The sequence below is a fragment of the Spongiimicrobium salis genome, from assembly GCF_043678055.1.
GTDB lineage: Bacteria > Bacteroidota > Bacteroidia > Flavobacteriales > Flavobacteriaceae > Spongiimicrobium > Spongiimicrobium salis.
In genome coordinates this window covers 288,358-403,700 of record NZ_JBHEQA010000001.1, presented here as the reverse complement: position 1 = coordinate 403,700, position 115,343 = coordinate 288,358, and the positions used below count along the sequence as shown (strand labels likewise).

At 39.7% G+C, this 115,343-nt stretch carries 109 protein-coding genes and 2 tRNA genes (1 of these 111 running past the window's edge); 67 read left to right on the top strand and 44 right to left on the bottom strand.

All coding sequences use genetic code 11. The features are described from left to right. Positions 1-54: 54 nt before the first annotated feature. Genes yidD through folE form a run of 3 tightly spaced genes read right to left on the bottom strand, consistent with a single transcriptional unit; the run spans position 55 to position 2,506 of the window. Positions 55-279, bottom strand: a complete 225-nt coding sequence (gene yidD, locus ACEXOE_RS01910; protein ID WP_394747033.1) for a membrane protein insertion efficiency factor YidD — start codon at positions 277-279, stop codon at positions 55-57. A gap of 49 nt (positions 280-328) precedes the next feature. Further along, the gene (gene cysS, locus ACEXOE_RS01905) at positions 329-1,810 is read right to left on the bottom strand and encodes a cysteine--tRNA ligase (RefSeq protein WP_394747032.1); all 1,482 of its coding nucleotides are present in this window, start codon (positions 1,808-1,810) and stop codon (positions 329-331) included. A gap of 15 nt (positions 1,811-1,825) precedes the next feature. Next, a complete protein-coding gene (folE, locus tag ACEXOE_RS01900; RefSeq protein WP_394747031.1) occupies positions 1,826-2,506 on the bottom strand; it encodes a GTP cyclohydrolase I FolE in 681 nt (226 codons plus the stop codon). Positions 2,507-2,642: 136 nt separating this feature from the next. Between folE and ACEXOE_RS01895 the strand changes: the two genes are divergently transcribed. Next, positions 2,643-4,448: a T9SS type B sorting domain-containing protein gene (locus ACEXOE_RS01895; RefSeq protein ID WP_394747030.1), complete on the top strand. Its 1,806-nt coding sequence runs from the start codon at positions 2,643-2,645 to the stop codon at positions 4,446-4,448. Positions 4,449-4,576: 128 nt separating this feature from the next. Continuing rightward, positions 4,577-5,995: a T9SS type B sorting domain-containing protein gene (locus tag ACEXOE_RS01890; protein ID WP_394747029.1), complete on the top strand. Its 1,419-nt coding sequence runs from the start codon at positions 4,577-4,579 to the stop codon at positions 5,993-5,995. A gap of 79 nt (positions 5,996-6,074) precedes the next feature. Here the strand turns inward: ACEXOE_RS01890 and ACEXOE_RS01885 are convergent, their stop codons facing one another. Beyond that, on the bottom strand, positions 6,075-7,583 hold the full coding sequence (locus ACEXOE_RS01885; protein WP_394747028.1) for an OmpP1/FadL family transporter: 1,509 nt from the start codon (positions 7,581-7,583) through the stop codon (positions 6,075-6,077). 53 nt (positions 7,584-7,636) lie between these two features. Further along, complete coding sequence (locus tag ACEXOE_RS01880; protein ID WP_394747027.1) at positions 7,637-8,989, bottom strand: hypothetical protein; 1,353 nt, start codon at positions 8,987-8,989, stop codon at positions 7,637-7,639. Positions 8,990-9,086: 97 nt separating this feature from the next. Here ACEXOE_RS01880 and proS point away from each other — a divergent pair, with 97 nt between their 5' ends. From proS to rpsT, 4 genes are all read left to right on the top strand, one after another. Next, positions 9,087-10,562, top strand: coding sequence for a proline--tRNA ligase (gene proS / locus ACEXOE_RS01875; protein ID WP_394747026.1), 1,476 nt, complete (start codon positions 9,087-9,089; stop codon positions 10,560-10,562). A gap of 114 nt (positions 10,563-10,676) precedes the next feature. Then, positions 10,677-10,748 (top strand) — tRNA-Glu (locus ACEXOE_RS01870). Positions 10,749-10,796: 48 nt separating this feature from the next. After that, positions 10,797-10,868 (top strand) — tRNA-Glu (locus ACEXOE_RS01865). A gap of 45 nt (positions 10,869-10,913) precedes the next feature. Further along, the gene (rpsT, locus tag ACEXOE_RS01860) at positions 10,914-11,165 is read left to right on the top strand and encodes a 30S ribosomal protein S20 (RefSeq protein WP_394747025.1); all 252 of its coding nucleotides are present in this window, start codon (positions 10,914-10,916) and stop codon (positions 11,163-11,165) included. 80 nt (positions 11,166-11,245) lie between these two features. On the opposite strand, the gene ACEXOE_RS01855 is transcribed toward rpsT, so the two are convergent. The 3 genes from ACEXOE_RS01855 to rho form a co-directional block, all read right to left on the bottom strand. Beyond that, positions 11,246-11,935, bottom strand: coding sequence for a hypothetical protein (locus ACEXOE_RS01855; protein ID WP_394747024.1), 690 nt, complete (start codon positions 11,933-11,935; stop codon positions 11,246-11,248). Between the two features lie 34 nt (positions 11,936-11,969). Beyond that, positions 11,970-12,686: a hypothetical protein gene (locus ACEXOE_RS01850; protein ID WP_394747023.1), complete on the bottom strand. Its 717-nt coding sequence runs from the start codon at positions 12,684-12,686 to the stop codon at positions 11,970-11,972. A 290-nt stretch (positions 12,687-12,976) separates the two neighbouring features. After that, a complete protein-coding gene (gene rho / locus ACEXOE_RS01845) occupies positions 12,977-14,698 on the bottom strand; it encodes a transcription termination factor Rho (RefSeq protein WP_394747022.1) in 1,722 nt (573 codons plus the stop codon). 192 nt (positions 14,699-14,890) lie between these two features. Here rho and ACEXOE_RS01840 point away from each other — a divergent pair, with 192 nt between their 5' ends. Beyond that, entirely contained in the window at positions 14,891-15,301 is a 411-nt protein-coding gene (locus ACEXOE_RS01840; protein ID WP_394747021.1) for a DUF4293 domain-containing protein, read from the top strand. Positions 15,302-15,374: 73 nt separating this feature from the next. Here ACEXOE_RS01840 and ACEXOE_RS01835 read toward each other — a convergent pair whose 3' ends face one another. Further along, positions 15,375-15,869, bottom strand: coding sequence for a metallophosphoesterase family protein (locus tag ACEXOE_RS01835; protein WP_394747020.1), 495 nt, complete (start codon positions 15,867-15,869; stop codon positions 15,375-15,377). Between the two features lie 91 nt (positions 15,870-15,960). On the opposite strand from ACEXOE_RS01835, the gene truA reads away from it, so the two are divergent. Next, entirely contained in the window at positions 15,961-16,713 is a 753-nt protein-coding gene (gene truA / locus ACEXOE_RS01830; protein ID WP_394747019.1) for a tRNA pseudouridine(38-40) synthase TruA, read from the top strand. Beyond that, positions 16,706-18,472 carry an ABC transporter ATP-binding protein gene (locus tag ACEXOE_RS01825; RefSeq protein ID WP_394747018.1) on the top strand — a complete coding sequence of 589 codons (1,767 nt, stop codon included), beginning with the start codon at positions 16,706-16,708 and terminating at the stop codon, positions 18,470-18,472. The genes truA and ACEXOE_RS01825 overlap by 8 nt, the downstream gene beginning before the upstream one ends. Positions 18,473-18,567: 95 nt before the next feature. On the opposite strand, the gene ACEXOE_RS01820 is transcribed toward ACEXOE_RS01825, so the two are convergent. The 3 genes from ACEXOE_RS01820 to folP are packed head-to-tail and all read right to left on the bottom strand — an operon-like array spanning position 18,568 to position 21,132. Next, on the bottom strand, positions 18,568-19,422 hold the full coding sequence (locus ACEXOE_RS01820) for a DUF3667 domain-containing protein (protein WP_394747017.1): 855 nt from the start codon (positions 19,420-19,422) through the stop codon (positions 18,568-18,570). A 45-nt stretch (positions 19,423-19,467) separates the two neighbouring features. Then, entirely contained in the window at positions 19,468-20,253 is a 786-nt protein-coding gene (locus ACEXOE_RS01815; protein WP_394747016.1) for a diadenylate cyclase, read from the bottom strand. A gap of 45 nt (positions 20,254-20,298) precedes the next feature. Next, complete coding sequence (folP, locus tag ACEXOE_RS01810; protein WP_394747015.1) at positions 20,299-21,132, bottom strand: dihydropteroate synthase; 834 nt, start codon at positions 21,130-21,132, stop codon at positions 20,299-20,301. A 116-nt stretch (positions 21,133-21,248) separates the two neighbouring features. Between folP and ACEXOE_RS01805 the strand changes: the two genes are divergently transcribed. The 5 genes from ACEXOE_RS01805 (at position 21,249) to ACEXOE_RS01785 (ending at position 25,073) form a co-directional block, all read left to right on the top strand. Continuing rightward, entirely contained in the window at positions 21,249-21,791 is a 543-nt protein-coding gene (locus ACEXOE_RS01805; RefSeq protein ID WP_394747014.1) for a DUF1599 domain-containing protein, read from the top strand. Between the two features lie 121 nt (positions 21,792-21,912). Next, a complete protein-coding gene (locus tag ACEXOE_RS01800) occupies positions 21,913-23,007 on the top strand; it encodes a BT_3928 family protein (protein WP_394747013.1) in 1,095 nt (364 codons plus the stop codon). 99 nt (positions 23,008-23,106) lie between these two features. Continuing rightward, positions 23,107-23,856: a triose-phosphate isomerase gene (tpiA, locus tag ACEXOE_RS01795; RefSeq protein ID WP_394747012.1), complete on the top strand. Its 750-nt coding sequence runs from the start codon at positions 23,107-23,109 to the stop codon at positions 23,854-23,856. A gap of 80 nt (positions 23,857-23,936) precedes the next feature. Continuing rightward, positions 23,937-24,773, top strand: a complete 837-nt coding sequence (gene prmA, locus ACEXOE_RS01790) for a 50S ribosomal protein L11 methyltransferase (protein WP_394747011.1) — start codon at positions 23,937-23,939, stop codon at positions 24,771-24,773. A 24-nt stretch (positions 24,774-24,797) separates the two neighbouring features. Beyond that, on the top strand, positions 24,798-25,073 hold the full coding sequence (locus tag ACEXOE_RS01785) for an ATP-dependent Clp protease adaptor ClpS (protein WP_394747010.1): 276 nt from the start codon (positions 24,798-24,800) through the stop codon (positions 25,071-25,073). Positions 25,074-25,213: 140 nt separating this feature from the next. Here ACEXOE_RS01785 and ACEXOE_RS01780 read toward each other — a convergent pair whose 3' ends face one another. After that, a complete protein-coding gene (locus ACEXOE_RS01780) occupies positions 25,214-28,054 on the bottom strand; it encodes a S8 family serine peptidase (RefSeq protein ID WP_394747009.1) in 2,841 nt (946 codons plus the stop codon). Between the two features lie 331 nt (positions 28,055-28,385). On the opposite strand from ACEXOE_RS01780, the gene ACEXOE_RS01775 reads away from it, so the two are divergent. Beyond that, positions 28,386-29,240, top strand: a complete 855-nt coding sequence (locus ACEXOE_RS01775; RefSeq protein ID WP_394747008.1) for a M57 family metalloprotease — start codon at positions 28,386-28,388, stop codon at positions 29,238-29,240. Positions 29,241-29,323: 83 nt separating this feature from the next. Here ACEXOE_RS01775 and ACEXOE_RS01770 read toward each other — a convergent pair whose 3' ends face one another. The 5 genes from ACEXOE_RS01770 to ACEXOE_RS01750 form a co-directional block, all read right to left on the bottom strand. Next, positions 29,324-30,412 (bottom strand): family 16 glycoside hydrolase, encoded by a 1,089-nt coding sequence (locus tag ACEXOE_RS01770; protein ID WP_394747007.1) that lies wholly within the window; start codon positions 30,410-30,412, stop codon positions 29,324-29,326. Between the two features lie 64 nt (positions 30,413-30,476). After that, positions 30,477-31,334, bottom strand: coding sequence for a helix-turn-helix domain-containing protein (locus tag ACEXOE_RS01765; RefSeq protein ID WP_394747006.1), 858 nt, complete (start codon positions 31,332-31,334; stop codon positions 30,477-30,479). Positions 31,335-31,424: 90 nt separating this feature from the next. Further along, positions 31,425-32,198, bottom strand: a complete 774-nt coding sequence (locus ACEXOE_RS01760) for an N-acetylmuramoyl-L-alanine amidase (protein ID WP_394747005.1) — start codon at positions 32,196-32,198, stop codon at positions 31,425-31,427. A gap of 11 nt (positions 32,199-32,209) precedes the next feature. Beyond that, a complete protein-coding gene (locus ACEXOE_RS01755) occupies positions 32,210-33,784 on the bottom strand; it encodes an FAD-binding protein (RefSeq protein ID WP_394747004.1) in 1,575 nt (524 codons plus the stop codon). Between the two features lie 6 nt (positions 33,785-33,790). Then, positions 33,791-34,156 (bottom strand): hypothetical protein, encoded by a 366-nt coding sequence (locus tag ACEXOE_RS01750; RefSeq protein ID WP_394747003.1) that lies wholly within the window; start codon positions 34,154-34,156, stop codon positions 33,791-33,793. Between the two features lie 391 nt (positions 34,157-34,547). Here ACEXOE_RS01750 and ACEXOE_RS01745 point away from each other — a divergent pair, with 391 nt between their 5' ends. Then, the gene (locus ACEXOE_RS01745) at positions 34,548-35,441 is read left to right on the top strand and encodes a Ppx/GppA phosphatase family protein (protein ID WP_394747002.1); all 894 of its coding nucleotides are present in this window, start codon (positions 34,548-34,550) and stop codon (positions 35,439-35,441) included. A 358-nt stretch (positions 35,442-35,799) separates the two neighbouring features. Continuing rightward, positions 35,800-36,018, top strand: coding sequence for a hypothetical protein (locus tag ACEXOE_RS01740; protein ID WP_394747001.1), 219 nt, complete (start codon positions 35,800-35,802; stop codon positions 36,016-36,018). A gap of 55 nt (positions 36,019-36,073) precedes the next feature. On the opposite strand, the gene ACEXOE_RS01735 is transcribed toward ACEXOE_RS01740, so the two are convergent. Continuing rightward, positions 36,074-38,794, bottom strand: a complete 2,721-nt coding sequence (locus tag ACEXOE_RS01735) for a CHAT domain-containing protein (RefSeq protein ID WP_394747000.1) — start codon at positions 38,792-38,794, stop codon at positions 36,074-36,076. A 49-nt stretch (positions 38,795-38,843) separates the two neighbouring features. Beyond that, positions 38,844-39,299 (bottom strand): hypothetical protein, encoded by a 456-nt coding sequence (locus ACEXOE_RS01730; protein WP_394746999.1) that lies wholly within the window; start codon positions 39,297-39,299, stop codon positions 38,844-38,846. A gap of 113 nt (positions 39,300-39,412) precedes the next feature. On the opposite strand from ACEXOE_RS01730, the gene ACEXOE_RS01725 reads away from it, so the two are divergent. Both ACEXOE_RS01725 and ACEXOE_RS01720 read left to right on the top strand, forming a co-directional pair. After that, a complete protein-coding gene (locus ACEXOE_RS01725) occupies positions 39,413-39,973 on the top strand; it encodes an RNA polymerase sigma factor (RefSeq protein WP_394746998.1) in 561 nt (186 codons plus the stop codon). Further along, positions 39,970-40,767 carry a tetratricopeptide repeat protein gene (locus ACEXOE_RS01720; RefSeq protein ID WP_394746997.1) on the top strand — a complete coding sequence of 266 codons (798 nt, stop codon included), beginning with the start codon at positions 39,970-39,972 and terminating at the stop codon, positions 40,765-40,767. The genes ACEXOE_RS01725 and ACEXOE_RS01720 overlap by 4 nt, the downstream gene beginning before the upstream one ends. 76 nt (positions 40,768-40,843) lie before the next feature. On the opposite strand, the gene ACEXOE_RS01715 is transcribed toward ACEXOE_RS01720, so the two are convergent. Then, positions 40,844-41,227 (bottom strand): DoxX family protein, encoded by a 384-nt coding sequence (locus ACEXOE_RS01715; RefSeq protein ID WP_394746996.1) that lies wholly within the window; start codon positions 41,225-41,227, stop codon positions 40,844-40,846. Between the two features lie 125 nt (positions 41,228-41,352). Between ACEXOE_RS01715 and ACEXOE_RS01710 the strand changes: the two genes are divergently transcribed. Next, positions 41,353-42,189, top strand: a complete 837-nt coding sequence (locus ACEXOE_RS01710; RefSeq protein ID WP_394746995.1) for a helix-turn-helix domain-containing protein — start codon at positions 41,353-41,355, stop codon at positions 42,187-42,189. Positions 42,190-42,200: 11 nt separating this feature from the next. On the opposite strand, the gene ACEXOE_RS01705 is transcribed toward ACEXOE_RS01710, so the two are convergent. From ACEXOE_RS01705 to ACEXOE_RS01695, 3 genes are all read right to left on the bottom strand, one after another. Beyond that, entirely contained in the window at positions 42,201-44,015 is a 1,815-nt protein-coding gene (locus tag ACEXOE_RS01705; protein WP_394746994.1) for a sodium:solute symporter family protein, read from the bottom strand. Between the two features lie 103 nt (positions 44,016-44,118). Next, positions 44,119-44,832: a LytR/AlgR family response regulator transcription factor gene (locus ACEXOE_RS01700; protein WP_394746993.1), complete on the bottom strand. Its 714-nt coding sequence runs from the start codon at positions 44,830-44,832 to the stop codon at positions 44,119-44,121. Further along, positions 44,829-45,818 (bottom strand): sensor histidine kinase, encoded by a 990-nt coding sequence (locus ACEXOE_RS01695; protein WP_394746992.1) that lies wholly within the window; start codon positions 45,816-45,818, stop codon positions 44,829-44,831. The genes ACEXOE_RS01700 and ACEXOE_RS01695 overlap by 4 nt, the downstream gene beginning before the upstream one ends. A gap of 411 nt (positions 45,819-46,229) precedes the next feature. Between ACEXOE_RS01695 and nagB the strand changes: the two genes are divergently transcribed. From nagB to ACEXOE_RS01650, 9 genes are all read left to right on the top strand, one after another. Then, complete coding sequence (gene nagB / locus ACEXOE_RS01690; RefSeq protein ID WP_394746991.1) at positions 46,230-48,140, top strand: glucosamine-6-phosphate deaminase; 1,911 nt, start codon at positions 46,230-46,232, stop codon at positions 48,138-48,140. Between the two features lie 48 nt (positions 48,141-48,188). Beyond that, entirely contained in the window at positions 48,189-50,204 is a 2,016-nt protein-coding gene (locus ACEXOE_RS01685; protein WP_394746990.1) for a beta-N-acetylhexosaminidase, read from the top strand. After that, a complete protein-coding gene (locus tag ACEXOE_RS01680) occupies positions 50,201-51,064 on the top strand; it encodes an SMP-30/gluconolactonase/LRE family protein (RefSeq protein WP_394746989.1) in 864 nt (287 codons plus the stop codon). Before ACEXOE_RS01685 ends, ACEXOE_RS01680 begins: the two co-directional genes overlap by 4 nt. A gap of 10 nt (positions 51,065-51,074) precedes the next feature. Further along, the gene (locus ACEXOE_RS01675; protein ID WP_394746988.1) at positions 51,075-52,178 is read left to right on the top strand and encodes a LacI family DNA-binding transcriptional regulator; all 1,104 of its coding nucleotides are present in this window, start codon (positions 51,075-51,077) and stop codon (positions 52,176-52,178) included. A gap of 43 nt (positions 52,179-52,221) precedes the next feature. Next, positions 52,222-54,528 carry a family 20 glycosylhydrolase gene (locus ACEXOE_RS01670; RefSeq protein WP_394746987.1) on the top strand — a complete coding sequence of 769 codons (2,307 nt, stop codon included), beginning with the start codon at positions 52,222-52,224 and terminating at the stop codon, positions 54,526-54,528. A 25-nt stretch (positions 54,529-54,553) separates the two neighbouring features. Continuing rightward, positions 54,554-56,479 carry an acetate--CoA ligase gene (gene acs, locus ACEXOE_RS01665; protein WP_394746986.1) on the top strand — a complete coding sequence of 642 codons (1,926 nt, stop codon included), beginning with the start codon at positions 54,554-54,556 and terminating at the stop codon, positions 56,477-56,479. 125 nt (positions 56,480-56,604) lie between these two features. Next, positions 56,605-57,498, top strand: a complete 894-nt coding sequence (locus tag ACEXOE_RS01660; RefSeq protein WP_394746985.1) for a carboxylesterase family protein — start codon at positions 56,605-56,607, stop codon at positions 57,496-57,498. 138 nt (positions 57,499-57,636) lie between these two features. Next, complete coding sequence (locus ACEXOE_RS01655) at positions 57,637-58,092, top strand: lipocalin family protein (RefSeq protein ID WP_394746984.1); 456 nt, start codon at positions 57,637-57,639, stop codon at positions 58,090-58,092. A gap of 106 nt (positions 58,093-58,198) precedes the next feature. Beyond that, positions 58,199-58,957: an SDR family NAD(P)-dependent oxidoreductase gene (locus ACEXOE_RS01650; RefSeq protein ID WP_394746983.1), complete on the top strand. Its 759-nt coding sequence runs from the start codon at positions 58,199-58,201 to the stop codon at positions 58,955-58,957. Between the two features lie 27 nt (positions 58,958-58,984). Here ACEXOE_RS01650 and ACEXOE_RS01645 read toward each other — a convergent pair whose 3' ends face one another. The 5 genes from ACEXOE_RS01645 to ACEXOE_RS01625 form a co-directional block, all read right to left on the bottom strand. Next, positions 58,985-59,533 (bottom strand): carboxymuconolactone decarboxylase family protein, encoded by a 549-nt coding sequence (locus ACEXOE_RS01645; RefSeq protein ID WP_394746982.1) that lies wholly within the window; start codon positions 59,531-59,533, stop codon positions 58,985-58,987. Between the two features lie 167 nt (positions 59,534-59,700). Beyond that, positions 59,701-60,249, bottom strand: a complete 549-nt coding sequence (locus ACEXOE_RS01640) for a carboxymuconolactone decarboxylase family protein (protein WP_394746981.1) — start codon at positions 60,247-60,249, stop codon at positions 59,701-59,703. 230 nt (positions 60,250-60,479) lie between these two features. Then, positions 60,480-61,727 carry an NAD(P)/FAD-dependent oxidoreductase gene (locus ACEXOE_RS01635; RefSeq protein WP_394746980.1) on the bottom strand — a complete coding sequence of 416 codons (1,248 nt, stop codon included), beginning with the start codon at positions 61,725-61,727 and terminating at the stop codon, positions 60,480-60,482. Positions 61,728-61,750: 23 nt separating this feature from the next. Continuing rightward, positions 61,751-62,452 (bottom strand): LytR/AlgR family response regulator transcription factor, encoded by a 702-nt coding sequence (locus ACEXOE_RS01630; RefSeq protein ID WP_394746979.1) that lies wholly within the window; start codon positions 62,450-62,452, stop codon positions 61,751-61,753. Next, on the bottom strand, positions 62,449-63,249 hold the full coding sequence (locus ACEXOE_RS01625) for a sensor histidine kinase (RefSeq protein WP_394746978.1): 801 nt from the start codon (positions 63,247-63,249) through the stop codon (positions 62,449-62,451). Before ACEXOE_RS01625 ends, ACEXOE_RS01630 begins: the two co-directional genes overlap by 4 nt. Before the next feature lie 211 nt (positions 63,250-63,460). Here ACEXOE_RS01625 and ACEXOE_RS01620 point away from each other — a divergent pair, with 211 nt between their 5' ends. The 5 genes from ACEXOE_RS01620 (at position 63,461) to ACEXOE_RS01600 (ending at position 67,250) form a co-directional block, all read left to right on the top strand. Further along, a complete protein-coding gene (locus tag ACEXOE_RS01620) occupies positions 63,461-64,573 on the top strand; it encodes a serine hydrolase domain-containing protein (RefSeq protein ID WP_394746977.1) in 1,113 nt (370 codons plus the stop codon). A 1-nt stretch (position 64,574) separates the two neighbouring features. Next, entirely contained in the window at positions 64,575-65,477 is a 903-nt protein-coding gene (locus tag ACEXOE_RS01615; RefSeq protein ID WP_394746976.1) for a M28 family metallopeptidase, read from the top strand. Then, the gene (locus ACEXOE_RS01610) at positions 65,474-65,872 is read left to right on the top strand and encodes a hypothetical protein (RefSeq protein ID WP_394746975.1); all 399 of its coding nucleotides are present in this window, start codon (positions 65,474-65,476) and stop codon (positions 65,870-65,872) included. Before ACEXOE_RS01615 ends, ACEXOE_RS01610 begins: the two co-directional genes overlap by 4 nt. Before the next feature lie 57 nt (positions 65,873-65,929). Next, positions 65,930-66,604, top strand: a complete 675-nt coding sequence (locus tag ACEXOE_RS01605) for a DUF4386 domain-containing protein (protein ID WP_394746974.1) — start codon at positions 65,930-65,932, stop codon at positions 66,602-66,604. A gap of 79 nt (positions 66,605-66,683) precedes the next feature. Further along, positions 66,684-67,250 carry a Crp/Fnr family transcriptional regulator gene (locus tag ACEXOE_RS01600; RefSeq protein ID WP_394746973.1) on the top strand — a complete coding sequence of 189 codons (567 nt, stop codon included), beginning with the start codon at positions 66,684-66,686 and terminating at the stop codon, positions 67,248-67,250. Here ACEXOE_RS01600 and ACEXOE_RS01595 read toward each other — a convergent pair. Both ACEXOE_RS01595 and ACEXOE_RS01590 read right to left on the bottom strand, forming a co-directional pair. Continuing rightward, positions 67,240-67,941, bottom strand: coding sequence for a DUF4386 domain-containing protein (locus ACEXOE_RS01595; protein ID WP_394746972.1), 702 nt, complete (start codon positions 67,939-67,941; stop codon positions 67,240-67,242). The two genes, ACEXOE_RS01600 and ACEXOE_RS01595, sit on opposite strands and share 11 nt — an antisense overlap. 108 nt (positions 67,942-68,049) lie before the next feature. Continuing rightward, the gene (locus ACEXOE_RS01590) at positions 68,050-69,189 is read right to left on the bottom strand and encodes an MBL fold metallo-hydrolase (RefSeq protein WP_394746971.1); all 1,140 of its coding nucleotides are present in this window, start codon (positions 69,187-69,189) and stop codon (positions 68,050-68,052) included. A gap of 143 nt (positions 69,190-69,332) precedes the next feature. Here ACEXOE_RS01590 and ACEXOE_RS01585 point away from each other — a divergent pair, with 143 nt between their 5' ends. Beyond that, positions 69,333-70,196, top strand: a complete 864-nt coding sequence (locus ACEXOE_RS01585) for a LytR/AlgR family response regulator transcription factor (protein WP_394746970.1) — start codon at positions 69,333-69,335, stop codon at positions 70,194-70,196. Positions 70,197-70,281: 85 nt separating this feature from the next. After that, on the top strand, positions 70,282-70,926 hold the full coding sequence (locus ACEXOE_RS01580) for a hypothetical protein (protein ID WP_394746969.1): 645 nt from the start codon (positions 70,282-70,284) through the stop codon (positions 70,924-70,926). 9 nt (positions 70,927-70,935) lie between these two features. Here ACEXOE_RS01580 and ACEXOE_RS01575 read toward each other — a convergent pair whose 3' ends face one another. After that, entirely contained in the window at positions 70,936-71,352 is a 417-nt protein-coding gene (locus ACEXOE_RS01575; RefSeq protein WP_394746968.1) for a DUF983 domain-containing protein, read from the bottom strand. A 153-nt stretch (positions 71,353-71,505) separates the two neighbouring features. Between ACEXOE_RS01575 and ACEXOE_RS01570 the strand changes: the two genes are divergently transcribed. Beyond that, positions 71,506-72,381: an AraC family transcriptional regulator gene (locus ACEXOE_RS01570; RefSeq protein ID WP_394746967.1), complete on the top strand. Its 876-nt coding sequence runs from the start codon at positions 71,506-71,508 to the stop codon at positions 72,379-72,381. Between the two features lie 42 nt (positions 72,382-72,423). On the opposite strand, the gene ACEXOE_RS01565 is transcribed toward ACEXOE_RS01570, so the two are convergent. The 3 genes from ACEXOE_RS01565 to ACEXOE_RS01555 all read right to left on the bottom strand — a co-directional run bounded on the left by ACEXOE_RS01565 (position 72,424) and on the right by ACEXOE_RS01555 (position 76,794). Continuing rightward, complete coding sequence (locus ACEXOE_RS01565) at positions 72,424-74,367, bottom strand: M1 family metallopeptidase (RefSeq protein WP_394746966.1); 1,944 nt, start codon at positions 74,365-74,367, stop codon at positions 72,424-72,426. A gap of 76 nt (positions 74,368-74,443) precedes the next feature. Beyond that, the gene (locus tag ACEXOE_RS01560; protein WP_394746965.1) at positions 74,444-75,565 is read right to left on the bottom strand and encodes a helix-turn-helix domain-containing protein; all 1,122 of its coding nucleotides are present in this window, start codon (positions 75,563-75,565) and stop codon (positions 74,444-74,446) included. A 143-nt stretch (positions 75,566-75,708) separates the two neighbouring features. Next, positions 75,709-76,794, bottom strand: coding sequence for a helix-turn-helix domain-containing protein (locus tag ACEXOE_RS01555; RefSeq protein WP_394746964.1), 1,086 nt, complete (start codon positions 76,792-76,794; stop codon positions 75,709-75,711). Positions 76,795-77,098: 304 nt separating this feature from the next. Between ACEXOE_RS01555 and ACEXOE_RS01550 the strand changes: the two genes are divergently transcribed. The 9 genes from ACEXOE_RS01550 (at position 77,099) to ACEXOE_RS01510 (ending at position 85,849) form a co-directional block, all read left to right on the top strand. Then, positions 77,099-77,851, top strand: coding sequence for a hypothetical protein (locus ACEXOE_RS01550; protein ID WP_394746963.1), 753 nt, complete (start codon positions 77,099-77,101; stop codon positions 77,849-77,851). A gap of 39 nt (positions 77,852-77,890) precedes the next feature. Beyond that, positions 77,891-78,304, top strand: a complete 414-nt coding sequence (locus ACEXOE_RS01545) for a DUF6855 family protein (RefSeq protein ID WP_394746962.1) — start codon at positions 77,891-77,893, stop codon at positions 78,302-78,304. Between the two features lie 86 nt (positions 78,305-78,390). After that, a complete protein-coding gene (locus ACEXOE_RS01540) occupies positions 78,391-78,711 on the top strand; it encodes a hypothetical protein (protein WP_394746961.1) in 321 nt (106 codons plus the stop codon). Between the two features lie 360 nt (positions 78,712-79,071). Then, a complete protein-coding gene (locus ACEXOE_RS01535) occupies positions 79,072-79,707 on the top strand; it encodes a GntR family transcriptional regulator (RefSeq protein ID WP_394746960.1) in 636 nt (211 codons plus the stop codon). Next, positions 79,700-80,974, top strand: a complete 1,275-nt coding sequence (locus tag ACEXOE_RS01530; protein WP_394746959.1) for an MFS transporter — start codon at positions 79,700-79,702, stop codon at positions 80,972-80,974. Before ACEXOE_RS01535 ends, ACEXOE_RS01530 begins: the two co-directional genes overlap by 8 nt. A gap of 4 nt (positions 80,975-80,978) precedes the next feature. Next, positions 80,979-81,539 carry a D-lyxose/D-mannose family sugar isomerase gene (locus tag ACEXOE_RS01525; protein WP_394746958.1) on the top strand — a complete coding sequence of 187 codons (561 nt, stop codon included), beginning with the start codon at positions 80,979-80,981 and terminating at the stop codon, positions 81,537-81,539. 37 nt (positions 81,540-81,576) lie between these two features. Then, entirely contained in the window at positions 81,577-82,539 is a 963-nt protein-coding gene (locus ACEXOE_RS01520; protein ID WP_394746957.1) for a sugar phosphate isomerase/epimerase family protein, read from the top strand. A 3-nt stretch (positions 82,540-82,542) separates the two neighbouring features. After that, positions 82,543-82,968, top strand: coding sequence for a GlcG/HbpS family heme-binding protein (locus ACEXOE_RS01515; protein WP_394746956.1), 426 nt, complete (start codon positions 82,543-82,545; stop codon positions 82,966-82,968). A gap of 16 nt (positions 82,969-82,984) precedes the next feature. Then, the gene (locus ACEXOE_RS01510) at positions 82,985-85,849 is read left to right on the top strand and encodes a Kelch repeat-containing protein (RefSeq protein WP_394746955.1); all 2,865 of its coding nucleotides are present in this window, start codon (positions 82,985-82,987) and stop codon (positions 85,847-85,849) included. Between the two features lie 35 nt (positions 85,850-85,884). On the opposite strand, the gene ACEXOE_RS01505 is transcribed toward ACEXOE_RS01510, so the two are convergent. Both ACEXOE_RS01505 and ACEXOE_RS01500 read right to left on the bottom strand, forming a co-directional pair. Continuing rightward, a complete protein-coding gene (locus ACEXOE_RS01505) occupies positions 85,885-86,907 on the bottom strand; it encodes an adenosine deaminase (RefSeq protein ID WP_394746954.1) in 1,023 nt (340 codons plus the stop codon). A 39-nt stretch (positions 86,908-86,946) separates the two neighbouring features. Continuing rightward, the gene (locus tag ACEXOE_RS01500; RefSeq protein ID WP_394746953.1) at positions 86,947-88,236 is read right to left on the bottom strand and encodes an APC family permease; all 1,290 of its coding nucleotides are present in this window, start codon (positions 88,234-88,236) and stop codon (positions 86,947-86,949) included. Between the two features lie 279 nt (positions 88,237-88,515). Here ACEXOE_RS01500 and ACEXOE_RS01495 point away from each other — a divergent pair, with 279 nt between their 5' ends. Then, a complete protein-coding gene (locus ACEXOE_RS01495) occupies positions 88,516-90,354 on the top strand; it encodes a PAS domain-containing protein (RefSeq protein ID WP_394746952.1) in 1,839 nt (612 codons plus the stop codon). 10 nt (positions 90,355-90,364) lie between these two features. Continuing rightward, the gene (locus ACEXOE_RS01490; RefSeq protein ID WP_394746951.1) at positions 90,365-90,766 is read left to right on the top strand and encodes a response regulator; all 402 of its coding nucleotides are present in this window, start codon (positions 90,365-90,367) and stop codon (positions 90,764-90,766) included. Between the two features lie 145 nt (positions 90,767-90,911). Here the strand turns inward: ACEXOE_RS01490 and ACEXOE_RS01485 are convergent, their stop codons facing one another. Together ACEXOE_RS01485 and ACEXOE_RS01480 are read right to left on the bottom strand one after the other, a co-directional pair. Continuing rightward, entirely contained in the window at positions 90,912-91,538 is a 627-nt protein-coding gene (locus ACEXOE_RS01485; protein WP_394746950.1) for an HmuY family protein, read from the bottom strand. A 19-nt stretch (positions 91,539-91,557) separates the two neighbouring features. Next, positions 91,558-93,636 carry a TonB-dependent receptor plug domain-containing protein gene (locus tag ACEXOE_RS01480; protein ID WP_394746949.1) on the bottom strand — a complete coding sequence of 693 codons (2,079 nt, stop codon included), beginning with the start codon at positions 93,634-93,636 and terminating at the stop codon, positions 91,558-91,560. Between the two features lie 136 nt (positions 93,637-93,772). On the opposite strand from ACEXOE_RS01480, the gene ACEXOE_RS01475 reads away from it, so the two are divergent. The 12 genes from ACEXOE_RS01475 to ACEXOE_RS01420 all read left to right on the top strand — a co-directional run bounded on the left by ACEXOE_RS01475 (position 93,773) and on the right by ACEXOE_RS01420 (position 104,662). Further along, complete coding sequence (locus tag ACEXOE_RS01475; protein ID WP_394746948.1) at positions 93,773-94,678, top strand: DUF6607 family protein; 906 nt, start codon at positions 93,773-93,775, stop codon at positions 94,676-94,678. Between the two features lies 1 nt (position 94,679). Then, entirely contained in the window at positions 94,680-96,176 is a 1,497-nt protein-coding gene (locus ACEXOE_RS01470) for an ankyrin repeat domain-containing protein (RefSeq protein ID WP_394746947.1), read from the top strand. 1 nt (position 96,177) lies between these two features. Further along, positions 96,178-96,666 carry a DUF2271 domain-containing protein gene (locus ACEXOE_RS01465; protein WP_394746946.1) on the top strand — a complete coding sequence of 163 codons (489 nt, stop codon included), beginning with the start codon at positions 96,178-96,180 and terminating at the stop codon, positions 96,664-96,666. Between the two features lie 11 nt (positions 96,667-96,677). Next, entirely contained in the window at positions 96,678-98,876 is a 2,199-nt protein-coding gene (locus tag ACEXOE_RS01460) for a PepSY domain-containing protein (RefSeq protein ID WP_394746945.1), read from the top strand. A gap of 10 nt (positions 98,877-98,886) precedes the next feature. Continuing rightward, entirely contained in the window at positions 98,887-99,240 is a 354-nt protein-coding gene (locus ACEXOE_RS01455; protein WP_394746944.1) for a DUF6686 family protein, read from the top strand. A gap of 226 nt (positions 99,241-99,466) precedes the next feature. Further along, the gene (locus ACEXOE_RS01450; RefSeq protein WP_394746943.1) at positions 99,467-100,933 is read left to right on the top strand and encodes a catalase; all 1,467 of its coding nucleotides are present in this window, start codon (positions 99,467-99,469) and stop codon (positions 100,931-100,933) included. Between the two features lie 207 nt (positions 100,934-101,140). Beyond that, positions 101,141-101,896 (top strand): hypothetical protein, encoded by a 756-nt coding sequence (locus tag ACEXOE_RS01445; protein WP_394746942.1) that lies wholly within the window; start codon positions 101,141-101,143, stop codon positions 101,894-101,896. A gap of 27 nt (positions 101,897-101,923) precedes the next feature. Then, positions 101,924-102,157, top strand: coding sequence for a thioredoxin family protein (locus tag ACEXOE_RS01440; RefSeq protein ID WP_394746941.1), 234 nt, complete (start codon positions 101,924-101,926; stop codon positions 102,155-102,157). Between the two features lie 81 nt (positions 102,158-102,238). Beyond that, the gene (locus ACEXOE_RS01435; protein ID WP_394746940.1) at positions 102,239-102,499 is read left to right on the top strand and encodes a DUF2024 family protein; all 261 of its coding nucleotides are present in this window, start codon (positions 102,239-102,241) and stop codon (positions 102,497-102,499) included. 151 nt (positions 102,500-102,650) lie between these two features. Then, a complete protein-coding gene (locus ACEXOE_RS01430) occupies positions 102,651-103,223 on the top strand; it encodes a MarR family winged helix-turn-helix transcriptional regulator (RefSeq protein ID WP_394746939.1) in 573 nt (190 codons plus the stop codon). Between the two features lie 7 nt (positions 103,224-103,230). After that, positions 103,231-103,959 (top strand): AAA family ATPase, encoded by a 729-nt coding sequence (locus ACEXOE_RS01425; protein ID WP_394746938.1) that lies wholly within the window; start codon positions 103,231-103,233, stop codon positions 103,957-103,959. Further along, positions 103,937-104,662 (top strand): YggS family pyridoxal phosphate-dependent enzyme, encoded by a 726-nt coding sequence (locus ACEXOE_RS01420; protein WP_394746937.1) that lies wholly within the window; start codon positions 103,937-103,939, stop codon positions 104,660-104,662. The genes ACEXOE_RS01425 and ACEXOE_RS01420 overlap by 23 nt, the downstream gene beginning before the upstream one ends. Before the next feature lie 59 nt (positions 104,663-104,721). On the opposite strand, the gene ACEXOE_RS01415 is transcribed toward ACEXOE_RS01420, so the two are convergent. From ACEXOE_RS01415 to ACEXOE_RS01400, 4 genes are read right to left on the bottom strand one after another with little or no spacing between them, the layout of a single operon-like run. Continuing rightward, positions 104,722-105,054 carry a hypothetical protein gene (locus tag ACEXOE_RS01415; RefSeq protein WP_394746936.1) on the bottom strand — a complete coding sequence of 111 codons (333 nt, stop codon included), beginning with the start codon at positions 105,052-105,054 and terminating at the stop codon, positions 104,722-104,724. Next, positions 105,051-105,614 (bottom strand): RNA polymerase sigma factor, encoded by a 564-nt coding sequence (locus ACEXOE_RS01410; protein WP_394746935.1) that lies wholly within the window; start codon positions 105,612-105,614, stop codon positions 105,051-105,053. Before ACEXOE_RS01410 ends, ACEXOE_RS01415 begins: the two co-directional genes overlap by 4 nt. A gap of 1 nt (position 105,615) precedes the next feature. After that, positions 105,616-105,945, bottom strand: coding sequence for a hypothetical protein (locus ACEXOE_RS01405; protein ID WP_394746934.1), 330 nt, complete (start codon positions 105,943-105,945; stop codon positions 105,616-105,618). 11 nt (positions 105,946-105,956) lie between these two features. Then, positions 105,957-107,054, bottom strand: coding sequence for a serine hydrolase domain-containing protein (locus ACEXOE_RS01400; protein ID WP_394746933.1), 1,098 nt, complete (start codon positions 107,052-107,054; stop codon positions 105,957-105,959). A gap of 413 nt (positions 107,055-107,467) precedes the next feature. On the opposite strand from ACEXOE_RS01400, the gene ACEXOE_RS01395 reads away from it, so the two are divergent. The 5 genes from ACEXOE_RS01395 to ACEXOE_RS01375 all read left to right on the top strand — a co-directional run bounded on the left by ACEXOE_RS01395 (position 107,468) and on the right by ACEXOE_RS01375 (position 112,292). Further along, complete coding sequence (locus ACEXOE_RS01395; protein WP_394746932.1) at positions 107,468-109,009, top strand: sugar porter family MFS transporter; 1,542 nt, start codon at positions 107,468-107,470, stop codon at positions 109,007-109,009. A gap of 137 nt (positions 109,010-109,146) precedes the next feature. Then, complete coding sequence (locus ACEXOE_RS01390) at positions 109,147-110,016, top strand: helix-turn-helix domain-containing protein (protein WP_394746931.1); 870 nt, start codon at positions 109,147-109,149, stop codon at positions 110,014-110,016. Between the two features lie 93 nt (positions 110,017-110,109). Then, positions 110,110-110,760 carry a peroxiredoxin-like family protein gene (locus tag ACEXOE_RS01385; protein WP_394746930.1) on the top strand — a complete coding sequence of 217 codons (651 nt, stop codon included), beginning with the start codon at positions 110,110-110,112 and terminating at the stop codon, positions 110,758-110,760. A gap of 17 nt (positions 110,761-110,777) precedes the next feature. Next, positions 110,778-111,173 (top strand): hypothetical protein, encoded by a 396-nt coding sequence (locus ACEXOE_RS01380; RefSeq protein ID WP_394746929.1) that lies wholly within the window; start codon positions 110,778-110,780, stop codon positions 111,171-111,173. Positions 111,174-111,191: 18 nt separating this feature from the next. After that, positions 111,192-112,292 carry an alkene reductase gene (locus tag ACEXOE_RS01375; protein WP_394746928.1) on the top strand — a complete coding sequence of 367 codons (1,101 nt, stop codon included), beginning with the start codon at positions 111,192-111,194 and terminating at the stop codon, positions 112,290-112,292. 119 nt (positions 112,293-112,411) lie between these two features. Here ACEXOE_RS01375 and ACEXOE_RS01370 read toward each other — a convergent pair whose 3' ends face one another. After that, positions 112,412-113,701, bottom strand: a complete 1,290-nt coding sequence (locus ACEXOE_RS01370) for a phenylacetate--CoA ligase family protein (RefSeq protein WP_394746927.1) — start codon at positions 113,699-113,701, stop codon at positions 112,412-112,414. Between the two features lie 278 nt (positions 113,702-113,979). Between ACEXOE_RS01370 and ACEXOE_RS01365 the strand changes: the two genes are divergently transcribed. Both ACEXOE_RS01365 and ACEXOE_RS01360 read left to right on the top strand, forming a co-directional pair. Further along, positions 113,980-114,933, top strand: coding sequence for a hypothetical protein (locus ACEXOE_RS01365; RefSeq protein WP_394746926.1), 954 nt, complete (start codon positions 113,980-113,982; stop codon positions 114,931-114,933). A 129-nt stretch (positions 114,934-115,062) separates the two neighbouring features. Next, on the top strand, positions 115,063-115,343 hold the 5' portion of the coding sequence (locus ACEXOE_RS01360; protein ID WP_394746925.1) for an RDD family protein. The gene runs 520 nt beyond the window's last position; the window shows 281 of its 801 coding nt (coding positions 1-281); the start codon lies at positions 115,063-115,065; its stop codon lies beyond the right edge, outside the window.

Below are 115,343 nucleotides of genomic sequence, written 5' to 3'. Positions count from 1 at the left end.
TCAAGGCGTATTAAAGGGAATTAAGAACTTCCTTACTATAAAAATCACAAAGAATTATGGTACGGGATCATATCCACTACCACCCCAGGGATGGCAACTAAAAATGCGTTTTACGGCTAACCATCCGCCCTTAAAAACACCGTGTTTTCTCAACGCTTGAAGGGTATAATTAGAACATGTGGGCGTATACCGGCAGGAAGCGGGCGTTAAGGGAGAAATCAAGAGCTGATACCCCTTGATAAGGAATACAAAAGGAGCTATCAGGATTTTTTTTATCATAGGATTTCAAAACAATTGAGGCAAGGGACCGTTAAACAGCGCTATTGGTTTAACTCAAACTAAAGGTTGTGCCCTCTTTCCCATCTTTTAATTGGATGCCCATTTCAGACAATTCATCACGGATTTTATCGGAAGTGGTAAAATCTTTATTGCTTCTTGCTTCGTTTCTAAGTTGAATCAGTAGATTGACCACGCCAGATAAGGTATCCGAGTCTCCTTGTTGGGCTGCAACATTTTCGATGCCCAGAATGTCATGTACAAAAGCAGTTAAAATGCCTTTGAGAAGCTCTTTGTCCTCTTTGGTAATACTTTCTTTACCTTCTTTGATGAGATTGATATGCTTTACGGCCTCAAACAAATGGGCAATAAGAATAGGAGTGTTAAAATCATCATTCATGGCATCATAACACTTCTGTTGCCATTCCGGGATATTGAAAGTTGTACTGCTTTTATGTTCTAGGGTATCCAAGGTTTCCATTGCTTCCATGAGCTTGTAATACCCTTTTTCAGAAGCTAGCAATGCATCATTGCTAAGATCTAGGATACTGGTATAATGCGCCTGCATCATAAAGAAGCGAACAACGGCCGGAGAAAAAGCTTTGCTCAGTATGGTATTGTCTCCAGAGAATATCTCACTGGGATAAATATTATTATCCGTGGATTTGGACATTTTTTTTCCATTTAAGGTCAGCATATTGGCATGCAACCAATATTTTACCGGAGAACTTCCATTGCTGGCCTCTGCTTGTGCAATTTCGCATTCATGATGCGGAAATTTTAAATCCATTCCTCCGCCGTGGATATCAAAGGTTTCCCCAAGATATTTAGTACTCATTGCCGTACATTCCAAATGCCATCCGGGAAAACCATCACCCCATGGGGAAGGCCACCGCATAATATGTTGGGGTTCTGCTTTTTTCCATAATGCAAAATCCTGAGGATTTCTTTTTTCGCTCTGGGCGGTCAACTGTCGCGTATTGGCAATCATGTCTTCCAATCTGCGGCCACTTAATTTTCCATAGTCAAAATCGGCATTGAAGCGCTTTACGTCAAAATAAACAGAAGAGTTTACCGCATAGGCATATCCCTTGGCAATAATATCTTTTATGATTTCGATCTGCTCAATAATATGACCTGTTGCCGTAGGTTCTATACTTGGAGGCAGAAAATTAAATTTTTGAAGGATATTATGAAAGTCAACCGTATAGCGCTGTACCACTTCCATAGGCTCCAGACGCTCTAGTCTTGCTTTTTTTGCAATTTTATCCTCACCTTCATCCGCATCATTCTCCAAGTGCCCTGCATCTGTAATATTCCGCACATAGCGCACCTTATATCCAAGGTGTTTCAAATAGCGAAAAATCATATCAAAAGACATGAAAGTCCTACAATTTCCTAAATGCACATTGCTGTATACTGTAGGTCCACAGACATACATACCCACGTGATCCTTATTGATAGGTTCAAAAATTTCTTTTTTTCCAGATAGGGAATTATAGACTTTGAGGGGCTGACTTTGATATAACTGCATGGTAAAGGCGGGCAATTAGAAATTGGTATCTAGATTGATGTAATTTAGAAATTCCCGGCGGACAGATTCTTCTTTGAATTTTCCTCCGAATTCTGAAGTTACGGTACTACTTTCAATATCGCGTATACCTCTGGAGTTTACGCAGAGATGTTTGGCATCAATAACACAGGCCACATCTTCCGTGTTCAATACTTTTTGTAGTTCTTTTACAATCTGGATATTAAGCCTTTCCTGTACTTGAGGTCTTTTTGCAAAATAATCAACAATACGATTCATCTTAGATAAACCAACCACGGTGCCATTGGAAATATAGGCTACGTGTGCCCGCCCAACAATAGGGAGCAAGTGATGCTCACAAGTGGAATAAAGTGTGATGTTTTTTTCCACTAACATCTCCCCGTATTTGTACTTATTGTCAAAAGTAGAAGCTTTGGGTTTGCGATCGGGGTGTAAGCCCGAGAATATTTCTTTTACAAACATTTTGGCTACACGCTTGGGAGTGCCTTTTAGGCTATCATCGTTAAGATCCAGACCCAAGGTCTCCATAATATCATAAATACTATCCTGAATTTTTTTGATTTTTTCAGAATCGTCCAAAATAAAAGCATCTTTGCGTAATGGAGTATTCTCAGAGGTCGCCACATGGTTGTCTCCTAACTCTTCAAAATGCTCTTCCAATGCATTGTCAATTTTCATCTAAATCGGCCTTTTTCGAAAAGCAAAGATATACATAAAATGGCACTTAATACCCTATTTACTTGCTTACACAACATAAATTAGTGTTAAGGAAAGACGTGCCATAATTTTAATACACCTCAAAGAAGAACCGCATATGACAAAGTATGGTGCAGTTTTATGGTCTTTCCTTTGCATGGGAATGACTTTCGCATGGGCACAAGTCGCTCCAGACTGTGCTACGGCCATACCCATTTGCAATAACACGCCAGTGAATGGAGGAACCAATGGCTTTGGGAGTGATGATTTTAATGGGGCTGCCCGAACTGGTTGTTTGGAACAAACGACTACCGGAGCTATAGAATCCAACTCGGCCTGGTATAGATTTCGTACTTCCGCTTCAGGGCAATTGGGTTTCAATATCGGTTTTGATGCTTCAGAAGATTGGGATTTTGCCTTGTATCGATCTGCTGATTGCGATAATTTAGGAGATCCGATCCGCTGTAATTTCTTTGATAATAGTGATAACGAAAGTTTTATGGGAGTAGGAGTGGATCCTACCGGAGATACAGATACCGTTCTATATGAAGATTGGTTGGATGTAGCGCCGGGGGAAGATTATTATTTGCTCATCAATAATTTCAGCAATACCAATACGGGATTCTCCATACAGTTTTCAGGAAATATATTTGTTACCAACCCTAATGATGCCTTGGATTGCTCTATTATTAGCAACTTGCTGGGGCCTCCTAGAGCTGCCTGTGAAAATGACAATATTATTTTGGACGCAACTACGGCCACAGCCACTTCGTATACTTGGTTTATGGATGTTGGCATGGGGTTTCAGGCGATTTCCGGAGCAAGTGACCCAACGTTTCAAGTATTGCAGTCTGCGCTGTATAGGGTAGAAGTGCAACTTCCAGATGGCAGTAGCATTATTAGTGATGCACAGGTAGAACTAACACCCTTGCCGACTACCTTTCCAGTGATGGATGAGGCTTCATGTTCCAATCAAAATACCTTTGATTTGTCCCAAAAAGATGTGGAGGCCTTGGGAGGACAAGACCCTATGGCCTATATGGTAACCTATTACGGTAGTCTGGCAGATGCCCTTAACGGTGTAAACAATCTGCCGACACAATACGCAACTTCTGGCAATACTGAGATAATCTATGCCCGGACTTCATCCATAGCTAACCCTAGATGTTTTGATTCGCCTCAAGAATTTCAATTAACGGCCTTGGAAACTCCGATCTTGGATTTTCCCACGGAAGTTTTTCTGTGTGCAGAAAATGAGGTTTTAACGATAGGGGATAATTCCCCAAATGCCTCCTATACCTATCAATGGGATTCCGGGGAAAGTACAGCAATGATTGCCATTTCACAGGTAGGAACCTATACTTTAATAGCAAGTAACATCCAAGGAGGACTCGTCTGTGAAGCAATGAGAACAGTAACCGTGTCCATGTCTACGGCACCTCAAATTACAGATGTAATTATAAACGACTTACAGGATAATAATAGTATTCGCATTATTACGGATGTCGTGGGGGATTTTGAATATCAATTGGATCAAGGTGATTTCCAGGAAAGTAACAGTTTCAATAATGTTTCCGAAGGAACACATACGGTAACCATCAATGATCGAAACGGTTGTGGAATGGTGAGCGAAACTATTACGGTCAACGGCTTTCCCAAATTCTTTACGCCCAATGGGGATGGCAGAAACGATCTGTGGCAAATTTCAGGAATTGAGAATTTACAGAATGCCAGGGTTTTTATCTACGATCGCTATGGGAAATTGTTGAAACAATTGACTGCAAACACGCCTGGCTGGGATGGCACTTTTAATGGACGTGAACTTCCCGAAAGTGACTATTGGTTTAAGCTTACCTACGAAAATGCGGTAGGAGGGGAAGTGACTTCAAAATTCCTGAACAATCATTTCACTTTAAAGCGGTAAAAGTCTAAAAAAAGACTTTAAAGTGCAGTTTGTCGATTAAGTGTTTAAATTTTCGGATGAAATATACTAAAACAACTTCACGGGAGTTATAATTATGGCCAAACCTTTCATATTTAAGATAACTATTCATGCGAACATTTCTTTGTTCTATTAGCAGTATATTCCTTTTTTGTATTGGGTCATATGCCCAAAACTCCCCTGATTGTAGGAGTGCAATTCCTGTATGTGCAGACGGACCTATTTTTTCCCAGGCCGATGGTCTTGGGGATGTAGAAGATTTTGATCCCGATCTCATTGTTGAGACGGGTTGTTTGCAAAAGGGAAGTGTAAGTGAAGCCAATATTGAAAATAACACGTCTTGGTATGTGTTTAGAGCTGGAACCGATGGACAACTCGGTTTTGATATTGAGGCATTGCCCGTACCCGGCTCTTCAATCATTACTGCAGAATGGGATTTTGCGGTTTACGGACCCGATGTGGATTGTGCGGATATTAGCAATGGAACGGCCCAGCCCATACGATGTAATTATGAGAATAACGGTACTGCTTTTACGGGAGTAGGTGTAAATCCAGAAAATGGGCAGGAAGGAGCGCCTCCATTAGTACAAAACTTAAACACCTATGACGAATGGTTGGATGTACGTGAAGGGGAGGTGTATTTTATTTTGATCAATAATTTTCTGACCAACTTTAACGGAGATCCGGAACCTTTTTCCTTAACGTTCACAGGAAGCTCTGTGGATGCGGATCAAAATACGGCACTGGACTGTACATTACGGGACGAATTTTTAGGGTTGGATATTGTGGCATGTGAAGGCGATCCCGATATTGTTCTGAGTGCATTGCGTTCACCGGCAGGACCAGACATTGCAAGTGTCACCTGGTCTGTAGATGCCGATGGGGATGGGATTCCCGATACACCGCCTTTGGCTTCCGGACCTACGGAAACAGAATATGTGGTCACTAGTCCAAATTCTGGTCTGTACTTCGTAGAAATTATTACAACTGCTGGCGTATCGATCAGCGATGAGATACAAATTACCTTTCTTCCTATACCGGTCTTGCGAGAAGTGGTGATTTTAGATGATATCTCCAATAGCAATAACATTCGTATAGAAGTAGAGGGCAACAGTGATTACGAGTATGCCATCAATGGTGGGGAATTTCAAGATTCCAATGTTTTCATTGATGTACCGCCTGGCGAAAACACGGTAATTATTAACGACTTAAATGGATGTGGTATCACGGAACCCATTCCTTTCCTAGTAGTGGGTTATCCAAAATTCTTTACACCCAATGCCGATGGTTTGCATGATTCGTGGCATATATTGGGGGTGGAAACACTGACTGACCCCACGGTATTCATTTTTGATCGCTATGGAAAATTATTGAAGCAATTGACTGCAAATACTCCTGGATGGGACGGCACTTTTAATGGCAGACCCATGCCTTCGTCGGACTATTGGTTTAAATTTGATTATTCCCGTCAGGAAAACGGAATGTTGGTTGCCAGAACTGTCCGCACACATTTTACCTTAAAACGATAGGGGTTAAAACAACAGATTGCTTTCCATTTTTAATTGAAAAGCAATCCATATATCGTATCAAAGGCTCAAAAAAGATAAGTTACAGATTTAAGGTGTAACTCAAGGTGACGTTTGTGTTGATGGCATTGATCAAAGCAGGAGTGGTTACTCCAGTATCGAACAATTGTTCGTTAATATCTTGTTCGGATCTGCTATACGTAAGGTCTAATCTACTTCCTCCAAAATTGAATCCTATTCCAGCCGAATAACCCGTAAGATCTCCAATGGTCTGTCCATCTGCATAAGGGCTTTCCTCAAAACGATATCCTCCACGTAAGCTGACATTGTCTATTTTGAATTCCCCACCGACTCTATAGGTGGAAACTTCACCCAAAGTATTGGAAATGGCAGTGTTCACCGTGGCGAAGCTTGGATCGCTGGTTGGGCGTAGTTCGGCTTGGGTAAAATCTTGATAGCCGTAATCAAAGCTCAAAAGTCCTTGTTTTCCAAAAATAAGCGCTAAACTTCCGGTGACTTTTCCGGGAGTTTTAATGGTATAGGCATCGAAAAGATTTACAATGTTAAAATCGATAAAGTTAATATCGTCATCGGCCAAATCAGAATTGATGCGTTGTGAAGTGTCATCGGTTAAGCGATACCATGTTGGAGATTGATAACTTCCTCCAATGCGTACGCTGTTGTTCAATTTTGCTATTGCCCCTACGCTGAACGAAAAACCATTTCCTTCGGTATGCAATAAATTGTCAAAATTCACAAATTGTATTTCGGAATCGGCATCAAAACCACTTTCGCTTAACCGCGTCAGACGGTCATAGACTACCGTATGAAAATTTAGGGAGGCACCAATATAAAGGTGATCCTTATACTGTGAAGCCAGATTTAAATTAAACTTGCTGTTAAAACCAGAAGTAGACTGCAAGAATTCTTGGTTTACCGCAGTGTAGGAAGCATTGGATACATATCCCGTATTGTTGGGATCTGTAACATCCAAAGGATCAATGATGCCCCCAAAATATCCTAAAAAGGTCTGTTGGTCGGCAAATCCAAGCTCTGCACCAATATCCAGATAGGCTTGCTCTATAAACTCTCCATCCTGTAAAAATAGAGGGCCTAAGGGAGTACCTTGGGCAAAGTTTAAAAAGTAATTGTCTATGCCCTGATCGCTTCTACCGGAAGCAAAAAATTCATTGTCGTAATTTTCGACAATATCATAATTCAACCCTAGAGTTATTTTTTTCCATTCCGCATCGTCATCGCTGCTTTTAAATACGAATACGGCCCCAATCTGATTCAATTCAATAGAATTGAAGGTGGTATTGTTCGTCGTATTGAAATAAGTAGCGTCATTATCATTATTGTAGTTAGATCCCGAAAGGGTAAATAAACTATTATTAAAGACAGCGGCGCCAGCAGGATTGATGTTTACCGCAGATAGATCTCCTCCTAATGCTCCGAAGGCTCCGCTCAGTCCTTGAAAACGTGCTGTACCTTGAAGGTTTTCTGTGCTATATCGCACCACATCGTTGATGTTTTGAGCGCTACCTATAGCGCATACCAAGACCATGATGAAAATTGAGTATCTTTTCATTTGACTAAATTATTTTGAAAGTTTTTTGATGATTTCTTACCGTCTAAATTAGGTTATCGTCTTCTTCCACTACTTCTAGAGGATGATCTGCCCGAAGATCTTGAACTGCTTCGGCCGCCTGAAGACCGAATAGAACTGCTTCTGCCTGAAGAACGTATGGAGCCACTTCTACTGGAGCTTCTGGAAGATCCCCTGTAGCTACTGCCACTACTCCTTCTGCTTCCTGATCTAATGGAAGAACCGCGATTTGTACTTCTGGAAGATGAACTTCTGTAGCCACTACTTCTAGAACTGTTTCCGGAACGTCTATATCCTGAGGAACTTCTTCGTGAGCTGCTATTGCCTCTGCTGATTCCTGAACCTCTGCTATACCTTGATGAACTTCGCGCTGAATTGCCTCTATAATTTTGGCTGCTTCTAGAGCTTCCATTATACCTTGGAACAGCTCTTGTGCTTCTACTGCTTCTAAAGGCCGCATTTCTTCCTCTTGATGATCGTATGGAATTACCGCTTCTCCTTGCAGCAATACCTGCGCCTCTGTTGGAGCGTATCGCTGTTCCATTTCTTCCGATCCTGGACCTTGAAGTATTTAAATTGGATCGTCCATTTCTACGAGCAACGCTAGACCTTGAAGAACGTGCACTTGCTATCCCATTTCTATTGTAAAAACCTCGTCGTCCTCTGTTGAAGGCAAAGTTTCGCCCTCCTCGGAATCCAAAACCTCTATTGTAGAATCTACCATAGCGGTAAGGGGAATAGAATCCTCCATATCCAAAACGGTTAAATCCAAAACCAAGACCAAAACCACCATAGCCATAACCAAAGCCTCCGAAACCATAGCCTAGGCCAAAACCACCATAGCCAAATCCGCCAGGACCATAGCCATAACCGCTATAGCCAAAACCACCGAATCTGCCAAAGCCTAGAAATCCCCAGGGATCATAAAATCCTCCGCCAAAACCATAGGGGCCATAGAATCCATTAAATCCGTAAAGACCTCCATATCCGTAATCATGAAAGTTTATGGTGACATTACTTTGGTTATCTCCCCAACCAGGATTTCCATTATACGTATTGTAATCATTAAAATAATCGGTGTCAACATTAATACTATCATTGGCAATATCGCTACTGTAGCTATCAATATCCGTAAATATTTCACTATCCAATATTTCTTGATACTGATCGGCTTTTTGGGCAAAATATTGTTCGTAAGTGTTATCGGTGTTCTGTCTTGTTACATTTCTCGGTGCCCTTTCCGTGCTACTACGATTGCTACTACTATAGATTCCATCATTGTCATAATACGATGACTGTTGATAAGAACCGCAAGAAGCTAAAAACGTGCCGATAAGGGCAATTAGGCTTACGATGCGTATTCTTTTGTAGGGTAGAGAATGTATCATAGTTGTAAATTTAATGTTGAACATTGTAAAAATAGTTTAATTTTACCGAACTATTTTATTGATATTAGGTCGCAAGTTTTGTGCCAAACTTTACATTATGGGTAAAAATTTAACGAAAAGAAGTGAAGATTATTCTAAATGGTATAATGAACTTGTTGTTAAAGCGGATTTAGCGGAAAATTCAGGAGTCAGAGGTTGTATGGTCATTAAACCATACGGTTTTGCCATTTGGGAAAAAATGCAAGCAGGATTGGATAAGATGTTCAAGGAAACAGGACACGAAAATGCCTATTTCCCATTGTTTATCCCCAAATCATATTTGAGTAAGGAAGCAAGTCATGTAGAAGGGTTTGCCAAAGAGTGTGCCGTTGTAACACATTATCGCTTAAAGAATGCGGAAGACGGTGGTGGCATCATTGTGGACCCCGAAGCAAAATTGGAAGAAGAGCTTATCGTAAGACCTACTTCGGAGACCATTATTTGGGATACCTATCGCCGATGGATACAATCCTATAGGGATTTGCCTTTACTGATTAACCAATGGGCCAACGTAGTGCGATGGGAAATGCGTACCCGACTCTTTTTGCGTACTGCAGAATTTCTATGGCAAGAAGGACATACGGCACATGCGACGGAGAAAGAAGCTATTGCCGAAGCGGAACAGATGATGCATGTATATGCCGATTTTTCGGAAAATCATATGGCCGTACCTGTTATAAAAGGAGTGAAGACAGAAAGCGAGCGTTTTGCCGGAGCGGTGGAAACCTATTGTATTGAAGCGTTGATGCAAGATGGAAAGGCGCTCCAAGCAGGGACGTCGCACTTTTTAGGACAGAACTTTGCCAAAGCGTTTGATGTAAAGTATGCCAACAAAGAAGGAAAACAAGAACATGTTTGGGCCACTTCCTGGGGCGTATCTACACGACTTATGGGAGCATTGATCATGACGCACAGTGATGATAATGGATTGGTATTGCCTCCAAAATTAGCGCCTATTCAAGTGGTGATCGTACCTATTTATAGAGGAAAAGAGCAATTGGATCGAATTTCTGAAAACGTGATGCCTTTGGTCAAAGCGCTTCGGGCTAAGGGAATTTCTGTAAAATACGATAATAGGGATACCCATAAACCTGGATTTAAGTTCAATGAATATGAATTGAAAGGAGTTCCTGTTCGATTGGCGATAGGGCAGCGCGATTTGGAGAATGGAACTTACGAAGTGGCAAGAAGGGACACTTTGGAAAAAGTGACGATAGCTGCAGATGAGGTGGTCGCTAAAATCGAGTTTTTATTGGAGGACATTCAGAAAAATATTTACCAGAAGGCTTTAGAACATCGCGAAGGCCACATCACAAATGTGGAGTCTTATGAAGAATTCAAAAAAGTTTTGGAAGAAAAAGGTGGTTTTATAGCGGCGCATTGGGATGGTAGTGCGGCAACGGAAGAAAAGATAAAGAATGAAACCAAGGCCACCATCCGTTGTATTCCTTTAGAAACTGAAACCGTAGCAGGGAGCTGTATGGTTACAGGGGCACCTTCTAAAAAAAGAGTGCTTTTTGCCAAGGCCTATTAGCGGTTATTTTAGTATATTTCAGTAGGAAAATAAGATATATTGCAAAAAATAATATTTAGGTATTGCGATAGTAAAAAATAATTGTATTTTTGCATCCGCAATTGTGCAAATTATGGTCCGTTCGTCTAGGGGTTAGGACGCCAGGTTTTCATCCTGGTAACAGGGGTTCGATTCCCCTACGGACTACAAAGTTGTTTTAAGAGCAATCTTTAACGACTAAATTGAAATCATAATGGTCCGTTCGTCTAGGGGTTAGGACGCCAGGTTTTCATCCTGGTAACAGGGGTTCGATTCCCCTACGGACTACAACAGTACAATGGGGAGACCCATAAAAAAATAACAAAAGATAAAATGGCAAATCATAAGTCAGCATTAAAAAGAATCAGAAGAAACGAAGCAGTACGTTTACGTAATAGATATCAGCATAAAACCATGCGTAATGCATTGCGTAAATTGCGTTCTGAAGAAGATAAGAAAACTGCGGAGACCTTATTGCCAACAGTGGTAAGTATGATCGATAAATTGGCGAAACGCAATATTATCCACTCCAATAAGGCAGCTAACTTAAAGAGCAAATTGTCAAAGCAAATTGCTGCCATGTAAGGAACAATCTGTTTTCAAGAAATTAAAAGCGCTTTTCATTCGAAAAGCGCTTTTTGTATTTATACATAATTTTTAAATTATCATTGCGCAATTCTTCCTTTGGTCATTCGTAAAAAACCTAAGATAAAACAAGTGTACATGCATACGATTAGAATATGCAGGATGGTCAAAATATGATACTCATAATAAATCTGAGGATCATTTTCTATGATGTATACCAAAAAAGGGTAGAACGGATAGAAAATTAAAAAACCAATGCATATCCATAACATTAAAATATTATAGCGCGACTTTATTATTCGCGTTGCCTTCTGTACTTGCTTAAGGTACAATATGGTTATTCCCAATAAAATAAGGGAGCCTGAAAAAATACAATACATAGGCGTGGACAAAAAGATATCTTCAAAAGATATGTTGACGATGCTTATGACACTAAATAGAACTGCCCCGTATTTTACATAGTTTTTGTGTATTTCCTTATGCATTGATCGCCAAAACACATAAAAGAAATACAAAAAGAAAATGATATCAAAAATATTATAAATGAGTTTATTGTATTGCGAATGTTGTTCTAAATCAATATAAATAATTTGAAAAATATCTATATGTTTAATCAGTCCTCCGAGAATTTCATTTAAAAGTGTATATGCAATAATAATAGGGAAAAACTTCAGAGGACTTTCATAATAATAGCGATAGCGCACTATTGAAAAAACCAAGGCAATACTGTACAAAATAATGAAATAATTCTTTTGTATGATTTCTATCATAATAGTGCTTCTATAGCTAAAAGGAAAAATAAAATTAATAAGGAGGTGGAGCTATATTGCCTCTATTCAAGAACATGGAAGTTGTATCCACAAACATGATCGGAGGTTTTTTAGCTGCTGTGTTTAAGGAAGGAAATAGGGATGCATTGTTTTTTTCGGGCTGCCCAATTTGCCCTAAACCAGATTGTCCCTTCACAAATTCAAAAGCGTTGGACAATAATACTGGTTTGTGATTTTTGCCACCCTCATGTATTCCATAGAAAAGATAGTCTCTTTTGCCTCTTTTTATGGTGGGGGCAATAACTACAGAGTTTTGTCCGGGATGGATAATGCTATCTCCATTTGGAAACTTGGCTTCATCCGGATAATTCACAAAATAAATGCGAATTGTGCTGATATCTTCCTTTAGGTTGCCCGCTTGTTGTTCAATATACTCCATATATTGCTTAATGGTCTTGTAGTCGTACTCAACATAGCGCCCAATGTTAAACGTATCCTTGCTTCGCTTTCGGTGAAGGATCGAATCTTCAAAATGACGTATCAAAGGAACACGGCGTTCGGTATACATTTTGTACATCATTTTGGCTTCCTTCAAGGAGACAATTTGCTTTGGTGGTTTTACAGGTTTTTGTGGTTTTTCCCCTTCTTCCCCACCTTCTTTTTTGTATTCGCCTTCAGCACAGTTGCTTAAGGAAAAAATCATAACGGAACACAAAAATAGAAATACAAAGACATTGGTTTTTTTTCTCATAATGTTAGTGTTTTAAATTAAATTTAAGCCTTTGTATGAAGCTTGCTAGGGGGAAATCACATTCTTTATACTTGATAAATATATCTTAAAATAGTGATATTTTAAAGAATAAATTGGGGAAAAGAAACGAATATACCTATAACAGAAGGCAAGTGCCTTGTTAAAAATGTAAGATGGGCTGCGATTTTTTTCAAAACCGCTTTTTATGGCAATAGTGTTTCGTACAGTGCATAAAAAAGCCTAAAATCAGAATAATTTTAGGCTTTTTTAAGAAGGGGGTTATGAAAACTCTATTGACTCATGGTCATCAAAAACTCCTCATTGTTTTTAGTCTGTTTAATACGCTGCTCCATAAATTCCATAGCCTCTACAGGATTCATATCGGCCAAATACTTACGCAAAATCCACATGCGTTGAATGGTATTTTCTTCCAATAGAATATCATCCCTACGGGTACTGGAGGAGGTAAGGTCAATGGCTGGGAATATTCTTCTATTGGATATTTTACGATCCAACTGCAATTCCATATTACCTGTTCCTTTGAATTCTTCAAAGATCACTTCATCCATCTTAGAACCGGTTTCTGTCAAAGCCGTGGCAATTATGGATAAAGAACCGCCATTTTCAATATTTCTGGCCGCTCCAAAGAAACGTTTTGGTTTGTGTAGGGCATTAGCATCCACACCACCACTCAATACCTTACCAGAGGCCGGTTGCACGGTATTATATGCTCTTGCCAAACGTGTTATGGAATCCAAAAGGATAACCACATCATGGCCACATTCAACCAGACGTTTTGCCTTTTCCAATACAATATTGGCTACGCGCACATGTTCTGTAGCTTCCTTGTCAAAGGTAGAAGCAACAACCTCGCCACGTACATTCCGTTGCATATCGGTAACTTCCTCGGGACGTTCGTCGATGAGCAATATGATTTGATATACTTCGGGATGATTTGCCGCAATGGCATTGGCAACATCTTTGAGTAACATTGTTTTACCTGTTTTAGGTTGGGAAACAATCATGCCACGTTGCCCTTTTCCTATGGGAGAAAACAAATCGATAATTCTTGTAGAGATGGTGCTTTGACGTTCCGCTAAGTTAAATTTTTCCTGAGGGAACAGGGGCGTCAAATGCTCAAAGGACACACGGTCTCGAACCACTTGAGGTGCCAAACCATTAATTTTATTGACTTTGATCAAAGGGAAATATTTTTCGCCTTCTTTAGGGGGGCGTACATTTCCTAAGACCGTATCCCCGGTCTTTAATCCAAATAACCTGATTTGGGATTGCGACACATAAATATCGTCTGGAGAGGATAAATAATTATAGTCCGAAGAACGCAAGAAACCATAACCATCTTGCATAATGTCCAAGACACCTTCACTTTCTATGATGCTGTCAAATTCGAACTCAGGTTCCTTATACCGGTTTTTTAAATCTTTATCAAAATTACTGTTCTTGTCGTGATTGTTTTTTTGATGATGATTTCCTTTTTTGTGCTGTTGGTTCTTGTGTTGGGACTGATTCTTATGCTGTGGAGCATTTTTTTGATTCTGATGTCCGTTGGAACTATGTTGCTGTTGCGACTTCCGATCATCCTGGGCATCTCCACGTTTGGGATTGCGATCATGGGTTTTCTTGGTGTCAACAGTCTTTTTAGTATCATTTGAAGTTTGCTCGGCGGCAACTTTGGGCTTTGAAGTCGAATTTTCAGTATTCGTATTGCCTTTTGGGGCCGGTTTGGAAATGCGTTCTCTTTTGGGTTTGGATGGAGCTTGCTTTTTCTCTGTGGCTTCTTTTTTAGAAGAAACCTTGGGCTTAGCCTCATTTTGCGGCTTTTCCTGTACAATTTTTTCTTGTACAATCTTGGGGTTGGAGGCCTGAACATCGAGGATTTGATAGACTAAATCTAGTTTTTTTAATGACTTGTATTTAGGGATTTTAAGCCCCTTGGCCATTTCTTGAAGCTCAGGAAGTTTCTTTGCTTTTAAATCTGAAATCTCAAACATTGAATGTTGAATAAATTAATACGTGTGTTGAAAAATATGGATTGTATCGTTATGTGGATATTACGTGGGAATGAAACCCGTTTTGGTAAGTGTGATAACTAATAACAAAGCGAAATTACAAATTATTTTCAACATTTGGGGGATAATTTTTGAAAAGAGACTTATTTTTGTGCTTTCATACGAACAAATAATATGATTCAGCGAATACAAACTTTCTATCTTATCATAGTAGCGCTTCTGGCAGGTGGTCTGCCTTTTGTGTTAAAACTCTGGTCTGATACCGAAGGGAATGCTATTTTTGCTCATAATGTAGTGCCAGTTTCCATTGCTTTTTACGTATCTGCCGTATTGGCTATAGTGGCAATAGCACTTTTTAAAAATAGAAAAAATCAATTTGTGGTAAACAGATTGAATATGATATTACATCTTTTTTTACTGGGATTTTTCGTTTATCGATCGCTAAGCTTATCCGGAGAAACTATGATTTCTGAGAAGGGTATTGGGATGTTGATTCCTGTATTTTCTATCGTTTTTTTAGTCCTGGCCAACAGGGCTATAAAGAAGGATGAAGATCTTGTAAAATCTGTTGATCGTTTGCGTTAAACCTAACATCTTAGTAGTATTAGTGCGTTAAACCCGGGGTTGTTCCCGGGTTTTTTAGTTTAAGTGGCGTATATTATCTTTTTCCCAATTCAATAATTTCAAGATCCTTTATTTCTTCTCCATCAATAGTAAAGCGTAACATGGTGCGCATTTGATGAAAGCCGTGTTTTCCACAAGCTCCTGGATTCATATGTAATAGTCCAAGCTTTTTGTCCCACATCACCTTTAAAATGTGTGAGTGTCCACTGATAAATAATTTGGGGGGATTTTTTTTGATTTCTTCCCGGACTCTAACATTGTACTTATGCGGATAGCCCCCTATATGGGTAATCCATACATCTACCCCTTCACAAAAGAATCTATTGTCCAAAGGAAATTCCAATTGAATTTTATGGTCATCAATGTTCCCATAAACGGCGCGCAACGGCTTTTCTTTGCGGAGGGAATCGGTAACGGTCAATTGCCCAATGTCTCCGGCATGCCATATTTCGTCGGCTTGTTTTGCATACTTTAAGATGGTGTCGTCAATATAACTATGGGTGTCGGAGAGTAATAAGATGCGTGTCATTACATTAAAAAAATGCTAAAATTGCGGGCGATTAAATTTCTTTTAAAAAGGATTAGGGTATCTTTGTGTACCACAAAAATAGGCGATTAACTTGAGATATTTTATTGCTTTTTCATACTTTGGCAAATCTTATCACGGATGGCAAAAACAACCCAATGCCATTACGGTACAGCAAGTCTTAGAGGATGCATTTGCCACAGTTTTGAGAAAGTCAATTGCGTTAACGGCGGCCGGGCGCACAGATACCGGAGTTCATGCAAAACAGATGTATGCCCATTTTGATGCCGAAACAATAACGAACGCACCCGATTTGGTATATCGCCTCAATGCATTTTTGCCGGCGGATATCAGTGTGGCAGGAATTTACCCAGTGGCTCCTGATTTACATGCCCGTTTTCATGCCGTGGAACGAACGTACGAATATTGGATCGTGCAAGAGAAAAATCCTTTTTACACAGATGCGGCCCACTATGTAAAACATCCCTTGGATATTTCGCGGATGAATAATGCCGCAAAAATGCTAAAAGACTATACCGATTTTGAGTGTTTTTCGAAATCCAATACGGATGTGCATACATTCTTGTGCCAGATTGAGAATGCCTTTTGGAAGAAAGAAGGTGACCTATTGGTATTCACCATAACGGCAGATCGTTTTTTGAGAAACATGGTGCGGGCCATCGTGGGAACACTTTTGGATATTGGAATAGGGAAAACGGATAGCCAACATCTACATCGGGTAATTGAAAGTAAGGATAGAGGAAAAGCAGGAGCTTCGGTGCCGGCAAAAGGCTTATATTTGACCAAGGTTTGCTACCCCGAAAATAGTATAAGAAAAGATGGATAAAGAAACAGGAAAAGCATTTGATATACGTTTGTTCAAACGTTTAGTGGCTCATACGAAACCATATAGACTTACGTTTTATGGGGTGGCTTTAGCAGCCATACTACTTTCTGGCTTTGCAATACTTACGCCTTTAATTTTAAGGGATATTGTTGATGGAGCAATCAAGAATACCGATTCCGAACGACTCTTGTTCCTTGTAGTGTCTATGTTAGGAGTACTTCTGGGGCAGGTAATTAGCCAGTTACTGTTTAATTATTATGCGAACTGGTTGGGAGAATCGGTAATCAAGGATATTAGGATCAAACTCTTTGAACGAATGATCGGATTTCGAATGAAATATTTTGACAATTCTTCCATAGGTTTATTGGTCACTCGGGCCGTTGCAGATATGCAACGTATCGGGGAAATTTTTAGTCAAGGTTTTTTCGTAATCGTTGCAGATTTGCTGAAAATGTTGGCTGCGGCAGTGGTTATGTTGGTGCTTAATTGGAAATTGGCTTTGATCGTATTTTTGGTACTTCCTTTGATTCTCTATGCTACTCGCTTGTTTCAAAAAGCAATGAAGGTTGCCTTTATCGAAGTCAGGGCGCAGGTTTCCAATTTAAATTCCTTCGTGCAGGAACGCATTACAGGAATGAAAATCGTACAATTGTTTACCCGTGAAAAAATAGAGAGTGAGAAATTTAGGGAAATCAACACCAAGCATCAAAATGCTTGGTTGAAGACCGTATGGTACAACTCTATTTTCTTTCCCATCGCTGAAATTGTCTCCTCTATTGCCGTTGGTTTGGTAGTATGGTTTGGAGGGCTTCAAAACGTAGCCAATATCGATACGAATGTGGCCGGGACATTATTTGCCTTTATCCTTCTTATTGAAATGCTCTTTCGGCCGTTGCGACAGATAGCCGATAAATTCAATACCTTGCAGATGGGGATGGTCGCGGCGAACCGAGTATTTAAAATTCTGGATACCGAAAGCCATATTGAGGATAAGGGAGAAGTGGTCAAGGAAGATGTCAAAGGAGATATCTCCTTTGCTGATGTCCGTTTTGGATACTTGGAGAATGAGGAGGTTTTGCATGGAATATCTTTTGATGTGAAAGCAGGGGAGACCATTGCTATTGTGGGAGCAACAGGAGCTGGAAAATCTACGATCATTAATTTGTTGAATCGTTTTTACGAAATCAATTCAGGAGCCATCTTCGTGGACGGCGTCAACATAAGGGATTATAAATTGGCCTCATTGCGATCTAAAATTGCCATTGTATTACAAGATGTCTTTCTTTTCGCGGATACCATTGCCAATAATATTTCTTTAAAGGATGATGCTATCGCTTTAGAAGAAATCAAGGAAGCTGCCAAGCAAATAGGAGTTCATGAATTTATCAGTAGTTTGCCAGAGGATTACCAATACAATGTAAAAGAGCGTGGTGCCATGTTATCTAGCGGACAACGACAATTGATCGCTTTCCTAAGAGCTTATGTGAGTAATCCAAGTATCCTGGTATTGGATGAAGCAACTTCCTCTGTAGATACCTATTCCGAACAATTGATCCAACGGGCAACCGAAAAAATTACGGAGGGTAGAACGTCCATCATCATTGCGCATCGTTTGGCCACCATAAAAAAGGCCGATAAGATTATTGTCATGGATGCGGGGCAAATTGTAGAAATTGGGACACATCAAGAGCTGTTAAAGAATGGGGGCTATTACAACAATCTGTATGAAGCGCAATTTATGTCTGACGAAGTTGCTTAACTAAGATTAAATTTCTTTTTTCTGGGAACTTCAAATGATGTGCTTTTTTCCATACGCTTAAAACGCTACTTTCGGTGAATGCATTTAGGTCTTGTTTAGGAAATCCAGTGATACAGTGTCATGGGCAATTGAGCAACCTTTTTATTTTTTTCCACTTCTTTAATGATTTCCTCAATAGCATCCGTAAAAAGAAACACGAAAGCAAAAGACACAATAGATACTAGAATATAAAGTACAAAGGATACCGCAAAGAACAATAGAATTTTTAGGAGAACCTGTGCGGCATTCAAATCAAAGACCTGCTGTAAAACATAGATGTAATAGATAAACTGAAGGAGTGTCGTGGAGAGTGCAATACCCAGAAATAAATTGCTATTCCATAGGGTTAGGAATTGCAATAAACTAATGGTGATAGTGTAGTGCGAATAGGTATAGATATTGAGTACGACATGTTCACTGAAATTGAATTTTTTATAGTTGTAAAATACGATTCTGGAGATGATGGCTAAAATGGGAACGGTGAGTATTAAAATCAAGGATTGATATTCCAGAATATTTTGCACCGCTTCATTTATGGATTCCGTAGCTTGAAAGCTTACATTGCTATTATTGGATTCAAAAACCGAGAAGGCATCTGTATATATAGAGTCAAAAAATTTATTTTGAATAAAAAATAAAAAGCCCGCGAGGGTCAGGGCAAAGGTAAGGTAGCCAGCAGGATTAATATAGCGTTTACGTATACCGGAAACATAACCGGAAATTACAGCGTCGGGCTTCGCAAACATATCCCTGAAGGTTTTGACCAAATAGTTTTCCACATTGAGGAAGCGCTCCGAAAAGTCTGCCCATAGATTTTTGATGGTTAATCTGTTTCTAATGATTTTTGCTCCGCAAGCGTAGCAGAAATTGGCCCTAAAGCGTAATGGAGTGTCACAATTTTTGCAATACATAATGGTTGGTTTTATGGGATACAGCTACGTTTGAGGGTTACTGTCTCAGACTAGGTCTTCCTGTATAATTTCGGTAAGCTCTTCTAGGTTTTTATATAATATGAATTCTCCGTTTCTAATATAAGTAATCAATCCTGTTTCCTCGCTTACTACGATAGCAAGGGCATCGGTTTTTTCCGTAATGCCTACAGCAGCCCTATGTCTAAGACCAAAACGAAGAGGGATACTTCGTTCTTTGGATACGGGAAGAATAACTCTGGTGGCTACAATAAAATTTCCCGCAATAATAGCTGCACCATCATGTAAAGGACTATTCTTATAAAAAATACTTTCTATAATGGGTTGTGTGATCTCAATGTTCATTTTGTCTCCGGACGATTTTACAAAATCCAGTGAATTATTTCTTTGGATAACGATAATGGCCCCGGTTTTGGACGCGCTCATTTTTTCGCAGGCTTTTATCAAAGCTTCAACATTGGCCGTATTCGTCAATACTTTTTGCTTAATAAACTTAAAATGGCGAATGAAATTGCGTTTTGTTGCAAAATTGGTAGATCCTATCATCAATAGGAATTTTCGTATTTCTTGTTGAAAAACAATGATCAATGCAATGAGACCTACTTGCATAAATCCACCCACAATACTGCTGATCATTTTCATTTCCAATAACTCGGTCAGTTTCCAAAACCCCCAAACAATGACAATTCCAATAAAAATATTAATGGCTACGGTTCCTCTGACCAGTTTATAGACATAGTACAGTAGGACAGCTACCATAATAATGTCTATAATATCGGTAATTCTGAAATCGAGAAAATTAAAAAAATCCAATCCTAGCGGTTTTTGTAAAATTAGGAAAAATTGAGAAACAAAAAATCAATCTTTTTCTGACGGAATAGCTTCCCATAGTTTAATGCAATCCATGGCTTCCTTGACATCGTGCACCCTTAATATCTGCACCCCCTTGCCGAGTGCAAACATATGTAAGGCCGTGGTTCCGTTCAGTGCTCCTTTGGCATCGGTTTGGAGGGTTTTATGGATCATGGATTTTCTGCTTAATCCAATCAAGAGAGGCAAATCTAAATGATGAAAGAGGTTTAGCTTGCCCAAGACTTCATAGTTTTGTGTCACATTTTTGGCAAAGCCAAAGCCCGGGTCTACAATAATATCCTTAATTCCGGCTGCTCTTGCCATGGCAATACGTTCTGAAAAGTAATAGAGGATATCCTGGAGAAGGTTTTTATAGTTGGTGTGCCCTTGCATACTCTGCGGGGTACCCTTGAGATGCATCATGATATAAGGCGATTTATATTGGGCTACCACCTTAAACATATTCCCATCCAAGACTCCGGCCGAAATATCATTGATCAGGGCAGCTCCATGTGAAAGGCAAGTAGCCGCAACAGTACTTCTAAAGGTGTCTATGGAGAGTAGAATATCCGGGAATTTTTTGATAAGGAGGTCAATAATGGGGACAATCCTGCGCAATTCTTCCTCTTCTTGGACATGTTCTGCTCCCGGCCTTGAACTATAAGCGCCAACATCAATAAAAGTAGCTCCATCGTTCAACATTTTTTCCACTTGAGACAGTAATGCCGCATCGTCCTTATATTTTCCGCCATCAAAAAAAGAATCCGGAGTAATGTTCAGGATGCCCATGACTTTAGGGTTTTTTAAATCAATCAGTTGTTGCTTGCAATTCAGGGTCATGGTTATTTTTTTAGCGGATTAAATTCTAGGTACGGACGATCTAAAGACAAGTTTAAAGAGATACCTTTGAACAATTAAAAATTTTAAGCGAAATTTACGCAAATTAGAACGAATAGATGCAGCAAACTTCTCAGCAATACGATGCAGTAATTCAAAAGTGTCGTGACTTATTCCTAAAAAAAATGAAGGACTACGGCAGTGCATGGCGTATTTTAAGATTGCCTTCACTCACCGATCAAATTTATATCAAGGCGCAGCGTATACGAAGTTTACAGGAGAATGCCGTAAGGAAAGTAGACGAAGGGGAGAAATCCGAGTTTATAGGAATCATCAATTATGCCCTTATGGCGTTGATACAATTGGAAAAAGGTATTGCGGAGCAACCCGATCTTTCATTGGAAGAAGCCTTGGGATTCTATGATAAACATCTTGAAGAGACCAAATCCCTAATGGAGAATAAGAATCATGACTATGGAGAGGCCTGGCGGGATATGAGAGTGAGTTCATTAACCGATTTAATCATCCAAAAGTTGTTGCGTGTAAAACAAATAGAAGATAACCAAGGGAAAACATTAGTCAGCGAAGGTATTGATGCCAATTACCAGGATATGATCAATTATTCCGTTTTTGCAATGATTCACCTTTCCGAAGAGAAATAAGGGAGACTTGTGCATCCTGTTTTGCCCTGTGTATGCTATTGCATTTAGATAGATTTGCCGCTCTGGAGGCGATATAGGCGCTACGGGATATGAAATGTATACAAAGTTTATAAAGAGAACTATGAAGTTTATTGTTGGTTTTAGTAGAATTTTTGTTGGGGTATTATTCATTATCAGCGGTTTTATTAAGTTGAACGACCCAGTGGGCTTTTCCTTTAAATTGGAAGAATATTTTAGTCCGGGAGTTTTAAACCTTCCTTTTTTTGAACCCCATGCGTTGGAAATTTCTATTATTGTGGTGATTCTGGAAGTCTTGGTGGGCGTGATGCTCCTCGTAGGATTCCGAGTAAAACTAACGCTATGGAGTCTATTGGCAATGATCGTTTTCTTCACTTTTCTTACATTCTACTCGGCCTACTTCAATAAAGTTACGGACTGTGGCTGCTTTGGGGATGCTATAAAATTAACGCCCTGGGAATCCTTTACGAAGGATGTGATATTATTAGTGCTTATTTTGATTCTCTATGTGGGTAGGAAACATATACAACCAATCTTCAATACGAAAATAAATGCAAGTGTCACGGTAGTTGCGTTGCTGTCTTGTGTCATTTTTGCCCATCATGTATTGAACCATTTACCGTCTATTGATTTTAGGCCCTATAAGATTGGCGCCAATATCACGGACGGCATGAGTGTTCCTGAAGATGCTCCACAGGCCATCTATGAATATGCATGGAAATTTGATGTCAATGGAGAAGAAAAAATTATCGTGACCAATAAGGAATATCCCAATGTGGAAGGAGAGTTTATAAGTGTGGAGACTACGGAAATACAGGCGGGTTATGAACCTCCGATTCATGATTTTAGTATTGAGCAGAATGGGGAAGACTTTGCGCCTACTTTTCTAAAGAAGGATAAATTGGTCATGATTATCGCTTACGACCTTAAAAAGAGTACTTCTACAGCATTTAAAGCGGTCAAAGAAATGGCGGCCACAGCGGCGAAGAAAGGGTATAAGGTCATTGGCATGTCGGCTTCTGGATCAGAATACACCGAGAAAATACGGAAAGAATACGGCTTGGATTTTGAGTTCTATTTCACCGATGAAACGGCACTCAAGACGATTGTGCGCTCTAACCCGGCAGTTTTGGTTTTGAAAAAAGGAACCATACAACAAAAAGTACATTATAACGATATCGATTCGCTCACTTTTTAGCGCTTGGGTATCGTAATGATTAGAATTTATATGGGTAGGATATAAGGGCAAACCATACTTTTGCACCTTTGAAAAAAATAATGAAATCAACAGAACATCATGAGAAACAAAATCGTTGCAGGAAACTGGAAAATGAACAAAAATTTAGAGGAAACGGAAACATTGTTATCGGCCTTATCCGCTAAATTGCCAGATACCCATGCGGAAGTAATGGTAGCGCCAACTTCAATAAATCTTGCGGCAGCTGTACGTCATTTGCATGCTTCTGCCATAGAAGTGATTGCTCAGAATATGCATTTTGCAGAAAGCGGCGCCTATACCGGGGAAATCTCTGGAGACATGTTATTGAATGTTGGTATAGAAACTGCAATTATTGGACATTCGGAACGAAGGGCCTATTTTGGCGAGACCGATGAAATTTTAGCCAAGAAAGTAGATACCGCCTTAGGAAAAGGGATACGAATTCTTTTTTGTTTTGGCGAAGAATTGGAAGATCGTAAGTCTGGAAACCATTTTAAGGTAGTAGAGGAACAATTGAAAAATGCCTTATTTCATTTAGATACAGCAGCATGGAAGAATATTGTATTGGCTTACGAGCCAGTGTGGGCCATCGGTACAGGGGAGACGGCTTCCCCGGAACAAGCACAAGAGATGCACGCCTTTATCAGGAAGACAGTAACAGAGGCCTTCGACGCTACTGTGGCAGATGAAGTATCCATTCTGTATGGTGGCAGTGTAAAACCGGCCAATGCGGAGGAGATTTTTTCAAAACCCGATGTAGATGGAGGTCTTATAGGAGGGGCATCTTTAAATGCTGATGATTTTATTGCCATTATACGGGCAATCTAATGTAAGGAAACCTGTACGAAAGATATGATGATGCTGAATAATGTTGTATTGAATACGCCTTTTTGCTAAAGCTACCCGCGATGAATAATACCGTATATATAGGATATCATTTTACCGTTGAGCCTGTGCAGCCAGGTTCTGATATTCTAATTGCTGAGCTGGGAGAGGTTGGTTTTGAGAGCTTTGTAGAGGAAGAAACAGGGATTTTGGCCTATATACAGAAAGAAGATTGGAATCCTTCAATTCTGGAAGGTATCCAGATTTTAGAACATCCAAATTTTCAGATTGCCTATACTAAAGAGGAGATTGCCCAAGAGAATTGGAATGCCACTTGGGAGGAAAATTTTGAACCTATTCAAGTGGGAGAACTTTGTGCGGTACGTGCTCCTTTTCATTCAAAGCCAAATGTTCGTTATGATATTGTCATTGAGCCTAAAATGAGTTTTGGTACGGGGCATCATGAAACAACCCATATGATGTTGCAACACATCTTGGAGCATGATTTTAAGGGTAAAAGTGTCTTGGATATGGGAAGTGGGACAGGTGTACTTGGTATTCTGGCGGCAATGCGAGGAGCATCTTCCGTAGATGCTATAGATGTTGACAATTGGTGTTACGTCAACGCCCTGGAAAATGTGGAACGTAACCAGTGCCCGCAAGTTAGTGTATACGAAGGAGATGCTAGTTTATTGAAAAATCAACGCTATGACATCATTTTGGCGAATATCAATAGAAACATTTTACTTTCGGATATCCCCACTTATGTTGGATGTTTAAAACAAGAAGGAATCCTTTTTTTAAGTGGATTTTATCAAGAGGATATCCCAATAATATCCGAAAAATGTGCCAAGGAAGGGTTAAAATTTGAAAAAAACAGCGAAAAAAATAATTGGGTTGCTGTAAAATATGTATTTTAGTTTCGAAGATAAAACCCCATTTCTATGAGTGGTAAAGAAAAATTATCGGAAGAACTCCTAGTCGTTGAAGAAACGGTAAAGCAGCACGAAATCTTATTGTTCAATGATGATGTCAATACATTTGACCATGTTATTGATACTTTAATAGCCGTTTGTGACCATACACCGGAGCAGGCAGAGCAATGTGCCATTATTGTGCATCACAATGGAAAGTGTACGGTGAAGACGGGAGCGTATAAAGACCTTAAACCGCAGTGCAGTAAGCTGTTAAAGGCGGGACTTAATGCAGAAATTGTATAAGTATACTTTTGTAGTTAAGTTTTAGGTGCAGGTGTTCTTAGGAGTGTCTATCTGATACTTTGTAGTAGATGCTTTTGACCTCAATGAAAAGCTTTCTTTTCTATGGGGAAGCCCAATAACCCCAAAATCTTTAATAATTCCTAGAGCTTATAGATGAGCTTGGCCAAGCGTTCCTTACTTTTTTCACTGTACAGCGATAAAGCGTATACACCTTGACGCAAATTGGTTAAAACAACAAATTGCTGTTCCGAATTTATCTCCGTGGTCATTAGTAATCGCCCTGCCAGACTATAAATTTCCATCCATACTTTTTCCTCAGGAAAACTTTTGGTAAAAATGGTGATTCCATCCGTTACCGGATTGGGGAAAAAAGCAAAAGGAGTGGTGCTCAAAAAGAAGAGCTCTGCCTCTTCAGAAAAGAACGTGCCACCATCCAAAGTGGTAATTTTAACCCGGTAAGTATTCAGTCCCTGATCCGGATTTTCATCTAAAAAAACAAAGCGTAACGAAGCATTTTCGGCAATAGTTCCTATAGCTTCAAAAGTACCTGCAACGAGCTTTTCAATTTCTATTGTAGCCACATTTAATACACTGGATACGATTATGCTGAGCTCACCCGCGGTTTGATCTTCTGAGACCTCCGCAATCAATGCGCTCTCATAGCAGCCTGCTTCAAATACCTCATAATCCTGTGCTATTCCAAGAATACCGGGATTCCCGTTTTCTAAAATAGGTTGTACTGAAAAAAAATTGGAAGCAACGGCAGTTTTATTAAAGACAAAAGTAGTATCCACGGCCGTAACTAATGGTTCTAGTGTATTTTCATTTAAATTGTACACCCGATATGCCGAAACCCCTTCTTGTTTCCTCCAAACGAGTTGAACCGTGTCTTCACAATTTAATCCTACATTGATATTAATGGCTCTGGAAATCGTAAAGGGTTCAGTAAGAAAGTCTTGCTCATCAATGGTCATTCTCGCTAGGGCGGTACCGGCAAAATCCTCTGGGGGCTCCCATAGATAAAAGCCATCCTGAATAGCTAATTGTGTGTCTATGACATTCCAACTAAGACCATCATCATAACTAATAGCCAATTCTCCCGCAGCCTCATCAAAACTACTTTCCCATCTAAAATAACTTATGGTTTCCCCATTATACGGGAAATTATCATTGACCAGAGGGTAGTTCCATGAAAAATGATCTTCGATATCCCATTGATAGGCAATGGCAAATGCTTGGGAAGGAGTGCTGATGTCAAAGCCTGTAATACGGATACTAAATTCGCCGGAACTTGGATTTTCGATCACTACTTGTTCAATATTGTTGAGGTGATCTTCTCCCCTTTCCGCTGAAGCTTCCAAAGCAGCTTGGGAAGGGTTGCTGTTCAATATCCAGGGTAAGTGCGTACTACCTGAAGGCGAGATAACGGTCATGTCAATATCATTGATGAGGGCAAGATTACTATTGACCATCGCTGGGACATCTGTCCAGACCAAAGTAATTTTAAGGTTTTTGGCATTTTCGGGTAGGGGAATAGAGAAATTTTTGGTTTCTGCGGGTTGCACTTCGTCTAGAATATAGCGTCCCTCTATGAGGGTACTAACCGCTCTATGACCATTGATGTTCCCATAACCCGTGGCAAAATCGGGACCTTTGGCCCCAATGTCATTGGCGCTATTGATCAAGGCCGCTTTAGAGAGCGCAGCTGGGGCAGGTGTACCTTGTGACTCTTGATAGGCTTGTTGTAGTAGGGCGGACAAGCCGGAAGTCAACGCTGTGGAATTGGAAGTTCCAATGATACTGTAGCTTACCAATTCTGGTTTTATTCTACCGTCAAAAGCAGGTCCTTTTGATGAAAAAGGAGAACGTTCATCCTCCTCATTTATCGCTCCAATAATCAAGTTGTTCTTGCCCATTTTAAAATTCCCTGTGAGATTGGCAAAATTTCCAAGACCAGCATAACTCCCATCCTCAGGTACAATGCCTCCAGCATTTCCTGAAGAAAAAATGTGCAATTCATTTGGGTTTTCATGAATATGTTGATCATAGGCCTGGGCGAGCGAGCCATAAAAATTTTCAATAGAAGTGCCGTAAGAATGATTTTGTATGAAAATACCGCTTCCTGTCAAGTATTGGGCAGCATCAGGGGGTAGGTTCATTAAGTTTGAAGATTGTAGGAGCGCACTTGGGGCAACCCCTTTGCCATTTATGGAAGAATTTCCAAGTCCGGCTATGATGGTGGACATATCTGTTGGGTGTTGTTCAAAAATGTCGGATTGTAAAGGAGAGAAAATCAATTTATCGATAAGATCAATATCTCCTTCAAAATAGCGATTGTCCTTTACGGAAACGGTAATGCCCATTCCGGTAAGGTTGGGATAATCTACTGCTATTTTATTGATATTGTTAATGCCAAGGTTTAGATCATTTACAGTACTTTCTGGTATAGGGTCAAAAGATTCGTACCCAATATAGGTTACTTCTGTTAAGGGAAGTACCGCAGCCTTGATATCGGATAATCTTCCATAGATATACAAATAGGCACTTGTCTGCCCGGTAATGGAAACCGTTTTATTTCTTTTGAGTAAATCCTGCGTTTTTTGGAGGTCTTTAGAATGGACGACATAGTTGGCTTCGGTTGTGGATTGAATGTTCTTTACGGAATTCCCTAGTTTCCATTCATTATTGACCAAAGCTATACTGTACATTTCATTGGAAGGAGAGTACATTGTTTGGGGTAAAGAAATTACATAATGTTCATTATCGAGAACGCGCAGTACGGTTATCTCTTTGGTTCCCAAGAAAGACTTTTGTTCGGTACGCAAACGGATCAAGGCAGTCACGGTAGCATTTTTTTGCTGTAAAGACGTCAAATCCTGATTTTTATGAATGTAATCCATCCATTTCGTGTCAAATGACGTTTGCCCCAAAATAGGTGCGGCGTAGAGCAATAGTACAATACGGTATAGGTGTTCTTTCATAGCTAAAGTGACAATAATTACATTGGGGAATGTAGTTTTTTGTCAAGATTTTTAGATGGGGTAAACGTTTAAAAGTATTACATTTTAAATAGAAAATCTAGAAATAATTCGTTTTTTCGATTAACGTATTTTTTGTTAACATTTTTGATTGATACGCTAAAAATTAATGCAAAATATAACAATTAAGCAAAACTGAAAATTTTGAGTGTGCATTTCATCGAATTTATCTTAAAAAATTGTTAATTAAAAATAAAACGCAATACTTTAGCTGCCAGAAAATTCGTGCACAGAATTTACATTTCACATTTTGTTAACTAAAAACTATTAAAAAATGAAAAATTTACAGAATTTCGGTAAAATTTTTGCGCTTTCCCTAATGACCGTTTTTGTCTCCTGTGAGTCAGAAGATGTAGGAACAGAGGTAGAAACCGTAGAAGCCGAACTAAAAGTAACGCCTGCTTTGAGGGCCAAACTAGATGCTTTGGCCCTAAATAGCAGTGTGGTAGAACCTTACACTACAACCTACCCAGATGGCAGTACTTTTGAAGGTTTCAAGATCGGAGGAGATATTCTACTTACTGAAAACGAAATCAACACGATGAGCATCTATGCTGATGAAGGTGGAATCACCAGTGAGCAGTACAGAACCAATAATTTGGTAAGCCAACCACGTACCTTAACCGTTATAGGGTATACGGGAGGACAGTTTGCCTTATCTTCTAGAGGTAGAACAGGTTTACGCCGTGCCGTGAACAACTACAATGCATTAAATTTGGGAATTAGCTTTAGTTTGCGTTTTGCCCAAAGTACGAATGCAGATATAGTTGTTTTTGACAACTCTGTGAACAATCCAGGTGGAGCTGGAGGTTCTGCCGGATTCCCTTCTGGTGGAAACCCTAACAGATTCGTTCAAATTTTTGGTTTAAATGGCTTTTCCAATGATGTTAACGAGCATGTTGTAACACATGAAATTGGACATTCTATTGGATTCAGACACACCGATTTCTTCAGCAGACAGAGCTGTGGAGATAACATCAATGAAGGTGATGGAGGAGTAGGAGCAATCCAAATTCCTGGAACACCGGCTGGTTTTGATCCAAACTCTATTATGTTAGCCTGCTTTAACAGTGGTGTTAATGGAGAGTTCAATGCCAATGACAGAACCGCACTTCGATTCTTATATTAATATTAGGACATTAATTTTAGAATTAGGAAAAGGGCCATGCACATGGCCCTTTTTTATTTTAGCTAAAGTTGTGGTTCCTTTTTTTAAGGTATGGAAATATCATCCCTATTCTCAAACTTTCCGAGGAACCCCCAACCATTTGCTTTTTCAATGACCATTACATGAAGAACATTTATGCCTTTTTTTAATGTTAAAGTTAAAGTGTTCGCCTCTATGTCTGTATGGCCCTTATGCTGAATTCCTTTACTTCTAAAAGCATTGTTGCCTCGAAAAAGCTCAGTTTTATTTAAGAAAATAATGGCTTTGTCACTATAATCAAAAAAGAATTTTTTTAACTGATTTTTGTCGGATCGTATATTGAGCTGTAGCACCACATAGTCTTCCTTGTTTTTGTCAAAATTAGCCCTTGAAGGTTTTTCAACATATTTTCCTATGGGCAATAAACCCGATACTTCCGTGCTTGCCTTTTGATAGACTTCCTTTGTAAAATCTTTTTCATAGGCCTTTTCATGATACGAATGTGGTTCGGATATTTCCCATTGGGATATGATATTGGAATCCACCTGCTGGGGGTATTTAAATTTAGGAGTGAAGTCAAAACCTTCGGTATAGCTAAAATTGGAGAAACGATTCCCAAACAATGCCCACAAACCTACACTTCCCACATTATTTCCCGTTTTTAAATGAGCTACTTCCATGACGAAGTCATCATTTACATAAACTTTGGCGGCATTATTTAAAATGGTAATTTTCAAGGTGTTCCATCCTTTTTCTTTGAAAGGAACTTTTACTTGATGTTCCCGGTACAATTGCCAATTGCTTTCCCCGTGATATAGAGGAGTATATTGTACAGCATCGGGTTGCTTGCTTTTGTGCATGCGTAAATACACTTCTTCTGAGGTTTCTTGTTGAGATCGAAAAAATATACCGGCAAAACTTCTGGAGGAGTTGGCGAGTATATCTACTTGGAGCGTGCCATTTAAAAAGGAAAAATCTTTGAGGGTAACACGACCATTCAGGAACAAAGTGTTTCTACCCTGAACTTCTTCAAATTCAGCGCTGGTATTTTTATGTACGGTCCAAGAATCTGCATTTAAGGCAACATTTTTTTGCTGCCCAAAAGACAAACTGAAACTGAAAGATAAAAGAACAAGAGCGTATTTTTGTAACATGACTATCGTTTGAAACAAAGGTCCGATGAAACCAAAGATTCTTTCGTATCAAATTGAAACTGTTTTATATCATTTTGTATTTCGTTCTAAATTGAGAGGGACTCATCTTTTCGTGTTGCGTAAAGAAACGGGATAGGTTATTGGATTCACTGAAATTCAGCGCATGGGCAATTTCCGAAATTGTCTTGGAGGTGTAGAGGAGTTCGGTTTTGATTTCTTGAATCAATCGTTGATGAATATTTTGGGTAATGGTAGAACCGTCATACTGCTTTAAAAGTTTATTTAGGCGATTCCTATCTGTACCCAGTATGCTGGTATAGGCCTCAACACGTTGTAGGTTACGAATTTGCTTTTCCAGAACTTCTTTGAATTGATATACTTCTATATGTGCATATTGATCACGGGAAATCTGATAATGGACTGCATATAATCTATTGAGTTTAGACAGGACAAAGTAGAGCAAGGAACGTATAATATGCTTGCTATCTATCTTGTACTGATGGATCTCTTCCTGTATTTCATGGAGACAGCTTTTGATCAACCCATAATCTTCCGGACGTATCTGAAAAAATTGTGGATGTACGGCATTGTAAAAATAATGCAGGCGATGGACGAAGAGTTTGTCTGAAAAAAAGTCGGCAAGAAAATCACTTTTAAATACTAAATGGAACCCCTTGGCGTCCCTTATGTTGTTTTTCTTTTTTTGATGGGGGGAAGCAAAAAGCAAGGTCAAAGGCTTTAAGGAGGTGCCATGGTCATTGAGGTAAACATCGCCTTTGCTTTCCTCAAGGATCATAATTTCATAGAAATCAATAGTATGCACTTCGGGTTGAAAATGTGTATTTGGATTGCTTTCGAACCGATGCAGGTCCATCATCAATTCAAAACCATACTTTTGATCGTCAAAATAGAAGAAATGCATAGCAAGGATTACTTTTCATTATAAATATGGAAAGTTAAAAAAAGCAACGCACTTATCCAGAACAATGCAAAAGTTGATGGGCACTTTTTGTTATCCCATGACAGCATTGAACAAGCGGTTCCAGTCAAAAGCGGGACCAATATCCCATTTCCCGGAACTTCTATAATTTACATGGGATACAATACCCCTGAAACCGGTCATTTTTTGTGGACTGCCTACGTTGTAACGTTCATCTTCGTCTAAGAAATTTTTGGGAATGTCATATTGTGCCGTTAAATAGCGCAACAAAATTCCCAAACTCTCATATTGTTTTTCCGTAAAAGTGGCAAAGAAGCGATGACCTCTATACGGAGAATCCAAGGTAGTATAAAATTGGGTGTCGTCTAGCGTGCAATACACATCAGTATTACTATAGGGAGAAACTAAATTGTTCCCAATTTGTTTAAGATATCCAATATTGGAAAGCTCTATGGCTATGGTTCTCTTGCTCCCGGCCGTGTTTCCGCCACTTGCACCAGGACCCAAGTGATACGACCAAAAGGCAGAAGACCATAGGTTTAAAATTGCCCCGTTTCTAGCAATGATAAAAGGGACGGATACATGGTTTGAAGGAGTGGTCAATGTAGCCACATCACCTTTAAGATATCCGGCGGTATAATGAATGACCACCTGATTTTTTTTAAAGGCTTCCTCATAATAGAAGGAACTATCCTCATTTTCCCGACGGCAGGATACATAAGCCATACTAGTGTTAGTACCTTTGATGGGGACGCTCATTTCTTTGAGTATAAATTTTTTCCCGTGCGAATCTGTTTTACGCGTAAAGAAAGATCGCTCGTGATTGGGTATGCTTGTAGCTTTCATGATTTACTTTTTTAGACAATGGCTCCTTTGATTTTATCCAAGCCACATTTTTCAATGAACTTATTGGTGAACACGGGTAAGGCCGCCGGTGCAAGTAAGGCGTTTCTAGCATCGATCCAAGCTGTGACTGCCGTATTGCCGTACATTTTTTTTACTCGAGTGGCATTTAGATTAAAATTGATCTTCCCCCAATGTAGGGTATACGGAATATTGGACTGCTCCAATTTGTTCCAAACGGCTTCATAAAATTTCCGGGCCACTTTGCCATCGGCTCCATCCATTTCCAAGACGCAAGTGTCTGCAAATTTGGTAAAACCAAGAGTAGCTTTAGTTCCTTTGACGTAGCGTAAAGACAGTCCCCCTGGAAAAGGATGTTGCTTATTGACTTCCATGATCAGTTCCACGGCTTTTGGAGAATCGGCAATAGCTATTCCTATAGCGGCACTGGCTACTTTCCCCCTAAACTTGGTATAATTGAATATATCTCGCACAGTACCCGTGACTGGAGGTTGTGGCTTAAACGCGAGGCCGAACATGGCGTTGACCATTGCTGCAATAAGCAAACCCGATCCCGGGAGTTTATCCAAAACGGTAGATATAATGCCTAGAAGGTCATCGCCATACGTAAAATCATTAGTACGTTTGATCGAGGTGTAGGGCAATGCAAAAGGTTTTTTGAACATATACTTTAGAAAGGCACCTTTGGCTGGATTGTTAGGTTCAAAATCGTGCATATTAAAAAGCACTTCAAAATGATATAAATCTCCATTGACACCCGTTCCCGGTAAGTTGAGATGGGAAAAATCCAAGGTCTTCATGGCATTTTTTAAGGTGTCGTCGTAAGCCACGTTCCCCAAGCGATGTTCGGTCAGCAAAAATTGTGGTTCTGTTTCAATCATGACCCCATGGATAAAACCAAAGCTTCCAAAACTTACCAAAGCCGCATTGAACTGGGCGTCGTCTTGAACAAGTTCTGCATCCAACCAATCCACAAAATCAGCAGAGGCAACAGGGTAGGAGGCACGCTCTAACCAAATATGTTTGTCACTGCCCGTAACAATATGCAGGCCTACTACAAAATCGGGAATGGAACCCACATGGATAGCTGCTCCATGGGTTCCGGTAGAAAGGGCGCCGGCAATGGTCTGCCCGTTACTGGCTCCCGAAGCTTTAATAGACCGTTGCGGAACTTTGGATGCCAGCCGATTATTTAATTCATATACAATGGCCCCGCACTGTAAAAAGTAAAGATCTTCGGGCTGTTGGGCATACTGGGGACTTGTATACTTTTTTGAAAGCGGAAAGGAGAAATTTAAGGAGGCCGTATCAATAAGCCCACCCTCGGTAACTCCTACCTTAGTGAAAGACCAACCACTGCCCATGGCGCGCAATTTTAGGTTTTTGGTCACTGCATGATCGATCAGCCATTGAAAATTTTTGGTCGTGGCCCTATACCGCTCTTTATAACTGTTTGCAGGAGGGTTCCAGAGCTTGAATGAAGCTCCTGGGGTGAGGTCGTGTGTAAAGTTTTCGTGCTTATTACTCCATTTTTCAATGGGTAGCTTATCTATACCTTGTGGAATCATAGGATATTATTTTTCGTCAAGAGAAGGTTCATCGGGGATTACAGGTCTGGCACAGCCATAAATGGCCGTTCTACGATTCACGGTTCCCAAAGTCACCAGACTTAATAGGGAATCTCCAAAAGAAGTTTTTACTACCGTATAGGCCATTGCCTTTTCTCGGCATGGACATTCGGTGTTTTCAATCTCCGGATTGGCACTCACGGTTTTTTGTTGTAAACCCCAGAAATAACTCCAGCTAGATTTTCGCTGACATTCTAGATTAACAACACTATCAGGATAAGGACTAGCTTCTATTCTTGTGCTTACACAAGATGAAATGCTGCCTATCATCAAAAAAAGAAATACGGTTTGGATCGTTTTTTTTAATTTCATAGGTGTTTGTTTTTCCCTAAAGGGGTATGTTGACTAATGGAATAAGAGCTATCATCCAAAAGCAGGTAAAATCAATTCATTTTAGGTTTTGGGGGAGTAGATGCTTAGTGCTATCGCTTTGACAAGAAAGAGAAGTAAGCCTCTTTTAAAAATACTGTTATTCCGGACAATTGAGGCCTGAAATGTATGAATAGTAGGAAATTCTTTATGAGTGGTAAGAAAAAGAAGGGTAATGTATTTTATATGGCTACGTATCAATGATTTGTAAGTGATGAATCTCTTGTGGGAAGAAAGTTGACAAGTGTTGAAGGGGAGAACTTTAGGATTTACACATGAAATACGGGACATGATTGCTATCTTGTTCGGGGAATATTAAAAAAAGAGGTACACATTGAGAATTCGCAAGTTTGCGGCTATCGATATTGGCTCCAATGCCATTCGATTGCTGATCAATAATGTTATTGAGGAAGAAGGTAAAAAACCAAAATTTAGGAAGGGGGCTTTAGTACGGGTCCCCGTTCGCTTGGGGCAAGATGCGTTTACCATAGGGAAAATTTCGGAAAAGAACGCAGCGCGAATGATGCAGAGTATGCAGGCCTTTAAATTGTTGATGAAAGTACATGAGGTAGAGGAATACATGGCTTGCGCCACATCGGCAATGCGCGAAGCAGCCAACGGAAATGAAATTGTGGAGCAAGTGAAAGAAGCTTCTGGGATCGAAATAGAAATTATCGATGGGAAAAAGGAAGCTACCATTATTGCATCAACAGATTTATATAGTGCTGCAGAAAAAGGAAAATCGTATTTGTTTGTGGATGTGGGAGGAGGAAGTACGGAGTTTACCTTATTCGCCAATGAAAAAGTACTTGCCGCCAAATCCTTTAAAATAGGAACTGTCCGTCTTTTAAATAAAATGGTAACTGATACTATTTGGAATGAAGTGGAAAGTTGGATAAAGGCCCATACCCAAAACCTTTCTAAAATCGCCATTATGGGAACGGGAGGGAACATCAACAAATTACATAAGATGTCAGGTCGAAAAATGGGGCAGTCCCTGTCCTATATTTGGTTGAATGCACAATACCAATTTTTAAAAAGCCTGGACTACGAAGATCGTATTTCCGAATTGGGATTGAATCCGGATCGTGCCGATGTGATCATACCCGCGATACAAATCTACCTCTCAGCTGCCAAATGGAGCGGCGCTAAACAAATTCATGTGCCCAAGATCGGTCTGCCCGATGGGATTATCAAGATGTTGTATTATCGGGGTTTGGAGGGGTAGAAATAAATGCGATGTAGAAACGAATACAAGAGTAGTGTTTTGGCGTAATAAATATTCCGGTATTTATACAATACCGTTGGATTTTTCATTGGCTTCAATTTTAGCGATAAGGTTTGCTAGATACTTCCGCCAATTTAGAATTATTACATAAAAACAATAGTCTTTTTTCGTTCAATGAATACTATATTTTCGAAAATCTTTTAAGGGGCGAAAAATTGTAAGATTTTTAATATTGGATGGGTAACTTTTTTATAGTGCAGTAACTATGTGGTAAGAAAGGCGTTGAACCTCTTTCTGTAGACATATGCTGCGACTGTCTCTAAATGTTTGCAGTTCATCATTTATATATTATTTACTTATGTTAAAAAACATTTTGGAATTGAAAGGTGTTGTACAATTGAACAAAAAAGAACAAGGAAAAATCTCAGGAGGATTTGGACAGTTTTGTAGAATATTTTGTAATAGTGGTGTGTCTGTAGGTGGTGCTCCAGATGCGAGCGCGTCGACCCAAGCAAGGGCTTGCGCCAATCAAGGAGGGCCCACGGGAAGGTATATTTGCTCAGGACCTATTCAATAAGTAAGGCGTAAAGCACAAGGCCATCCATTTGGATGGCCTTAGATTTAATGCAGATCTAAGGGCTACTTTTGAAGCTTTTATATTTCAATACAACGATAAAAAAAAGTAGTAGTAGCGTACTACCAATGAACAACAACCAATTGGTTTGTGGTAATCCAAGTTCCCCGCCATCTCCAATAAGTACAAAAGAGGCCCAATAATAGGGAGATGCCTCCATGAATTCATGATTTTTAAGATAGTTGAGTTTAGCTTTTCTTAAAGCATCTGCCTTGGAGTTACCTTGTTCTAGTTGGGTATAAAAATCATGAATAAGGACTTTACTGGATTTATCATTAATGACCCATAACGATGATAGCACACTTTTGGAACCACTATTAAAGAAGCCCCGAGCCAAGCTCATGACTCCTTCGCCTGTCTTTAGTTCACCCAAAGAAGTATTGCACGCGCTGAGTACCACAAGATCTGCTTGTGTTTTAATGGTATATAAATCGTTAAGCGTCATTTTTTGATCTGCGAAAGCTACCCATGGGGAAATACTGTCCGTAGCATCGGCATGTGTGGCCAAATGCAAAATTTTATAATCATTGCTCCTGGTGATAAAACTATCCAATTGTGCTGTCTTAGCGCTATACGCATCTCCTCCAAATAATTCTTGGGCGGATTGAATTTCGTCCACACTATTTTTTAGAGTGGACATAGTTATATAATCAAAAGTAAGAGGGGCAAAACCTCCATATATTTTTCCAGCACTTCGATTTAAATTCTTACTTTCTTTTAGGAAAGACAGGGAATATGCGTAATGGATGGAATTAGACTGTATAAAGTATTGTCCTAATTTTCTGTTTGAAATTAAAGCTTCGAAAGGAATATTTTGTGTATTGCCATCCGGAATAATCGTAATTGCCTTTTCTCCGATAAGGGCTTGTATTTTCTTTGGAATGAGGATATCATAAAGTTCTGCACTATGCTTTTGAAAGTGCTGCACTTCTTCTTTGGTAATAAAAGGCCTTGAAATTTCCTTTTTGAAGGTCTTTATCTTTGCATTTAATACCTGCGTTTCGGGAAGTTCAAATAGCATTTGATGTTCCTGATTGCTGAATAAGCCATATCCTTTTTTCATATTCCCGGTACTTGGAATCATATAGGCTATAAAGGGGCCTTCTTTTTTGCTATCTTGCAGTGTTCTGATAATGGCAGGTTTTTTAAGATAATAATAATCAGGATGCTGATTTTGTAATTGATTGATAAAATTGGAATATTCCCTTTTAGTATCCCCTAGAACCTCTTTGATAGAATCTTGAGCTTTTACCGAAGAAGTATAAGCGAGTTCCTCTTCTTCCCACAAAATGGCTTTCTTGAGTTCGTATTCTTTGCTTAGCAAACTATCTGGTAAACTGGTAGCGCTCTTTCTGCGTTCATAGGCAATATCTTCCAAAAGAAGAATAGCCTTGTTTTTTTCCATAAAATAGAAAGCTTTGTCCGGTTTGTTTAGTTTATAGGAAACAGCTACCGCTCTATAATACAGGTCAGCTCCTTCTTTTCTCCAAAAAAATTTAGAGGCTTGTTCAATACTTTGAAAACGAATAATATCAATAAGTTTATCCGAAATCGAAAAGAGTTGTAATGCATTTTCAAGATATTTTTTTTGCGGCTCCTTATCATAGTATTCCATCCAAAGGATAGCTCGGATCTTTAAAAGTTCTAGGAGATGAACTTTGTCATATGCACTACTATACGTTTCCAAAGCGCTTTGTTCCGGACTCCATGTTTCTGATACCCCAGAGGCTAAGGCTATTGCTTTTTTAGATAATTCCAAGGCCTCTTTGTAGTTGTGTTCGGTAGTCGCCAATAATAAGGATTGACTGTAGTAGATATAGGATAGCACATCGTCGTCGGAACCGGAATAGTTTAATGCTTTTTTGTAAAAAGTATTGGCTAAAGCGTATTCTTTTTTATCCATATGCAATGCCGCAATATCGTTATAAGTACTTGCTATTCTTGAGCTTCTTTTTTGTTGCAGGGCAATGTCCAGTGCTTTTTCATAATATTCCATAGCATTCCCAAGGTGCGCTAAATGCTCTTCTCCATGGAGGAGTTGGGCAATGCGTTTGTAGAGGGTAAACGATCGATCTCTTACTTGGCCTTTTAAAGAATCGTTTCTGTGCTTTGCCTTCATTAAACTTTTAATACCTTCAATAGTTATGGTGGGTTCATTTAATAGCCTACATGCATTGGCAGCATAAAGTCGATCTCTAAAATAAGCATCATATGCCTTGTTGTTCCACAGCAATTGCTCTGCTTTGGTATGAAAGTTTAAGGCATTATGAAAATCACCCAATTTGGTATAATTAAAACCTATTTGAGAATGTGACCTAGCGGTAAAGTTACCGTCTATGTTCAGGGAAATAAGCTTTTGATAAACTCGTATGGCCTTTAAATATTCCTGATTTTGGCTATGGTACAAAGCTAAGTTGTACAGTAGTTGCCCATGTAGATTTTCATTGAAGGTTACGGTATGCTGATATAGGGATAAGCCTTTTTTTGCACTGGCGACTGCCTTGTCGTATTTTTTTTGTCCATAAAACCAATTGGCATGATGCCTTAGATCCTGAATTAAGATTTTAAATTTGCCTTCAGCTTGATAAATAGCGAACAAACTATCGGCCTTCTTTTCCTTGTGATTTATGGATAATACGCTGTCAGTTACAATTTCTGAATAAAGTACGGACCGCTCTTGGGCAGTAGTTTTATGACCTGAAAAGAAAATAAGAAACATCAAAAAAAAGGGATAGCATGCTATCCTCTTTTTTTTGATGTTTTTGAAATTATAATTCATCCGAATCACAGGGATGTGGTAGTGGAGGTAAAGGGAAATCGTCAGGAAGCGTGCCAGGTTCTTCTATTTCTTCTTCCACATGGCACTTGCGTTGACAGGCAAATTTGTATTCACTACAATTCACTCGCCAGAATTCCACATTGGGACAAGTTGTAGATTCAATTACTTCAAAAATAGTATAGTACTTTTCATGTAATTTTCGTATCCGAATTTTATCCGCTGCCGTTACTAGGTTTTTATATTTAATAAAAAGCGTTAAGGTATTGTTAGAGGGGCATTCCCTATTGGAAGGCGCTGGTCCGCCCGAACCTCTGGATTGGGAATTTATGGGGTTTAATTCAACATCGTTGATATTGGCATCAAGGGTTTCGCTTTCCTCAGGTTGACAGCCTTGGAAAAGAATTAAAAAAAATAAAATAAAAATGGTGGTAATACACTTTTTCATAAGTTATAGGGTCTTAATTAAACATCTTTCTATAAAATACTTCAAATTATAGTCTATATGTTACCCCTCTAATGTAGAAAAAATTATTTTAGCAGTAAAATTGCATTATGTCAATGAGTCCAAATGAATATCTAGAAGGCCTGTCCAATGGAGACAATAAGGTAATTGCGGATATTTATAACAGAACCTACCCTAAAGTGGTAAAATTTGTACTCAATAATAGTGGTAATCCCGTAGATGCTGAAGATGTTTTTCAAAAAGCATTGCTTCAATTTATTGCCAGGTACCGACTAAAAAAATTTGTAATTAAGGATTCTTTCGAAGGGTATTTTTTTCAGGCCTGCAAGAATTTATGGCGTAGGGAGCTAAATAATCGAAAAAAACAGGTAACAAAAGAGAATATTAAGGAATTGATCAGCGAGGAGCACGATATGGCACTGGCTACCTTAGAACAGGAAAAATGGGAATTGTTTCAGGAAAAACTCGAAGAACTTTCTGAGAATTGCAAGACCATTTTGCAGTTATTCTTTAAGAAAACACCTTATGTGGAAATTGCAGAGAAAATGAAATACGCGTCGGATAATGTACTCCGACAGCGCATTTTTAAATGTAAAAAGAAGCTATCGGAATTGATTAAAAAAGACTTTCGATATACGTTATTAAAAGAATTATGAGCAAGGATTTTATACATATCGATCGCTATCTGGATGGAGAAATGGATGCTGCAGAAGCTCAAACCTTTGAAACCAAAATTGCCGCTGATGCTGATTTGGCGGCTGAAGTGAAACTTCAAAAAGAGATGCGTGCACTGTATAGTGAAAAAGATTGGGTAGATAAAACAGCGACATTGTCCGAAAGTGAAGCAGTGGAGGCCTATACCCGCTTTTTTAGAAGTGAAGAGGCCAATACCTTGCGAAATACAATAAAAAAGGTTGTTGAAGAAGAAAAAAAGCCTAAAAATAATAAAATGAGATTCCTGGGTGTAGCGGCGGCCCTTTTACTACTTTGTGGATTGAGTTTCGTTTTTTTCTGGAATAGTACACCAGATTATGACGCCCTGTATACACAGTATTTGGACAAGGAAAATATAACTTCCGTGGTTTCAAGAGGGAGCGAGGATAATGATCTGGTAAAAGGACAATTGTTATTTGATAAAGGAGATTATGAAGCTGCTATAACAACTTTTTTACAATATCATAATCAGGCCGAACGTATTCACCCTACCTCTTATATTTATCTTGGAATCTCTTATTTGGAATCGGGTCAATATGCAAAGGCATTGGCAACTTTTAAGAAGTTAAAAGCCTCAAATACTTTGGAAAGTGTCAAAGCAGATTGGTTTAGTGCCATGGTTTATTTAAAACAAGGGGATAAGGAGCAATTGATAGGGATACTTAAAACCATTACTTCCGATGAGGGCAATTATAATTTTGGCAAAGCGCAGTCACTTTTGGATCGTTTGGATTGAGGTTTTCTTGATAGGATATAAAATAAAGAAGGCCTTGAATGTCATTCAAGGCCTTCTTTGTTTAAGAAGATATATCTTATCTATTGTCCCATTCATTCATGGCCAAACCGCCTAAAGTGGTAACCAAGGCAAGGTGAATCATGATATTCATCCAATTTCCGGATGGAATATGTACCAATACCAAAGCCATGATCATAACAAAAGCTAAAAATGTATAAGCATAGAATGTTTTTTTATTGAGAAGTACAAGTACCCCGGCAATAAGTTCTAGGGCTGCCAAAATAGCACCAAGGGCATAGGTGCCCGTATCCCCTAAAAATGCAAGGCCACTTGCTTTTAAGAAGTCGGCCATATTCTGTAGTCCCACACCTCCTAAAAAACCTTCAATGAATTTTTCAACCCCACCCCAGACAAACAAAAGTCCTAGGCCAAATCTGATAACTAAATTTCCTGATTTCATGATTTAAAATTTTAAACGATTATTTAAATATCAAAACTACTGTAATTGAGATAGTTAGATAATATACATAATTCCTTTTGACTTGTACATTTTTCATATTGCTTAATTTCTTTGTTACTTTGAGTATGAAATTAATGTATACGGGAAATAAGGATGAAAGCACTATTATTCTTGTCGATTTTAACTGCGCGCCTTCCCAGAAACTACTTCAGGATAAAGGGTTGTATAAAATAATTTGGTGTAGGGATGCCGATATGACCATTAGTGTAGATGGATATATGCTGCTGTTGAAAAAGAATCAAGTCCTTTTTTGTACTCCCCTGAATTATATTGAAATTCCCCAGGAATATGGAATGATTGCCTTAGTTTTCAATAGGGATTTTTATTGTATACGAGATCACGATGCGGAAGTGTCTTGTAATGGGTTTTTGTTTTTTGGGTCTTCAGTGCCCCAAATCATTACACTAAACGAGGATAACGTAAAAAGCTTTAATGCAACCTTTCATATCCTACGGGAAGAATTTGAAACCAAAGATCATATCCAAGGAGAAATGTTAAGGGTCATGCTAAAGCGTTTGCTGATAAAGTCAAGCCGTTTATTGAAAGCTGCACTCCCTGAAAAATCTATGCCCAGTGCCCAACTGGATATTGTGCGGAAGTATCATATTTTAGTGGAAAAGCATTTCCGAGAAAAGCACAAAGTATCGGACTATGCCGACATGCTTTTTAAATCTCCCAAAACACTATCCAATCTCTTTAAAAAAGTGGGTAATGTAGCGCCTTTAAAAGTTATTAACGAACGCATCACCTTGGAGGCCAAACGTCTTTTGCTCTATTCGGATAAGACCGCAGAGGAAATTGGATATGAAATTGGGTTTAAGGAAGCGGCCCATTTTTCCAAGTTTTTTAAAAAGCAAGTAGGGGTTCCCCCAGTAGAATTTAAAAAAAACGCTTCAAATTAAAAGTATCATCACTATAGGATGATACTTTTAATTTTCTTCCATATTTTGATTAGAAGAAAGGCAGAAACAATCACTACCGCTGTAAGTATAAGGGCATAGGTATAATCGCCGTAGATGAAATAGCCCGTAGCAAACATACAACTGTAGATCAATACACATCCCAATAACATGGCCAAAATACCGGAAGGAACACTCCATCCTTCATTTTTGTCCACTAAAGTAATATTCTGGGCGCTGGCCTCGCGGACGACCTTGTTCCATCCGGGACCTCCAGGTTGTATTTTTTTGTAAAAGTTTTGCAAAACTTCCTTGCTTTCGGCCTGTGTAATAAAGGTTATGGCCAGCCACACTGCAGTGGTGGACAATACCACAAAAGGCAATTCATAATAGGGTTCAAATACTCCGGTTTCCGGACCAAATAAATAAGTGCCCACTGCCGTTAATTTTAATATGATCGAAATAATACCTGAAGAAAACATGGCCGTGATTTCACTCCAGGCATTGATACGCCACCAAAACCACCTCAAAATAAAGATAAGGCCCGTACCTGCACCAAACATGATGATGATATCAAATAATTGCTTGGCATCTTTCAAGAGCAAAGCAAAAAGGGCACTAAAGACCATGAGTGCCACGGTAGACAGTCTTCCAATGGCCACGAGTCTCTTCTCTGATGCCCCCGGATTGATCTGTTGCTTGTAAAAATCATTTACGATATAGGAAGAGCCCCAATTCAAATGTGTAGAAATGGTAGACATATATGCAGCGACCAAAGAGGCTATTACAAGACCTAGGAGACCGCTGGGTAATTTGGTCAACATAGCGGAGTAGGCTAGGTCATGCCCAAGTTTATCTTCTGTAATATTGGGAAAAGCTTCCTGTATGCTGGCTACATCTGGAAATACGGCTATAGAGGCCAAGGCTACTATGATCCATGGCCAAGGGCGAAGGGCATAGTTCATTATGGTGAAGAAAAAAGTAGCTCCTATGGCGTGATTTTCGTCTTTGGCAGCCAACATGCGCTGGGCAATGTATCCACCACCACCGGGTTCTGAACCTGGAAACCAAGTACTCCACCACTGTACGGTCAGGGGAATGATCAATAAGGTTATGATGGCGGTTTTATCATTAAAATCTGGCAATATGGAAAGCTTACTCGCCACATTTTCGTTTGCTACCAATGCTTCAATACCGCCTACTTCGGGAATATTCACTAAATAATACGCAGCGCCAATGGCGCCCCCCATAGCAACAAAAAATAACAAAAAGTCGGTATAGATAACACCTTTAAACCCGCCTAGAGCACTAAAGGTAACCGTAACGAGTCCACCTATGATAACGGTTTGCCACGGCTCCAATCCCAACATGATACTTCCGATTTTTATGGCAGCCAGGGTGACACCGGACATCGCCAAAATATTAAAAACAATGCCTAAATAAACAGCTCTGAATTTTCGTAAGAATTTTGCAGGAGCTCCACCATAACGCAATTCGTAAAATTCCAAATCCGTGCTAACATTGGACTTTCGCCAAAGTTTAGCATACACAAAAACAGTCAGTAAGGCGGTTATAAGGAAAGCCCACCATACCCAATTCCCGGACACGCCATCTAGTCGTACAAGATTGGTTACAAAATTTGGAGTGTCTGTGGAAAAGGTGGTCGCCACCATGGAAATCCCCAATAACCACCAGGGCATATTTCGTCCGGATAAGAAGAATTCTGCTGAATCCTTTCCTGACTTTTTGGAAACCCATACACCAATGAATAGGGTAGTGGAAAAGAATAAAATAATAAGGGTGTAATCTAAAGTGCTTAAATCGATCATCTGTTATGTTCGTTTTGTATCTGGAACCAAAACTCAGTTTTTTTGATTCGTTAAATGGATTGTGGTTTGTACTGAAAAATGCTTTTATGTTTAACTTATTGTATTAAGATTTTTTACGAAGTATCCTTTCTTTGGCGTGATAAATATAATTTCTCCCCATGGGTATACCTTTATTTCCTATCTCTACAAGATTGCCTTCTACAGACTTTACCTTGTCAATGGCAATGGCGTAGGATTTATGGACCCGTATAAAATTTTCTGAGGGGAGTTCTTCTATGATACTGGATAAAGACTTATGGGCAATATGATTCCCAGTGGTCGTATGTAGCTTGATATAATCCTTGAGACTTTCAATGAAGAGAATCTCTTTTAAGATAATCTTGACCAGTTTTTTATCAATTTTAAGGAAAATATGGGGCTCTTGGTTAAAATCCGAAGCCTTGGAGACTCCTTTGGTACTTATTAAGCGATTGGTCAATTTATTTACGGATTTTAGAAATCGACTAAAAGGAATGGGTTTTACGAGATAATCAAGAACATCCAACTCATAACTCTCAATGGCATGTTCCTTATAGGCCGTTGTAATAATAATTAAAGGATACGTCTTAAGGTTTTGAAGAAATTCCAAACCACTCATTTTTGGCATATTGATATCCAGGAAAATAACATCGATCGCTCCACTTTCAATGTCGGCCAATGCATCGAGAGGGTTGTGATATACATTTGCAATAGTGATATTGCTGAATTCCTGAATATAGGATTCAATGACACTAATGGCAAGGGGTTCATCATCGATAATTAAACCTGTAATTTTCATGTAGTAGGTATTTTTAAAAGAACCCTGTATTCGTTCTCAACTGGATATGTTTCCAATATGAAATCATGATCATACAGCAATTCCAATCGTCTCTTGGTATTTAAAATGCCTATTCCTCCCTTTGTTGGAGTAGTGTTTGTGGGCGTAAAGTTATTTTTCAATTCAAATTGGAGATAGTCTCCCAAGTTCTTAAAATGTACTTCAAGAAAAACCTTTTCACCATCTTTAGATCCATGCTTAAAGCAATTTTCAATAAAAGGGAGAAAAAGTAGGGGCGGAATCCTTACGTCATCCACATTTCCGGTAATTTGGATATCCGATTCCACCAAGTCCCCATGTCGCATCTTTTCGAGCTCCATGTAATTTTGAATATAATTGACTTCTTTTAATAGGGGTGTTTTTTTCTTGCTTACATCATAGATCACATATTGCATGATTTCGGATAGCTTTAGTACTACCTCCGGAGCCTGTTTGGACTTCTTAATGATTAAACCATACAGATTATTCAGGGTATTAAAGAAGAAATGGGGCTGTATTTGCGCTTTCAAATACTTTAATTCCGTCTCGTACTGTAGTTGAAGCAATTGCTCATTTTTGTTTCGTTCAATGACAAAATCGATAGTGAATTTAATAGCTGAGACCAAACCTATTACGTAGAGCTCCCCAAGGGTTACGGCAATAACATGATTAAAACCAAACGCTTCTTGGACGCCTTCGGCTTCGGGCCAAATGTTTTCGATAACCAATAAATAAATGAGACCCGATCGGACTAAATAATGTATGGACAAACTCAAGATCAATAGGAGAACGTATTTCACATATTTCCCGCGAACCGCAAATTTGGGGACCAAATAATAGATGTTGACATAAACGATGATGATATTTAAGGGAAAATCCACCATATTGGATTTTAAGGAATACCAGTAGTCGTTAAAATAACTCCCCCATCGCACTACATTAAACGTAAAATAGAGTAGCCAAAACACGAAATGATATCGAATTGGTATGGTGTTTTGTATGTTCTTGATTCTTCCTATAAACACAATATTTCTGCTGTTGCTTTTATTGAAATTTTGGAAAAAAGTAGACGTATTTCTTTTAAAAACAAAATTTTAAGACCTAAAGTTTTAAGGCTTAAAAAGGGCTTTAAACGAATGTCTCTGAATCCATGTTGTTGGTTTGTAAAACCATGTTGTTCAGATAAAAAAAAAATTGAGGGGCCAATAAATATATACTTTAACAGTGCTCTTATGTAACGCATTACCGTTCGCATAATCCAAATTTAAGTTTGAACCAGTATCAACGATACGATGTTGACGGAAAGGAAAAAGTAAAAAACGCCCTTCTATTTTGAGCGCATCGACCTTATACCATACGATAATAAAAGACAACTACAAATGAATAAAATTACGTTTAAAGAAGTCGGGAAATTTGAAGAAACAAGATTTGAGAAAATTCATAACGAAGTTTTTGAAGATCCGGGCATAGCCTCCAGATTGGTAGCTCATGAAATTGCAGATTTAATCAAAGAAAAACAGGGACGGGGAGAACAATGTATACTAGGACTGGCAACGGGCTCATCTCCCATAAAGGTGTATGAAGAACTGGTAAACCTACATCGAAATGGCCAACTCAGTTTTAGGAATGTAGTCACCTTTAATTTGGATGAATATTTTCCGATGTCACCAGAAAGCCAACAAAGCTACTATCATTTTATGCATCAACACCTGTTTGATCATATCGATATCAATCCTGATAATATCCATATCCCTGATGGAGAGACACCCTTAGATGAATTGCATCAATACTGTATTGACTATGAAATGAAGATCAAAAAAAGCGGCGGGTTAGATCTGCAACTACTGGGAATAGGAAGAACGGGCCATATCGGTTTTAATGAACCCGGATCCCATTATAACTCCGGAACTAGAATAATAACCCTTGATCATATTACCCGGGTGGATGCCGCCTCCGACTTTAATGGTATTGAAAATGTTCCCAAGAAAGCGATAACTATGGGAATAAGCACTATACTCAAAGCCAAGCGTATTATCATGTTGGCTTGGGGACACAAAAAAGCAGACATTCTTAAGGAAACTATAGAAGGGAACATTCGGGCCGAGGTTCCTGCAACATATTTACAGCAGCATAAGAACACCGTAATCATATCCGATGCCGAAGCGGCTTCTGAATTAACACGTATTAAAACCCCTTGGTTGGTAGACCAGTGTATCTGGACAGAAGAATTAAAACGAAAAGCAATTACTTGGCTAAGTCAAAAAGTGAACAAGCCATTGCTAAAGCTTACCGATAAGGATTATAATGATTATGGAATGTCTAGTCTCTTAGCCTTGGAAGGTTCATCCTATGATCTAAATATACAGATGTTCAATGTATTGCAACATACTATTACGGGATGGCCGGGAGGAAAACCTAATGCGGAGGATATCAAACGTCCCGAAAGGGCCAATCCGGCGAAAAAAAGGGTGATTATTTTTAGTCCGCATCCAGATGATGATGTCATTTCAATGGGAGGTACTTTTTCTCGACTTGTTGATCAAGGGCACGAAGTGCATGTGGCATATCAAACTTCCGGGAATATTGCCGTGACCGATGAAGAAGCTTTGAAATTTGCCGAGGTGGCCCAAAGTATATCCGGAGACCAAGAAGAACAGTTCTCCAATATTATTTCTTCGATCAAGAATAAACGTGTGCAAGATCATGATAGTAAAAATACCCTAAAACTAAAGGGCCAAATACGGAGAATGGAATCTTATGGAGCAACACGTTATGTAGGGCTTAATGATAGCAATGTTCATTTCTTGGACTTGCCATTCTATGAAACCGGAAAAATTAAGAAGAACCCAACGGGAGAGAAGGATTTGGAAATTGTGATGGATATCATCCGCAAAGTGCAACCACATCAGATATACGCAGCTGGTGATTTGGCGGATCCGCATGGTACACATAAACTGTGTTTGGATATCATTTTTGATGCATTGGCAATCTTAAAAAAAGAAACATTTATGAAAGATTGTTGGGTATGGCTTTACAGAGGGGCTTGGCAAGAATGGGATATCGCCGAAATAGAAATGGCCGTCCCATTAAGCCCTGATGAAGTGCTTAAGAAGACAACAGCCATTTTATTTCATCAATCACAGAAAGATAAAGTGATGTTCCAGGGAGAAGATTCAAGAGAATTTTGGTTAAGGGCGCAGGAACGAAATAATGCCACTGCCAAAATTTACGATAATATGGGACTGGCAGATTATGAAGCTATTGAGGCTTTTAAACGATATCATTTTTAGTTAAGCGGATGCGAAGAAGGAGATTTCCTGTTCTTTATAAAGATGACTATGAGAAATAGATACGCCATACCGTTCCTTTTAATTGTTTTTTTACAGACGAGTTTAATTGCCCAGCAGGGAACTCTGCAGTTATTGCCTTGGCCCCATGACGTACGTTTGGGAAATGGAAAACACTTGCTTTCCAAAGATTTTAGCATTCGAGTTTCCGGGGAATTTGACACAAGGTTATACAAAGGTGTAGCTTCTTTTTTAGATCGTTTGGACCAAAGAACGGGATTGTTCCTGACGCATAAGAAGGCCATAAAAGGTCAAACGGGACTATCTTCATTGGAAATCAAAGTAAAGCGACCAGGGGAGATAAGATTATTTGAAGAAGAATCCTATACCTTATCCGTCAATGAAGGGGTCATACGATTGGAAAGTACAACAGATCTTGGCGCTTTGCACGGTTTGGAAAGCTTACTCCAATTGCTGGATCATAGGGAAGGGCAATACTTTTTTCCAGAAATCCAGATTGCAGATCAACCCAGGTTTCCATGGAGAGGCCTGATGATCGATGTTGCACGCCACTATCTTCCTTTGGAAGTGCTGAAACGTAATGTCGACGCCATGGCCGCAGTTAAATTAAATGTATTCCATTGGCACTTGAGCGACGATCAAGGGTTTAGGGTAGAAGTAAAGAGTTTCCCCAAACTTCACGAAGAGGCTTCCGATGGCTTGTACTATACCCAAGATGAAATAAGGGAACTAGTACAGTACGCCGCGGATCGGGGAATAAGGGTCATTCCCGAAATTGATGTTCCCGGCCATGCTACCGCTATTCTTACGGCCTACCCGGAGTTTGCAAGTAAAAAGATGAATTATCGGATAGAGCGAAACAAAGGCGTTTTTGATGCTACTCTGGACCCTACGAACAAGGAAACCTACGTTTTCTTAGATAAGATGATTACAGAGCTTTCGGCACTTTTTCCGGACCCTTATTTTCATATTGGAGGAGATGAAAACAAAGGAAAGCATTGGGATGAAAGTTTGAAGGTGCAACAGTTTAAAAAAGAACATGGATTTCAAAGCAATCATGAACTGCAAACCTACTTTAATGTTCAACTACAGCAGATTCTTAAGAAGAACAATAAGATCATGATGGGGTGGGATGAAATTTTTGAACCCAAGCTTCCCAAGGACATCGTAATTCATTCTTGGCGCGGAAAGGAAGCCATGGTAAATGCGGCAAAAAAAGGATACAAATCGGTGTTGTCCAAGGGCTATTATATCGATTTGTTATTTGACACCAAAACGCATTATGAAGAAAGTGTGCTTCCCGAAGATCATGGCTTAACAGAGCAGGAATTACAGCATATTCTTGGAGGCGAAGCTACCATGTGGGGAGAATTGATCAATAGCACTAATGTAGATTCCAGAATTTGGCCCAGAACAGCTGCTATTGCAGAACGGTTTTGGTCCAAAGCTTCCGTTCGCAATTTTGATGCCCTAAAAAAACGCTTGCTTCATACCAGTATCAGCTTGGAAGAACATGGGCTTACCCATATTAAAAATAGGGATAGAATATTAAGGGGTTTATGGGGGAATCATGATATTGACCCCTTGAGAACCTTATCCCAAATCTGCAGCCCGATCACGGCCAGGGAACGTGTAGGGAAACCATATAAGACCTATCAACCTTTTACATTATTTGTGGATGCCTGTACTCCAGATTCTCCAGCCACTTTCTATGTTGAAGCGCTAGTGGATGCCTATCGGGCCAATAGCTCTGAGCGCACTGAAAAAAAAATAAACACACTTTTGGAAGGGTGGCGCCTAAATCATACCATGTTCATAGCACATGATATCCCCCCTGTAATTCGTCCTCTAGTATCATTTTCGGAAGCACTGGACGAATTGTCCGGAATACTTTTATCCCGCTTGGAACGGAGCAAGAAATTCAGTGATGTAGAACAAAAAAGAATGGCACAACTGCTGGAGAAACTAGAGACCCCAATATTAAATGTACGTCTTGCCATTACGGATGATTTAAAAGTCCTCATAGAAAATGTAAATAAAAAATGAAACTACAATTATTCTTTCTTTTTATCATTTTAACCATGGCCCATTCCTGTACCAATTCTAAGCAAATGATACGGAGCGATTTTACGGATGAAGGAGTCTTTACAGAGGGTATAGAAGGACCGGCAACCGACTACAAAGGGAATATCTATGCCGTAAATTATGGAGCGCAAGGCACTATAGGAAAAGTTGCGCCCGATGGGAAAACCTCTCTTTTTTTAACGCTTCCGGAAGGTAGTATTGGAAATGGAATACGTTTTGGGAACCAGGATCAAATGTTTATTGCGGACTATACCAACCACAATGTGCTCCAGGTAGACATGAATACAAAAAAAATTGAAGTATTTGCCCATGAGCCTAAGGCAAACCAACCTAATGACATCGCCATTGCCCCTGATAAAACACTCTATGCAAGTGATCCAAATTGGGCAGAAGGTACGGGTAAATTATGGAAAGTGACCAAGGAGAAAGGTTTTGAGTTGTTGGAAGAAAATATGGGAACTACCAATGGGGTAGAAGTGAGTCCCGATGGTAAGAAGCTATATGTGAATGAATCTGTACAAAGAAACGTATGGTCTTATGATATCTTGGCAGATGGAACCCTGACCAACAAACAACTTTTTGCCTCGTTCAAGGCATTTGGCATGGATGGAATGCGATGTGACAATAATGGAAACCTTTTTATATGTCGCTATGACAAAGGAACTGTTGCCGTAGTATCACCTCAGGGAGTTCTTTTGACTGAAATCCAATTACAAGGGAAAAAGCCCACCAACATAACCTTCAGCAATGATTATAGCAATTGTTACATCACACTGGCCGATAGGGGGTGCATAGAAATTATAGAAAGAATATCAATTTAATACAACGCGCATGGAGAACGATAGCATTAGATCCAATATTACATTAAAGGAAATTGCCTATTTGCTCAATCTCTCTATTTCTACTGTTTCCAAAGCCTTGAATGATAGTAGGGAGATCAGTACAAGAACCAAGGAGAAAGTAAAGGAAATGGCAAGGGAGTATAATTATAGGCCCAACAGCATTGCACGTAATTTTAAATCCAGTAAGTCCTATACGATAGGCATTGTGGTTTCTGAACTGTCTACCCCTTTTTTTAGAGATGCCATGGCCGGAATTATGGAAGAATCCATCAAAAATGACTATAAAATAATGACCTACCCTTCAGGAGGGTCCAATAAAAAAGAAGAATACCTGATTAGGATGTTAATGGATGGAAGCATTGATGGGTTACTTCTGGAAATTACCGAAGAAACCGTAAGGGAAGAGCAATATCAGTACCTGGAAGAACTACAGAGTACAGGCTTTCCCGTAGTTTTGATGGACAATACTTCGCGGTCCATGAACTATAATCAGGTTTTTGTGGATTATGAAAATTGTGGCTTCATGGCAGCCCAGAAACTCACCGAAAATATATGCAGGAACATCGTATTGTTGATTGATAAAAGTCCAGTTGGAAAGCAATGGGCCATGGGCTTCGAAGAAGCCATTTCCCAACATAAATTAAAAATACAGGATAACCCAGTAGTGGTTATGGAAATGGATGATAATATGGAAAAGAAAATAGAAGTGCTACTCTCACAATTTCCTGATTTAGATGGAATCATTGTACAAAATGAACAATGGATGACCCTTGTTGAAGCTATCGTGGCCAAAAGCCCTCAAAAAGATATTCAAATGGTGAATTACATTAAGAACACCAAGGCCTTGCCCAAACAAACAAAACCAAATATATGCTATATGACTTCGGATTACTTCAAACTGGGTGAAGAAGCCATGAAATTGGTATTAAAAAAAATAAGGAAAAACGAAATAGAGGTTACCCGAAAAACCATGGAAGCCTATTTTGTGAACAACAGTTTTCAAAAAGATGCGACCGAATATTTTTCGAGAAACTTTAATGGGGTCCCACATCTTAAAAATGGTGATGAAATACCGTATATGGAAACTTTATAATGTTGAAAATAGTAATCCAAAATTTATTTGAAAGAACACTAATATGAAAAAAACCTGCTATTTGGTACTTGCCACCTTGATACTTACATCCTGTAAAAATACTCTTTCTACGGGGGATAGTACAGCTGATGTATCCATTATACCGCGACCGATGGAGGTACAGCGGACAGCGGGGGAATTTCAACTCAATTCCAATACGGTTTTCGTTTCCCCTTCAAAGGAATTGGATAAAATAGCGGTTTTCTTTCATGCAAAAATACAAGCTGCGACAGGTTTTAATTTGATTATTACTTCTGAGCAAATCAAGGAAAACATCATCAAATTTGAATTGGATGAAAACTTGGCACTTAATGCAGAAGGCTATTTTTTAGAAGTCACGGAAGCTGGTGTTACCATACGGGCCAAAAGACCTCAAGGTATTTTTTATGGCATGCAGAGTGTGATGCAACTTTTACCCCCAGAAATTGAAAGTACAACCCCCGTTAATACGGTAGCATGGAAAATACCTGTACTTACCATAAAGGATCAACCTGTTTTTGGATGGCGAGGATTAAATTTGGACGTTAGCAGACACTTTATTCCTGTAGACGCAATTAAGAAACAATTGGATGTCCTGGCCCTATTCAAAATCAATAAATTTCACTGGCATTTGACCGATGATCAAGGTTGGCGCATAGAAGTAAAAAAATACCCAAAACTCACTGAGATCGGTGCAAAACGAAAAAATGATGATGGGAGTATATATGAAGGCTACTATACCCAAGAGGAAATTAAGGAAATTGTAGGGTATGCCAAAGAACGTTATATCGATGTAATCCCAGAAATTGATGTTCCCGGACATGTGGTATCAGTATTGGCAGCCTATCCAGAACTGTCTTGTACACAAGAACATATAGCAACAAGAACGCTGTGGGGAATAGATTCCAGTATTTTTTGTGCGGGAAGGGAACTCACCTTTCGTTTTCTTGAAGACGTCTTTGAAGAAATAACTCCCTTGTTTCCTTTTGAATATGTGCACATTGGGGGAGATGAGGTTCCTAAGGATAAATGGGAAAGCTGTGCGCATTGCCAAAAACGTATGACTGATGAAGGATTGCGGGATGAAGCACACTTGCAAACCTATTTTATGACCCGTATAGAGCAAATCTTGGCAACACATCAAAAGAAAATTTTTGGCTGGGATGAGATTTTAGAAGGAGGTATTTCCGCTTCGGCAGGTATTACGTCCTGGACTGGGGAGGAAGGCGGAATTACTGCTGCCAATGCAGGCCACAGCGTTGTAATGAATCCGGCAGAATATACCTATCTAAATTTTTATCAAGGAGATCATAAGGTAGAACCTATGGCGTTTGGGGGATTTATTTTGCTCGAAGATATTTATAATTACAATCCTGTTCCTTCGGCAATAGCGGAAGATAAAAGAAAGCATATTCTTGGAGCGCAAGCTAGTGTTTGGACAGAGTACGCTCCAGACATAGCCGTCATAGAGTATCAATTATATCCCCGAATTTTGGCCATGGCCGAATTGACCTGGACTGCTGTTGAAAGAAAGGATTATAAGAATTTTGAAGAACGACTTTTAGCGCAGTATGTACGTTTGGATAAGCACAATATTAATTATCATCTCCCATTGCCGGAAGGCCCTTCCTCAGATCAAATTGCATTTGTGGACCAAGTTTCGCTAAAATTTGAAACTACACGACCCGCTACTTTGGTTTATACTGTTGACGGCAGTAATCCTACGAAAACTTCAAGAAATTATTCGGATTCGTTGACTTTTGATTCTAATACTACCTTAAAGATTGCCTCGGTATTGCCTCATGGTAAAATGAGTGGTATTCGGACCATACAAATTCAAAAACAAGAATTGGTAGCAGCGGCACAACCGGAGAAAGTGATGCCGGGATTGGCCGTAAAGACGGTAAAGGGTCATTTTAAAAACCTGAATGAGGTTGACTTTTCAGTGAAAGCTGTGGGATCTACAATTGATTCTTTGGAACAAGCCAACGTGACTTACGATTGGGGACGTTTTGTGAATGAAGACAATTTTAGGGCCTTGTCCATAGAAGGGTACATTGACATTGAAGAAGACGGGGTTTACTTTTTTTCAACTACCCAAGATCAGGTATGGATCGGGGATCAATTGCTCATTGATTATAAGGAGGATATTAAAAGACATCCAAAAGACGCTTCCATCGCCCTTGCCAAAGGGAAACACAAACTGAAAATTATATACCTAAATAATGTAACCAAAGGGTGGGCTTCAGATTGGAATACGGTGGCATTGCAATACCGAAAGGCTTCGGAAATCGATTTTGAAACCGTAGGCCATGAACTACTATCCCATTAAAGAACTAGCCTATAATTAGTAAAAGATGAGTAAAGAAATAAAACTTCAAGAGGTAATGATACGTTCAAAGGAGGAGTATCGGAAAGCCTATAAGGATAGTATACAGGATCCTGAAGCCTTTTGGGGGAAAATTGCAGAAAGCTTTCATTGGCATAAAAAATGGGATCGTGTATTGACCTATGATTGGTCTGTGCCTGAAACCACATGGTTTAAGGGAGCTGCGTTGAATATCACCGAAAATTGCCTGGACATACATCTTCAAGAGCGTGGGCAACAAGTGGCCATTTTATGGGAACCGAATGACCCGGATACCCCTTCAAGAAAAATGACCTATAAGGAGCTGCACGAAAATGTATGTCGTTTTTCCAATGTACTACAGGCTAACGGAGTTGGTAAAGGAGACCGCGTATGCATCTATATGCCCATGCTTATAGAACTAACGGTGGCAGTCTTGGCCTGTGCGCGTATAGGGGCAATTCATTCCGTAGTTTTTGCGGGTTTTTCGGCAAAATCCCTTGCTACTAGAATTAATGATGCGGACTGTAAGCTGCTTATTTCTGCAGATGGCACGTATAGAGGGGCAAAAAATATTGCGCTCAAAAATATTGTAGATGAAGCATTGCAATACTGTCCTTCGGTTACAAATACCATTATCTTTAAAAATACGGGTCAAGATGTATCCTGGGTTTCAGGAAGAGATCAATGGTGGCATCATGAGATTGCTAAGGCTTCTCCTGTATTTCCGGCTATAGTGATGGATTCGGAAGACCCACTTTTTATTTTGTATACCTCGGGATCCACGGGAAATCCAAAAGGCATGGTACATAGCTGTGGAGGGTATATGGTCTATACCGCCTATACCTTCAAAAATGTATTCCAATACGAGGAAGGAGATGTGTATTGGTGCACTGCAGATATCGGTTGGATTACGGGGCATAGCTATATTGTATATGGCCCCTTAGCTGCGGGAGCCACAACAGTGATGTTTGAAGGTGTGCCCAGCTATCCAAATTATGGGCGTTTTTGGGAAATATGTGAAAAGTACGGGGTTACTCATTTTTACACCGCGCCTACGGCCATTAGAGCTTTAGAAAAACATCCTTTATCGTTAGTGGAAAAATACAAGCTTTCAAAGCTAAAGGTGCTGGGATCTGTTGGTGAGCCTATCAATAAGGAAGCTTGGGATTGGTACAGTACACATATTGGGAAAAATAAATGCCCGATCGTAGATACATGGTGGCAAACCGAAACTGGCGGTATTCTCCTTTCCTCTTTAGCAGGGGTTACTGACCAAAAACCGACTTTTGCAACGCTTCCCATGCCCGGGGTATCTCCTGTTTTATTGGATACTGAGGGTAATGAAATCCAAGGAGATCATATAGAGGGAATTTTGGCTATAAAACAACCATGGCCTGCAATGGCAAGAAGCATTTACGGCAATCATGAACGTTACAAAGAAGTATATTTTTCAGCGTATCCGGGTTGTTATTTTCCGGGAGATGGAGCGTTGAGAGATCGTGAAGGGAATTATAGAATTACCGGAAGGGTGGATGATGTGGTCATTGTTTCGGGACACAACCTTGGAACCGCACCCATTGAAAATGCCATTAATGAACATGAAATGGTGGTGGAAAGCGCAGTAGTGGGATATCCGCACGATATTAAGGGAAATGCCCTATATGCTTATGTCATTACCTATTCCAATCTAGAGGAAGATGAACAATTGGAGAACGAGATCAAAGCATTAGTGTCCAAGAGTATTGGAGCTATTGCAAGGCCAGACCAAATACAATTTGTTCCTGGCCTGCCCAAAACAAGAAGTGGAAAGATTATGCGAAGGATTCTCAGAAAGATTGCTGCCAATGATTTTGAAAATTTAGGAGATACCTCCACACTACTCAACCCCGATGTGGTCAATGAAATTATTAGGAGTAAAACAACCGTAAACTAAGGATAGTTCTTGAGAAGATAAAATGCAAAATAATATTCGTATGTGTTTTACTATCTTTATCCTACTTCCGTTATTTTACAGAAGCATACTTATTCAAGAATCTAAGTTTAATTCCTGTTTTCAAAATGAGATTTTTTTTACTTCTAATCGTATTTCAATTTTTTTTAGGATGTAGTTCTAATAATGACATCGGAAATAAAGAAATCGCAAATGAAGAGATTGCGAATGAAGAAACTGAAAATGATGATGGGCAAGATGAACTTCCGGATACTACAGCTGTAGATTTAGGGATTATCATACCCGGTACGCAGCAAGCCTATATCAACGGAACCACTGGATTGGAATATGGATTTCATCTCTATACGCCAGCAGAATATGATACAAATGGCGAGGATGAATTTCCTTTATTGGTGTATTTACATGGGAGTGGATCAAGAGGGGATAGCTCGGTAGATGAAGAGGTGCTGGACGTTATTTTACTGAATGGGCCTGCACGGTTGATCGATAGAGGGATGTGGAATCCGGAACAGCCTATGGTAGTTGTGTCCCCACAGTCTCCTACAACTTGGAATACGGGTCTTTTACATGATTTTATAGGGCTTTTAGCCGAAAACCTTAAAATAGACAGGGAGCGAATTTACATGACAGGATATAGCATGGGGGGTAGAGGGTGTTTTGATTATATTTCTGATTTTGGAAATGACTCATACGCGGCAGTTATCGTTCCTATTGCAGGATGGGGAAATGAACAAACTGGAAACCAATTTGTAAATACACCTGTTTGGGCATTTCACGGCCACGAAGATAAAATTATTACATACGATTCTTCCGTGAATATGGTTAATGCCATCAATAACGAAAACCCTGAAACGCTAGCTAAACTGACTATTTATCCTGAGGTAGGTCATGGCTCTTGGGCAAGAACTTATGATAGTAGTGGAATAGGAACTGAGAATAGTAATTATGACCCTTTTGATATGACTATTTACGAATGGATGTATCAATTTAAAAAACGTTGAAAATAACCCGCACAACGACTAAAATTTTGTCGTAAAAGTTAAAATACTTCGATGTCCAGTACATCCTATGCCCATTTGTTCACAATTTTTATGGAGTTGATGGCGAACCTTTTAATAAATACCCTATAAGACTATAACATGAAAAATATACTGGTCGCCCTGAGCATCCTTGCGCTCTGTTCATCCTGTAAACAAGAAAAGGAAACCGAGCAAGGAGATAATTTCAAAGATTTGGACAAACTTATAGGAACTTGGAAAATGGTATATGCCGAAATTCGCGAGAAGGATTCGGTTGAAGTCAAAGATTTGGAAATTTCAGATTTTATAAAAATCATCAATGAAACCCATTTTGCATTTTTTAATCAAGATCACAACAATGAAGCGCTTTTTTATGGAGGAGGGGGGACCTACAGGCTAGAGGAGAATCACTATACCGAAAAGCTGAATTTTACTGGGGTAGAAGGATTAAGAGGACATGATTTTTCATTTACCCTTGAAATGAATGGCGACACATTGGTACAATACGGATTGGAAGAGGTGGAGGAACTAAATATTAAACGTCGTATTATGGAAAAATATGTGCGAGTGGAGTAAACGAATGCTTGAGGGGGAGAATCTGGCGCAATCGAGGTAGAGTGGAATACTTTTTACGAATTTATGATAGGATAATAATACAGAACTGCCATAAAAATTACAAAAAATGAAATTGAAAGATAAGGTATATATCATAACGGGAGCAACTAGTGGTATGGGAAAGGCGATTGCCATTTTGTTTGCAGAAGAGGGGGGCAAGCTCCTATTGAGCGGAAGGAATAAGGAAAGGGGAGAGGCCTTGCTTCAAGAGTTGAAAAGTATCAATGCAGAGGCGGTTTTTCATGCAGGGGACATCAGTGAACCCGAAGTCAATGAACAACTTGTGACACGTGCCATTGCTACCTATGGGAAACTCAACGGTGTGGTCACTAATGCTGGAGTATTGGGCATAGGGAGTATTACAGAAATGACCATAGCCGCTTGGCACCAGACTTTAAATATAAACTTCAATGCCTTTTTTTATCTGTGTAAATACGCCATTCCCTATATTAAAACGCAAAAAGGGACCATTATTTCCAATGCCTCTATAGCTGCGTTCAAAAGCTTTCCCAATCACCCCATTTATTGTGCCTCAAAAGCAGCCTTGGTAGCTTTGGTAAAACAAATGGCGCTAGATTACGGTCCGGAAATACGCATCAATGCTATTTGTCCGGGACCTGTAGATACTCCGTTGATATGGGATTCAGCCAAGGCATTTGAAGATCCGGATGCAGCAGTGGCCAATGTAGAGAATGCAACACCCCTGAAACGATTGGGCCAACCCAATGATATTGCAAAATTAGCGTTGTTTTTAGCCTCTGACGATGCTTCTTGGATGACAGGGTCTGCCGTGACTATTGATGGGGGTATCATGGTCACAAATTAATGGGGCAGATACCCGCTTTTTTAATGGCTAGAGATTGTCTTCCTCTAGTCGCGGAGCTACAGGAAAATCAATTTCCGAAGGAATTGTACTGTTCATGTAATTGGCTATGGTCTTATCGCCCACAAGGGAAATGGCATCTATTAAATTTTCCTTGGTCCAACCTGCCTTGAAGAAATTTTCAAGGATTTCCGGCCTGCTATTTCCTCGGTGTGCTGTGATGTCTTTCGCCAATTTAACGAGCGCATCTATTTTTGGGTCAAAAGATGCTTTTCCTTTGCGTAATTCCAGCATTTGTGCATCCGTAAAACCAATTAATCGCCCAACGAATGTATGCACGGAAACGCAATGATGTGAATGGTTTACCTGACTTACAACTAGATTTACAGCTTCTTTTTCCTGATCATTTAGCGAAGTCTTTGCATTGTTGAAGTTCAGATAATTTTTTAAAGCATTCTCAGAATGGGCATAAATGGCAAGGGAATTGGGCATAAAACCAATATTTTTCTCATAATGATCAAAAATGATTTGATTGTCGCTATTCACTTCATTTTTTGTAGGTACATGAAATTTTTTCATTTGTTTGTTGTTTGTGTTGAAAAAATCGTAGGTGGGACTGGTTTTCAAACAAATGCTATTGCTTTGTTTAGAAAGGGTTGAGAACTGTTCTAAGCCTACTTCATATGTAGTGGGCCTATTCCAGTAAAGCCCGGCATGAAGCCGGGCCTTTCATGAAAAAACACAAATTAAGCGAACTCATTTGTTAAAGGTTGGGCAATGGGGAAGTCAACGGGTACTCTAGTCGTATTGTTGATATAATTGGAAATTGTTTTATCCCCTACCAATGAAATGGTATCGATCAAGTTTTCTTTGGACCAGCCTGCATTGAAGAAATTTTCCAAAACTTCAGCATCGGTATTTCCTCGATTTTCCGTAATGTTTTTGGCCAATCTTGCCAAGGCATCCAATTTGGAATCAAAAGAAGCTCTTCCACTTCTCAATTCAAGGATCTGCTCATCGGTAAAACCATTCATTTTACTAATTGCCGTATGTGCAGAAAGACAATATTCACAGTTGTTGACTTGACTAACCGCTAAATTTACCGCTTCTTTTTCCTTTGCTTTAAGCGATGTTTTGGCATTGGAAAAATCCAAATAGTTTTTTAATGCATTTTCAGAATAGGCATAGGTAGCAAATAAATTGGGAACAAAACCTACTGCTTTTTCCAAATGATCAAAAATTGCTTGATTTTCTGAACTTACTTCTTCTCTTGTTGGAACATTAAATGTTGTCATACTATATTTTATTTAAGTTTATAATACCATCTTGTGTCATATTGACAATACAAAGATGCAACACCTATTAGGCTTATAAAATGGCTACTTTTCCTGTTCGCTTGTATATTTTTCCCTGAGTAGTGCGAAAGGGGTATATAATTGATGTATTTGTTGAAGAGGTCGATGAAATTCAATAAGAACAGTGAAGCTAAAGAATCGCTTAACAATAAGCTAGTATTCCAAAGAATTTAGAATTTCCGGTCTGGGTGATACGGAGATAGATCTAGTGATGGTTTTTTTTCCGAAATGATTTCTGAGACCAGTTTTCCGGTAGCGGCTCCCATACTCCACCCCATCATGGCATGTCCGGTGGCAACTACTAAATTACTACACTTTGAGGATACTCCAATATAAGGCAATCCATCTGGGGATACTGGGCGTAATCCACATGCTGCGGCCTTCTTTTCTTGCGCAGTAATTTCAAGTTCGGGATAATAGCGTTGTACAGATTGGGCAATGGCTTCTACTCTAATAGGGTTAATTTTACTTTGTATTCCCGCAATTTCCATGGTTCCCGCAAAACGTGTAAATCCATTCATGGGAGTAACGGCACATTTTGCTTCCGCTAAGATGGCCGGAATCCGGATTCCCGTTGGGTTTTTAGTGTTGATGCGGTAGCCCTTTCCCGCCTGTAAGAGGAGTGTCAATCCTATTTTTTTACTTAGAAAATTGCTCCAAGAACCCGCGGCAAGAACAAAGTTATCTGCCTTTAATTGCCTTTTGGAAGTAGCCAAGGCCGTTATTCTTTTTTGCTCCATGCTAAGGTCAACTACCTTCTCATGACGTAAAAAAGTCACGCCATTTTGTTCTAAATAAGTTTTCAGTTCTGCCATGAATTCCCCAGGTGTAGTATGATGGTCGCATTTAAAATATGCTGCACCCAAGGCCTCAATGCCAATATTTGGTTCCAATTTCTCAATCCCTTTCTTGTCTAAAAGAGAAGCTTCCAACCCCAGATCATTGGCTAAAGCGATGACCTTAGCTTCCTTCTCCAACATCTTCTCGGTTTGACACAGCATGAAAAGCCCCTTCTTTTCATAGTGGAAGGAAAAGCCTTCTGTTTTTCGGATATCTTCGTATAAGCGCTGACTCCAGACCGCAATATCTCTTATGATAGGCGCGGAACGCTCTACATGTTTTGCGTTGCAGGATCGGTTGAAGGCTAAGGTCCATCGGATGAAATCGACATTTAATCTCGGTTTAATGTATAAGGGACTAGATTTGTTGAACATCCAACGGATGCCTTGTTTCATGACTCCGGGAGCCGATAAAGGAATAATATGACTGGGCGATAAGTACCCCGCATTCACATACGAAGCCCCTTGGTCCATATTGGATTGATCTACTATGGTAACTTTATGGCCTTCTTTCAAAGCGTAATACGCCGTGCATAAACCCATGATGCCACCACCAATAATAACAATTTCCTTATTCATTAAAATATCGGCCTATGGTTATTTCAAGAATTGAAAGTATTAAAAATAATTTTAATGGCACTCCTATAGGTTTGACCAATGGGAAGGCTGTGTTTTTTTAGATGAATGGTATTTCCTTCAATAGCTTTTACCTTGTTTTTGGCAACGATAAAGGACTTGTGGATCCGTATAAAGTTTTGGGGCAAGCGCGTTTCGAAGGTCGATATTTTTTGTAGGGTCGTAATGACCTCCTCAATCGTGAATACTTTACAATAATTGCCATAGGCTTCTACAAATAGAATATCATCAAAAGCGATGAGATAGTGTTTTTTATCCCCTTTAATGCTAAGGCGCTCCTCTTTTTGCTGTTGCGATTCGGGAACAGTGGGAATGGCATGATGTAGAGAAATCTTATTTACAGCGGTCATAAAACGTTCAAAAGAAAAAGGTTTTAACAGATAATCCACGATATTCAATTCATAACCTTCCAAGGCAAATTCTTTATAAGCAGAGGTGACAATAACTTTTGGCGGATGTGACAATGTTTTTAATAGTTCAAATCCTGTTAGTTTCGGCATATTGATATCTAAAAAAACTAGGTCAACAGTATGCTGTTGCAATTGCCGAATGGTTTCGAAAGCATCGTAACAATTGGCCACTTTTTTAAGCTGGGGCAAATCTTGGGCATAACCTTCAATGATCCGATGCGCTATAGGCTCATCGTCGGCAATAAGATAGGATATCATTTTGTTTGTATTATGAGTTGTACTTTAAATACCGATGCATCCGAATGGAACTCCAATTGATGTCGTCTTGGATACAACAATTGCAATCTGTATTTCAAGTTTTCCAGACCAATTCCTTCTTGCTCTTTTTTACTGGCGTCATAGTTGTTTTCTATAGTAAAAGATACGTTTTTATTTTTCGCTTTCAATTGTAAATGGATATAGGCATCCTGTGTTAAACTATCCACGCCATGCTTAAAGGCATTTTCGAGTAGCATAATAAACAATAAGGGCGGAATCTGGGTTTCCGAGATATCTATGTCTTTGTCAAAATGAATGCGAACACTTTTTTTATAGCGTATTTTATGAATTTCAATGTATTGTTCCAAATAGGATATCTCTTCCTGTAACGAGACCGTCTCGCGAGCACCTTCGTAGATGGTATAACGCATGATTTCCGAAAGTTTTAAAATCATTTTAGGAGTATCGTCGGACTTTTCTACTGCCAAGCCATAGAGATTGTTCAGGGTGTTAAAGAAAAAATGGGGGTCGATCTTGCTTTTGAGTAAGGCCAGTTCGGCTTTGGATTTCTCTTGCTTCAATTGCCGATATTGTTTCCAGAGTCGAAATAGCCAGGAAATAATAAGATATCCTATAGTAACGGTAAACAGCAGTTGAAAAATGCTGAAATAGTTGTCGTATTCATAGCTGTGCTCAAATTCTCCAAGTTGCTTAAAAATGAGCATTCCCCAGAGAGAAATAACAATGATTACAAAGGCAATGACCCTAGGGTAATGTCGCTTTAAAAAGGATATCATAGTTCAAAAGTATCAATTTGCCATTGGGGTTGCAATTAATTTGACAAACAGCCCAAAATCGATGCGGTACGCATAAATTTCATGGACAAACCCCTGTTTGTCAATGGAAAGGATATCTGTGTAATGACAACAGAAGTGTTCGTCAAAAAAGTTAGTTGAGCCGCAGTGACCACCATATGTTTGTTTCAATTACGAACCTTAAACAATCATTATGAAAAAATATCTCGTGTTGATGTTGCTATTGACCGCTTCAATTTCCTATGCGCAAAAAGATAGCAAAATGACCATTGATACCTTTACCAAGACCCTGGAGGAAAGTTTGACCAAAAGAATGAAAGAGAAAAATGTTCCGGGAGCGGCTATTGCCATAATCGATAAAGGTAAAGTAGTGTACAAAGAGGGAATAGGATGGGCCGATCGGGAAAAACAGATAACGGTTACTGAAAAAACAGGCTTTAATATTGGTTCTATTTCCAAGATGTTTACCGCTTGGGGGATACTGAAGCTTGTGGAAAAAGGAAAGGTTGATTTGGATGCCCCTATTGAGATTTATATCCGTAGATGGAAACTGCCAGAAACTGAATTTGATAAAAAGAAGATTACGGTTCGAAGTTTGTTGAGTCATACGGGAGGAATATCGGTTCACGGATACCCGGGATTCCATCCCGATCAAACCCTGCCAACACTGGAAGCCTCTTTGGATGGAGTCAATGGCGATGTACGTGCCAATGAGCCAGTGGAAGTGATTATTGCCCCACAAACAAAATTCAAATATTCTGGAGGAGGGTATACCCTATTACAATTACTTATTGAAGAGGTTACCGAAACTTCGTTTGCCACCTATATGCAACAAGAAATTTTTGATCCTTTAAAGATGAAAAACTCTAGCTTCCATATAGATGGGAAGATTCTTAAAAATTCAGCAAAACCCTATGATGAAGAAGGCAAAGAAGTATATCTAGAACGTTTTACCGCTCAAGCGGCAGCAGGCTTACATACTACCTTGGAAGATTTGTTGCTATTCGCTCATGCCAGTTTACAGGAAAATAGCATTGTAAGCCGCAAAAGCATGGAAGAGATGCGTACCCCGGTTCCTTTGAGCAATGGCAATTATGGATTGGGTTATATTATATATCCCTTCGGTGCCATTACGGTGAAAGGGCATGCCGGGTCCAATACAGGTTGGGAATCTGCTTTCTTTTTGGATTTTGAACACCAAAGCGGAATGGTGATGTTGAGCAACGGCTCTCAGGGAGATAATGTATTGAAAGGGACCTTACGACAATGGGTACAGTGGAAAACAGCACAACTTAAAGGAGAATAACATGGGAGTTTTATCAAAGGTAATCCATATTGTTTTTTTTCTGTTGTTTTCATGTATGGGCTGTGCCCAGGATTCCATAGTAGGCTCGGAATGGATACCGTTACAACAGCAAATTATAGCCAAATTAACAGGAGAACGTCCATTGAAAAATGAGATTTATTTAGCGCAAAGGGCTTCCCCTAGGGAACGGGATTTAACCGTGGAGTATTTATCCCAATACCTCAAGGGAATACATTGGCAATTGGAAAACCACCGATATAAAGCTACCAACGGCAATCCCTTTCTGGATTTGCTTATGGGGCCAATGAAAGGGGTCAATGTAGCGGCGGTATTACCGGCAACGATTCCCAGTGAAGAATATGTACTTTTTGGAGCTCATTACGATTCTGAACGGGATTGTCCGGGAGCCATAGATAATGCTTCTGGAGTAGCACTCTGCTTGGCCATCGCCAACAAATTAACCTTGCTTAAAGAACGAAAAGTCAATTTTCTCATTGTATTATTTGATCAGGAAGAAGATAATGAGGTAGGCAGTGGAGCTTATGTAAAGCTGCTGAAAAATACAAAACGAAAGATACATTCGGCCCACATTTTTGATTTAATAGGTTGGGACAATGATGGTGATAAAGCCATTACCCTGCAATCCCCCGCTCCTTTTCTGGAGGAGTTGTATACCAAGACGGCAGATGAATCCCGCATTCCCTTTGAAGTAGTGGGAGGAGGGGCTTCAGACAATAGACAGTTTACCGCTGCAGGATTTCATACGATTGCCGTATTTGAAGAGGAAGGGGATTCTACACCACATCTCCATAAACCTACGGATACTTATGCTACCGTCAATTTTGAATACTTGGCTTCTTGTACACAATTTATACATCATATCTTTAAACAACTTGCACAATGAAAGTATTGGATGCTCTACGATCGTACAATGTATATGAAAAGGTATTTGTTTTTAGTTTTATACCTCTTTTGATCAAAATGTTCAATTACCTATTCATCGGAGTATTCTATCCAATGCTTATAGGTGTCCTATTGATGAGTCCGTTTCTGTATTGTTATTGGAAACCCAATGCCAATATTCAGAAAGCCATTACCTATTGGGGCATTATGATACTTTGTTATGGTGTCTTACGTGTGCTGTTAAATATCATTATTCGTATTGACTCCAGTGGTGTTCCCTCTGGCGATTTTTATCAGTTTACCTTTTGGTATGCCCTGAAAAGTGTAGGGTATTGTATCATGGGAATACTTTTACTTTTAAAACGAAAAAAGATATTTCTTAACATAAGTCAATGAGATGAACCCTATAGGTTGCCTACATTTAAAAGGTAAATATTCTAAAAATGAAAAGAAATGAGGGCAATGCGAAAAACGGCAATATGGGTAGGGGCTTTGTTTATTGCAACCACTTTTACCTATAGTATAGGAGATGGTATCCTGCAAGAATTGTTCTTAAGCCCTAATTTCCCTTTGGGTGTTTCTGATCGCACTACGGCTATTGTAATTGCAGTTCTTTTACAGTTGCTCTGTGGGCTTGGGGTTGTGGGAATTGCGGTGTTGATGTACCCTATTTTTAATACGGAGAATATAAAGATAGCAATATGGTATGTTGGCATTCGCTCTATTAAATGTGCTATTATTGCCATCAATGGAGTTCATATGTTGACCTTGTCAGCCATAGGCAAGTCTCAAATAGAAAATGTAGATACCTTAACCACGCTTGGGGCAATGATTATAGCCGACTATCATGGAAGTTTTATCTTTTTGGCGTTGGTTCTGGCTTTCGGAGCCCTAGCCTTCTACTATGGTCTTTTTAAAATGGCGTTAGTCCCTAAATTTATCCCTATTTGGGGAATTATAGCGGTTGTTCTAATGGGGATAGGTTTGGTCATGGAGGCGCTGGGATACTCCAGAAATATCGGCTTTTATCTTCCAATGGGATTAAATGAACTCTTTTTAAGTTTTTGGCTTCTCGTTAAAGGTTTTGCTTCCTCCGAAATTTTGACAGAAAACAACCAAAATAGATAGCAGTAGTACCCTAGGACAACAACTATTGTTTTTGGTATTCTATGCAATTGTAGTATATTAAGAAGTAGAAACCTTGGAAATGGAAAACCCTTTAGTACGCTATATTTCTCGCTATACCTCCTTAACTGAGGAAGAAAAAAGAGCGGTGGAAGAAGAAATACCGATTGTCACCTTTAAAAAAGGCACAATACTGCTTCGCGAAGGCGAAATTGCTGAGCGTTGTTATTTCAATTTAAGGGGCTTGGTGCGGCAATATTATCTAGTGGATGGAGAAGAACGTACCACTTTTTTTTATACGGAGGAATATGGAATTAGCGGTATCCCCATGAAACCATCCAAATACTATTTAATATGTGAGGAGGATACCACCTTGACGCTTGGAGATTTTTCAGCTGAAGCAGATTTTTTTAAGCGGTTTCCAAAATTTGAATCCCTTTGCCGTGTACTCTCTAGTGAATATTTTGAAAGTTATGAAGAACTGCTGGCAACCTATATCATGAAATCCCCGGAAGAGCGTTATGCTATTTTGATCAAGGAGCGACCCGGACTCGTTGAACGCGTACCCCAATATCAGTTGGCAAGTTATCTTGGAATTACGCCAGAATCCCTAAGTCGTATACGAAGAAGAATACTGCTCAAGAGCTGAGATTCAGATTTCCCGATGTTTTCTTGAACCCCAAAACCAATAAGGAAATCATAAATAGCATTTCTACGATTCCTGAAAACAAGGCCGCGAATTCGGTATAAGGATGGGATTTGGGTAGCACAAAGCCCAAAATCACATGAGACAGATACCCTAAGGGCGCAATCATTAAGCATACCCCAATAAACTTTGGGAAAAAACCAGAACGATATACCAAATATCCTAAAGGGTAGAGCCATAGGCCAAAAAAGATGTGCGCAATGGCATATCCGATGTCGTGCAATTCCAAAAGGAAGAGGGAAAGGGCATAACGTTGATCTTCCCCAAAGGCTTCCAAATACGATGCATCCTCGATCAAAAATAAAACAGCGTATTGATGTAGCATATTCAGGGCGGCAATGGGGACACCTAATAAGGCAAGGGTAAACATTGCTCTTGCATATCCCGGATGGACTGTTTTAAAAAGGGTGTATAGTGCAAGTAATAATAGGGTAAAAAAGGTGAGTTGCACCATATCGGCCATAAAGCCGTAACGAAATAAGGCTTCTGAGGTTAAAATGTTATGAGCGGTTGCCCTTGCATCATCTGGTACAATGAGCTGTAAGCGAACGGAAAAATGGGCAAATCCACCGAATAAGGCAACCAGTAGATAGTAAAGGCTAGCTGTTCTTGCTGCTTTTTTTATGGGATTCATATTGAAATTGTTGCATTGGGTTATGGTAGCAAATTAAAATTCCTGATACGAATACTCCTTGACTTTAGTTAAGAAAAATGGAAAATGGCTTTTTTGTTTGTTATGATCTTAATCCCACCATTTTGTGTTTTGCGCTTGCTTACTGTCCAGCAAAACAACTTCTCCTATTCGCGGTGCGATTAAGGGAAGGTTGAGGGCTTTTGCTTTCTTGGACACTCTTTCAATAGGATCCGTCCACGAATGCATAGCCAGTTTAAAGGCTCCCCAATGAATGGGAAGTATTTTTTTTGCCCGTACATCTATTCCCGCTTGGGCTGTTTCTTCAGGAAACATATGGATATCGGACCACTTTTCATTGTACTGTCCACATTCCATCATAGCTAGATCAAAGGGGCCGTAGGCATCACCAATTTCCTTGAAATGCTCGGCATACCCGCTATCTCCACTAAAAAAAATGCGTTCTTCCTCAGATTTAATTACCCATGAACTCCATAAGGTATTGGCCCGGTCATTTAATCCGCGACCGGAAAAATGTTGTGCCGGAGTACAAATAAAAGTCAAATCCTCCAAAGAAATTTCCTGCCACCAATCCAGCTCTATGATCCGCTCTCTTTCAATTCCCCAGGCTTCTAAGTGAACGCCTACACCCAAAGGAGTATAGAAGAAAGCCACTTTGTTCTTTAGTTTTCTAATGGATCCATAATCAAGGTGGTCATAATGATCATGTGATAGTACAACGGCGTCTACCTTTGGAATTTTCTCTACTTCCAGCGGAAGCTCCTTGCTGAAACGGTTGGCTCCCAAATAAGGGTGCGGTGCCGGGACTTTGCCAAACATAGGGTCGATCAAAATTGTTTTTTGATTCATTTGCAATAAAAAAGTGGAATGCCCAAACCAAACCAATCGCGTGGCTCCTTGATATTGTGAAAAGGCCGCTGAATCAATTTTTTTCACCGCAATATCTTCCTTTGGTGTAGTGGATTTCTGAGGCCTGAAAAATTCCAAAAGGGTTTTTCCCATATCCCGGGCGCTCATATCTAACTGTACTGGGTTCTTGTTTACAAATTTCCCCTCTTTATAGTTTGTTGATTTTTGATAGCTCATTTTTTGAGCCTTAGTGGCAGTTCCGCCAAATTCTGGGCTGAGGTTCACAAATAAAAGGGTGACAATGACAATTAATCCAATGACGGATAGGACGGTAATGAGCATAATTTTTAGTATTCTTTTTAATTTAGAAGGGATTTTCATGGAGTACTCTGTTGATTCACATTACATTTTTCTTAGGGCGATAAGAACCAAAAGATATTGCGTTGACAAGGTCTAAAAATACAATAATTTAGTGGTTTTTTATATCTTAGGGAGGTAAGGCCATCTAAGATAAAAGAATACCAATGCGCATTGAAGGAAGAGCTTTTTGGAATACGCCAATTACCGTTTTTGAAACCAAAAAACAGAAATGGGGCATCATTCTGTCCGTTACCTTGTTCATTCCTGTTTTTTTGCTTGTTTTTCAGCCATTTGGAGTCAATAATTACGATCCAACACATAAAATACGATGGGACTTTCTATGGGCATCCGTTGGTTTTGGACTGATAGGCGGTTTTACGCTCTGTCTTTCAGAATTCCTCATCGCACCCTATCTCTTCCGAAAAAAAACAAGGGGTACCCTACTTTTAAATACACTTTTGACCATTGTTTTAGGGGCTACTACAATATACATTTACTATAATATTTTAGGACACTTTCACGATTGGGCCTGGAGCAGTTACTTGGGTTTTATACGCGATGTGGGCCTAATGAGTAGTATTCCCATTGGAGCCGCTTTTCTATTTTTTTTATATCGAAACACCAAAGACACTTATGAGGATCTTTTAAGGAAATCCGAATCGGGCATATCAAAAAAAAGAATGATTGTTTTAATGTCCGATAATGGGAAGGAATCCATTTCATTTCCCTTGCATGAGTTGCGCTATATGGAAGCCCAAGATAATTATGTGGCCGTATTTTATATGATGAACGGGCATCTGCAAAAACAGTTGCTTCGCACTACGATGAAAACCTTGGCTTCCAAATTGGAAGCCGAAGCGGTAGTCCGTTGTCACCGTTCCTATATGGTGCATTTGGATGCGGTAATTAAAGCAAAAGGAGAAGGGCATCAACAGAAATTATACCTTTCCAATATTAGTTCCCCTATCCCGGTTTCCAGGTCCTACAACCCCTTAGTCAAGCAAATGATGGCCATTCGCCACAAATAGACCCTTTTCGCCCCAAGACTGTAACAGCTGGGAATCCAAGAAGTCATAATGATATCTTATGAATAGTAATAAAACTAACATCATTATGAAAAAACCAGTTGCAATACGTAAAAGAAATACGGTGTTCAACCTATTGTCCTTAATCATCAGTTTCACTTTTTTGACGACCTGGCTCCCTTTTTTGCGCGCACTATTTGATGGAAAATCTTACCAATGGGGCACGCAATATTATGGCATTCCTTTTTCGGGAAAAGGATTAACTATGGATTATTTGATCTTGATTGTGTTTTTAATGGGCTACTTTGGATTGTTCACCGCCTTTAACTGGATTAAAAATAGGAGAATCTTTTACGCATTACTATGTATTTGGTGGCTCCATAGTTTTGGAAATTTGCTTTTTGATATACTAAAGAATGGGGATAGTACATTTCATGGAGATACTTTGAACATTCATGTATCCATTGCCGCCTTCGTTATCCCTTTAGCCATAATAGCTCTGGGCCTTGTGTTATTTATGATAAGGAAAGATCAACAGTTGCCGACAGTACAAATTCCTTGGAATCGCTCAAATACCATGAAAGCTGTAGTGATTCTCGGTCCACTTCCGTTGCAGGCCATCTTTTTTGCGACAGGAACTTCTCACGGAATCACAGATCAAATAGCGGTGATCATTGCTATTGCCCAATGTTTTCTGATCCCCTTGATTTTTAATCCTTCCAAATCTAAATGAAGCTTTGGTTTATGACATCAAATCCTTCACTTTAGGGTTTTGTCGTTTTCGTTTTGGTTTGCCGTAGCTCATGAAAAAGTTGATCCAAATATTACGCGATACTCTTAGGATGACCGGGAGTAAAAGAAGCATCACAAGCACAATGATATAGTATGAAGTCAGCAGTTCAAAATCTAAGATCAAATGAGAAATTACAAAAGCGATCCCTGCGAAAAAAAGACCTACGGGATAACTTACATACATAGCGCCATAGAAAAAGGAAGGCTCAATTTTATATTTTGTTTGACAAGAACTGCAACGTTCCCGCATGTTTAAATTTTCCATTAAACGATAGGATTTGGGGCCTGCATACATGGATTCATTATGACATACCGGACAACTACCCGTGAGAATACTGTATATTTTTGTTCCTTTTAGAAATTTCATAACCTTCGATATTTTAGAATGAATGTTATTGTATAATTCGTTTTAAAAGCTCCTATCGTTATTTTAAATAATTGTAATTATAAGACAAAGATAATATGAGACATTGCCTTTTTTATTCTATAGAACACGCTATTTTTTGTACTTTTAGGACATATGAGGCAAATACCTATTTTACATATCGATCAATTTGAGCATGAAGAGACTTTGGAAGATTTTTATTGCAATGACCTTGCCTTGCATCTACGTAAAAACAACAAAATAGTATACAAGCCCCATTCCCATGATTTTTTTCTTTGCGTGTTTTTTTCCAAAGGTTCCGGTGTTCATGAAATTGATTTTGACCATTATCCTGTGGAACCGGGTAGTGTTTTCTTTTTGCGCCCAGGGCAAACCCATTGTTGGACCTTTGAAGATACTCCCGAGGGCTATATTTTTTTTCATACCCAAAGTTTTTATGAGTTCTATTTTTCGAACAAACAGCTTTCCCAATTTCCCTTCTATTATTCCCCTAAGAACCCACCAAATCTCAGCCTGACTTCAATGGAAATCCAGCCTATTGAACACCGATTTCAAGAGATTTATAGGGAATATGGAAGAAGCGCCCCTTACAAAAGGCAAAAGCTAGTAAGTCTTGTTGACCTTAGCTATATTGATTTGGCCCGTATTTATGGAAATATGGAGCCTGTAGAACGTAAAACATCGACAACATATCTGGAAACGTTGAATGCATTGGAAAAAGCTATAGAAAGCGCATATAAAACCGAAAAATCAGCCGCCTTTTATGCAGATCAACTACATATAACACCAAAACATTTGAACAGAATTGTAAAAACCACTTTAAACAAAACCACTACGGAATTGATTGCCGATCGTGTTTTTCTGGAGGCCAAGCGCCTTATTGTTCATTCTGGAAATACCCTATCAACTATTGCCATATTGTTGGGATATGAAGATTATGCCTATTTTTCCAAAGTATTCAAACAAAGGACAGGAATGACCCCCTTAGGCTTTAAAAAGAAATATAAATAGCGTTTTGTTTTGGCGGCGTAACAGAATCAGGTGTCATCACAGTCAATTTAATTTTATTAATTCATAGCTTTCTCCTGCTTGATTCGATATGATTTTGGTAACCACGCCATCTTTATTTCTAATAAATCGTAAGGTGGTTAGGGGGTTAAGGCCCTTTACCAACACTTCTGTATTGTTTTTGAAGTAAAGCGGAGCTTTCCATTTCTTTTTTTCCTGCATAAAAAATTGGCCATTTTCTTCAGTGATACTGAGCTTTTTGGAGGGCTTGATTTTTGGGGAATAGATACCGGTGAGCAGCATCGCTTTTTTTTGGGTAATCTGTTCCCCGTAATCCACATCAACATAGAAATTGTTCCCATCCACTTGAATGTCTTCCAAGGGGATATTCGGCAATTCCATTTTTTGCCAAGTGGTGGTTGGAAAAAGATAAGGCGCCCTATCTGCTCCCAGAAACACTTTTATGGGCATGCTAAAAGCAACTTCATCGGCAATCCATTTGTATTTAAGCATTGGGGTTCCATTTTCCGAATAGGCTTCCATTTGAAGTTTGGGCAGGGTGGTATGGTTTAAGTATTGCTTAAAAAAAGGGGTGTAATCTATCTTTGTTTTTTGGTTGATGTATTGCACAATAGCCGCAGTAGTGATAGATTGGTGTTTAAAGGTCTCCTGAAGTCCTTTTAGAATAGAGAACCATAAAGAATCATTGTTGATGGCACTCCGCAGCGTATGAAGCATTAGTCGTCCTTTACTGTAAATATCTTCCAAGTCATAATGCACATGATTCACACCGAATGCCCCAAGAAGGGGGTGTTTTCCCATGACTTCATTGCGGGAAATATCTAAGGACCTATCTCTTTTTTCAAGACCATAGTGTTTTTCTAAAAATAGGGATACAGCGTAAGTGGCGAAGGCCTCGTGGATCCAGAATTCGGCCATATCCGTGCAGCTTAAGCTATTGCCCCACCATTCGTGTGCCATTTCATGTAAAATTAAACTTTGATCAAAGTCATTGCCTAATGCCACAGCACTTTGATGTTCCATGGGATGAGGAGTTTGTATGAGTTTTACCCCATCTCTTGGAAATGGATAGGGACCAAAGAGGTTTTCATAGATTTCCAACATGGGTTTTACAATTTTAAATGCTTTTTTTGCCTTAGTGGAATCTGCAGGGAGTACGTAATAATCCAAAGTAATGTTTTCACTTCCCGGATAGGTATCGGTCATATGGATGTAATCTCCAATATTTAGGGTAATATTATAGTTGTTGATCGGATAGGTGGTTTTCCAATGGTATTGGGTCTTTCCATTTCCGAGAGGAATTTGTTCTTGCAGGCGGCCATTGGAGATGGCTTTTAAATGGGAGGGCAAGCTAATGCGAACGGCACTACTATCGGGCTCATCGGAAAGATGATCTTTATTGGGCCACCATCCATGTGCCCCGTTGCCTTGACAAATGGCCTGGGCATAATAGTTTTTATTCCGGTCTTTATCCCAGACAAAACCTGCGTAATACGGAATATCGAGGTTAGGGTCTAAAGGATGGCCTCCGTACCATACTTCTATGGTGTGCGTACTGCCAAGTGGAAGTATATTTGGAAAACGAACATATACAGCACTGTGTTCCCGACTAAAACTTAGAGGAACCCCATTCCATAGGATTTTTTCAATAGATAATTTTTTGTACAAATCAATTTGAATTTTATGGGTAGGTTGAAGGACTTTAAAATGAATGTTGGAAACTCCGTCAATAGTTTCTTTTTTAGGATTGATTTCCACATCTAGATCATAAAAAGTAACATCATAGCTAGTACGTAAAGGGGTAAGTTGTCCTTTTATGCTATCCAGTCTGTTGAAATTTCTTGTAGTTGCTCTTTGATATAGAGATTGCTTTTTCTGTCTTTTTTTTTGGGCATGAATTCCAGTAAGGGAGAATGCGATACATAGCACCATTACTATAAAAGAGTAGCCTTTACATGTCAAATACATTGGTCTTCTATTTTTTTTGACAAATAAATGGTTACAATGACCTATAATCTATTCAAATCTAGATTTGAGTAGTATTTTATGCCTCTTTTCGGAGATGAGTCTCGCGGTATTCCCGTGGCGATTGTTTGGTCATTAATTTAAAACTACGTTGAAAGGTGGCTTGGGAATTAAAGCCGCATTCCAAGGCAATGCCCGTAATGGTCAAATGTTGATATTCCGGATCCAAGAGCCGTTTTTTTAACTCTTCAACTCTAAACTCATTTACATATTCATTAAAGCCTTTGTGTAGATGCTGGTTCAATACACCAGAAATTACTTTTTGTGAAATTCCCGTGTGTTTAGCAATATGCTGAAGTTTAAGGGAGGGGTTTAAAAATAAGCGTTCCTCCAACATGGCAATCTCTAAGGTTTTCATTGTAGGTTGAATGAGTTTCTTGTTCACGGAGTTCACAGGTTTTATCCCAGCAAGATGTCCCACAAAATACCCCTTGATGCCTAGCCAATAGACCATCACCATAAGGGACACATAAATTGGATACCAGCCTACTTCCCGCAATAAAATATTGGATGTGTAGGGAAGAATATAGAGAATAAGGTGTAACAACCATAGGATTTGGAATATGGAAAAACCATAAAGAAGTTGTTTTGTCCAAGCATAAGATTTACTTTGTTGAATCTGCTTGGGGACTCCTTGTAAGATTCGACGAAGAAGGCCAAGGTATATACTAAGGGATATCCACCTTGGAATATCCACAAACTTTGAATAGTCATCAATAAAATTGCCCCATTGCGTATTATTATTTGGATTAACAGCACCGAGAAGTACGCCAATAATGTAAACAACAGCAGTTAAATAGGGAATAAGGTCAAGAAGAATTGGAAGAAAATGAAGTTTCCTTTTTGTATTCCATGAAAAATTGGGATGTAATAGAGCCCTACAATAAAAATAGAGTAAGGGGCCTATGGGCATAATAATCACAAGCGGGAAAACGGCCTCAATGATATTCCAAAGCGTAGAAGTGTCTTGCAGGGTTTCCAACAAAAAGATATTCAAACAGGCCATGGAAATAAGGAGAATGATCCAAGCCAAGATTCTATTTGCGGCGGCATTGCTTAAGTTGCGGTACAGCAATACAAAGCTAATGACGCCTTGAATAATACCTACTAAAAGTATACTGTTCCAAAAATTTAAAATCATCTTAAGCCTTTATCGTTTAGCATACGTTTTTTAGAAAGAAGGGATTCCCTAGAAATCTAGAGCAATGTAATCAACTTTTGTTCCAAAAAAAACATCCTTGAGAAATAGTAGGATCAACCTATTTCGGAGGAGCTTGGCCGAATTTATTTTTTTAGGCTAATATAGTCCAGGGGAGACATGCCTTCTATTTTCTTGAAATTCCTGTAGAACGTGGAACGTGAATTAAATCCGGCCATTTCAGCAATACTTTCAATCTTATAATTGGCACACTCTTCTTTAAAAAGCAGCTCCTTGAATTCATTGATGCGCTGCGAAATAATAAAATCTTTTAAGGTTTTTCCATAAGTGATTTTCAAATACTCCTGAATGTGTTTTTCATGAACACCTTCTTTCTTAAATAAATGTACTAACTCAAAGTCGGGTAAGGTATAGCCTTTTTCTTGAATGATTTTGGATTGAATAAAATTCTGTGCAGACGAAAGATCAATAGGTTGGAGCGGTTTTTTGACACTTCTTTTGGGAAAAAGCAAACTTTTGGCCTTTTCGGACTCTGTCAGTGTAAATACAATAAATGCAGCAGAGACAATCAGTGATAATGGCTGATTGATGTATTCGTTCATCCGCAGGAAAACGTCCGAAAGATTGCCTATAGGCACTAGAGCGAACAATAAAGTTTGAAATCCGCTCAATAGCAGATAGCCGTTAAGTCCTAGGTAAAACCATCGATATTTGCCTAAGGCTTTTAAAGGGAACTGTTTTTTTAAGGTGTCAAAAGTTCTCTTGTATAGGCTCAAATAAAAAAGGTGGAGAAGTACAATGGTGATATTGATGGGCATAGTGAGTAAAACAATATGCTCTGCATAAAAAGTAGGACTTGCAAATTTAAAAATAAGGTAGAGGGTATGCAGGACGAATGGAAGACAGAGATGATAAATGAACAACTTTTTTTCATCTTTAGGCTTCGTTCCTAAATAAATATAAAGGAATATCAGGGGCGCATAGAATAGGTTTTTGTACCCTGCCAAAATAATATTGGCGAGGACATTTTTGTTGAAGAGGGGCCAATACAGATTATAAATAAAAGAAAAAGCAAAAAGGAGGCATAAGGCCCCTAAGGTAACATTTCGCTTTCGTTTAGAAACAATTTCTAAAAGCCCCAATAGTATAAGTTGAGCAGAAAGGCATATTTCTATGCCGTTGTAAATTAAGTTTGTATAATTTTCGTTCATGGAAAATAGACGAATTCTTTTAGCTAAAAGACAAGTTATTTAGGCTTTTGTTACAGTTGAAAATTGATTTTAAACATATCCCAAAATACCATTTTGATACAAAGTCAAGAGACATAACCTTAAAAATAAGAACAGTTTTTCTGAAGTTTGAAACTGTTATGGTTTTATATCAATTTTGATTTTTTTCAAACCGAATTTTACAGAAATGGACTTTTGAAGTTTCCATGGTAATCGCACCAACAAGAAAAGGTACATTTTAAGCAGACTGGGCCGAAACATACCCTATGAACCTAAAATTTTTAGCATGCATTTAAGTAAAAATCAAATTCGACTTCTTGTACTCAGCAATTGTTGTTGCTGGGGTTTTCTGGGGTACCTGTTATTGAGCGGTTTTAGTTCCCGTCAAGAGGATAGGTTTAAAGTGCTGACAGCAGAGCGCATTAATATCGTTAATGCTGATGGCACTCCAGTAATAGCCATATCAAACAAAGAACGTATTGCAGAGCCCGTTATGGACGGGAAAACGTATCCGGTGGCCGTGGCCGATGGTAGAAAATATATGGCCGGAATGATTTTTTTTAACGAATTGGGAGATGAAATGGGCGGATTGGTCTTCAATAGTTTTCAATTGCCCAATGGACGTGTTGCAGGAGTAGGGCATTTGTCTTTTGACCGATTTAAGGACAACCAAGTGATAAATTTGGAATATCTGGAGAATCGGAATGGTGTAAAATCGGGACTCACCCTCTATGATAGACCGGGAAATGGAAACTTTAAAAAGAGCTTGGATTATATCGAGGAATTGTATTTCAACAAAAATTTGACAGAGGAAGAGAAAGCCGAGATAAAATCGACCTTCAACAGCATGTCCCGAAATAATGAATTTGGGGTGCAACGTGTGTTTCTGGGAAGTGAAAATGAAATTCCCAAGTTGCTTTTAAAAGACACCCAAGGGAAGGAAAGAATACGCTTGTTTGTAGATTCGTTGGATGTGGCTAAGCTGCAATTTCTAGATGAAAAAGGAACCGTAGTCCACGAATACCCACCTTTAAACTAAATCAAACAAAATAGTCAATCCATAAAAAACGAAATTAGTATGAATTATCGAGAAGAAATCGGAACAAAAGAGAATCCATTACTCCTAAAAACACCACCACAGTCGTCTTCTTACACCATGCATATCGACGAAAAAGAAGGGAAGGAAATCCTGGTATGTACGGTAGGGAAGACGGTATTGCATTATGATCTGCGTTGTATTGAGGATTTGCACTGTATGCTTAAAGAAAGGGGCGATTGGATGTTATTGGGAAGTAAGGATGAAAAAGTCCCTACAAAGCCAGATACTGTAGAGCACTGGGGGAGGGCAGAAGATAACCCAATTAGAGGATGGTATGGCCTAAAGAAGAATTTCAGGGGGAGGTTTGGAATGTATATACCGCCTTTATTGGAGTACTTGGGACTGGCCGAAGTTGAACATAACAAAAGAAATAATCGGATGAGAGCGCTATGATAGTTGTTATTTCCAAGAACAGTGGAGCCTTGTATCTAGGTATGCTATTGTTCTTATGGTGATATCATCTTTGGGGACAACAATTTGTGTGGGAACCGGGGATAGGTATTGGCAATATTCTTACCGGGAAACATAGGCAGGGAAAAGGGTTTCTAGGTGTTGCTCTGGGATATGAACCTTCAGAACAAGGGCGTTACGGAGTAGAAGTCCGCATTATCGGAAATTTGTTTTCTGAAAGATTGGAGCAGGAAGGCCCAAATCAACTTTTCATAGAAGCAAGGTCATTGTCATCCGTTTTTGCAGGAATCTTTGGAGAACAAACCATCTTTAAGTTATCTAAGAAGACAAATTTATACGGGCATGCTGCTCTCGGCATTTCCTACCATTTTGCCCGGGTAACAATATAACAAATCGCAATAAATTGAATCAAACCAAACTGGGATGGAATTTGGAAGTGAGATGTAGAAAGAGGGCCTTTTCTTTGGGACTTACCTATTTCCATCTAGGGAAAATCAATGCTTTTGAAGGAGTTGCCCTAAATGGTCTTCCTGTACAACGTAATAGCCTTGGTATACAACTTCTTTTTGTTAAAACGAGCTATCGATTTTCTTTTTAGTTAAATTTTTCAATAAGTAGACGAAGCGCTAAATACGTGTAATGTACTGTAAATTAGCAATTAATACGTATAATTTCGTATACGGTATACATTTGTGTATCTAAAAAAAATTAATTACTATTGTATACCGTATACGAAAAATATAATCGAAATGACCAAAATTTTCACCAATGAATTAAGTGCTCAAGCCTATAAAAAAGTGAGGGCCATGATCATGTCGAAGAAACTTTTTCCCGGGCAAAAGATTGTTCAGGACAAGCTGGCCGAACAACTGGGAATTAGTAGGACTCCTCTGAGATCGGCATTACAAATATTGGAGGGAGAAGGACTTATAGAATCCATTCCTCGTAGAGGAGTGATTGTGAAAGCATTTAACGATCGGGAAATACTGGAGATATATGATTGTAGAATGGCCTTGGAAGGTACAGCGATACGATTGTATGCAGAACGGGCTTCGGATAAAGATATTCTACAATTAAAGAAATTGTTCCAGCCTTTTATGGAGGGGGGGATAGATGCTGTGGCCTATCAAAAAGCAGATGCAAAGTTTCATGATGCCATTATCAATGGTTGTGGGAATAGTTTTTTAAATAAACTCTTTCATCAAGGAAATCTATTGGTCTGTATAGACCTGATCGGGTTGCTGCGCAGTCCCGAAGAAACTTTGCTTGAGCATTTGGAAATGATAGAGGCCATTGAAACAAGAAATTTGGACTTGGCCGAATCTCTGGCGAAATCACACCTCAACAAAACAAAACAACTGATCTTAAGAAAAAGGAATGACTAAGAAAGCGTCTTTTTTTCCTGTGCGATATCGGGTGGTTTTCGGCACCTTTATACTAGCTATGATTGTGCTGTTCGATCGCATTTTAATTTCTGTGGCTAAGGATCCTTTAGCCGAAGATCTGGCCTTGTCAGATAAGCAGATGGGCTGGGTATTGTCCATATTTGCTTTGGGCTATGCACTTTTTCAGACTCCTTCGGGACATTTGGCGGATAAATACGGTGCCAGAAAAGTACTGACCGCAGTAGTGAGCTTATGGTCTCTTTTTACCGCTTTGACCGGGGCGATCTACAATTTCATCTCCTTGCTTATTGTTCGTTTCTTATTTGGGGCAGGGGAAGCAGGTGCTTTTCCTAGTATGGCTAGTGCCGTTTTTAATTGGATTCCGATAAGGGAGCGGGGCCTTGTACATGGGATTAACTTTTCAGGAGGACGTATAGGAGCTGCAATTGCCTTGCCCATCGTGGCTTGGTTGATCCATATAACCAGTTGGAGAATGACTTTTGTCATTTTGGGAGGCATTGGGGTGCTTTGGGCCATATTGTGGTATATCTGGTTTAGGGACCAACCTGAAAGTCACGCTTCCGTAAGCAAAGAGGAACTTCAAATTATAAAAGAAGGCGTAGGGGAAAAGAAAAAAGAAGGGGAAAAAATTTCTTTTGGGAAATTGTTTCGTTCTAAGGCCATGTGGCTTTTAATGGGGCAATACTTCAGCAGTAACTTTACCTTTTTTTTCTGTTTAACCTGGCTTTTTCCCCACTTGAAGGAGAAATATGCTCTGGATGCGGTTGAAGCTGGATTTTATGCTTCGGCTCCTTTTCTATTTGGCGCTTTGGGAAATTGGGTGTCCGGTTGGATGGTAGATGTCATATATAGAAAAGGGAAATGGAGCCTTTCCCGAAAACTCCCAGCTATCCTTGGATTTTCACTTGCGGCAATAGGTATTGTGGCCAGTGTATACATGGAAGAGGTAAATGGCGCCATTGTCTTTATTTCCCTTGCCGTTTTTGGAGCAGATATGACCTTAAGTCCGTCTTGGTCCACATGTTTGGATATTGGAAAATTACATTCCGGAGCGGTGAGCGGAACTATGAACATGGCCGGTAATCTAGGGTCGTTCTTTACAGCCTTGGCATTTCCCTATATGGTGGCCTTTACAGGTTCGCATACGCCTTTCTTTTTTTTGGCGGCTTTTTTAAATCTACTGGCAATTCCCATTTGGTTGGCCGTGAAGCCCGAAGAGCCATTAGTACTCAATACGATACCATAAAACGATGATAAAATTAGAAGAATTTAAGGAAGTCTGTCAGCAATCGATTGCGATGATTGAGGCTGCAGGATTATTTCTTACTCCTGAAGATAAAGCCCAAATGACGGCAGCTGATTTTGGTCTGAACCACATTAAGAAGGAGGGAGTGCAGATATTGACCCTATTTCAGACCGAGCGAATTGCCGGAAAAATATTGGTGTTGCTACCATATCAAACCGAGCCCGAACATTGGCATCCCACTGTTGGGGATGATGCAGGTAAGGAAGAGGTAATTCGCGCCATCGCCGGAGACCTTTATTTCTATATCCCCGGTGATGATACCATGGAAAAAGGATTTATCGTGGAAGGAAAGGAGAGTTGTTACACCTTAAGACACGAGGTTGAACTTCTTCCGGGAGAACAGCTGGTGCTTCCTGCGGGAACTAAACATTGGTTTCAGGCTGGGGAAAGAGGTGCCGTAATGTATTCTTTTTCTACCACGGTTACAGATCTTCTAGATCAGTTTACTGACCCGGCCGTAGTGCGTAAAACAATAATAGAAGGTGCTCCGGAAAGTTCCTATTAAAGAAAACACAATACACCAACAATAAAGAAAGAAAACAATGATGAAACAAAGCATTATTACTGCTTTTTTGAGTAAGACCCAAGATCGATTTTCTGAATATCAAGAACCCACAGGGCTTCGCGAGCGACTGGAGATTGTACAAAAAATCGATGGTGTTACCGGAGTGGAAATTGTATTTCCCTATGAAACGGAAGAGGCAGTGGCTACCAAGGCACTAATGCAGGAAATGGGATTGGAATTTGCCGCGGTGAATGCCAATATCAAGAAAGAAACCAAATGGGTGCCCGGAGCCTTATCCCGCCCAAACGCACAATTGCGTCAAGATGCCGTACAAATGATCAAAGATGCTAAGGACTATGCTTTGGCCGTAGGAGCCCCATTGGTTACCTGTTGTCCTCTATCCGATGGTTTTGATAACCTATTTCAGGTGGACTATCCCAAAGCGTGGAAAAATATGATCGATGCGGTAGCGGAAGCTGCAGACTATAAACCGGAGATGCCATTATTTATTGAGTATAAGATCAATGAGACTCGCGTAAATTGTCATCTGGATAGTTGTGCCAAGACCATCGTCTTTCTAAAAGAAGTTCAAAATAGCGCTACTGGGATTACGATAGACTTTGGGCATTCACTTCTGGCCAAGGAAAATCCGGCGCAAGTATTGGCCTTGTGCGAGCAGTCCAATGTAGATTACTATTTGCATACCAATGATAATGATTGGCAATTTGATTGGGATCTGATAGGAGGCTCCAGAAATTTTTTACATACAGTCGAATTCTTTTTCTATGCTAAGGAATTTGGCTATGACAAGTACTTCACCGCCGATGCTTCCCCCCGTATTTTTGATATGATCGGCTTTTTTACAGAACATGCGGAAATGAATAAGGCCATTTGGAATATTGTGGAACATCTTGATCGCGATAAATATAGACGTTTAATGCACGAAGAAAAGCATATGGATTTAATGCAACTGGTACGAAAAGAAATTTATAGACTTTAAGATATGCCAAAAGAAATATATCAAATTACCTATGCCGATGCTAAGGCGCTTATGGATGCAGCTACCAGATCGGCGAAAAAACATAAAGTTCCCGGGGCTATTGCTATTGTGGACCGTAATGGAAGTCTTATCCTATTGGAAAGTCTGGACGGTACCATGTGTGGCGCTTCAAAAATCGCTATGGGCAAAGCGGCAACAGCAACAGCTTTTAAGCGGCCCACCATAGATTTGGAACGTGTAATACTAGAAGGGCGCTCCCCCATGCTGAGCTTGGAAGGAGCCACTTCGGAGGCTTATGTACCCCTAAAAGGGGCATATCCCATTATATATAAAGAAGAACTGATCGGAGCCATTGCAGTAGCAGGAACAATGGATGCAGAAATGGATGAGGTAATTGCTCTTGAGGCATTGGATAACAAAGGATGGTAAAACTGTTTTTTAAAGGATGTTACATATAAAAATTATCATAAGTAAACGAATAAGATTGTTTCTCGCTAATGCAGAAGCACTGTTTGCACAGAGTTTTCCGCTTTGGTGTATGGGATTTCTTGTATTGATTCAAGCTTGTGATGATGGAAAAATGAAGGGTTGGCATTGGGAGACGATAACGGCCACAGGTGCTCCAACGGCCAGGCATGAAGCCGGACTTGTGGCTTATAAGGATAAGATCCTACTCATGGGAGGGCGAAGAATTAATCCGACAGATGAATTTGATACCAAAACCAATACCTGGACCGCTAAATCGCCAACCCCGATCGAACTGCATCATTTTCAGCCTGTAGTAGTAGGAGATGCCGTATATCTCGTAGGGGCCATGACAGGGCAGTGGCCCAATGAAAAACCTTTAGACCGGGTCATTGTTTATTACCCTGATAAAGATACCTATGTCTATAGTCATGAAATACCGGAACACAGGCGCAGAGGAGGTGCAGGAGTAGTATATCACAACAAGAAGATTTACATCCTTGGCGGTATTACCAACGGCCACATGGACGGCTACCAAAGTTGGTTGGATGAATATGACCCAGAGACCGGGGAATGGCGCGTTTTGCCAGATGCCCCAGATACGCGAGATCATTTTCAAGCAGTAGTAGCCAATAATAAACTCTACGCATTTGCGGGCCGCAGAACTTCCAAAAGAACAGAACAGGATATGGCCCTGACCAATAGCTATGGCAATACCTATGATTTTGCTACCGGTCAATGGGAAAAGGTTACCCAAAATATGGCTATTCCAACAGAAAGGGCTGGAAACGCCGCCTTCTCCTGGAACAATGAAATTGTTATTGGGGGAGGAGAAAGTTTGGCCCATGAATCGGCTCATAAGGAAGTTGAGGTCTATAATGCAGAAACGGGAACCTGGCATAACTGGCCCTCTTTGCTGGAAGGTAGGCACGGTTCCGGCTTTGCGGTGGTAGGAGACTATGTATACACGGCTTCGGGTAGTGGAAATCGCGGGGGAGGACCCGAACTCACCTCTATTGAACGCCTTAGACTGCCAACGGTATCTCAAGGGAATGCAAAAGAAAGCGCAGATATAGAAACGGTTGTCTATAAGCAGTGGCACACCTTTAGCTTGCCCTTTGAGGGGCCTGAAACATCGGAAACAGCTAAGGACAACCCCTTTCTAAATTATAGATTGAGTACCACCTTTAAACACGCTGATACGACCTATACCATTAGAGGGTTTTATGCAGCAGATGGCAATGCTGCCGAAACCGGAGCGGATAAAGGAAATATTTGGAAAGTCCGCTTTACACCAGATCGCATAGGAGAATGGAAGTATGCTGCCGTATTGCACCATGAAGACAGTATTGCTCTAAAGTCTGATTTGACCAAGGGAACCACAATCAAAATGCCAAATAACGAAGGCGTATTCTATGTGACAAATTCTGATCGGGATGGGGTGGATTTTAGAGCAAAAGGCCGTCTTCATGCCTTTAAAGGCTATTATCGTTTCCAGGGCACGGAACAATATTGGATGAAAGGGGGGACCAACAGCCCCGAGAATCTGTTGGGTTATGTAGATTTTGATGATACGTATCGGATGCAAGCTTCCAGTAGGGAGGGGGAGGCCAGTACCACTGAAGAAATCCATAAGTATATGGCCCATCGTAACGATTGGAAGACTGGAGATCCAAGTTGGCAGAATGGTAAGGGAAAGTCTTTGATAGGCGCCTTAAATTATTTGGCTTCGAAAGGAATGAATTCTGCGTATTTCTTAACGATGAATATTTTGGGAGATGGCAAGGATGTGTGGCCATACGTGGATCCTACAGATGTTACGCGTTTTGATGTGAGCAAGTTGGCCCAGTGGGAAATCGTATTTCAACATATGCAAACAAAGGGAATTCTATTGCATATGGTATTGCAGGAAACCGAGAATGAAACCATGTTGGATCATGGAAATACGGGGGCCATGCGGCAATTGTACTTCAATGAAATGATTACGCGTTTTGGCCACCATCTGGCTTTGAACTGGAATTTAGGGGAGGAAAATGGCCCGGCTTCCTGGACACCCATCGGTCAGAACGACCGTCAACGAAAAGATATGGCCAAATATATTAAGGAAACCGATCCCTATAAACATCCTGTGCTACTGCATACACATTCGCACGATCCCTTGAGAAAAGATATCCTTGATTCCATCAGTGGATACCAATACCTCGATGGACTATCCCTGCAACAGGATAAGAGAGAAATGGCTTCGGTAGTAGTGGATACTTGGAAAAGAAAATCCCAGGAAAAAGGACATCCATGGCTCATTACCATGGACGAAATAGGCATGTGGCATACTGCGGCATTAACAGATGTTGAGGATCCCGATCACAATACGTTAAGACAGTATGCGCTCTGGGGAACCTTATTATCCGGAGCGGCAGGAGTGGAATGGTATTTTGGAGCTAGGCATCCCCATAACGATTTAACTTCTGAAGATTGGCGTCAACGAGATCGGCTCTGGGAATTAACTAAGCACGCCATTGGTTTTTTTACGGAACATTTACCCTATTGGGAGATGAAGCCTTCGCATGAAAAAGTCAATATAAAGGAAGCTTATTGTTTCATGAAGGAAGAGCAGGTATATGCCCTATATCTCCCCAAAGTTATTGGAGCGACCCTTGATTTGCGCCATATAAAGGGAGAATTTGAAATACGCTGGTTTGATCCTCTGAATGGAGGAGAGTTGCAAAGAGGGTCTTTAACATCTGTCAAAGCAGGTCGTGTAGTTGCATTGGGAAATCCACCTATACGAACAATATCTTCTGATTATAAGGATTGGGTGTGTCTGGTGAAAAGAGTTACTGATTAAAGAAAATCAACCTATTGTAACGTCTGTTGTGGGAGCTAAGAATGTTTCGCATAATAGTGCTCTACCTCCGCTAAGTATTTCTCTTTTTTCTCCTTGGACAACCAACTTGCCGCGAAGCTGTTTTTTACCAAATCCGTGATTTGCCGTTTTGAAAGCTTAAGCGCCTGGGCAATGCCTAAATAATTGGCATTCATATATCCCCCAAAATAGGCGGGATCATCGGAGTTTACCGTAACCAGTACATTTTTATCCATCATTTTTACAATGGGATGATCTTTTAGATCGGGAACAACTTTAAGTTCTAGGTTAGATAAGGGGCATAGCGTTAAGGGCATTTGCATTTGAGCCAGATGCTTCAGCAGTTCGGGGTCTTCCATAGCACGATTTCCATGATCTATTCTATTTACTTTAAGAAGGTCCAGAGCTTCCCAAATATAGGATGCAGGCCCTTCTTCCCCGGCATGGGCCACAACTAAAAAGCCTGCTTCCCTTGCCTTGGCAAATACCCTTTCGAATTTGGAAGGAGGATTGCCCAGCTCCGAAGAATCCAGGCCAATGCCCGCTATCCAATCCTTGTACGGTAGGGCCTCTTCCAAGGTCTTAAATGCCGAAGCCTCATCCAGATGTCGTAGAAAAGATAGGATGAGCCTGTAACTGATACCCCATTTTTTTTCACCATCTTCTAAGGCACGGTGTATTCCCTGAATGACCTTATCAAATGGAATGCCCCGATCAGTATGGGTTTGAGGATCAAAAAATAACTCGGTATGCACTACATTTTCCCGATGTATTTGCGATAGATACGCCCAGGTGAGTTCATAAAAATCCTCTTCTTGTATCAGTACATTGGCCCCGGCATAATAGATGTCCAAAAATTCCTGAAGATTGTTGAAACGATAGGCCTCTTTTAATTCTTGGACACTGTTGTATGCTATTTTCTTTTCGTTGCGTTGGGCTATTTTAAACATAAGTTCAGGCTCAAAAGTGCCTTCAATATGCAAGTGGAGTTCTACTTTGGGAATTCCTTGTATAAATGCTTCGAGGGTAGGGCTGGACATGAGCGATGGATATTTAAAATTATACGAAGATAAAAAAAGCTATAGCTTCTTAATTTTTTCAGCGGATAAAAAATAGGTGATGACCCCCGTGGCAATGAATCCAAGGCCAATGAGACTTTCCTTGGGTCTTTCAAATAGCATATAACCCAATATCCATATACTAAACAGTACAAAGGCAATTTGAAGAAAAGGTTTTAAGGGACTTTTAAATGCTCCTTTTCTTCCTTTTAACCAAAAGAGGGAGGCTACCGTCAGTGTTCCCATCAATTGTAACACAAAGCTTGCGTATAACATAACCTCCTCAAACGTGCCTGTTAGGGTGAGGATAATACTAATAAAGGCCTGTAACCACAGTGCCCGAACGGGGATGCCGTTTTTATTTTTCTTGGCAATAGGCTTCCATAACGAATGGTCTTTGGCCATAGCAAAACTAACTCTCGATCCGATCCATAGATATCCACTTACCGTGGCAATAAGTTGTATAGCAATAAAATAACTTACCCAATTCCCTCCAGTGGTGCCCAGTAAATTTTTGAAACTGATAAAGGCCACTTCCACCTTTCCGCTAAGTTGATCTGCCGATGCATGTTTTAAAAAAATAAATTGCAACAGCACATAGAGTCCCGTGACCAAAACCGTTCCTAAGATCAGCGCTTTGGGGAGATGGCGTCGGGGGTCTTCTATTTCATCAACAATATAGGCAGCGGAATTCCATCCGGTATACGCATAGGTGACGTACAAAAGCGATACTGCAAAACCCGGAAGAAGAATTTCATTTTTCCAAGAGCTACTGAAGTCAATAGCGTTTTCTTGGGCCGGAATGTAATAAAGCCCCAGGATGATTAAAATAAGAATGAATCCTATTTTGATCAAAGTTGACATATTCTGAAACCGTTCGCTTTGACCTAGGGTTATAGAATGAACCGCAGTTAGCAGCAAAATAATAAAAACGCCGAACCCATCCGTAAACAATTGCGGATTAATAGGTTGTAAGTATCCCTTCATGGCCATTACCGCTATGGCAATCGGAGCCGTAAAACCAACAGTGAGCGATATCCAAGCGTATACATAACCTATTAGGGGATGCAATAATTTGGAAAGAAAGACATAATCGCCCCCGGATTCATCAAAATTAGTGCCCAGTTCCGCATAGGTAAAGGCCCCGATCAGAGCAAAAGAACCTCCTAACAACCAGATAAGTAGTATACTCCATGTATTCTGAATATCAACTAGTTGATATCCTAAACTTGTAAACACTCCAGTGCCGATCATATTGGAAATCACCAAAGCAGCGGCTGTTTTCCAACCTATCTTGTATTTTGTTTTCATACCCTTATTCCTTGGCCATATACCCAGTCTAAAAATACAGGTTTTGCCATTATTATTTTCTTTTTGTTATGAGAAGGGAGGAAGATCGGCGAAGAAGGAATAGGAATAGTAGTGCTTGCATCTTGGAGCAATTATGGGCGACCAGGAATTGATGGAATTTCCACACTTTTTGTGTAAAAGATAAAAAATTTGGATTTATACGATAAAATTTATATAATTTAAAGAAAAAACTTACGTTTGTTAAAGGAATAACGCAATTTTTATCTTAAAACCAGGAGCTTGGAGGTACTATCCGTTAATTTTTTGATCAAAGATTCCCCGACGGCGGTAGCTATTCTGGATAAGAACATGTGTTTTCTTTGCCACTCCAAGATTTGGATTCAAGAATTAAAAATCCTTGATCACAATATTATAGGAAAGCCCTACAGGGAAGTACTTCCGCATACACCTCCAGAACTTCTTGCCATCTTAAAAGAGTGCTTGGAGGGAGAGACGAGTATGAACCAGGGTAAAAAGTTTCTTTGCGAAGATGGTGGGATGCAATGGTTAAAATGGAAAATAAATCCTTGGAAGTCAGAGGATGGAAGCATAGGAGGGATAATTGTTATTCTCGAAGATATCACGGAAGAAAAGCGTATAGAAAACCTTTTATTGAAAGCCCAAAGGGTAGCTCGTATTGGTGGATGGGAAATGGATCTTACCTCAAACCAGCTCTTTTGGACGGAAGTGACCAAGGAAATCCACGAAGTTGATCCCGATTTTGTACCTACCTTGGAAACAGGAATCGAGTTTTATAAAAAGGGAGCAGATCGGGAAAAAATAGAATTACTGGTTAGTGAATGTATCGCTACCGGAAAACCTTGGGATACCGAATTAAAAATTGTAACGGCAAATCAAAATGAGATTTGGGTCAGGGCAAAAGGAGAGGCAGAGTTTATTGAAGGGAAATGTGTTCGCCTTTTTGGCATTTTTCAGGATATTGATAAAAAGAAAAGAGATGAATTGGAATACTCGGCGATTTCCGAACGCCTGAAAATTGCCACCAAAGCAGCGCGAGTGGGAATTTGGGAATACAATTTGTCTGAAAATATCTTTATTTGGGACGAGAATATGTATCCGCTTTACGGTATTCAGAAAGAGGATTTTTCCGGGTTTTTTAAAGATTGGAAATCAAAATTACATCCGGAGGATCAAGAAAGGTGTCAACGCGAGATTAAGGTAGCTTTAAAAGGAAATCAAGAATTTAAGACGGAGTTTAGAATTGTGTTGCCCAATAAAAAGGTAAGGCATATTAAAACGGAATCTACGATTCAGCGCGATGAAAAGGGAAAAGCATTGAGTTTCATAGGAACCAATTGGGATATTACCTTGATCAAAGAAGCCGAGATACAATTGAAAAACCTATTGTCGATCACAAAAAAGCAGAATGAGAACCTCCGGAATTTTGCCCATATTGTTTCTCATAATTTAAGATCACATTCTAGCAATCTCTCTATGCTTACCGGATTGCTTTTGCAATATGGAAATCCTGTAGAAGATAAGGATATAGACATTGAAGAATATAAGAGTGTGCTCAACATGCTGAAGGGGGCTTCAGAAAGTCTGGATGAAACTATATTTCACTTAAACGAGGTTGTCCAGATAAAGACCAATATTGAAGAAAAAATGGAAGATGTTCCCCTGCTCTCTGCAATAAAGAGCGTGGAAAACAATGTCATAGTTGCGCTTAATAAAAAGAACGCGCGTTGCAGAATTCATGTAGACAAGAAGTTGTACGTGCGTGCTGTACCTGCTTATTTGGACAGTATTCTTTTAAACCTGTTTACCAATGCCATAAAATATAGCCATCCGAACAAGGTACTTGAAATTGAGATTGCTACGGCAATTACACCACATGGCATTGATTTGCATTTTAGGGACAATGGGCAGGGAATTGATTTGGAAAGGCATGGGAAAAAGATTTTTGGCATGTATAAAACCTTTCATAATCATAAGGATGCCAGGGGTATTGGACTATTTATTACGAAAAATCAAATTGAAGCCATGAATGGTCAAATAACTGTGGAAAGTACCGTAGGAGTTGGGAGCACCTTTAGCTTGAGTTTTACAGAATCTTAGAACGATTGAAATGAAAAATTTGGAGAGCACATGCATCATAGACGATGATGAACTTTTTGTCTTTGGGGTTAAATTATTAATGCGGAAGATGAAAGCCTTTGGAAGTTTACGTGTATACGCCAATGGTCAGGAAGCCCTTAAAAGTCTCAGGGAGATGCTAGAGAAGGGTGAAAAATTGCCGGACTTGTTTTTTCTGGATTTAAATATGCCGATTATGGATGGCTGGGAGTTTTTGGAAAGTTTTAAAAAAATTCCTCAGGAAGATAGAAATCACATTACGTTATTTGTGGTGAGTTCTTCTGTAGATCCTGAAGATTTGCAAAAGACGAAACAGTATGAACTGATCAAAAACTATATTTTAAAACCAATTACGGTACACGATTTGGAAGAAGTGCTCTCTCAAGTGGCTTAGCTTTCAACTACTTGTTGTAGCCAAAATAACAGGACAGAATTATATTTTAATCTAGATAAAAACCCACCAATCATGGTGGGTTTTTGGGCATAACAAACGAATTAAAAAAGAGGTCTCAACTCCTCATCATAAATCCCCCGTCTCTTTATTCCAAAGATGTCTCCCCTTCATTGGGGTTGTATACATAATTGAAGCTATAGTATCTTGGAGCATCCGACTGTGGATCTGGATTGGCCGGTGCGTTTTCATAGTAACTCAATACTTCAACTTTGGCATATCTACCATCACGAGTTCTAAAGACCAATACTTTTCCTGGAATCGGCGATATAATGTTGGTCATAAAATTGTAATTGTACCATCCATTATCGCTTCCTGTAGGAATAGCAAATGATGCATCCGAATCTTGATCAAAACTTAGTCCTTGCGCAGTAGTAACGCTAGCAAATGTACCGGAAACGATCGTTGCCCCCGCATTCCCATTTCTGGAGGGTTCATCGGCTGTTCCTGTCACCGTACCTCCGTTCACAGCGATGGTAGTTCCCCTAAAGGCAATATCCCAATCCGCATCGCTTGTGGTAGCACGGCCTGTGGCAAAATCAAATTTTGCAAAATCCCCGCCCACGGGCTGCCCTTGCCCTCCGGTTTGGGGCGCACTTATGTTAGATACAAGCTGTGCTTGCACGGGGTCTGGGGTTGAAGTGCCATCATCATCGCTAGAACAAGATGTACCTATCATGGCCAACATAGTTAAAAGTAAGATTCCTTTTTTCATTGTAAATTGTGTTTAAATATTAGAATTGATAATTAAGTTTTACATACCCTTGTATCCCGGGTAGCGAGGGAATATTATTATCGGTGTAATCAAATAGATTGTTGGCGCCTATTTGCACTACAAAGCTTTTATACAATGTTTTGCTGGCGGCAATATTTGCCGTGAGATATCCATCCACAAAACTTGTGTCATAAATATCGATCAACCCATTCCCATTGGTATCGAACTGGGCATATTTACTACGGTATAAAAGCCTTAGGTTAATATTGGCGTGTACCACTCTTGAACCGGAGGCATCCGGCTTGGCAATGTCGTAGAATAGCTTAAGGTTGGCATTGTGTCGTGATCTATTTACAAGACCGAAGTAATCGGAACGGCTGACTACTATAGTTTGGTTGGTTTCTGGATCTCGGGCAAAGACCTCGCCGTTCCGAACTTCGGCTTCTCTTGTCTTATCGAAAGCATAGAGCAATTGATATCCACCATATAGGCCAATGTCTTTTGAAAGTTGATAGCTTAAGTTGACTTCGACCCCTGTGGTATATATTTCATCGAAATTCACATAGCTGAAAACATTTTGTCCATTCGTTTTTCGAGCAATGATTCGGGTATCAATGAGATTGTCAAAATCATTTCTAAAGAGATTTAATTCCGTATTCCATTTCCCTTTTTTGTAGGTCATCCCAAGATTATAGCCAATAGAACTCTCCGCTTCCAGTGGATCTTGAAGCTCACTTTCTGGAACAACGACATCCACTATCTGCCCCTGGTCTTGCAGTTCAGCCAGTTTTTCCAAGGCAACATTGTACCCCAAAACCGTGTATCCTACGGCAGAATTGGTAAAATCAAAATAAAGCTGTCTAAAATCAGGAGCCTTAAAACCATAACCAATGGAGGCTTTGGCGGCTATATGATCTGTAATCTTATAACGCAAGGCCAATTTTGGGCTAAATTGATTGCTGTACTCCGAATGATTGTCAAAACGACCCCCAAGGATGAGATTTAATTTTTTTAAGGGGTTTAGATCGTATTGGGCATAGATATATTGTGAATTGAAGCGCACCCTATTGTCAAAGAAAGTTCGGTCGAGCTCGTCATATTGAAAACCTGTTCCCAAGGTTAAAACACCTGCTTTTGTAAAGGTGTAGTTGCCTCGAATCTCTGGCCTTAAGAGTTTTTGGTCAAAGTCGCTATTCGTCAACAAGTCGTCGTTAATGGGATCTGTAAGTTGTTCATTGGCTTTGTAATTGGTGTAGTATAGCTCATAGGATGCAGTAAACTTTTCACTCCAGGAATGGTCTAATTTGGTATGGAGATTCCACTCCTTCTCTTCGCTGTCCCCTTCAAAACGCGTATCGTTCAGGGTAAAACCGGCCTCTTGTACCTGATTATAAAATCGTATAGAGTTAGATAAAGAAAGACGGTCATCAAAATCATAATACAACCTTCCATTAACGGTATAGTTTTCAAAGGGATTTACGGTTTGTCCCTCTACATTGGGGTTTAGGTCATAACCTTCACTGGAGAAACGGTTGGCAAATACGGCATACCGAAACTTTTTAATACGCTGTTTAAGGTCAAGGTTGATATCCTGTTGCGTAAAACTGCCAATACGATACGAGAGGGTACCCCGAACTTCTTCCGTTTTTGGTTTTTCTGTAATGATATTAATGACACCTCCTAGAGCTTCACTACCATATAGGCTGCTGGAAGGGCCTTTGACGACCTCTATTTGTTTAATGTTGCCCACAGTGAGTCTACTGAGGTCAAAATTTCCTGCGCTGCGTCCAACAAGAGGCACACCATCGATCAAAATCAATATGTAATCTGAGGCAATGCCTTGAATTTGCACTCCTTCAAAACCACTCTCATCCGCTACAGTAATGATGCCCGTCTGTTCATTCAGGATTTCATTGAGGCGTACTGTTCCGGATTGAAGAATACGGCTTTTCTTGATCAATGTTACAGGTAGGGGTAAGGAAGAAAGCTGACGCGATGTCCTCGTGGCCGTGAGTACAACTTCATCCAGAAAGGTGGTCTTTGTAGAATCTGATCTTTTTTCTTGTGATGAAACTTTTATAAAAAATAAAAATAACATACAGATAGACAACAATTTAGGTTTCATATTATTTAGAATGGTTCTTAATAGATTGCAAATATATAGATTATTCTTATTTAGAATAAATAAAAATAACTATTTTTGTCCTGATAATTTTAAACAAAACCAGTACACAATGAAAACAACATTCCTTACTTCGTTTGCACTTATTATGTTATGCACAGTGCAGGCACAACGTAAAAAGAAACAGGACGCCCAAGCCATAAAAAAAATGTGCGGCTGCTATGAAGTCACCTTTAATTTTGCCGAGACCTTTAATTACAGTAATGATTCTTTATACAGACCTTCCAAAACAAAAACAGATAGGGGGTTGGAATGGGCGCAATTGGTCGTGGATGAAAAAGACAAAGTTTCCATTCAGCATCTATTACAGGTAGGAAATCCAAGTGCACCTTATATTGTGAAACACTGGAGGCAGGATTGGCTCTTTGAAAACCAAGACTTTTACACCTACAATGGAGACAATCATTGGAATTATACCAAAAAGGACAAAGCAGATGTCAAAGGGCAATGGACGCAAAAAGTATATCAGGTAGATGATAGTCCACGGTACGAAGGGTCGGCAACTTGGATACATGTAGATGGGAAGAGTTATTGGGAGAATACTACGGATGCTCCCTTGCCTAGGAGAGAATATACGACGCGTAGCGATTACAATATTACCCAAAGGGGAAATCGTCATGAGATTACCTCCAATGGATGGGTGCACGATCAGGATAATGCCAAAATAATCCGGGAAAATGGCAAATCGGATGTGTTGGTTGCCAAGGAAAAAGGATACAATACCTATGAACGTGTTCCCGATAGTCGCTGTAAAGCTGCGGCAGATTGGTGGAAGGAACATCAGGATAAATGGGCTATGGTCCGTGCTAAATGGACCGAAGTATATGCCAGGAACGAAGATTTATCGCTGGAAGCGAAAGTAGATAATAAGGCCTTGTACAAACACCTTTTTACAGAGGACTATCAAGCAGCCAATGACATCGATGCCCTTATAGAATCTTTCGTAAAAAAACCATAAGATGAAGCACATCCCTATTTTATCCATGGCCTTGTTGCTCTTCATGAGCATGACGATGGCCGCTCAAAACAATACATTTTTGGAACGTTCCTATTGGAAAGCAAATCCCAGTATTGCCCAAGTACAGGAAGATATGTCTGCTGGACATGATATTACTGCAATGACAAGCTCAGCCTTTGATCCCGTTTGTTGGGCCATATTGGAAAAAACCAATATGGAGACTATTAAATTTCTTTTAGAGCAACCGGGAAATGGCCCTAACAAAAAAACACATGATGGGCGTACCTATATCTTCTGGGCGGCCTACAAGAATAACTTGGAATTGATACAGCATCTGGTGGATCTAGGTGCGAGGACAGATTTAAAAGATAGTCACGGCTACTCCCTACTTAATTTTGCAGCAGTCACCGGACAACAAAATCAGGCGTTGTATGACTTTTGTATTGCCAGAGGGGCCAACCCCAAAGTAGAGAAAAACAATGACGGTGCCAATGCCTTGTTATTGGTAGCTCCATTTTTAGAGGATGAGAGTCTTATTGACTACTTCACGGCAGCTGGCATTGATTTACACGCTGTGGATCACAAAGGAGATGGGATCTTTAATTATGCCGCAAAAAAGGGAAATACCAGCGTACTTGATCTTCTCATTAAAAAAGGAGTCGCCTATAAAAAACGGAATGCAGAAGGGGGCAATGCTTTTATCATGGCGAGTCAGGGTACACGAAATAGTTCAAACACTTTAGAAACCTATAAATATTTAGAAGCTTTGGGATTAGAACCTAATATAGTTACGGACAATGGATTTACACCGTTGCACGCCTTGGCGTACAGAAATACAGATTTGGAAATTTTCAATTATTTCATTGAAAAAGGAGTTGGTGTAGATCAACCCGATATCAATGGAAATACAGCTTTTAGCAATGCTTCGTATCGAAATGATTTGGAAAGTATTGTTTTTTTGGCAAGACATAGCAAAGCTATTAATGCGGCCAATAAAAAAGGAGTAACTCCCTTAATGCGGGCCGTGCATAGAAATACCGTTGAGGTTGTGGAGTTTTTATTGAAAGAAGATGCAGATGCTTTTGCAAAGGATGCCACAGGAAATACGTTGACCTATTATCTTATACAATCTTATGATAAGAGAAAACCTAAAATTTTTGATCAAAAATTGGCCCTGTTGAAAGCCAAAAAGCTAGATTTTAAGGTTGCCCAAGCCGATGGAAACAGTTTATGGCATTTGGCCGTCAAAGAAAATGATATGGGGCTTTTGAAGAAAATAGCGCTGTTGAATATTCCTATAAACATCAGGAATACTGATGGAAATACACCTTTGCACTTAGCTGCGATGAAGGCCAAGAACAAAGAGATTTTAGAACTTCTATTGGCAAAAGGAGCGGATAAAAGTATCAAAACAACATTTGAGGAATCGGTCTACGATCTGGCTTCGGAAAATGAATTGTTGCAAAAGAATGGCTTGACTTTAAATTTCTTAAAATAACATGAAATCTATATTTAAAATAGTACCGATTATAGGGCTTACTGCGCTCTTGGTATCGGCTTTTGCCCAAGCTCCAGGGAAGGTGGCTGTAAAATGTTTGATTCAAATGGTAAATTATACCGGAGAAGGAGCTTATGTTGTGGTTTCTTTGATCAATCCAGAGGGAGCTTATGAAGAAACCCTCTATGTACAAGGACAGGATAAGGAATGGTATAGTGATATTACGGAATGGTGGAAGTTTTACGGAAAACGCAGACTGGATATTGATGCTATTTCAGGAGCAACAATTGGTGGGGGAGAGCGTACTGTTAGCATAATTCAGGTACCAAAAGATAAGATCGATCAAGGGTATAGTATTCGCTTCGAAACGGCAGTGGAGGATCAGGAATACTATGTTGAAGATGTTCAAATTCCTTTGACCACAGAGAATTTGAAAACGAAAAAAGAAGGAAAAGGGTTTATTCGTTATGTTAGGACGATGTCCAATTAATTGTTGCTTTCATGACCCTTTCCTTCTGGCGATATAGCCACCTTTTGTTAGCGATAAGCGCATCCCTCTTTTTGGTTTTGGCATCTGTTAGCGGGGCTATACTTGCTTTTGAACCCATATCGGATGCCCTCCGACCCTATCATGTGGCAGAAATAAAGGAGGTAACTGCGGCCAATGTTATAGAAGTACTTCAAGAGAAGTACGGGGAGGTGTTGGAGATAAAACGTACTTCTGCTCATGCCGTAATTGCCACTGTAGTTACGAAAGAAGGGAATAGTACATCATTTTATGTGTACCCCTTAAATGGGGAAATCCTGGGGGAAGTCAAGGGAAAATCGCCTTTTTTTACTTTTGTCACGAATTTGCACCGTTCACTTTTCTTAAAAAGTACAGGGCGTTTTTTTGTGGGTTTGATTTCTTTGCTCCTATGCTTTATTGCCGTCACGGGCATGTTGCTCCTTCTTCAGCGTCAAGGAGGGGTACGCAAATTTTTCTCTAAGGTGAAGGATACGGATTTTGCACAACGCTATCACGTCATTTTTGGAAAATGGCTTTTTATGCCTATTCTCATTATTGCAGCCACGGGAGTCTATCTGTCTCTGGAAAAGTTTTCGGTACTGCCTTCAGAGAATATCCAGCATCAATGGGACTTTAACTCGGCAGCCGGTAATACGGTAATCCCAGTCTCCCAAATGGAAGTTTTTAACGAAGTGGACTTGGGCGAATTACGTAGCCTGAGTTTCCCCTTTTCCGAGGATCCGGAGGATTATTATCAGATGGCGCTTAAAGATAGGGAGCTGTTGGTCCATCAGTATACCGGGGAAATTGTAAGTGAAATAGCCTACCCCTTTACCAAACTTGCTTCAGATGTAAGTTTGAAATTACACACGGGACAGGGAAGTGTGCTATGGTCAGTGGTATTATTTCTTGCCAGTATAGGGCTACTTTTTTTTATCTATTCTGGTTTTGCCATGTTGGTAAAAAGAAGAAGAAAATCCCGGCACTTAGGTTTGGTGTCTTCTCGGGAAAACAGCGAATTTATCATATTGGTAGGCTCTGAAACGGGAAATACCTTTGAAATGGCAAAAATATTTTGCAAAGCACTGCAAGATGCTGGAAAAACAGTATTTCTGTCCACTTTAAATCAGTATACCACCTATGCAAGGGCAAAGCATCTCATTGTTTTTACGGCGACCTATGGAGATGGAGACCCTCCGAGCAATGCAAGAAAATTTGAAGAATTGTTCCCTCTTGTAAAACCTAAGGGGCCTTTGCAATTTGCGGTGGTGGGTTTAGGTTCCCGGGAGTATCCTAATTTTTGTCATTTCGCCATTAAGATAGATACGCTTTTGCGAGAGCATCCGAGTTTTAAACCAATCTTACCACTGTTTAAAATACATGAGCAATCTCAGAGCGGATGGGAAAACTGGAAAAGGCAATGGACCCAAAGTTTGGAGCTATCCTTGACCTTTGAGGGATTGCCTGCGCAAAAAAAGAAGCAAAGCTTAGAAAAGTTTGTAGTGATAGGCCGAAGCGATTTGAATGTTGATGATACCTTTTTGTTGGAGCTTCGGCCCAAGAGAAGTCCAACATTTCAATCGGGAGATCTTTTAGGCGTTTTGCCAAAAGGAGAAAAACGGGAGCGACAGTATTCCATTGCCAAAAAGGAAGGTCATATTGTATTGAGTATAAAGAAGCACTCTCATGGAATTTGTTCTTCCTTTTTAAATGAAATAAACCGTGGGGAAGAAGTAATGGCGACCCTAACGGACAACCAAAAGTTTCATTTTCCAGAAGAGGCTCCTGCTACGGTTTGTATTGCCAACGGAACGGGTATAGGGCCTTTTCTGGGTATGATTGCGGAAAACAAAACCCAGACTCCCATTCATTTATTTTGGGGAGGCCGTACCAAGAAATCTTGGGAATTATATGGAGAACAATTGGATTGGGCCATCTCCAAAAAACAGCTGGTAGCATACCAAATAGCATATTCTCAGGAACCTCCAAAACAGTATGTTCAGGCTATATTGCTAAGGGAAGGGCCTTTTTTGGCAAAAACACTTGCCGATGGCGGAATCTTTATGATTTGTGGATCCTTGGCCATGCAGGATAGTGTATTGCTTGTTTTGGAAGAGATCTGCAAAAAGTACTTGAATAGGGAATTAAACGAATTTGAACATAAAGGACAGTTGTTGATGGACTGTTATTAAACGAAAATAGATGTGTAGTCAGGTAAAAACAATAGCAAAAAATGGGTATGGACAACTTTCTTTCTGTAGAAGTTGTAATGTGTTTCATTTAACCTTTAACAATATTTATATTGAATTTACCACAGGAGAAATGGAGGCTTTTCAAAAGTTTGTTAGGGGTATAGATGTGGAGTATTGGGAAACCAGATATGATCAAATGCCTGTGGAACGCAAAATACCCATACAAACCATGCAACACAACCTTTCCATGATTTTTAATAAACAGGAATTGGAAGCTCTTAAGGATTTGGTTTTGGAACGTACAACAAAACCTTTTTCCAAGATCGGAACTTTGGATATTGATTATATTTTTTTCCTGAATTGATCTCCTTGAAAAGAGCGTATTTGCTACCCTCGTAGGATCTCTTTAACAGTTGAAAGGCTCATTATCTACTCAAAAAAAAATATCACATACAAGAAAAACAATAGCAAAATAAAATATTTCTATCGTCTAATTTAATTAAAGTTAGTAATCCTTACTATTTTTGCATAAACGTTGATAAACAACGAATGGAGCAAAAGCAATTGTAAAACAATAAAACTTTAAGATTATGGACGACCGTCAAAACAAGCTGACATCGGTATCGGGAAAGCCGATTTCAGAGAATCAAAATGTACAAACTGCAGGTAGGAGAGGGCCCATGTTGCTCCAAGATGTTTGGTATTTGGAAAAAATGGCGCATTTTGATAGAGAAGTCATACCGGAACGCAGAATGCATGCCAAAGGATCTGGGGCCTATGGGACATTTACAGTGACTCACGATATCTCCAAGTATACCAAAGCCAAGATTTTTTCTGAAATTGGTAAGAAGACCGATTTATTTGTGCGTTTTTCCACCGTGGCCGGAGAAAGAGGGGCGGCAGATGCCGAGCGAGATATCAGAGGCTTTGCCGTAAAATTTTATACGGAGGAAGGCAACTGGGATCTGGTGGGAAATAATACCCCAGTATTTTTTATGCGTGACCCGTATAAGTTTCCCGATTTGAACAAAGCGGTAAAAAGAGACCCCAGGACCAATTTGCGCAGTGCCAATAATAATTGGGATTACTGGACGCTCTTACCTGAGGCCTTGCACCAAATCACAATGACCATGAGTGAGCGGGGTATCCCAAAATCCTACCGTCATATGAATGGCTATGGAAGTCATACCTTTAGTCTGATCAATGAAAACAATGAACGATTTTGGGTGAAGTTTCACCTGAAAACTGCCCAAGGAATAGCAAACCTGACCGATCAGGAATCCGAGACGCTCATCGGAAAAGATAGGGAAAGTCATCAAAGGGATTTATTTGACGCTATTGAAACTGGCAATTTTCCAAAGTGGAATTTAAAAATCCAGATTATGAGTGAATCTCAGGCTAGGGCACACCCTAGTAACCCTTTTGACCTTACCAAGGTGTGGGAGCATGCAACTTACCCCTTGATGGATGTTGGAGTGCTAGAATTGAACAAGAACCCTGAGAATTATTTTGCAGAAGTAGAACAGGCTGCTTTTAATCCGGCAAATGTAGTACCCGGGATTGGATTTTCCCCAGATAGAATGCTTCAGGGGCGCTTATTTTCGTACGGGGATACACAGCGTTACAGATTGGGGGTAAATCACTATCAAATTCCCGTAAATGCGCCACGATGTCCCTTTCACAATCATCATAAAGATGGCGCTATGCGAATAGATGGTAATGGGGGAGGTAGCGTGCATTACGAACCGAACAGCTATGGGAAATGGCAAGAGCAAAAGGCATTTCAGGAACCTCCATTGGAGTTGGAGGGTGCGGCCGATCATTGGGATTTTAGGGCAGATGATGAGGATTACTTTACACAACCTGGGAATTTATTTCGTATGATGAACCCCTTGCAACAACAGCTATTGTTTGAGAATACGGCACGAAGTGTTGGGGGTGCGGAACAGTTTATTCAGAAAAGACATATTGTGCACTGTTATAAGGCCGATCCGAACTATGGAAAAGGCGTGGCAAAAGCATTGGGAATTGGAATCGGGGATGTGGACCTGAGCTAAAAAGGATTGTTTTTGTGATAGAAAAGCGGAGATCTAAAGGAATGGGTCTTCGCTTTTTTTTGCACTAGAGCAATAATCCTATAGATAAAGAGAACCCTTGGGAATCATTCAAATTGAAATGTTAATGTACTGTTAAAATTCTATGTTTAAATTTAATTAGTAAGGAATCCTAACTATATTTGTTATCAAATTAAAACAACGTTTAAAATGAAGAATCAGAAAAAACACTTTGCACTACTGGTACTGACATTCGTTTTGGCTTCTTGTCAAGCTCAACTTAAAACGAACGAGGACCCCGCATTTAAATCCACAGATGATTTAAAGATTACCCAAGCAACGGTAATCTATGATCAGAACCTTGAACATCATGTATTTGAAATACAAGTAAAAGGAACCGCAGGAAAGAGCAAGCCCACTGCCGTAGGTAGTGTCAATGGGGCTCCGGTACTAGGGTATGTATTTCCTACCAATCTAAAATCCACCGATGTAGGTTTCTCCAAAACGGAAGGTATTGTTGCTTTGGCATTGACCTCACATCCAGATTTTGATGATACGCCTTTATGGGATGAAGATTTTGACTCTAATTATGCCAACGATGGAATCATCTGGCATCCCCATTGGGTGGTTTTGGTAAGCGACGATCGCGTTCCCGGAGGCTTAAGTGTTAAAACCTTCGATACGGAAGATAAAAGTGTGGTATTGCCTGCCATCAACCCTGGTATGCCCATGTATATGGATTCTCCCGGATATAATATCGTTACCCAAGGTAATGCGATTAAAGTTGTAGTTCCCAAATTCCGAATAAACAATGTTACGGAATTTTCTTTCGATGGTGTTGCGGCCTATATGCAGGTAAATACGGAATGGAAAGAAAAAAACATGCCCATGTTAGGGGTATACGCAGTATATAGTGTGGCATCTGGAGATCTATCCTTGCCCTATAGCGTAAAAAAAATGAAGTAATACATAAACCTTAAATATATTAAAATCATGAGTAAATCAATTTTTTATCACGCAGGATGTTCAGTTTGTATTAGTGCAGAGCACGATATTGTAAACCTGGTTGGAAATGACAATGTTGAAATTGTCAATATCGGGGAGATTCGGGATCGCATTGAAGAAGCTGAAAAAGTAGGAGTTGAATCCGTTCCTGCCCTTGTTACGCCCAATGGAAATGTATTGCACATCAACTTTGGAGCATCAATGGCGGATGTAAAAGGATAAGTTCCCCTATTTGTTGTTCATGTAAGCAGTGTCTATGCCTACACTGCTTACATTTTTTAAATAACGATTAAAAATAAAAAAATGAAAGTTTCAGTATACGACACCTATGTGCCAAAAGATGAAAAAACAGTGATGCATTTCGATATTCTGGTGGAAGATAATACCAGTGTGGAAGAGGTATATGCCTATGGGAAAACCTATTTGAGTGAAAAGGGAATACCAAATTTTAATTTATCCACCAAAGAGTGCAATTTCTGTCATATGGAAAACGCTCCTGAAGGGATAGAAAAAGAAATTCGGGAAAAAGGGTTTTACATCATCGAAATGGAACATTGCAATTAACCTTACAAGAGGGGGAGGGGCTAATACCTTCAGGATATTGCCGTAGATTTTAAAAATAAAGGAATGGATAAAGGATTAAAATAAGTAGGGATTAAGCACATTTGCTACAGCTATTGTATCTTGCATTTTATCTATAGTAATACATGCGGTAATGGATTTAAAAACCAAAATAACGGTAGGATTGGGGAGAGTGTCAGAAGTATTTAAGGTATTGCTTTGGGAACATGCAAAAAAACTAAAGTTAAGCCCTATTCAGATTCAGATACTCAATTTTGTGGCCTATCACAAAATTGAACTCTGCAATGTAAGTCAATTGGCCAAGGAATTTAATGTGACCAAGCCTACCATAAGTGATGCCGTGCGGGTACTGGTGGATAAAGAATTGCTCATCAAGGATTTTTCTTCTGCAGATAGCCGTAGCTATTCGCTCCTACTATCCATGAAAGGAACCGAAATTGTACATCAAACCGAACATCTCACCGATCCCATTAAAAAACAATTGGATAATATTGGAGAAGAGGATTTGGAGTCGCTGTATTTTACATTGAGCCGATTGATATTTCAACTCAATGCTTCCGGGATTTTGACCGTACAACGCACTTGTTTTGGATGTAAATTCTACGATAAAAACAATGACACCCATTATTGCAATTTTTTAGAAAAAAAGCTGGCTGTGAACGAAATACAATTGGACTGTTCGGACTATGTTGCCGAGAAAAGTTGAGGTTCCTATGAAAAACGACTTGTACCTAAGGGGAAATTTAGAGGCAACCCTAAATGATATGGTCTTGGATAAAGCGACTAAAACCTTAATTTTAAAGTTTCTAAGAGAATATCAACATTTGGAGGTCCTACGGCCCTACCATCTCCCTTTGGATACAAAACTACTGTTTCACGGACCTAGTGGTTGCGGAAAAACCATGATGGCCCAGGTTTTGGCCAAAGAACTAGCTTGTGGGATCATGGTGGTGAACCTAAGCACTATTGTATCTTCAAAACTGGGGGATACTGCAAAAAATATAGCTACTTTGTTCCAAAAGGCAGCACAACAAAAGTCCATATTGTTTTTGGATGAATTTGATTCTTTAGGAGCCATGCGAGATACAGGGAATACCGATTCCGGTGAAATGCGTCGCGTGGTAAATACCTTGATCCAATGTATGGATTATTTACATGAAGACGCCATACTCATAGCCGCTACCAATACAGTAACAATGTTGGACCAGGCCTTATTAAGACGATTTCAATTGAAGGTAGGTTTTACAATGCCGGATCAACAAGTCTTGGACAGCTATTATGACAAAATGCTTCTAAAGTATCCTAAAAATTGTAGAAATATAGAACGCAGATACGAGCTCTCCTACGCAGAGGCAAAAATGTTCATGATCGATCAGGTGAAGGAGATTTTGATCAATGAGGCTTTGGAAAAAACCAGCAATGGAACAGACGATTCTGAATAACTTACAACATATTGAAGATAGGATTGCTACCGCCTGTACGAAATACGGAAGAAATCGATCTGAAGTAAAATTATTGTTGGCGACCAAAACAGTAACCACTAAAAATATTGAAGTTGCCTTGAATAAGGGATATTCCCTTATTGGGGAAAACAAAGTCAAAGAAGCCGAACAAAAGTATAGTGATTTAAAACAGCGGAATTTGCAATGGCATATGATTGGTCATTTACAGACCTATAAAGTGAAATATGTACTGCAATATGCCAATGTGATCCAATCTGTAGATAGATTGCGATTAGTGGAAAAATTGCAAAATCGCTGTGTATATGACAATCGCGATATTGATATTTTTATACAAGTCAATACTTCTTTCGAAGATAGTAAATTTGGTATAGCGCCAGAGAATGCATTGGAATTTATAAAACAAGTTTCCCATTATGATCGTCTTCATATCAAGGGATTCATGACCATTGGAGTATTATCCTCCAAAGATGATAAGGTACGGGATTGTTTTAAACGCCTAAAAGAGATTCAATACAAGGCCAAGGCATTGAAGCTTCCTGGAGCTACATTTGATGAATTGTCCATGGGCATGTCCAATGACCTGGAACTGGCCATCCAGGAGGGAAGTACAATTTTACGCGTAGGTACGGCTATTTTTGGGAAACGCCCTTATCCCGATAGTTATTATTGGAATGAAAATTAAAGAAATACCTAGGCCGCTATTAAGATCATATACCCATTGCTTTTCGCTGTAATCACGATTTAATGTTCCATGTTCGTATAACTTTCATGAAGGCGCATCATATGATTCAGTACAAAAAAAAGAAAAGCAAAAACACCTAAAACTATGGGCATCCTCATGTTTTTTAATGAGGTGTCGGATAGTGGCAGATGGATATCAAAACCAATAAATATTAGATAACTCAGGCCTATCAAAAGAAAAACCAAAGCTCCAAATACAATTTTAAACGGCCATACAACTGTTTTTTTCTGTTCCTGACGTAGCGCTATTTTTTCCATGAGCTGCTCCGTAAAATCTGGAGAAGTTTCCCGTTTGCTTTTTTGGATCAATGTTTTTAGTTGGTCTTCTTTCATAATAAGTTTTCTATTTCGTTGCCTAACAATTGGCGTAGTTGAAAATCCAGATTCCCTCTACCCCGATGGAGGCTTATTTTTACTTTGGAAAGGGTGAAACCCGTAATTTTTACGATTTCCTTCATGCTCTTTTCGGATAAATAAAACAATTGTAATACTAAAGCTTCATCGGCATTTAATGCCTTAAGCGCTAGATGAATGAACTTTTTTTGATATGCCTCTTTCATAAGTTCTTTGGTATTGACTCGTATTTCGGAAGTTTCCTCCAGGGTATTGATATCCATACTATGTTTCCTGCTTTTCAAAGCCGTATAGCTCATATTTACAGCAATGCGATACAACCAGGTAGAAAAACTGGATTTAAATTTAAACGTATGCACTTTTTCGAATACGCGTATAAAAACATCCTGTAAGATATCTTCGGCCAATTGCTCATCTTTTACAATGGAGCAGACCAAGGACAAGGATACATCTTTGTACTTTTCCACCATAAGGCGAAAAGCATATGCATCTCCCTCCTTGATCCGCTCAATACTATGTTTATCTAAATCCTGTGACAATTTAATGTCCCCATTTTTTTCTTAAAAAATGAGCTAAGATCAAACTGGCACCTCCAAAAATTCCAATGGTCCCCCATACCAGAAGGTCTGTAGTATCTTCGGTTAGATTCATTTCCGTGAAGATGGAGGAAACTAAGAATCCGACTCCCAATCCTGCCAGGATACATCCCAAATCAATATGCCTCACCGTATGTTTCCGGGATGCTACAAGGATTCCTTTATCAATCATCGCTTTTTTGACCATATAGTTATACTTGGCCAGAATATATACAATAAGTATAAAGCCAATGCTAACGATAAGTAAACTGAGTATTTCATTTGTTTTTTCCATCTGGGTCTGGTTTAAAATTGTTTTTCTATTAATTTTTCGATTGCGGTTAAAAAAGGAAACAAATTGTCGGCATTGCCAAATATGACAAATCCGTATTGCTGTTGTGGAACAAACATGGCATAGGCCTGAAAGTCTTGATTGTTTCCGGTATGCAGGTGCATAAGTCCGTTCGGCGTTGGTTTCTGGGCAAAACCGAGTCCCCATCCCGTTTGACCGGTTTCTTGATGTATTTCGTTATCAGCTTTAAAGGGATTGTGCTCTTTGAGCATTTCATCACGTAAGGCTACCGATAAGTTTTTGGGTTTCATCATTTCGATTAAAAATAAGGCAAAATCATACGCATCGGATTGCAAGCTGTATCCAGGCCCCACTTTTTTATCCCGATGCACTTCCATATTGACTTTCCCTTTCATATGTCCTTTGACTGTATGTTTTTCCAATACATCGTTCCAGGTATAGAAACTACGATGCATTCCTAACGGATGGGCCACTTCTTTTAGAAAGAGACTGTCCAAAGCGGTACCCCAACCAATGCCAAGTTTGGTACCTAGTGCTGCTCCCATATGTTGATAGGCCTCTCCGGAATATGAAAAATCCGTACCCGGTTTGAAGGCAATTTTAATGGGTTCACCTCTTACCCAATTGGGAATGCCGGTACCGTGGGATAGGACAATTCTGGGCGTAATGGTTTTGTAGGCCTCAAAAGAGGCAGGGTCAATAACGCCTTCGGGGAAAATCGCTTTGAGGAAGTCGTAAATCGGAACATCGAGGTCAAACTCCCCATTTTCTACCATTTTCATTACAAAATAGGCAAATAAAGGTTTGGAAAGGGAAGCTCCTTCAAAAATACTATGGGGAGTAACAGCTTCTTTGGTTTTTATATTACGAAACCCAAATTTGCGGTGGTAGGCAATTTTAGCATCGTTGATAATGGCAATGGATAGGCCGGGTAATTGAATGGAATCCATAATATGGGTTATGCGATCTTCTAGTATTGTAATCTTTAGCGGTTTTCCGCTAACGGTTTTTATGGTGTTGCTTTGCGCATAGATTGCAGTATGCAAACTAAGCGTGGCTATAAAAAGAAGTATAGGCTTAAAGTGATTCATCTTGTTTTGATTTAAATGGATTTGTACTGTACTTGTGAATTCACATGTATTGGACAAGACGACTTTCAAAAAAGTTACAAATTCGTAGAAAAACTGATTTCATTCCTGAGCAATAGCTTGTTTTGTACCATAAAATGGACTTGGATGTCTGGATTTAAAGGAAAAAAACTGACTCCAATCTGTATTTACCACAACATTACCTTAACATCAATAGATTTCCTCGGAAAGAATGGAGGTAACCAAATTCCAATATCGTTCGGCATTTCCCATTTAAAAGGCATTTTGGCTTTAGAGGTATCTTTTTTTAAGCTTGTATACTTTTTGTTAAGGTGAATATTAGGGAAGTGTTCTGAATAAAAAATATATTGAAGCTACTACAAGAAATAATACCAAAACCAACTAAAACAAATACAATGACGACAGCCGATACTGCATTGAAAATGAACAAATCCTACACCATTCTAATAAGTTTGATTGTGGCTTTGGGTGGTTTTTTGTTGGGTTTTGATAGTGCAGTAATTTCAGGAGCGGTTAAAGGAATCACCATATATTTTGAAATGACGGAGTGGATGTTAGGTTTTTCCGTGGGTTGTGTGGTGTTCGGCGCTATGGCGGGCAATTTAATGGCAGGACCCCTGGCTGATGCTTATGGACGTAAAAAAGTGCTCATTATTGTGGCGGCACTTTTTACCATTTCTGCTTTTTGGTCTGCTCTTGCCACATCCTATTCCGAGTTTATTATTGCACGAATCATTGGAGGAATCGGAATTGGAGGAGCTATTTTGATTGCTCCTATTTACATTGCCGAAATTGCGCCGCCAAAATTGCGGGGAAGCCTGGTTTCTTTTAATCAGTTAAATATTGTTATTGGGATTTCCGTGGCCTATTTTTCCAATTATTTCTTGATTAATATGGAAGGGGAGAGCTGGCGTTGGATGCTTGGTGTGGAGGTTATTCCTGCCATCATTTATTTCTTTGCACTATTTACCGTACCTAGAAGCCCAAGATGGCTGATTCGAAAATTGAACAAGATCAAAGGAGCACGTCATGTATTAACAAAAATAGGGGGAGAAGCTTATGCCGAAATCACTATTGCTGAGATTCAAGGTGCTGCAGAAAAAAAGGAGGCCAAAGGAAAATTGGCAGATATTTTCAAAAAGAAATATGCTACCATTATGATCATCGCCTTAGGGGTGGCTTTTTTTCAGCAAATTACAGGAATCAATGCCATATTTTACTATGCTCCCACCATCTTTGAGCAAGCTGGAGGTAACACAGATTCTTCCTTCTTGCAAGCCATTGTTGTAGGCTTAACCAACCTTGTTTTTACTTTAGTGGCCATTTGGTTGATCGATAAGTTGGGAAGAAGGCCCTTATTGATCATAGGAACCAGTTGCATGACCATAGCGCTTTTAATGGCCGCTTTTGCCTTCAACCAAGCTACCTATGACGTTAACGAAACCACCTTGGCCAAGCTTAGCGATGTTTCCACTAGAGCAGCTTTAGAAGTAATGAATGGCAACTCTTTCCCGGATCAGAAAGCATTGTTCGAAGCAGTGCAACCTGTACTGAATGAAAGGCAATTTCTTGATTTCAAAAGAAACGAAGCCGCTCAGTTTATTACTATAAATGCTTCATTGGTCCTGTTTGCTATTTTGCTCTATGTGGCAGCTTTTGCCATTTCCTTGGGACCGGTGATGTGGACGTTAATATCAGAGGTGTTTCCGAACAGCATTAAAGGGATTGCCATTTCCGTAGTTGGCTTTTTTAATTCTTTTATCAGCTTCTCCGTAACGCAGGTATTCCCATGGGAATTATCAAACCTTGGACCGGCCATTACCTTTGCCATTTATGCTTCCCTCTCGCTCTGTGCGGTTTTCTTTGTCTATAAATATGTCATTGAAACCAAAGGGAAGAGTTTGGAAGAGGTGGAGGAATTATTGATCAGGAACTAAGTGTTTTCCTTGTGCATTATATGGGCACCCAATATGGCTGGTATTCAATATCAGTAGTACTGCACTCCTATTACAGGATTTTGTTTCAGGATTAGTGTATTTTAGTATGCAAGAAACTGTAATATAGGATTTCGCATATGCCTCTTGAAATAGAAAATATCATTTTTTCCCGTTTTGTTAAGCAAGCTATCCCTTTTGAGTTTATTACCATTAAGGAGTTGTATGAACGTTGTAAGAAGAGCGCTTATGATTTGTCTAACCCCCACCGTATCCAATTTCATGCATTGATCATTATCACGAAGGGGGAAGGAACCCATATGACCGATTTCAACACATTGGAATTGTCCCCTGGGCTTATTCTTCCATTGACGAAAGGGCAAGTGCATGCCTTTTCCGAAAAACTTACGGTAGAAGGGATAGTGATCTCTTTTGAAGAAAACTTTATTACGGAAAATATCAGTGAAAAGAACCTCTTTCATTTTCTTCATGTATATCATACCCCCAGTATTTTAATAGGTCAAGAAAATCTACAGCTTCTGAAAAATAGTCTAGAGGTATTGGAACAAATACATTTGAATGAGAATACCAACTTGAAGGCAGATTTGATCAATGCGGCTTTTACCACCCTCTTGCTCCAAATCAAACAGTTGACCATATATCAACATAAAACATTTGAAAGCCAGCGTTTTAAAGACTTTATACATTTTAAAGAGCTTTTGGCCAAAAACTACGCAAAGACTCATAATGCTAAAGAATATGCGGCTAGCTTGTCCGTTTCCTATAAATATTTGAATGATATCTGCAAGGAAATGAGCAAGATGACGGCAAAGGCCTTTATTGATCATTGGCTGTTGCTGGAAATAAAAAGAAGTATTTCTGAGGATAACTATAGTTCTAAGGAAATCGCTTTCAATTTGGGATTTGATGAACCTTCAAATTTCATTCGTTTCTTCAAAAAATTCACGGGGCTCACCCCCAATCAGTTTCAAAAAACGCAACGGACTTAGGGAAAGTTACATATTGACTATTTTTAGTTTTATATTGATTATCTAACATAAAACGTAGTGCTATAGTTTTGTCATCACAAAATATAGTAAACGATGTTGGACAAACAATTAAAACAAATGCGGCAAGCTACTATGGAAAGAATGCCGCAACATATCATAGAAGTATTTAAAAATGGCTTGCAAGAGATCATAAATAGTGGGCTTAGGGAGAAGTCGCTTCAGTTGGGTGATACGGTTCCCAATGCGCCTTTAACCACTATGACGGGAGAAACGAAGGCTGTAGAAGAATACATAGCCTCGGAATACTTGATCCTTAATTTTTATAGGGGAGGTTGGTGCCCTTATTGCAATCTGGAATTGCGGGAGTATGAGCGGTTACAAAATGACTTTTCTGAAATTGGTGTATCCATACTTGCAATAAGCGCAGAGCGACCGCAATTGACAAACGATACTGCTCTAAAAAATATCCTTACCTACCCCATTGCAACCGATGTGGATGCCCGGTTTATGAAAACGCTCGGAATTGTATTCTCCTTGGATGAGGCAACTAAAAAAGAGTATCGGAATTTTGGAATAGACCTCGGCCACATCCATGGAAATAACAATGATGAGCTTCCGGTTCCTGCAGTTTATGTCATTAACAAAAATCGGGAAATTGTTTTTGTTCACTTTGAAGAAGATTATATGACCCGCCTAGAACCATTAACACTTTTGGAAGTATTGAAAACTACTTTGGTAGCTTAAGTCTAAAAAATAAAACAATGAAACAAAAGAATACAAAATCAATAGAAGGATTAAAGGCATCGCTCGGTCATCTGATCAATGCAAAGGAATCTGTAGAAATAGCCTTGTTCAATAGTTTATACCATAGAAATATGCAGGTTTTAATGATCAATGAACAGGGCAAGACCATGCGTTTTGATAAAACTTCTTTTGTGGAACTTATAGAAACGCGATTAAACGAAGGCGACATTCAAGAAAATAGTACTGCACAATTTAATCACGCAGAAGTGAATGGGGATACCGGCCATATTGCTATTACGCGACAGGTAAATTTAACCGGAACACAAAGTAGATTGGCGTTGAGCATTGACTTTATATGGGAAGAAGAACGCTGGCAAATTATACGGGAAGTTATTTTTTCACAACACATTTAAATCACAAAATAATAAATCATGGAACAGACAATAAAAACACTTTTTAATCCAGTAAAGATAGGGCGTTATACGGCCAAGAACCGCATTTTTATGGCACCCATGAGTCGTTATCGGGCCTTGGAAGGAGGTATTCCTTCCGCGACTACGGTAGAATACTATAGACAGCGTGCTACCGCGGGAATTATTATGGCAGAATCTACCCAGATCAATAAAGGCGCAGGGGGAATCAACTGTCCCGGAATTTATACGGAGGAACAAGTGGCATCTTGGAAAAAAGTAACCGAAGCAGTGCATCAGGAAGGGGGGCGTATCTTTTTGCAGTTATGGCATTCGGGCCGGGCATCACATTCCTCCATCTTAGCTGAAGGATTTGAGGTGGTGGCTCCATCTGCTATTGCAAGCAAAGATCAAGTAATGACCTATGATGGAATGCAGTCCCCAACCATGCCCCGGGGATTGACCTTGGAGGAGATTCAAGAGCTTCGAAGCGACTTCGTTCGCGCCAATCGCAATGCTATGGAAGCTGGTTTTGATGGGGTTGAAATTCATGCGGCCGGAGGCTTTTTAATCGACACTTTTTTACAGGAAGCTACAAATCAACGTACGGATGCTTATGGGGGATCTTTGGAAAATCGCTATCGTTTTCTGGAAGAAGTCATGAATGATACCGTGGAAATTTGGGGCGCAGATCGTGTTGGAATAAAACTGTCGCCTACCAGTACCTATAATACCATGGGAGCGGGAGATGTGTTAAAAACCTTTAGTTATGTAATTTCGAAACTTAACACCTATAAGTTAGCTTTTTTGGAAGTAAACGAAGAGATGCCCTTTACAACATTGGCCGCTGAAAAAAGAGCCATTCTCAATGAGTTGCAGCAATCATGGGAAGGAGCCTATATTGCCAATGGCAACTATACCGCAACAACTGGGGCAAAACGTATTGAAGAGGGAAAAGCAACAGCAATTAGTTATGGGCGTTTCTTTATTGCCAATCCGGATTTGCCTGAACGGTTTAAGCAAAATTCCCCAATGAATGAATTAGATCCCCATACTTTTTACGGAGGAGATCATAAGGGATATACAGATTATCCTTCCTTAGCGGAAGAAACCGCTTTGTAAGAACAGGGATAGCATTCGAGACGCAGTAAAACATCTATTCTTTTTTGAGAATGGATGTTTTCATGTCTAGTATTCCAAAAGAGGTGGAGGTACAGATTCCTTTGTCCTGCGAACTCATATCACAAGGAACGCTTATCTAAAATCCTATTCAGTTTGCCTCCTTCACTCCTTGGAATGCTAAAAGGAGTTTTTAGGTGAACTACCATTGAAATGCCGATAGTATCTTTTAACTGTTTTTGAAGGAGTTCCCTTAGATTTGTATGGGCAACGTCCACATTTTTTGCAACTTCTACTTCAAGATCTACAGTGTCCATACTGCCTTTTCGTGTTACAAGGAGTCGGTAATTGGGGCTTAGAAAATCAAACTGATGTATGACTTCTTCTACCTGGGTATGAAAGAGGTTTACCCCTCTAATGATTAACATATCATCTGCGCGTCCTTTAATAGGGGACATTTTTATATGCGTTCTTTTCGCATGGGGGTCATACTGAATACTGCAGATATCATTGGTCCAATAGCGTAAGAGGGGCAAGGCTTCTTTGGTAAGAGTGGTTAATACAAGAACACCTTCTTCTCCATAGGGAAGAGGCTTTCCAGTATCTTTATCAACAATTTCCGGGAAAAAGTGATCTTCCCAAATATAACTGCCGCTTCCTTTTTCTTCAAAATCTTCCTGAGATACCCCAGGACCTATAATTTCACTCAATCCATAGATGTTCGTCGCGCAGACATCGAGACCTATTTCCACTTGTTTACGTATGGCCTCGGTCCATGGCTCTGCTCCGAGAATGGCATATTTAATGGCCAAATCCTTAGGGTTGACTCCTTTTTTTACCAGAGCTTCTGAAAGTGTTTGGGCGTATGAGGGGGTACAGCAAATCACATCTGGCTTAAAATCTTCTAGGATGGTCAATTGACGAGTGGTCATACCTCCGGAAACCGGAATTACGGCCATACCTAATTTTGTAGCGCCTCCATGAATACCCAAACCACCCGTAAATAGACCATACCCATAAGCATTGTGCATGGTCATTCCCTTCCTTGCCCCTGCACAAGCTAGCGAACGGGCGACCACTTCGTCAAAAACAGCAAGATCATTTTCAGTATATCCCACTACAGTGGGTTTTCCGGTAGTTCCACTAGAGGCATGAATTCTTCGTATTTCTTCTTTGGGTTTGGCAAACAATCCATAAGGGTAGTGATCTCTTAAATCAGTTTTTCGAGTAAAGGGCAACAAATGCAAATCCTCAATATTGCGTATATCTGAGGGGTGGATTCCAGCGGAGTCCAACTGTTTTTTATAGAATGGCACGTCGCGATATACCCTATGGATAAGGGTAGTCAGCCTTTTGCTTTGCAAAGTTCTAAGGGCTTCAAGCGGCAAGGTTTCAATGGCGGTATTATACACGGTGTTCAGAATTTAATGATGAGCACTTCTCTGTGGAAATCTGTCTTCAAAAACGAAGATTCGTTCAGAAATATTTACAGGACAATCTACGGAATTGACCCTTATTTTCATAGTAAGTGCTATAATAACTTTAGTTCCTATTAAACATGGCATGCCCCTCAAAAAAATCACATCCCATTTAATGGTAAAAAAGGAAAGTCTGTGTAAAGCTATACAAACGGTCGATTTACATTTCCACATCCCTTAAGATTGTCGGGAATGTTAAAAACAATAAACAGATGAAAACAATGGACCGAATTATGAAATCAAAAATGACTTATCTTCTATTTTTAAGTGTTCTCATTACCTTATATTCCTGTAGTGAGTTCTATGATGATTTTTTTGAAAACAAAATCGAAAACGCACGGGTTGAAACACTCATAAGCAATTTCCAAGCTGATGATGGTCTGTCCGTTGACCGATTTGGGAATATTTATGCCAGTAGATTTGCTTCCTTTTCCGGGACTACCCTAGTAAGAGTGGACCCTGATACCGCAGAAGTGACCGTAGCCGTGGATAGTTTGGTGAACCCTACGGGAAATGTAGTAGACGAGGCCGGCGCTATTTTTGTAGTCAACAATGTAAGAAGACGTAGTGCTGACTCTAATGAAATATTCGGCGATGTATTGAAAATAGCTAGTGATGGTACAAGAATTGTTGTAGCTACTTTACCAGGTTTTCCTTCAGGGATTACCTTGGATAGACAAGGGAATATCTATGTTTCCAATTTTAGTTTTCCCGGGGTACATAAAATAACGCCGGAAGGAGAAGTAAGTGTTTATGTGCAGGATGCGCGACTTTTGGGAGGCGTTGGGATCGATTTTGATTTTAAAGGGAATTTATTTGTTGGAAATTTCAATACCGGCGATATTTTACAAATACATCCCGATCGATCGGTTGAGGTTTTGGCAACGATACCGACCGTAGTTGAAAATTTTGTAATTGGATATATCACGTACTTCGCAGGTTCCATTTTTGCCACCGCTCCAGGGGAAGGCGTCATTTATAGAGTTTCTATGTCTGGAGAAGCCTCTGTTTTTGCAGGAAATGGAGTTAAAACTACTCAGGATGGCCCTCTTGAAGAAGCCTCTTTTAATGTACCCAATGGCATTACCGCAGATCCCAAACGAAAAGTGCTTTATGTGACGGAGGGTGGGGACAGTGTCTCCTTACGTGTAATCCGACTTCGATAAAGCAGCGGAAATGATACCGGGGCATTGACAATCTTATGGGCAATGCTCCGTTATTGTACTTGTGAAATGACCACCTGGAAGGCATCTAGAAAAGAGGTTCCCGGATGCCTAACCCCTGAAACGACCCTTATGAAAAAAATATATTGGATTACCTTGGCTTTTGCCGTGCTAAAAGGCCTTTTGGGACTTGCCTATCTTCAAGGACTTATTGCACTTCTAGAAGTGCATATAGAGGCATTGCGTTCAGGTTTTGATGTCGCTGTTTTGATGCGGTTATTGGATCGGGGTATATTACTGGTCGTATCCCTGATGCTGATTATTGGACTATTGGTACAACTGATTCAAAAAAAGAGAAGTTTCCATAGCATCGTGAAATTTTCAATACTCTACTATGCCATTCAATTTTGCCT

Excerpts from the sequence above, each read along its gene's own strand:
- ACEXOE_RS01675 (WP_394746988.1), top strand. The coding sequence starts at position 51,075 with ATGGAGAACGATAGCATTAGATCCAATATTACATTAAAGGAAATTGCC.
- ACEXOE_RS01570 (WP_394746967.1), top strand. The coding sequence starts at position 71,506 with ATGAGGCAAATACCTATTTTACATATCGATCAATTTGAGCATGAAGAG.
- ACEXOE_RS01470 (WP_394746947.1), top strand. The coding sequence starts at position 94,680 with ATGAAGCACATCCCTATTTTATCCATGGCCTTGTTGCTCTTCATGAGC.
- ACEXOE_RS01770 (WP_394747007.1), bottom strand. The coding sequence starts at position 30,412 with ATGTTACAAAAATACGCTCTTGTTCTTTTATCTTTCAGTTTCAGTTTG.
- ACEXOE_RS01405 (WP_394746934.1), bottom strand. The coding sequence starts at position 105,945 with ATGGAAAAAACAAATGAAATACTCAGTTTACTTATCGTTAGCATTGGC.
- ACEXOE_RS01800 (WP_394747013.1), top strand. The coding sequence starts at position 21,913 with ATGAAGTTTATTGTTGGTTTTAGTAGAATTTTTGTTGGGGTATTATTC.
- ACEXOE_RS01590 (WP_394746971.1), bottom strand. The coding sequence starts at position 69,189 with ATGAAAATCCCTTCTAAATTAAAAAGAATACTAAAAATTATGCTCATT.
- ACEXOE_RS01650 (WP_394746983.1), top strand. The coding sequence starts at position 58,199 with ATGAAATTGAAAGATAAGGTATATATCATAACGGGAGCAACTAGTGGT.
- ACEXOE_RS01805 (WP_394747014.1), top strand. The coding sequence starts at position 21,249 with ATGCAGCAAACTTCTCAGCAATACGATGCAGTAATTCAAAAGTGTCGT.
- ACEXOE_RS01680 (WP_394746989.1), top strand. The coding sequence starts at position 50,201 with ATGAAACTACAATTATTCTTTCTTTTTATCATTTTAACCATGGCCCAT.
- cysS (WP_394747032.1), bottom strand. The coding sequence starts at position 1,810 with ATGCAGTTATATCAAAGTCAGCCCCTCAAAGTCTATAATTCCCTATCT.
- ACEXOE_RS01595 (WP_394746972.1), bottom strand. The coding sequence starts at position 67,941 with ATGAATCCCATAAAAAAAGCAGCAAGAACAGCTAGCCTTTACTATCTA.
- ACEXOE_RS01435 (WP_394746940.1), top strand. The coding sequence starts at position 102,239 with ATGAAAGTTTCAGTATACGACACCTATGTGCCAAAAGATGAAAAAACA.
- ACEXOE_RS01460 (WP_394746945.1), top strand. The coding sequence starts at position 96,678 with ATGACCCTTTCCTTCTGGCGATATAGCCACCTTTTGTTAGCGATAAGC.
- ACEXOE_RS01530 (WP_394746959.1), top strand. The coding sequence starts at position 79,700 with ATGACTAAGAAAGCGTCTTTTTTTCCTGTGCGATATCGGGTGGTTTTC.
- ACEXOE_RS01425 (WP_394746938.1), top strand. The coding sequence starts at position 103,231 with ATGAAAAACGACTTGTACCTAAGGGGAAATTTAGAGGCAACCCTAAAT.
- folE (WP_394747031.1), bottom strand. The coding sequence starts at position 2,506 with ATGAAAATTGACAATGCATTGGAAGAGCATTTTGAAGAGTTAGGAGAC.
- tpiA (WP_394747012.1), top strand. The coding sequence starts at position 23,107 with ATGAGAAACAAAATCGTTGCAGGAAACTGGAAAATGAACAAAAATTTA.
- ACEXOE_RS01400 (WP_394746933.1), bottom strand. The coding sequence starts at position 107,054 with ATGAATCACTTTAAGCCTATACTTCTTTTTATAGCCACGCTTAGTTTG.
- ACEXOE_RS01840 (WP_394747021.1), top strand. The coding sequence starts at position 14,891 with ATGATTCAGCGAATACAAACTTTCTATCTTATCATAGTAGCGCTTCTG.
- ACEXOE_RS01375 (WP_394746928.1), top strand. The coding sequence starts at position 111,192 with ATGGAACAGACAATAAAAACACTTTTTAATCCAGTAAAGATAGGGCGT.
- ACEXOE_RS01395 (WP_394746932.1), top strand. The coding sequence starts at position 107,468 with ATGACGACAGCCGATACTGCATTGAAAATGAACAAATCCTACACCATT.
- ACEXOE_RS01720 (WP_394746997.1), top strand. The coding sequence starts at position 39,970 with ATGAGCAAGGATTTTATACATATCGATCGCTATCTGGATGGAGAAATG.
- ACEXOE_RS01565 (WP_394746966.1), bottom strand. The coding sequence starts at position 74,367 with ATGTATTTGACATGTAAAGGCTACTCTTTTATAGTAATGGTGCTATGT.
- ACEXOE_RS01585 (WP_394746970.1), top strand. The coding sequence starts at position 69,333 with ATGCGCATTGAAGGAAGAGCTTTTTGGAATACGCCAATTACCGTTTTT.
- ACEXOE_RS01605 (WP_394746974.1), top strand. The coding sequence starts at position 65,930 with ATGAGGGCAATGCGAAAAACGGCAATATGGGTAGGGGCTTTGTTTATT.
- ACEXOE_RS01715 (WP_394746996.1), bottom strand. The coding sequence starts at position 41,227 with ATGAAATCAGGAAATTTAGTTATCAGATTTGGCCTAGGACTTTTGTTT.
- ACEXOE_RS01740 (WP_394747001.1), top strand. The coding sequence starts at position 35,800 with ATGTTAAAAAACATTTTGGAATTGAAAGGTGTTGTACAATTGAACAAA.
- ACEXOE_RS01710 (WP_394746995.1), top strand. The coding sequence starts at position 41,353 with ATGAAATTAATGTATACGGGAAATAAGGATGAAAGCACTATTATTCTT.
- ACEXOE_RS01655 (WP_394746984.1), top strand. The coding sequence starts at position 57,637 with ATGAAAAATATACTGGTCGCCCTGAGCATCCTTGCGCTCTGTTCATCC.
- ACEXOE_RS01785 (WP_394747010.1), top strand. The coding sequence starts at position 24,798 with ATGAGTGGTAAAGAAAAATTATCGGAAGAACTCCTAGTCGTTGAAGAA.
- ACEXOE_RS01670 (WP_394746987.1), top strand. The coding sequence starts at position 52,222 with ATGAAAAAAACCTGCTATTTGGTACTTGCCACCTTGATACTTACATCC.
- ACEXOE_RS01880 (WP_394747027.1), bottom strand. The coding sequence starts at position 8,989 with ATGATACATTCTCTACCCTACAAAAGAATACGCATCGTAAGCCTAATT.
- ACEXOE_RS01635 (WP_394746980.1), bottom strand. The coding sequence starts at position 61,727 with ATGAATAAGGAAATTGTTATTATTGGTGGTGGCATCATGGGTTTATGC.
- ACEXOE_RS01640 (WP_394746981.1), bottom strand. The coding sequence starts at position 60,249 with ATGACAACATTTAATGTTCCAACAAGAGAAGAAGTAAGTTCAGAAAAT.
- ACEXOE_RS01820 (WP_394747017.1), bottom strand. The coding sequence starts at position 19,422 with ATGTATTGCAAAAATTGTGACACTCCATTACGCTTTAGGGCCAATTTC.
- ACEXOE_RS01440 (WP_394746941.1), top strand. The coding sequence starts at position 101,924 with ATGAGTAAATCAATTTTTTATCACGCAGGATGTTCAGTTTGTATTAGT.
- ACEXOE_RS01730 (WP_394746999.1), bottom strand. The coding sequence starts at position 39,299 with ATGAAAAAGTGTATTACCACCATTTTTATTTTATTTTTTTTAATTCTT.
- ACEXOE_RS01450 (WP_394746943.1), top strand. The coding sequence starts at position 99,467 with ATGGACGACCGTCAAAACAAGCTGACATCGGTATCGGGAAAGCCGATT.
- ACEXOE_RS01550 (WP_394746963.1), top strand. The coding sequence starts at position 77,099 with ATGCATTTAAGTAAAAATCAAATTCGACTTCTTGTACTCAGCAATTGT.
- ACEXOE_RS01610 (WP_394746975.1), top strand. The coding sequence starts at position 65,474 with ATGAAAGTATTGGATGCTCTACGATCGTACAATGTATATGAAAAGGTA.
- ACEXOE_RS01890 (WP_394747029.1), top strand. The coding sequence starts at position 4,577 with ATGCGAACATTTCTTTGTTCTATTAGCAGTATATTCCTTTTTTGTATT.
- ACEXOE_RS01780 (WP_394747009.1), bottom strand. The coding sequence starts at position 28,054 with ATGAAAGAACACCTATACCGTATTGTACTATTGCTCTACGCCGCACCT.
- ACEXOE_RS01430 (WP_394746939.1), top strand. The coding sequence starts at position 102,651 with ATGGATTTAAAAACCAAAATAACGGTAGGATTGGGGAGAGTGTCAGAA.
- ACEXOE_RS01700 (WP_394746993.1), bottom strand. The coding sequence starts at position 44,832 with ATGAAAATTACAGGTTTAATTATCGATGATGAACCCCTTGCCATTAGT.
- folP (WP_394747015.1), bottom strand. The coding sequence starts at position 21,132 with ATGACCCTGAATTGCAAGCAACAACTGATTGATTTAAAAAACCCTAAA.
- ACEXOE_RS01645 (WP_394746982.1), bottom strand. The coding sequence starts at position 59,533 with ATGAAAAAATTTCATGTACCTACAAAAAATGAAGTGAATAGCGACAAT.
- ACEXOE_RS01855 (WP_394747024.1), bottom strand. The coding sequence starts at position 11,935 with ATGATAGAAATCATACAAAAGAATTATTTCATTATTTTGTACAGTATT.
- prmA (WP_394747011.1), top strand. The coding sequence starts at position 23,937 with ATGAATAATACCGTATATATAGGATATCATTTTACCGTTGAGCCTGTG.
- ACEXOE_RS01765 (WP_394747006.1), bottom strand. The coding sequence starts at position 31,334 with ATGCATTTCTTCTATTTTGACGATCAAAAGTATGGTTTTGAATTGATG.
- ACEXOE_RS01580 (WP_394746969.1), top strand. The coding sequence starts at position 70,282 with ATGAAAAAACCAGTTGCAATACGTAAAAGAAATACGGTGTTCAACCTA.
- proS (WP_394747026.1), top strand. The coding sequence starts at position 9,087 with ATGGGTAAAAATTTAACGAAAAGAAGTGAAGATTATTCTAAATGGTAT.
- acs (WP_394746986.1), top strand. The coding sequence starts at position 54,554 with ATGAGTAAAGAAATAAAACTTCAAGAGGTAATGATACGTTCAAAGGAG.
- ACEXOE_RS01555 (WP_394746964.1), bottom strand. The coding sequence starts at position 76,794 with ATGAACGAAAATTATACAAACTTAATTTACAACGGCATAGAAATATGC.
- ACEXOE_RS01500 (WP_394746953.1), bottom strand. The coding sequence starts at position 88,236 with ATGAAAACAAAATACAAGATAGGTTGGAAAACAGCCGCTGCTTTGGTG.
- ACEXOE_RS01365 (WP_394746926.1), top strand. The coding sequence starts at position 113,980 with ATGAAAACAATGGACCGAATTATGAAATCAAAAATGACTTATCTTCTA.
- ACEXOE_RS01750 (WP_394747003.1), bottom strand. The coding sequence starts at position 34,156 with ATGAAATTAAAAAAAACGATCCAAACCGTATTTCTTTTTTTGATGATA.
- ACEXOE_RS01535 (WP_394746960.1), top strand. The coding sequence starts at position 79,072 with ATGACCAAAATTTTCACCAATGAATTAAGTGCTCAAGCCTATAAAAAA.
- ACEXOE_RS01515 (WP_394746956.1), top strand. The coding sequence starts at position 82,543 with ATGCCAAAAGAAATATATCAAATTACCTATGCCGATGCTAAGGCGCTT.
- ACEXOE_RS01455 (WP_394746944.1), top strand. The coding sequence starts at position 98,887 with ATGTGTAGTCAGGTAAAAACAATAGCAAAAAATGGGTATGGACAACTT.
- ACEXOE_RS01560 (WP_394746965.1), bottom strand. The coding sequence starts at position 75,565 with ATGATTTTAAATTTTTGGAACAGTATACTTTTAGTAGGTATTATTCAA.
- ACEXOE_RS01415 (WP_394746936.1), bottom strand. The coding sequence starts at position 105,054 with ATGAAAGAAGACCAACTAAAAACATTGATCCAAAAAAGCAAACGGGAA.
- ACEXOE_RS01380 (WP_394746929.1), top strand. The coding sequence starts at position 110,778 with ATGAAACAAAAGAATACAAAATCAATAGAAGGATTAAAGGCATCGCTC.
- ACEXOE_RS01575 (WP_394746968.1), bottom strand. The coding sequence starts at position 71,352 with ATGAAATTTCTAAAAGGAACAAAAATATACAGTATTCTCACGGGTAGT.
- ACEXOE_RS01660 (WP_394746985.1), top strand. The coding sequence starts at position 56,605 with ATGAGATTTTTTTTACTTCTAATCGTATTTCAATTTTTTTTAGGATGT.
- ACEXOE_RS01620 (WP_394746977.1), top strand. The coding sequence starts at position 63,461 with ATGAAAAAATATCTCGTGTTGATGTTGCTATTGACCGCTTCAATTTCC.
- ACEXOE_RS01615 (WP_394746976.1), top strand. The coding sequence starts at position 64,575 with ATGGGAGTTTTATCAAAGGTAATCCATATTGTTTTTTTTCTGTTGTTT.
- ACEXOE_RS01725 (WP_394746998.1), top strand. The coding sequence starts at position 39,413 with ATGAGTCCAAATGAATATCTAGAAGGCCTGTCCAATGGAGACAATAAG.
- ACEXOE_RS01600 (WP_394746973.1), top strand. The coding sequence starts at position 66,684 with ATGGAAAACCCTTTAGTACGCTATATTTCTCGCTATACCTCCTTAACT.
- ACEXOE_RS01885 (WP_394747028.1), bottom strand. The coding sequence starts at position 7,583 with ATGAAAAGATACTCAATTTTCATCATGGTCTTGGTATGCGCTATAGGT.
- ACEXOE_RS01825 (WP_394747018.1), top strand. The coding sequence starts at position 16,706 with ATGGATAAAGAAACAGGAAAAGCATTTGATATACGTTTGTTCAAACGT.
- rho (WP_394747022.1), bottom strand. The coding sequence starts at position 14,698 with ATGTTTGAGATTTCAGATTTAAAAGCAAAGAAACTTCCTGAGCTTCAA.
- ACEXOE_RS01490 (WP_394746951.1), top strand. The coding sequence starts at position 90,365 with ATGAAAAATTTGGAGAGCACATGCATCATAGACGATGATGAACTTTTT.
- yidD (WP_394747033.1), bottom strand. The coding sequence starts at position 279 with ATGATAAAAAAAATCCTGATAGCTCCTTTTGTATTCCTTATCAAGGGG.
- ACEXOE_RS01445 (WP_394746942.1), top strand. The coding sequence starts at position 101,141 with ATGAAGAATCAGAAAAAACACTTTGCACTACTGGTACTGACATTCGTT.
- ACEXOE_RS01895 (WP_394747030.1), top strand. The coding sequence starts at position 2,643 with ATGACAAAGTATGGTGCAGTTTTATGGTCTTTCCTTTGCATGGGAATG.
- ACEXOE_RS01775 (WP_394747008.1), top strand. The coding sequence starts at position 28,386 with ATGAAAAATTTACAGAATTTCGGTAAAATTTTTGCGCTTTCCCTAATG.
- ACEXOE_RS01520 (WP_394746957.1), top strand. The coding sequence starts at position 81,577 with ATGATGAAACAAAGCATTATTACTGCTTTTTTGAGTAAGACCCAAGAT.
- ACEXOE_RS01385 (WP_394746930.1), top strand. The coding sequence starts at position 110,110 with ATGTTGGACAAACAATTAAAACAAATGCGGCAAGCTACTATGGAAAGA.
- ACEXOE_RS01835 (WP_394747020.1), bottom strand. The coding sequence starts at position 15,869 with ATGACACGCATCTTATTACTCTCCGACACCCATAGTTATATTGACGAC.
- ACEXOE_RS01390 (WP_394746931.1), top strand. The coding sequence starts at position 109,147 with ATGCCTCTTGAAATAGAAAATATCATTTTTTCCCGTTTTGTTAAGCAA.
- ACEXOE_RS01505 (WP_394746954.1), bottom strand. The coding sequence starts at position 86,907 with ATGTCCAGCCCTACCCTCGAAGCATTTATACAAGGAATTCCCAAAGTA.
- ACEXOE_RS01485 (WP_394746950.1), bottom strand. The coding sequence starts at position 91,538 with ATGAAAAAAGGAATCTTACTTTTAACTATGTTGGCCATGATAGGTACA.
- ACEXOE_RS01760 (WP_394747005.1), bottom strand. The coding sequence starts at position 32,198 with ATGAAAGCTACAAGCATACCCAATCACGAGCGATCTTTCTTTACGCGT.
- ACEXOE_RS01850 (WP_394747023.1), bottom strand. The coding sequence starts at position 12,686 with ATGAGAAAAAAAACCAATGTCTTTGTATTTCTATTTTTGTGTTCCGTT.
- ACEXOE_RS01625 (WP_394746978.1), bottom strand. The coding sequence starts at position 63,249 with ATGATATCCTTTTTAAAGCGACATTACCCTAGGGTCATTGCCTTTGTA.
- ACEXOE_RS01545 (WP_394746962.1), top strand. The coding sequence starts at position 77,891 with ATGAATTATCGAGAAGAAATCGGAACAAAAGAGAATCCATTACTCCTA.
- ACEXOE_RS01525 (WP_394746958.1), top strand. The coding sequence starts at position 80,979 with ATGATAAAATTAGAAGAATTTAAGGAAGTCTGTCAGCAATCGATTGCG.
- ACEXOE_RS01510 (WP_394746955.1), top strand. The coding sequence starts at position 82,985 with ATGTTACATATAAAAATTATCATAAGTAAACGAATAAGATTGTTTCTC.
- rpsT (WP_394747025.1), top strand. The coding sequence starts at position 10,914 with ATGGCAAATCATAAGTCAGCATTAAAAAGAATCAGAAGAAACGAAGCA.
- ACEXOE_RS01705 (WP_394746994.1), bottom strand. The coding sequence starts at position 44,015 with ATGATCGATTTAAGCACTTTAGATTACACCCTTATTATTTTATTCTTT.
- ACEXOE_RS01630 (WP_394746979.1), bottom strand. The coding sequence starts at position 62,452 with ATGATATCCTATCTTATTGCCGACGATGAGCCTATAGCGCATCGGATC.
- ACEXOE_RS01735 (WP_394747000.1), bottom strand. The coding sequence starts at position 38,794 with ATGTTTCTTATTTTCTTTTCAGGTCATAAAACTACTGCCCAAGAGCGG.
- ACEXOE_RS01465 (WP_394746946.1), top strand. The coding sequence starts at position 96,178 with ATGAAATCTATATTTAAAATAGTACCGATTATAGGGCTTACTGCGCTC.
- ACEXOE_RS01420 (WP_394746937.1), top strand. The coding sequence starts at position 103,937 with ATGGAACAGACGATTCTGAATAACTTACAACATATTGAAGATAGGATT.
- nagB (WP_394746991.1), top strand. The coding sequence starts at position 46,230 with ATGAATAAAATTACGTTTAAAGAAGTCGGGAAATTTGAAGAAACAAGA.
- ACEXOE_RS01685 (WP_394746990.1), top strand. The coding sequence starts at position 48,189 with ATGAGAAATAGATACGCCATACCGTTCCTTTTAATTGTTTTTTTACAG.
- ACEXOE_RS01480 (WP_394746949.1), bottom strand. The coding sequence starts at position 93,636 with ATGTTATTTTTATTTTTTATAAAAGTTTCATCACAAGAAAAAAGATCA.
- ACEXOE_RS01755 (WP_394747004.1), bottom strand. The coding sequence starts at position 33,784 with ATGATTCCACAAGGTATAGATAAGCTACCCATTGAAAAATGGAGTAAT.
- ACEXOE_RS01475 (WP_394746948.1), top strand. The coding sequence starts at position 93,773 with ATGAAAACAACATTCCTTACTTCGTTTGCACTTATTATGTTATGCACA.